The following is a 115,343-nucleotide window of genomic DNA, read 5'->3' as shown; positions in this document are numbered from 1 at the left end:
TATGAATAAAAGTACAATTTTTGTAGGAATAGATATCTCTAAAGATGTTTTCGATGTTTATGATTCTGAGAGCGGTCATTTACAATACAGCAATGATGAGAAAGGTTTCAAGTTGTTCCAAAGGAGCATAACTGCCGATCATTGGTGCGTAATGGAAGCTACGGGATGTTATCATCAACAACTTGCCATTTATTTGTTCGATAACGGTTTACGTGTTTCCGTGATAAACCCCTTGATCATCAAGCGTTTTATACAGATGAAACTAAATCAGGTAAAAACGGATAAGAGCGATGCCAAGATGATCTGTCGCTATGGCAAGGAACAAGCTTTAGATCTTTGGTCACCGGAACCTGGTTACATCGTAGAGAGTAAGACCCTTCAAGGAGTTGTCCGCCTTTATTTTAAGCAACGTACGGCCTTAAAGAACACACTTCACGCAATGTCCACAAGTAAACGTGGAAAGGGTATGCTAATGCGTTCCATCGTTCGTCAACTGAAAAGTTTGGATAAGGAAATAAAGTTACTTGAAACGGAGATTGAAAAGTTGATACGTGCGAACGAACAAGAGCTTTATACCAGGCTGAACGCTATACCGGGCGTTGGCAGAAAAACCGCTATGCTTTTAATTGTCTGTACGAACGGTTTTCGGGATTTTGAAAGTTCACGGCAGTTGTCCTCCTATTTCGGTCTGGCACCGAACGAGCGAAGTTCGGGCAGTAGTGTAAGGGGAAAGTCCCGAATAAGTAAAATGGGAGACTCCTTGGTGAGGAACCATCTTTTTCTTTGCAATTTTACAGCTTGTGTCCATAACCCTCAATGTAAGGCGTTATATGACAGGATAGTTTTAAAAGGGAAGAGTAAAAAACTGGCTTTGATAGCAGTCTGTAATAAATTGATTAAACAAGCTTATGGTATAGCCAAATCAGGTTTGGATTATGATAGGAATTATGTGGGAAGATCGAGCTAGATTTTATTTGTTTTTCAGCTCAGTTCTTTGTTGTCAACAGTATTTTTATTTGGAATCAAACCTTTCCTCTATATCATAATACATTTCCTTACCACACTCACATTTCTCAATCAAATCTGGTTCATAAAAGTTTATTAGTTTTTCTACAGAAATTATCGCTTCGCTGTAATTAAAAGACAGTAATTTTCTATAGGTGGATTTGTATTTGGTATTGGTAGTTTCTTCTATAGGTGTTAAGTGAATTATTTCGTTTCGTAATTCGATTACTTTTCTTACTAAAAAATTATATTTTTTGAATTTGCTTTTAAATCTTTTTCCTTTAATTTCTGGTAATGCTTTATCTAATTTATGAAATACAGACGGTTCAAACTCTTTTCCATTAATGTCCATAAATGTATGGTTAACCGGTATTTGTCGATTAGCAAAACTTTCCAATGCGGCTTGTAAATTGATAATGCAATTAGATGCTAATTGGAAAAAATTTCCAAATAGGGTTGGATTAACTCGCTTATTAAGATTTTTTACTGTCGGTGAATTTTCAAATAAATCTTTTTTAAAGGAAACCAATCTTCTATGAGACATAATCGCATTTGAATAGAAAATTGTTGTTGGATTTATCTCGGGAATGAGTATTTTTTCTTTTCCAATAGCATAGTCAAAAACAAAAATTAGTTGTTGATTAGCAACTACCATTAGGTCTTTATTATAAAAATCCGAATGCTTATTTGACTTTAAATATTCTTTGGACTCTTCAATTGCAGCGTTTGGAGATTGTATTCCCTTTCCAATTTCACTTGTATCAAAATTAAGGTCAATTTTGGTCGTTGGTTTAAGTTTGATGTGTATTAAATGCATGCAATAAAGCTATTTTTAATATTGTTGACAACGGTTGGGCTATGCGTAGTGCGGAGGCAAGGAAACTTTTTGTTTCCGTCTACGCCCGAAGCTAAAGCTTATTGTTTAGTTTTATTTTTTTTTGTCCAAAGCTAAATCCATAAGATTTAGCGACATTATAAATATACACAGACCTTTCGATTTAGTCCTAAAGTCCGCATTACGTATAGGCTGTGTTAGGGCACGTTTTTATTTCTGCCCAAAATAGTCATTCGGTAATGTTACGGAGATAAAAAAATCATTCATTAGGCTATTTATGAACGTATCATAGTCGTTAAAAACATTCTTTAATTTTTCAAATTCTGTGATGCTAGCCCCGTGTAAATGTTCTATTTTTTTCGGGTGAATTAATTCATCTCGTTTCTTTTTTAACTCTTAGTCCACCGTATTTCTCATCAAAGTATTTCTTTTGAAGTTCTGTTTTGTTCCAAGTCAGACAAACTTGCTTAAACGTCTTTTTGAACTTAATTTCGAACGAATCTCTGTCAGAATAGTTTTCATATTCATCCAGATTATTAAGTCCATATATATCCGCTTCTATTATTGAAAACAAACTTTTAAGACAGGCGCGATATAAAGAATCAAACTCTGTTGGTTCGGATTTATGTCCTTCCGTTACTTTCAGTAATTCCATATAATCCTTGCGAATGATATTATGAATTTCCTGATATTTCTGCATCGCAACACCAGCCTTCAGAAAATCGTTCTTGTCTTCGTAGTTTTTTTCGTGATTCCCCATTTTTCTTAAATGTGCCCTAACAATTGTATATGTACACAATTGCACATATATCTTTTATATCACAACTAATATAAAACAAAAAAACCATCACTTTTCAGTGATGGTTTTTAATATCAATTAGATAACATCTTACAACTTAGTTACCTTTTTTGTAATCTGCCAAGAACTTCTCTAGACCACTATCTGTTAAAGGGTGTTTTAAAAGTCCTGTAATAGCACCTAAGCCACCGGTCATAACATCTGCACCGATTTTGGCACAGTCAATAATATGCATTACGTGACGTACAGATGCCGCTAAAATTTCAGTTTCAAATCCGTAGTTATCATAGATCAAACGAATATCCGCTATTAAACCTAAACCATCTGTTGAGATGTCATCTAAACGACCAATGAAGGGAGATACATAAGTTGCACCTGCTTTTGCAGCCAATAAAGCTTGACCTGAAGAGAATACCAAGGTACAGTTAGTTCTGTATCCTTTATCAGAGAAATACTTGATCGCTTTTACACCTTCTTTGATCATAGGCACCTTAATTACGATCTGTGGGCTAATTTTAACCAACTTCTCCCCTTCCTCGACCATACCGTCAAAATCGGTAGAGATAACCTCAGCACTAACGTCGCCGTCAACCAAGTCACATATTTTCTTGTAATGTGCCAAAATATTATCGGCACCTGTAATGCCTTCTTTAGCCATTAAAGATGGGTTTGTGGTTACACCATCTAAAATACCCATATCCTGGGCTTCTTTGATCTCGTCTAAATTTGCTGTATCTATAAAAAATTTCATCTGTTACTAATTTTAAATTTATAATCAATGTCCCTAAAGCAATGCTTTAAAGATTATCTATTTTAAAAAATCTACTACTTGTTGGTATACTTGATCTCCGGTAAATCCAAATTTCTCATCAAGTACGGTTGCCGGTGCAGAGTACCCAAAGTGCTCTAAACCGAATACTTTGCCATTTGGCCCTGCCAAACCTTCCAAGTTTACAGGTAAACCTGCCGTAAGACCGAATACCGGTTTGTTCGGTGGAATTACCTTTTCTTGATAAGCCTCTGACTGTTGCCTAAATATACCTTCTGATGGTATTGAAGCGATATTTACTTTCAACCCTTCTTTTTCTTCCAATAATTTTGTTGCAGCTACTAATGTTGCCACTTCAGAACCGTTTGCTATCAAAATTACATCTGGATCAGCTACTTCTTGTACCAAGTACCCTCCTTTTTCAGCTCCTAACGCTTCCTCATAGCGGTTACCGCTTTTCGCAGGAATATCTTTTATGCCTTGACGGGATAAAATAAGTCCGGTAGGTGTTTTTTGGTTTTCCATGGCCATTTTCCAAGCTACGTTCGTTTCTTGAGAATCTGCAGGACGTAATGCTACGAAACTTTGCTCGTGGCTATGGTTCTTTAATTTCTCCAACAAACGTATTTGAGCTTCTTGCTCAATTGGTTGGTGCGTTGGGCCATCTTCTCCTACCCTAAAAGCATCATGTGTCCAAACAAACTTTACCGGTAGCTCTTGAATACAGCTTAAACGAATTGCCGGTTTCATATAATCGGAAAACACAAAGAATGTGGCCACTACTGCCATTACCCCACCGTGTAGCGCTATACCGTTTGCCATAGTGGCCATGGTCAGTTCCGCTACACCTGCCTGCAAGAAAGCACCTGAGAAATCGCCTTTTTGTAAAACACTGGTTTTCTTTAAGAACCCATCAGTTTTATCACTATTGGATAAATCTGCAGAAGACACGATCATGTTCTCTACGTTCTGTGCCAAGTAAGCCAACACATTGGAAGATGCCGCTCTTGTTGCCTGACCTTCTTTTTGCGCTACAGAACCAAAATCTAGGTCTGGCAACTTGCCTTCCAAGAAACCGTCTAATTTGGCAGATAGCTCCGGGTTCTCTGAACGCCAAGCATCTATTTCCCTTTTCTTTGCTTGAGCTTCATCTTTCTTTTTATTGATGATGCCTTCGTAGTACTCTTCTACTTTTGAATAGATGTCAAATGGATTGTCTACATCTGCGCCTAAATTTGCCAAAGTCTTTTCATAATCCGCACCTGTATCGCCAATTGGCTTACCATGTAACTCGGTGTACCCTTCGTACGGAGTTCCATCTGCAGTTACACAGCCTTTACCCATTATGGTCTGACCAATAATCAAAGTTGGCTTTTCGGTTTCTGCATTGGCATCACTCAACGCCTTTCTGATCTGATCATGATCGTGGCCGTCTATAGTAACTACCTTCCATCCCCATGCTTCATATTTCTTTGCCGTATCCTCAGAAGTTACCTCATCTGTTTTAGAGGATAATTGAACATCGTTAGAATCATAGAACATGATAAAGTTGCTTAAGCCTAAATGACCTGCAATTCTACCTGCACCTTGAGAAATTTCTTCTTGTACACCACCATCTGAAATAAAGCCATAGATCTTATGGTTCATCCAATCTCCAAAACGAGCTTTTAAGAAATTGGCCGCTACCGCTGCACCAACACCCATAGTATGCCCTTGGCCTAATGGACCAGAAGTATTTTCAATACCTCTTGCCACATCTACCTCTGGGTGACCCGGTGTTACCGATCCCCATTGTCTAAAATTAGAAACATCATCTTTTGAATAGTTACCCAACAAATAATACTGAGCATACATTAAAGTAGATAAATGACCTGCATCCATAAAGAAACGGTCACGAAACGGCCATTTCATATCAGAAGGATCGTAATTGAAAAATTCAGAATATAAAATGTGCATGTAGTCTGCTCCTCCCATCGGGCCACCTGGGTGTCCAGAATTTGCCTTTTCTACCATCGCTACAGCTAATGCCCTTATATTGTCGGCTGCTAATTGATCTAGTTCCTTGTTCATTATATTATTAGATTATTTTTCAGGTTCGTGTTTATTTTACTATCTACTAAAAATCTCCTTCAAAGATACTTTATAATGGGCGCTAATTAAAATATTTCCCCTAACATAATTCTATAGTATTCAAGTATTAAAGCCCTGATTACTTCTTAAATAACACAATAGCGTTCTCGAAAGGGTTTTCGGAAAATGCAATATCTTCCTAATTTTGGGTGCATATTAGTTTAGCCCCTACAAATTAAGGAGTTACTGTTGTTTGTACGATGTATTTATTATTTGTAAAATGTAAGCCAAAATATCAAGGCATTCCAAACATCCCAAGCATTCTTAATTACGTAAAAAATATCACATTAAATTAGCTTTATGTATACCACCTCACAGTCCTTGAGCTGTATGTTCTTAACAACCATAAAGCCAGTTTTAATTCATTGACCAAGGACAAAGGAATACTATCACCGACGTATTTTTTTACTTCAGAATTGTACAAAAGAATAGAAGTTGCTTAATAGCTATCTATTTTTTACGATAGCTTCATCGCCTTTGCCTATAATAACCAAATTGGTCGTCGTCAAGAACAAGCCGGTTTCTACAATGCCCGGAATGGTTTTTAAATGCCGCTCTAATTCGGTCAATTTCATATCGCAATCCCAAATATCAATATCAACAATGTCGTTGTTTTCATCGGTCTTATAGTGATCATTTCCGTTCATTCGTTGCACCGGACTAAGCCCCATGTCGTTCAATTCGTTAATAATCAACTGTGTAGCAAACGGTATGGTCTCAATGGGCAATTTAAATTTTCCCAATTTGGAAACACTTTTAGATGCATCTGCTATAATAATATTCAAATCAGAATTATGTGCAACGATTTTTTCTCTTAGTAGCGCTCCACCACCGCCTTTGATCAATTGAAAGTTTTCATCTACCTCATCGGCCCCATCAATAGTAACATCCAACCTTTTTGCTTCTGCAAGGGTTATTACGTTAATACCTAAACGGGTTGCTAATTTCTCTGTTTCGTTAGAGGTTGCAACAGCTTTGATTTCCATGCCGTTTTGTACCATTTCACCAATGGCCTCTATCATATAAAATGCCGTGGATCCTGTTCCTAGCCCAACCGTCATTCCAGACTTTACATATTTTACCGCTGCCAATGCCGCTACTTTTTTCTCGTTTACCGCGCTCACTTTTTGTTCAATTAAAGTTTATCCGGCCATAAAGATATTTAGAATTAATAGATAGCATTACCTAAAGGGTAAAGTAATATCTAAAATTTTGCGATTTATGCTTATGCAACCTTACCTCAGATAATGTTTTAGTGGTCAATGCTTATACCATGTTCTATAAACTGTAGTGATAACAACGGTACATGACAACAGAAAATAGACCTGTTTACTATGTAGTTATGACATAAACTTCTTAGGTAACTGTTTATAGAATTGGACATAACAAGTAATTGGCAATTAGTCTGATTAACGTAGTTTTTTAAAGTTGTTGTTAAAGAACCTTCAGTATCTAATTTATAAAAGTTATGAGAGATCCTAACTAGACTATCGTTTAAAATTTTGTGATTTAATTTTTGTAATTCATTTGATGAAGCCGATGTTTTCCGCATACTTGCAATTTGAACCGTACTATTAAAATAACGTGCCAATTCTACTACCGGTTGTAATTCTTCTAGCTTAAATAAATGATTGATTTCCGATAGTACCGAAATGGATGCTAGATCTTCAAAACGTGCCCTTGGCGGAATTACCATTACAGGACAATGATATCCTTGGTTCAAAATTTTTACTGTATTCCTGCCTAAAAATATAGATTCATCATCGGCACCACCGTTAGTGCCTAAAATTATAAAATCTATGTTACGCGCTTTTACCGTTTCTTTCACCTCATCTACCAACATGGAAAAAGTAGAAATTGAGGTATACCTATGTAACGGATTTCTGTATTCCTTTTTAATGCGATATATGGTTTTTTGTAATCCTCGTTTTGAAGTGGCTTGTGCGGTACAGCCTTTTGCCGTATCTAAAACCTTCCCCGCCATTAAGCGATTGCTGTGCATTTCTGGTGTGTAAGCATTTACAAAATGAAATACACATTCAAATTCTGCAAATAAATGGACAGCATATGTAATGGCATTCCAGGCCGATGGTGAAAAATCTGTAGGTATTAAAATGTTTTTCATAAACGAAGCTCATCATTTGATGATAAAAATACTTCTGCCTATGAGTTGAAACTATGACATTCGTCAACTTAGAAAATTACTTAGAAACCATCCACAAGTTCCTGCAACCTATCTATTTCTACCACCCCGATCTTTTTACCTTCGGTCTTTATAAGTCCTTTTTTCTTAAAATCAGAAATCATACGTATTAAGGATTCTGTTGCAGCACCAATGATATTTGCATAATCGTCCCTGCTAAGGGTCAGTGTCAGAAATCCGTTTTCATCTTCCCCGTAATTTTTCTTAAGATAGATAAAGGCTTCCGCCAACCGCTGTTTTACCGTTTTTTGAGACATGTTTACGATCACGTCATCGGCCTCTTTTAAATCATGGGCCAAATGCCGTAATACTTCCAAAGAAAAATTAGGATTGGTGTTCAGCGTATTAGATATAATTTCTTTGGGTATAAAACATACTTCCATGTCATTTATGGCCGTGGCGCTTAAATTGGTAAAATCTTCCGCTATGACGGATCGTTGCCCCATTATCTCGCCAATATTGGTCAGTTTTACAATTTGTTCTTTACCATTAGCGCTTAATTTAGATAATTTGGATACACCGTTTCTTACACAAAAGACGCCATCTAACTTTTGCCCTTCAACAAACAGGGCTTCTCCCTTTTTTATCTTCCTGGATATTTTAGAGTCCGAAACCTTTTTTAAATCGTCTTTATTTAACGCACGGAGAGAATTAAACTGCCTTATTATACAATTTTCGCATCTATTTTCCATGGCATTATCTTTAAGTATAGGGCAAAATTACACAAGCCCATACTTGTAAAAAGTGACAATTATCATGTTTTAGAAAGTGTTTCATTTTCACCTTTGTAAAATATTAGTTTATAATTATGCAGGCAGATACATGTTTTCATTGCGGAGATCCTTGTGACAAACAACTGATAACATTTGACCAAAAATCATTTTGTTGTAGCGGTTGTAAAACTGTTTATGAAATATTTTCTACCAACGACCTTGATCATTATTATGAGTTGCAAGAAGCCGCAGGTTCTACACCAAAGGCCATAGAAGGAAAATATGATTTTCTAGATAATGAAGAGATCGTATCTAAACTGACGGAATTTAATGATGATAATATTGAAATCATAAACCTATATATACCCACTATCCACTGTAGTTCATGTATTTGGATTTTAGAGAATTTGAACAAACTAAATAGGCACGTAACAAACTCACAGGTAGATTTTCCAAAAAAAACTATAAGGGTTACCTATAAAAACCAAAGTTTTAGCCTAAAGGACTTAGTTTTACTTTTGGCAAAAATTGGCTATGAGCCATATATATCGCTAGAGGATTTTGAGGGTAAAAAGAAAACAGCTGACAGAAGTTTAATATACAAACTTGGCGTTGCAGGTTTTGCCTTTGGCAATGTCATGTTTCTTTCCTTTCCAGATTATTTTGACCTTGGCTCTAGTGCTGCCTCTGGTGGTGAGTATTGGCTGAACGAATATCAAGATTTATTTAGATGGATGATGTTCATCTTTTCCTTACCCGTAGTTTTCTATGCCGGTTGGGATTATTTTGTGTCCGCATACAAAGGTTTACGTGCCAAACTCTTAAATATTGATGTGCCCATTGCCCTAGGTATTCTAATACTGTTCATAAGAAGTACCTATGATATCACTTTCAACCTGGGCAGCGGTTTTTTTGACTCCCTAACCGGTCTGGTATTTTTTCTTCTATTGGGCAAGTTCTTTCAACAAAGAACCTATAGCTTTTTGTCTTTTGAACGCGATTATAAATCATACTTCCCCATTGCTATTACCAGACTAAACCAAAACGGCAAGGAAGAAACCGTACCTGTTCAGGAAATTATAAAAGGTGATAGAATATTGATCAGAAACGAAGAGATGATTCCCGTTGACGGTACCTTGGTGTACGGTAATGCACAAATAGACTACAGTTTTGTTTCTGGAGAATCTGAACCTGTGGCCAAAGAAATTGGGGAACAAGTTTTTGCCGGCGGAAAGCAATTGAACGGTGTTATAGAAATGATCGCCCTAAAATCAGTTTCTCAAAGTTACCTGACCCAGTTATGGGGCAATGCGGTTTTTAAAACGGACAAAATAACCGCCTTCCAAAACCTTACGGATAGTATTGGCAAACGTTTTACCATTGCAGTACTTACCATTGCATTTACGGCTACAGCCTTTTGGTTATACCACGATCCTTCCAAAGCTATGAACGTTTTTACTGCGGTACTGATCATTGCTTGCCCGTGCGCCATAGCATTGGCCTCTCCATTTACCTTGGGGAATATGCTGCGTATTTTTGGGAAAAAGAAATTCTATATCAAGGACACCCAAACCATTGAACGGTTGGCAAAGATAGATACCGCCATTTTCGATAAAACGGGTACGATCACCACATCCCAAAAAAGTACGGCACACTATGAAGGTATGCCATTGACCCCAGAAGAAGAATCCTTATTGAAGAATACCATTAGGGCCTCTAACCACCCTTTAAGCAGATCTTTATATGATCTACTCAAAGAACAGAATATCATTACTTTAGATGAATATGAAGAGCATGTTGGCAAAGGTCTTGAAAGCTCAAAAGATCAAATAAATATGAAAATAGGATCGGCAAATTTTGTTGGTAAGGGTAGCTCAGAAAGCCTCTTGGACACCTCTATTTATATTAGCGCCAACAATACTTATAAAGGCAGGTATGTTTTTCATAATCAATATCGCGAGGGAATTTCATCTGTCTTCAAAAACATGTCAGAATCAATGAATTTAGCCATACTTTCAGGTGATAACGAAGGAGAAAAAGAACGGCTAGAGGCACTGCTGCCAAAACTGACGCCTTTATACTTCAACCAAAAACCGGAAACTAAACTAGAGTTCATAAAATCATTACAGGATCAAGGCAAAAAAGTATTAATGGTGGGCGATGGATTAAATGATGCCGGTGCACTTGCACAAAGTAATGTTGGTATTGCCATATCAGAAAACATCAATGTCTTCTCCCCCGCCTGCGATGCTATTTTAGATGCCTCTAAGTTTCAACAGCTTTACAATTATATACTTGCATCCAAAAAAGCAATGCGCGTTATAAAAATGAGTTTTATAGTATCACTACTCTACAATTGTGTAGGTCTATATTTTGCAATTACCGGACAATTAGAGCCCGTGATTGCCGCAATCCTTATGCCTTTAAGTTCCATCAGTATTGTTGTTTTCACCACCGTAATGACCAACCTTATTGGCAGAAAGCTTACATAATGAACATATAATCCACTAATTTTTTAAATGGCATCGTTCTTCAAATAATAAGACCGATGCCTTTTTAATTTACGCTTTTTTTCCTGCATAATCATACAACTAGGAACAAAAGTACAGGTACTCACAAAATGGATTTTACTTATTGATTTTCAACTACTTAAAACTCAAAATACATAACTTCAATTATCCGGAATTTTAAATAGTCCAAGAAAAGTTCTAAAGTATGACAATTGTCATTTTCTAAGGTTTGCTTCACTCTTACTTTTACCGAATAAATCAGTTAGGTATGAGTGTAATCTATGTTTTGCTAGCTATAAGTCTAGTAGTGGCAATTATCTTTTTTGTCGCTTTCATCGTATCGGTCAGGCAAGGACAATATGATGATGCTTACACCCCTTCTGTACGTATGCTTTTTGAAGATGAACTGGTGAAAACAGGTAATGAAGTAAAGAGTAAAGTAAAAAATTGAAAGTAAAGGACATTTGCAAATTAATAGGAGTCTCTTCTCTATTTTCTTTTCTCTCTGTTCTTCATTTTAGAAAAATAAAATCCAACTAAATAAACAAGTATAATTATGGAAGTACAGCAGTTTTATTACGATAACAAAATCGTGAAAAATTTCCTATATGCAACCATGTTCTGGGGTATAGTGGGTATGTCAGTGGGCTTATTGTTAGCCTTTATGTTCATGTTCCCCAACCTAACCGATGGTATCTCATGGTTAAGTTTTGGTCGCTTGCGCCCGTTGCACACCAACGCGGTAATTTTTGCATTTGTAGGTAATGCTATTTATGCCGGAGTATATTACTCTACACAACGGCTTTTAAAGACACGTATGTATAGTGATTTCCTAAGCAAATTCAACTTTTGGGGCTGGCAATTAATCATTGTAGCAGCTGCAATAACGCTACCATTAGGTTACACCAGTTCTAAAGAATATGCTGAGCTTGAGTGGCCTATAGATTTAGCCATTGCAGTGGTATGGGTGGCATTTGGTATAAACCTTATTGGTACCATGATCAAAAGAAGACAGCGTCATCTTTATGTGGCTATCTGGTTTTACCTGGCTACTTTCGTTACCGTAGCCGTACTTCATATTTTTAATAGTTTAGAATTACCTGTTACAGCATTTAAAAGTTATTCCGTTTATGCAGGGGTACAAGATGCATTGGTACAATGGTGGTATGGGCACAACGCGGTTGCTTTCTTTTTGACTACACCATTTTTGGGCCTTATGTACTATTTTGTACCTAAGGCGGCAAACAGACCTGTATATTCTTACAGATTATCTATAGTGCATTTTTGGTCCTTGATTTTTATCTATATATGGGCAGGTCCACACCACTTACTTTATTCTGCACTACCCGATTGGGCCCAGAATTTAGGGGTAGCGTTCTCTATCATGTTATTGGCACCGTCTTGGGGCGGTATGATCAACGGACTGCTAACACTTCGTGGTGCGTGGGACAAAGTGCGTACCGATCCTGTTCTAAAATTCATGGTAGTCGCTATAACCGGTTATGGTATGGCAACTTTTGAAGGCCCTATGCTTTCACTTAAAAACGTAAACGCCATTGCCCATTTCAGTGATTGGATCATTGCTCACGTACATGTTGGTGCATTAGCTTGGAACGGATTCTTGACCTTTGGTATGATCTATTATTTGGTGCCAAAAATGACCAAGAACAAATTATTCTCCGTTGGGTTGGCAAACTTCCATTTCTGGATAGGCACCTTAGGTATTATTCTCTATGCCCTACCAATGTATGTTGCAGGTTTTACCCAAGCTTTAATGTGGAAAGACTTTAACCCAGATGGTACTTTGGTATATGGTAACTTCTTAGAAACCGTAAACGAGATCATGCCTATGTATTGGATGCGCGCCATTGGCGGCAGCCTTTATATTGTAGGTGCATGTGTTATGATCTACAATGTTGTTCGCACCATTAAAGCGGGTAGCGTTATAGAAGATGAATTGGCAGAAGCTGCTGCACTTACCACCGTATCTAAACGTAGAACTGCTGGTGAAACTTTTCATACTTGGTTAGAGCGTAAACCTATTCAGTTGACCATTTTGGCTACAATTGCCATATTAATTGGTGGTATTATCCAAATTGTACCTACCATTTTGGTAAAATCCAACATACCTACAATTACAAGTGTAAAACCATATACACCTTTAGAATTAGAGGGTCGTGACCTATACATTCGTGAAGGTTGTGTTAGCTGCCATTCACAAATGGTACGCCCGTTTAGAAGTGAAGTAGAGCGTTATGGTGAGTATGCCAAAGCTGGGGAGTTTGTTTATGATCACCCGTTCCTTTGGGGTAGTAAGCGTACAGGTCCAGATTTACTTCGAGTTGGGGGAAAATACTCTGACAACTGGCATTTGAACCATATGTATGATCCGCAAAGTACCTCATCTGGTTCTATAATGCCCGCTTATGCATGGCTGGTTAGGAATGAGCATGACAGAAGCGACATACAAGCTAAAATGGAAGCTATGGTCACCTTAGGCGTTCCTTATACAGAAGAGGATATTGCCAATGCACATGCTTCAATGGATGCTCAGGCAGAAAAAATAGAAAAGAATTTATATACTGATCCAGATTTTGCAAAATCTTATGAGGCGGACAAAAAGTATGCAGTAGAAAATGGAGAAGATTTCATAGAAATGAGAGACCGTGAAATTGTATCCTTAATAGCCTACCTACAACGCTTAGGTACCGATATTAAGATTAAGGAAACCGGTGAATTATTATCTGATAACTAAAACAAAAAATCATGTTCAAATTTGTAAAAGGTTACATGGAAACTATTGATGGCGTAGCAACCTACCCTATGATATCGTTACTGATCTTCTTTGTGTTCTTCACATTGTTATTTTGGTGGGTCATCACAGCCTCAAAATCATATATAAAAGAAGTTAGCGAATTGCCTTTAGAAGAAGATAACCAACAAAACAACCCATTATGAAAAACAATACAGCCTGGTGGTTAAGAATAACCGTGGCCTTTTTTCTGGTCATAGTACTTATGGAAATTTATATTGATAGCGGTGACAAGCCTGCTTTTATAGCTTACCCAACAATGATGTTCGGTTTTATGGCCCTTATCTTATTGCTATTAATTGCAATTGCCTTTATAATTCAAGCTATTGAGAATGTTTTGTTCAACACGCTTGATGAAGAAGCAAAACTTCGTTATTTAGAGGCAAAAGAAGAAAAATGGGAATGGACCTGGGGTAAAAAAATCTATGCCAAAATGTTGGGTAGCAAACCAATTGAGTCTGAAGAAGAAATTATTCTTGACCATAATTATGATGGTATACGTGAACTGGATAATAATCTACCTCCTTGGTGGGTATACCTTTTCTACGCCTCTATCGTTTTTGGGGTGGTTTATTTGGCCCGCTTTCATGTTTTTAACGATTATGATCAAGACTTGGAATATGAGCAAGAAGTTGCTGCCGCCCAATTAGAAATAGAAGCATACAAAAAAACCGCGAAAGGCCTTGTTGATGCCAATACTGTTGAATTGTTGACAGACGCATCTGATATTAGTGCCGGCAAAGGCATTTTTGAAAGTAACTGTGTTGCGTGCCATATGGCTGATGGTGGCGGTGGTATTGGACCAAATTTAACCGACAATCATTGGATCCTTGGTGGAGGAATTAAAAATGTTTTTAATACCATATCTGAAGGTGGCCGTGACGGTAAGGGTATGATTGCATGGAAACAGAACTTAAAGCCTGCCGAAATTGCCCAGGTAGCTAGTTATGTTCTAAGTTTTGAAGGTACGACCCCTGCCAATCCTAAAGCTCCCGAAGGTGATGTTTGGGTAGACCCTAACGCTCCTGTAAAAGAAACTCCTGCTGAGGCAGAAGCTACAGAGGTAGTTATTGATTCTGCAGAGGTTACCATGAACTGATTACCTTAAGAGGATAAAACCTCTTAAAGCTTATAAAGAGAGAAAGAATGTCACAAGATCAAGATAATTTTAGAGATTCCATAGGTACCATTAAAGAAGATGGTAAACGGGCTTGGGTATTTCCTAAAAAGCCAAGTGGTAAACTTTATGAGTACCGAAAGTATGTAAGCTATGTGCTACTCATTTTCTTGATCGCATCTCCTTTTGTAAAAATAAACGGCAACCAGTTTTTAATGTTCAATGTGCTGGAAAGACGCTTTAATATCTTTGGGTTTCCGTTTTATCCCCAAGATTTTCATCTCTTTGTAATCTCAATGATTATAGGGGTGGTATTTATAGCACTATTTACCGTTGCTTTTGGACGCATATTCTGCGGATGGATGTGTCCACAGACCATATTCATGGAAATGGTTTTCCGTAGAATAGAATATTGGATAGATGGTGATCGTGGTGCCCAAATAAAATTGGACAGACAAGAATGGAATGCCGAGAAGATTCGTAAACGCGTTTTAAAATGGTTTATCTTTTTCATTATTTCATTCATTATAGCCAATGTATTCCTTGCTTATTTAATAGGTAGTGACCGATTGATACAATACATTACCGACGGACCCGCACAACATGTAAGCACCATGGTGTCATTATTGATTTTTACGGGTGTATTCTATTTTGTCTTTGCCTGGTTTAGAGAACAGGTATGTATCATTGCTTGCCCTTACGGACGTATGCAAGGAGTTTTATTAGATAATAAATCTATAGTAGTTGCATATGACCATAAGCGTGGGGAAGCTGAAAACGGGAGAAAAAAGTGGCGTAAAAATGAGGACCGTGAAGCAATGGGTCATGGAGACTGTATCGATTGTTTTCAATGTGTAAACGTTTGCCCTACGGGTATTGATATTAGAAACGGAACGCAACTAGAGTGTGTTAACTGTACTGCTTGTATAGATGAGTGCGATACCATCATGGAAAAAGTGAATCTGCCAAAAGGCTTGATCCGCTACGCTAGTGAAGATGAAATTACCAAGAAAGAGAAGTTCAAATTTACACCTCGTTTAAAAGGGTATACTGCTGTTCTAGTTATTTTAACTGGAGTGCTTGTTGGCATGATGTTCTTAAGAAATGACCTTGAAGCCAACATTTTAAGATTACCCGGTCAACTTTACGAACACAAAGAAGGTAATATCATTAGTAATGTATACACCTATAAACTATTGAACAAGACTACTGAAACAGTAGAAGACGTTCATTTTGAACTGATATCGCCCAAGGGAGAAATTAAACTGGTACGCAACGAAAATTTTGATGTTGACCCAGAAGCATTGGCAGAGGGCACCTTGTTCATTGAAATTAACCAGTCTGCATTAAGTGGAGATAAGAACAACCTTAAAATTGGAGTATATAGTAACGATGAGTTAATTGAGACCACTACGGCTCGCTTTTTAGCACCACGTAGTTATAAGTAAAACACCTCAGGGCAAGCCCATGAGGCATTCAAAGGATACAAACTTTTAAATTTAAGGCAAGCTTCAGGGTATTATGCCCTTTGGCGGTGCCAATAAAAACATAGCATCATGAAAATTAATTGGGGTACCGGTATTGTAATAGCTATTATAGCTTTCATTAGTTTTATTATGTTCTTTGTGGTTAAAATGACCACAAGTCATGACGCCAACCATGATTTGGTAACAGAAGAATATTATAAAGCGGAACTGGGCTACCAGAAAGAAATTGATGCCGAAAGAAATGCCATTAACGCTTCTTCACAAATAGAAATTAAAAAATCTCCAGAGGGTTTACTCGTAATTTTTCCTGATGGTTATGATGATACCAATGTTAAAGGTATCGTATCCCTATATAGACCTTCCAACAAGAATTTGGATTTTAATTTGCCCATTAGTTTATCCAATTCACATTTGCTAATACCTGACAATCAATTGCTGGAAGGTCGTTGGGATATTAAAGTTTCATGGCAACATGAAGAAAAAGAGTTTCTTCACAAAGAAAGTATTACATTTTAATCTATGTTATTATCTGCCCTCATACTAGGTCTTATGGGTAGTTTGCACTGCGTAGGTATGTGCGGACCCATTGCCTTTATGCTTCCGGTAGATAGAACGAACAATTATAAAAAATTTGGGCAAATATTTATCTATCACTTTGGGCGTTTACTTGCCTATGGTATTATAGGCCTGGTGTTTGGCCTGTTAGGGAAAGGACTTTCCATCTTCGGAATACAACAGAAACTTTCTATTGCTATTGGTGTTATAATGATTCTGATTGTTTTGATTCCCTATCAAACCTTCAATAAATACAACTTGTCCAAACCTGTTTACAAAATCATATCAAAAGTTAAAAATCAACTGGGCAAAGAGCTTAAAAAGAAATCGCCGGATACTTTTTTGACCATTGGTTTTTTAAACGGATTTTTACCCTGCGGACTCGTATATATGGCGCTCTTTGGTTCTATTGCCATGGGCGATGCCCTACAAGGTAGCTTGTATATGATACTTTTTGGCGTTGGTACCCTACCACTAATGACAGCTGCCATATATTTTAGTAATTTATTAAAAGGCGGTATATGCCAAAAAGTACAAAAAGCAATTCCTGTATTTGTCATTATCATTGGTGCGCTTTTTATTCTAAGAGGTCTTGGTCTGGGTATTCCTTATGTATCCCCTGCCCCGGTTACCCAATTAGTATCCAGTGCTATAGAATGCCATAATTAATGACAATTTTCAAATAATTCTATTCATATGAAACCGTTACCGAACGAGATTGTACTTCGCCCCAGGTTTCAATTGCACATACCAAAAAATAAAGAAACTGTACTTAGCAAGTTTGAACGGTCAAAGGAGAATCCGTTTGTAACGAAACGATTGGATGAGCATGTATTTATAAAGTTTAATAAAAAAGAGAACCATTTTTGGTCTCCGCAACTTCACATAGAAATTGATGAGATAGATGAAATTAGCTGCAAGCTACATGGTGTTTTTGGTCCAAACCCTACCCTATGGACATTTTTTATGTTCGTACATTTCATTGTCGCCACATTATTTATAATTATAGGTATTTGGGCATATTCAAGTGCATCATTAGGCAAAACATATCATATACAAGTAGGTCTTATGGTGCTGTTGGTCCTCATATGGTTTGTGCTATATTTTGCCGGTAGAAGCGGTAAGAAAAAGGGACAACCTCAAATGCAGCAATTACTTGATTTTATGAGGGATGTTATTGATACTTAGTACTCCTTATATTTACCGAACAAATAAACCCAAAGCTTTCGCTTTGGGTTTATTGTTATTTAAAATATGGTTAGCTTCTATATTTTAAAAGTAATTACAGGAATACGGGAATGGTTTACAACATCTTCTCCTATACTTCCATTAAACAGATGTGAGATTCCTTTTCTACCATGGGTAGGCATTGCTATGGCATCTGCTAAAATGGTTTTACCGTAGTTTAGTATGCCTTGCTCTACACTGTAATCATTATAAATTTCTACTTGTTGCGCCGAATTGGCTTTCGTTAAAAACTTATTTATTTTTTGATATGCATCTCTATTGCTTAAGAATTCGTCGTTGGGTGTATTGATGAAAACAACCTCCATACTGGCATCTAACATTTCCGCAAATTCTTTTGCTTTTTGAAAAGCAGGTAAGTTATCATCGTTAAAATCACATGCAAATACAAAACGATCTAAACTTAAATTGGTTATCTCGCCTTTAATGACCAAAACCGGTACGGTAGCATTACGAACCACTTTTTCCGCATTAGAACCAATAAACATTTCTTCCAGTCCGCTTGCTCCGTTAGAGCCCATTACTATTAGGTCTGCATCATGCTCTTTTGCAATGGCATCTAACTCACTGAATACTTTATAATGTTTAATGACAGGTGTTACGGAAAGTCCTTCTAAATATGGCTTTTCCAGAAATTCCTTTAAATTCTTTTCGGCAAGTTTTACCAGAAATACGGTCTGCTCAATATACATACCGTCAGGAGATGTCAGAATTGCCTGGTTTAGTTCTAGCATGTGAACTACCAATAATTCCACATCGTGTTTTTTTGCCAAATCTGCAGCTGCTTTTAACGCTTGTTCTGACTGTTTTGAAAAATCTGTAAGTACGATTATTTTTTTCATAATAATTTTATTTAGCGATTATTAAGATTAGGAACTTTTAATTCTTTTATTACTTAAACTGTCATTGAGAATAGTTTGGTCTCAGGATTTTTCCTTTGTAGTGGCAGATCGAATGCCATACATACATTTCTAACAAAAGGCCTACCTTTCTCCGTTATTTGAAGATTACCTTCCGTAATATGCACCAAACCATCTTCTTGCATTTCTTTTAACCTATCTAAAATACTGTCCATATGTGGAAGATGTAGTTTAAATTTGCTCCAGGAAGTACTAAACTGACACATTAAATTTAAGATATGCCTTCTTATAATCTGATCTTGTTCAGATAAAATATGACCTCTATACAATGGTATAATGTCATTTTCTACCAAATTTTGATACTCCTCTACATTCTTTACATTTTGTGCAAAACCATACCAGCTATCGCTTATACTAGATGCCCCTAGCCCAATCATTAAATGCGTGTTAGAGCTAGTATAGCCCATAAAATTCCTATGTAGATCACCGTTTTCCATGGCCTTGTAAAGTCCATCGGTCGGCAAAGCAAAATGATCCATACCTATTTCATGGTAACCATAGTTCAACAATAATTCCTTACCTGTCTCATATTGCATTCTCTTTTCGTCCCCAACAGGTAAATCTGCATCATTATAACCACGTTGACCATTACCCGCCAACCATGGCACATGTGCATAACTATAAAAAGCAATACGATCTGGTTTAAGCTCTTTGGTTTTTTCAATGGTATAAATTACATGTTCAAGTTTTTGGTGGGGTAACCCAAAAATGATATCATGGCCAATTGATGTATATCCTATTTCCCTGGCCCATTCCGTAACATTTTTCACATTAACAAAAGGTTGAATTCTATGTATAGCCTTCTGTACGGTTTCATTATAATCTTGAACACCAAAACTTACTCTTCTAAAGCCAACATTGTACAAGCCCTGTAGGTGTTCTTTGGTGGTGTTATTTGGATGCCCTTCAAAACTAAATTCTGCATCGGGGGCTTTATCCGCCAGTCTTAAAATTCCATCGATCAAATATTTTAAATTCTCCGGATTAAAGAAAGTTGGTGTACCGCCACCTAGGTGCAACTCTTTAATAATTGGTTTTTCATCAAACATTGCGCTATATAGTTTCCATTCTTTTAAAACAGATTTTATATAGGGCATTTCAACATCATGTCTTTTTGTTATGCGTTTATGACATCCGCAGAACGTACACATACTCTCGCAAAAAGGTAGGTGTATATAAAGGCTTATTCCGGACACGGTATTACTTACATGAAAACTTCTTTTTACCGTCTTTTCCCATTTTTTTCCCGAAAAAGTATTTACATCCCAAAAAGGAACTGTAGGATAGCTGGTGTAACGAGGACCGGGTACATTGTACTTTTGAACAAGCGAACACATATGAATTTGTTTTTTGACAAACATACACGTCATTACCAGTATAAAATATGATTAATATCAGTTCATGCATCAATGAAAAAAGATAACTTTTTAAAAAACAGGTAATGTATTAATATGCTTATGTAACCTATGTTACCTAAGCAAATATTAAAAACTTATAATTTTGTTTTTAAATTTCTAGGCATGTTATTAAAAGGTTCAAAATTATACAGCATTATTTTTTTAAAATGTCCACGTTGCCATAAAGGTGAATTCTTTGAGGCCAATCCTTATAAGTTAAGTAACTTCAACAAGGTTAAGGATCATTGTCCAAAATGTAATTTAAAATATAGCATAGAGCCCAGTTTCTACACGGGCTCCATGTATGTTTCTTATGCCGTAGGTATTGCCGTTGCGGTTGCAACATACGTTTTGTCCTTGATTTTTAACCTTCAACTTTCCTTAGTAAATCTGTTCATAGCCATTGTGGTTGTATTGATACTGACCATGCCTTGGATTGCGGCAGTTTCAAAATCTATTTGGGCAAACATATTTTTTAACTTTGATAAAAAAATAGCACAGAAAATTAATTCTAACTAATATGATTCAAGACCTAACGACAGAATACGGAAAAATCTTTGAAGAGGAACTTATTAATGAAATAGTCCAAGTAGGTACGTTCAAAGAAATTCCCGAAGGATATAAACTTATGGACATTGGCGATTTTGTTAGAGGTATGCCCTTATTGATTTCCGGTGCTATAAAAATTTTAAGAGAAGATGAAGATGGGGATGAACTTCTGCTATACTATCTTGAAAAAGGCGATACATGTTCAATGACCATGGCCTGTTGTATGGGCGATAACAAAAGTGAAATTAGGGCCATTGCCGAAATGGATACCAAACTGATTATAGTTCCCATTCAAAAAATGGAAGAATGGACTACCAAGTATAAGTCTTGGCGTAATTTTGTATTCAATAGTTACCATGAGAGATTAAATGAACTTTTGAGCACCCTAGATAATATTGCTTTCCAAAAAATGGATGAACGCCTAATTGGCTACCTAAAAGAAAAGGCAAGGGTTACAAAAGACAATATTATTCACAATACCCATCAAGAAATTGCATATGATCTGCATAGCTCAAGGGTCGTAATTTCCAGACTTTTAAAGAAATTGGAAGAAATGGGAAAAATAAAACTTCACCGAAATTATTTAGAAATATTAGATTTATAAAGCCTCTGTAACCTTTGTTACTGCACAGGTTTCTATACCGCTCTACTTTTGTGTTACTAAATTAAATACATGGAAGTATTGCATATTTTAGGGTATATCAGCGCCCTAATTATTGGTATATCTTTAGGTCTTATTGGCGGCGGTGGTTCTATTCTTGCCGTACCTGTTTTAGCATATCTTTTTTCCATTAACGAAAAAGCCGCTACTGCTTATTCCCTTTTTATTGTTGGTGCAAGCGCACTTATAGGTGGTTACAAACAACATTTAAAAGGTTACGTAGATTGGCGTACCGCTATCGTTTTTGGTATTCCGGCCATTATAGGTGTAACCTTGGTAAGACATTATGTTGTACCGGCAATGCCAGATGTTTTATTCGAAATAGACAATTTTCAATTTACACGTAGAATGGCTATGTTCGGGCTGTTTGCCATTTTAATGATCCCAGCAGCATATTCCATGCTTAAAAGAGAAAAGTGTATGGAGAATACCGGAAAGGTGGCATACAACTACCCACTGATCTTGGTAGAAGGTCTATTAGTGGGCAGTATTACGGGATTAATTGGTGCAGGAGGCGGATTCTTAATTATTCCTGCACTTGTCATTTTGGCAAACGTAAAAATGAAGGTAGCCGTAGGCACTTCTTTGATCATTATCGCCATTAAATCTTTAATGGGTTTCTTCTTGGGCGATGCCATGACCATGGATATTGATTGGCAATTCCTAGCCATTTTCACAAGTATTTCTTTCGTAGGCATTTTTATTGGGAGCTACCTCAGCAACTTTATTGATGGTTCAAAACTGAAGAAAGGTTTTGGCTATTTCATTCTTATAATGGCCGTCTTTATATTTTACATGGAATTCTTTAAATAAAATTACGCTTATGTGACAAAAGTCACTGTACACCTCTTATACAAAAGGTAATTTTAAAGTATTAATCGTAAAAAACAACAATATGAAAGTAGAACAAATTTATACGGGATGTTTGGCACATGCTGCCTATTATATAGAGAATAACGGTGAAGCAGCAGTTTTTGATCCTTTACGTGAGATTCAACCTTATATAGAACGCGCCAAAAAAGACAATGCCAAAATAAAATATGTTTTTGAAACACATTTTCATGCCGATTTTGTGAGCGGACATTTAGACTTGCAAAAAAAGGCGGGTTCAGAAATTGTATTTGGACCTGGGGCAAAACCTGCTTATGAAGCTACGACAGCTAAAGACAATCAAGTATTTGAAATAGGCGATTATAAGGTAAAAGTAATTCATACTCCGGGACACACAATGGAGAGTACTACGTATCTGTTAATTGATGAAAATGGAAAAGAACATGGTATTATCACTGGCGATACTTTATTCATTGGTGATGTTGGCAGACCTGATCTTGCACAACATGTAGTAGCTGATCTTACAGAAGAAAAACTAGCTGGTTATTTATTCGATTCGCTTCGTAATAGAATTATGCCCTTAAGCGATGATTTGATTGTTTATCCTAATCACGGTGCGGGCTCCGCGTGTGGTAAAATGATGAGTAAAGAAACTACGGACACTTTAGGACATCAAAAGAAAGTAAATTATGCTTTACGGGCAGATATGACCAAAGAAGAATTCATTAAAGAACTATTGACCGGATTGACCACTCCTCCAGGTTATTTCCCTAAAAATGTTCTAATGAACATTAAAGGTTATGAACCTCTAGATAAAATTATAGATAGGGCCACTACCCCATTTTCACCAGAAGCTTTTGAAGCTGTTGCCAATGAAACAGGTGCCTTGGTCTTAGATACAAGAAATGCGGAAGACTTTGCCAAAGGTTTTATTCCTAATAGCATCAATATAGGGCTAGAAGGTAATTTTGCGCAATGGGTAGGTGAAATGATTCCAGATATTCAACAAGAAATTTTGTTGGTTACTTACAAGGATAAACAAGAAGAAGCTATTACCCGTTTGGCAAGAGTTGGCTATGACAATACTGTAGGTTTCTTGGATGGCGGATTTGATTCTTGGAAAAATTCCGGAAAAGAGTTCGAAGTATCCCAAAGAATTAATGCTACCCAATTAGAGGATGAATATAAAGCGGACAAACCATTGATTATTGATGTAAGAAAGAAGAGCGAGTTCGATTCTGAACATGTTATTGATGCCATCAATGTTCCTTTAAATGAAATTAATGAGCATTTGGCACAATTTCCAAAAGACAAACCTTTTGTTTTACATTGTGCGGGCGGTTATAGAAGTATGATAGCCGCATCTATCTTAAAACAAAGAGGTTGGAAAGATTTTACCGATGTTATAGGAGGTTTTGAAGCTATTTCTAAAACAACGGTTCCTAAAACAGCGTACGTTTGCCCATCTACACTTTTGTAATAATGAAATATAAATTTACAGCTCTGATTCTTTCAGGGCTGTTTTACATTTAACCACCTATGTAACATTGGTTACTGTATAATTATACATCTCAATGTAGTTTTGTGTCATCATTAATATTGAAATTATGAAAGTAGAACAAATATATACCGGTTGTCTTGCACAAGGTGCTTATTACATTGAGAGTAATGGAGAAGTTGCCATAATCGATCCCCTACGTGAAGTACAGCCTTATATTAAGAAGGCTGCTGCAGACAATGCGAAGATCAAGTATATTTTTGAGACGCATTTTCATGCCGATTTTGTAAGTGGCCATGTAACCTTAGCAAAGGAAACTGGTGCAGATATTATATATGGACCCAAAGCAAACCCATCTTTTGATGCCATTATTGCTACTGATAATCAAGAGTTTAAAATTGGCAATGTTACTATTACGGCCCTGCACACTCCTGGTCATACTATGGAAAGTACCACCTATTTATTACGTAATGAAACAGGAAAAGACTATGCTATTTTTAGTGGAGATACTTTATTCCTAGGTGATGTTGGTAGACCTGATCTTGCCCAAAAAATGGGAGAACTTACAGAACGTGATTTGGCAGGATTTTTATTTGATAGTCTTCGTGAAAAAATTATGCCTCTGGCAGATGACGTTATCGTTTATCCCGCGCATGGTGCCGGTTCTGCTTGTGGAAAGAATATGATGAAAGAAACGGTAGATACTTTGGGCAACCAAAAGAAAATGAATTATGCCTTACGTGCAGATATGACGAAAGACGAATTTATTGACGAAGTCATTGACGGATTGCTACCGCCACCACAATATTTTCCATTGAACGTTAAAATGAACAAAGAAGGCTATGAGGACGTTAAAAAAGTTTTGGAACGTGGCACAAGAGCTTTATCACCAGCTGCTTTTGAAGCGGCAGCCAATGAAACCGGTGCCATTGTCTTAGATGTTCGTCATCAAGATGATTTTGCAAAAGGTCATATTCCACGTTCCATTTTTATTGGATTGGATGGTAGTTTTGCTCCATGGGTAGGTGCTTTAATTGCAGATGTACAACAACCTTTATTGTTGGTAACTCCTGTTGGTATGGAAGAAGAAACCGTAACTAGACTTTCTAGAGTAGGTTTTGATGGTACTTTAGGTTACCTAGAAGGCGGATTCGATGCTTGGAAAAAAGCGGCAATGGAGTATGATACCGTAAACCAGATTGATGCAGACGGACTTAAAAAAGCAATTGAGACTGAAAACGTTCCTGTTTTTGATGTAAGAAAAGAATCCGAATTTTTATCCGAACATATTATAGATGCCGTGAATACCCCACTAGACTTTTTAAACGATTATTTAGCTGAATTCCCTAACAATAAACCTTTCTATGTGCATTGCGCGGGCGGATATAGAAGCATGATCGCTTCTTCAATTTTAAAAAGTAGAGGAATACATAATCTAATAGATGTTAAAGGCGGATTTAAAGCAATAAAAGAAGCTGGAATTTCCGTTTCTGAATTTGTTTGCCCTACAATATTATAATATTTTTATTGGTCGATTTTTGAAAGAAACGGTCATATATAAAGACCATTTCTTTCTATTGTTGAATATTAATTTTAAATAAAATACCATGTCATTTTTAAGCACACTCTTTGGTAAAAAAGATCAAGAAGCTACAGGTACTATTACCGTATTGAACAAGAACGAATATGCAACGCAAATTGTAACTAACAACATTAAACCTTTTGATGTTAGAACACCATCTGAATATAATAGTGGTCACATTAAAAAAGCAATAAACGTTGATATTTTCAAAGCCGGCAATTTCAATAGTTACTTTGAAAAATTAGATAAAGAGAAACCGGTATATGTCTATTGTAGATCTGGTGCAAGAAGCCAAAAGGCTGCTCGCAAATTATTAAAAATGGGCTTTGTACAAGTATATGACCTAAAAGGGGGATATAATTCTTGGAATTAAACCAAGTATATACTTTAAACTATTAATTATTTAAATATCAAACACTTATACTTAAACAATAAGCGCCTTGTAAATCATATAATTAATTATTAATCTTATACTCATTAAAAAGATATTTTTATTACTAGTGGCTGTTTTAGTGTTAAGCTGTAAAGATTCGTCAAAAGTAAAAGATGATAATAATGTAGAGAGCTCAAATGCTATTGAAACTAGCAAAAACGCTACTATTAATGACAGTATTCTTCTAGAAAAAGGAAAAACGTATGCCCAGAGTACCCAAAAAGTCTTAGGCAAAAACCTAATTGTAAGCTTACAAAAAAGCGGTGCTGTAGGTGCTGTAGAATTTTGTAATGAAAAGGCCTACCCTCTAACAGATAGTATGGCTATTGTGCACAATGCAAAAATTAGAAGGGTCAGTGACAAACCAAGAAATACCAACAACCAGGCAAACAAAGAAGAACTTGAGTATATTGAATTTTTTAAATCAAAAATTAATAACAACGAGTCTTACCAACCTATAGTAACTAATGAAAATGGAAAAACTAAATTCTATTCCCCTATTGTTACCAATACCATGTGCTTAAATTGTCATGGGGTTCCAGAGACGAATATAGATTCAAAAGTTACCCTTCTATTAAACGACAAATATCCGTATGATCAGGCTATTGGTTATAAAGAGAATGAAGTAAGAGGTATATGGAGTATAACTTTTAACGATGAAGAATATAAATAAGATATGACATCAATAATTCCTATTCAAAATTTAAAATGCGGTGGCTGTGCCAAAACAATTGTATCTAAACTAGAAGAAATTTCTACCGTTACCAATGTATCGGTAAATGTTGAAACATCATCGGTTTCTTTTGATGCAGTAAATCAAGAAGATATTAATATCGTAAAAACTAAATTAAAAGCAATTGGCTACCCCAGTATTGACGAAGAGAATTCAGTACTGTCAAAAGCAAAATCCTTTGTGAGCTGTGCCACGGGAAAATTATCTAATTAAAGTATAGGAATATTTGAAGAAGAAGTAATTAATGCTTACTTCTTCTTTGATTTAAAACCATGCGTTAACTGCCTTAAAAAACCTTCTGGCAATTCCTCATCTCCTGGGTACCCCAATCTTACATCACCACTATCTTCTGGTATGTAGTTGGTTTTAAATATATAATCCCACAAGCTCAAGCTAATTCCGAAATTTACACCGTATGTTCCCTCTGGTAAATCATAGGCATGATGGTATAAATGCATTACAGGGTTATTTAAAATATATTTTAATGGTCCCCATGTAATCTTTATGTTAGAATGGTTAAAATGCCCAATGGCAATTGCAGCAAAATGTACAACGTAAGCTTGTTCCGGTTCAAAGCCGCCAAGTAGCATTACACCAAAAGTTTTTAAAGGTTTATAAAGAATATTCTCCATCCAGTGGTAGCGTAAATGCGCGGCAAAGCCCATTTCTTTTACACTATGGTGTACTTGATGAAACTTCCATAAAAAAGCATATTTATGCAGTAATGTATGGGTAAACCATTGTACAAGATCCAACACCACAAAAAATAACAATAACTGACCCCACATAGGCCAACTAGATGTATCTATAACGGCTAAGCTATTGGCTTTAATACCAATATCTTCAAAGAAAACCCCTAGTATCTTGTATATTCCACTTATGGCAATGGCAAACAAAAAGAAGTTGAAAAACATATAGAAGCCATCTAACCAAAAATCCTTTCTAAAAACACCTTGATTTTTTCTCCATGGAAAAACAATTTCCAATATCCAGACGATAAGGGAAATTAAAATGAGTCCCCAGAAATAATTAAGATACCAAGGCACATCGAAAATGATAGATTTCCATGTCCAACTTAATGTTCCGGTAATCGCATTTAAAAACGCCTCTACATATGCTTCCATTGCACGCGAACTTTTTACAAAAATACTGTAATTATTTTGCTCCTTATGTAACCAAAGTTACTTTAGAAATCTTGCGTAACCATTAATTTTGACCTGACCAATGTCATATGCCACGTACTTAGAATACAGTACTTTGGCAAGGGCAAAGATGTATCAACTAAAAAATATGTTGTATTAGTCAATACTATACTGCCAACATTACAATTAACATTTAAAACTAGCGTCATGAAAAAAAATATGGGAACCACAGACAAATACATAAGATTTATTATTGCAGCTATTCTTCTAATTGCATTTTTTACAAATGCGGTAACCGGTGTTTTAGGTTATATTGCGTTAGCCGTTGCAGCTATTTTCATATTGACATCTTTCATAAATTTTTGCCCGTTGTACACTTTATTCGGTGCTAATACCTGTAAGGTTAAAAAGTGATTAATTTAAAAATTGTAATTGAAAATTATATCCAAATGAAACATATCAACCTTATTGAAATATAAGTTTGGGTTGTTCGGAATATTTCCATTTGCAATTTTAGAAGTGATCAATAGTTCTGGTCGTAAATGTTTTAACTTTTTAATCGTAAAGAAAACATCTAAATTAATATGGGTGTAATCTGGTAATGCATATTTGTTCAAAGTAGCATCGGTTACGCTGCCCTTCCAATGTTTTCCTACGCTTAAAATAGTTTTTAGATTTAATTCTTCATCAATTATATTAGAGGAATTGATGTAATTGAACACTAACGCATGATTATCTGCAGAGCCTTCACTACGTTCTCTTTTCTGAAAACTGAACAAGTCTTCCCTACCCCACTCTCTAGGTGATAAAAATTGACCGTTCGGCAATATTCTATCATATCCTAATGATAGTAAGCCTACTTTACTTTTATACCCAATTTTTAACCCTAATATGTCCGATGAATTTTGATTGAAATATCTGAGAGAATCTATACTATTACCACCATCACCAACCTTATTTTGATGCAACCACTCCCCTTCTAAAATAATAGCCTTAGATACTTTTAATTTAGGTTTGATGTAGACGGAATTAAAAACATTATCCACATACTGGTTCCAGACTTTTACACTTAAATCCTTTGACAGCTTAAAGTCCGCATTTGCAACTATCACATAGTCAGATTCAGTATTACCACCATACCCCGATGCATTCCCATAAATATTTCTACCTACGGGATAGGTACCAATACTTTCCCCAATATCAAAAAACTCTCCGGTTGACCGCGGTGCTATTTCATTTAAAACGCCCAATTGAAACTTTGCCTTTTCCGCATTAAACCGATACCAAAAACCTTGTACCAAAGTAGGTATCATTCTACCATCTTCGGGGTTGATCAAGGGTGTATTGATCTTCATTCTACCTAAGGTAAAGGTGTGCTTATTTAATTTATATTTCGCATACAGTTCTCCCAATAAAAAAACTGCATCGTTTTCTAAATCCAACCTATCAAACAATCCTTCTTCGTATCTACTAATTCTTCCGGTTGTTACATCTGGTATGGTTAAATCTTGTAACCCTAAATTCGTAGAATTATACAATGCCCCACCTATTTCTAAATTTTCCAATAAATTATACTGATACTTTAGTTTACCTCCGGTTGCCAAAGCATTAAAGTCTTTTAACTCCCCCTTATTTGATGTCATCATATAATACGTACGCCATTGCCCTGAAAGGGTTCCTTTTTTCTTTACCGATACAGAATCCTGTGCAATAGAAAATATAGGCAAACAAATAATGAACAGATATACTAATCGCATGGGGTTACTTTGTTTTAGTGATACCGTATTTCTCCTTGTAGAAGTCCATTATAGGAGGAAACGGACCATATTTGTGCTGCTCGGGCGTAAAATCATCTACCCAAGGACCGTAGGGTGTAGATACCGGTTTTAGCTTTTTATCGGGATAATCGTTTTCGGTATTTAGTTTATGTGGTCTGCTAAAGCTATTAATATAACCCGCTACATGGTATGCTTCTTCATCGGTAAGTTTAGGGTTATCCCAAGTGGCTTGCAAATAGGGCATGTTACTCTTTATAAATTCCGCCGACGTAATTACCCTGTGCATTCCTGCGCCATCGTTAAAACTATCTTCTCCCCACAATGGTGGATATGTATAACTGTTGTTATCCTCTAGACTTAAAACCCCAGTTCCATTTTCACCATGGCAAATAACACACTCTTTAGTATATACTTGCTTACCTTTTACTAAATCTACCTTTTCATTAGGAATCTTAATTTTTGGATATCCTTTAAACTCGGACTTTCTATCTTCAGGCAAACCTTCACTCAACCAATCCATATAGGCAACAATGGCCACAAGTTTATCTGAATCCGGCGGAAGCATTCTACCGTTCATACTTCGTTCCATACAACCGTTAATTCGGTCTTCAATAGTACCCACTTTATTTCCCCTTCCACCAAACTGTGGAAAACGTTCTAAAATACCTACCCAAGAACCTGAACCTGCCTGTGCCCCTTTTTGTAAATGACAATTGGCACAAGCCAAGTTATTACCACTATATCTATCTGCATTATTTTTGGCACCCGGACCCATATACTTTGAAGTCTCAGCAATTAAGTAATATCCTTTTTTGACCTCTAAGGGCATGTTTTCAATTTCGGCAATAGCATCTTTAGGTTGCCAAATGCTATCCACAGCTACTTCTTCTGTTTCAATTAAAATGTCTTGACTTTTACTGGGCTCATAATTTAAAAGCCATAAAAATACCAAGCCCACCAAAAGGAATACTATAGTAAATAGTTTAAAAAGTTGCTTGGCCAAAATTCGTAAATCACCCATATAAATGTAATCTAACGCTAATTTAAATAACGAATCTATAATTATTACACCATAATGACAGTAACCCAAGTTACACTTGCGTTAAATACATTAACTTACTTTCATTACTATTCAAAAATGTAGAAATTAGTACTTCTAGATTCAAACCTGTTTTACAATCATTATAAATACCGAAACACATGAAAAAAGCGCTTCTTTTATTAATAACAATTATGGCCATACAACTTACTACCGCTCAGGAATGGACGACCCCGATCATAAACGGTTACGGAAAAATTAAAGAATTCAAGGACGTAGCAGTTCAACCCGATGCTTCTAAAAAATATAATATCGTTTTTGACCTTAAGGATGACCGTGAAATGCATGGTACCAATATTGGTTATTTTAAAATTGCCCGTTTAATAAACATGTTAGGCTCGGGCGGTGTTTCCGCTGACAATATAAATATTGTTGCTGCCATACATGGTGGTGCAACATTCACGGCTTTGAACGACGAAAAATATAAAGCTAAATATGAGAAAGAAAACCCTAATGCAGAGGTTATACAGCTTTTAAAGGACTACGGAGTACAATTCTATGTTTGCGCTCAAGCAACAGCTTCTAGAGGTATTGGAGCCGAAGATCTTAACCCAAACACACAACTTGGTCTTTCTGCAATGATGGTGCTGGCCAATTATCAATTAGATGGTTATATCTTAATGCCATAACCAGCGAATCATATGGATTTTTAACACTTATTTTTTGATTTAGGTAACCTTTGTAACGTAAGAAAAACACACCGTTTCGTATCTTTATATCCATATTTAAAACAGGTGGATTATGGAAAATATAGATGCTGCAAGACTACAAATGGCGTTTACCCTTATCTTCCATATTGTGTTCGCCTGTATTGGTATGGTTATGCCTTTTTTTATGGTGGTATCCCACAAAAAATGGTTGAATACACGCAATCCCATTTACCTTACGCTCACAAAATCCTGGCAAAAAGGTGTTGCCATTTTCTTTGTTACAGGTGCCGTATCCGGTACTGCACTTTCCTTTGAACTAGGTCTCTTGTGGCCTGAATTCATGAAACATTCAGGCCCTATTATTGGCATGCCATTTTCATTAGAGGGTGCAGCATTTTTTGTGGAGGCCGTTGCTTTAGGATTTTACCTTTACGGATGGAAAAAAATTCCCGAAACCTTTCACTGGTTCACCGGTATCATCGTAGGTATATCTGGAGTAATGTCCGGTATTTTAGTAGTTTCCGCTAATGGTTGGATGAATGCACCTTCGGGTTTTGATTACATTAATGGCGAATTCTTAAATATAGATCCGGTAAAAGCACTATTTAATCCTGCATGGTTTACCCAAGCTTTGCATATGACCTTAGCCGCTTTTACGGCTACAGGATTTGCCGTAGCAGGTATTCATGCTTACCAAGTTTATAAAAAACGTAATGTTGAGCTTCATAAGAAAGCATTTAAAATAGCCATAACATTTGCCACCATAGCTGCTATTCTACAGCCCTTAAGCGGAGATCTTTCTGCCAAGGATATTGCAGAAAGGCAACCCGTTAAGTTGGCTGCCATGGAAGCGCATTACGAAACCAAAAAAGGAGCTCCGCTCTATATTGGCGGAATTGTGGATAATGAAACTCAAGAGGTCAAGTACAAGCTGGAAATCCCCAATGCCTTATCCTTTCTTGCTTTTGGAGATTTTAATGCCGAAGTAAAAGGATTAAATGATTTTCCTAAAGATGAACAACCTAATGTTGCCATGGTCCATTACGCTTTTCAGACCATGGTTGGACTAGGCTCTCTTTTAATGATAGCGGGAATGCTATTTTTTGTAGCCAAGTACAAAAAGAAATCTTGGTTCAATATGCCAAAATTCTGGTTGTTATTTGCGCTTTTAGCTCCATTGGGCTTTGTTGCCCTTGAAGCTGGTTGGATCGTTACCGAAGTTGGTAGGCAACCTTGGATCATACACAACATTATGAAAACCAAAGATGCCGTTACCCCAATGCCAGGTATTGTATTTAGTTTGTACACTTATATAGCTGTATATACCATATTGACCATTGCGGTAACATGGTTAATGGCAAGGCAAATTAAATTCTTGAACAGTGTTAAAACCAATGAAGCATGATCTACGTTGTACTAGCCTTTCTTGCCATTTCTTTATTGCTCTACGTTTTACTGGCAGGAGCAGATTTTGGCGCGGGAATCATTGAGTTGTTCTCCTCTAAAGAAAACCAAGCTATCAATAAGAAGACCGTCTACCAAGTAATGGGTCCAGTTTGGGAGGCCAACCATATTTGGATCATTATTTTAATCGTTATTCTATGGATCGCCTTCCCCCATTACTACAACATTTTAGTGCTCGCACTACATATTCCATTGACCTTGGTGTTACTGGGCATAACCCTTAGAGGTGTGGCCTTTGTATTTCGATATTATGATGCCTACAAAGACAGTTCTCAAATTTTATATGATTGGATGTTTAAAACCTCTAGTCTAGTTACCCCAATATTCTTAGGCCTTACCATGGGCGGCGTGGTCAGTGGAGACATTATTAATCCATCACAGATGGAAAACCATAGTTTTTTGGAAGTTTATGTACACTCTTGGTTCAATGTTTTTTCCATTTTAACGGGATTCTTTTATGCAGCCCTTTGTGCTTTCTTGGCATCGGTATTTCTAATTGGTGAGGTAGATGACACCAGTAAATCCATGTACATGAGAAAAGCCTCTATAGCAACTATAGTAGTAGTTTCTTTGGGTTTTATAACATTGGCATATGGGTATTTGTCAGGTATCGCTTTTGTTGTAGATTTCATTAGTAACATCTGGTCTATCTCTGCCATTGTAGTTTCCGGCATTTTATTGTTTCCGCTATGGAAAAGTATTAAATCCGGTAGAAGAATCATCTCTAGGGCATTGGCAGGCATTCAAATATTCTTTATTCTATTTGCGGCTACCATTACGCATTTTCCAAACATACTTTTCACCACCACAGGTAGCATTAGCATTTATGAACAACCTGTTCCTGATAGTGTTATGAACGTTTTGGGCATTTCTTTGCTTGTAGGCGGTGTCTTAATTATTCCGGGGCTTTTCCATTTACTCAAATCTTTTAAATTGATCAAACTCCTAGAGCGCTAACTTGTGTAACATTGGTTACCAAGCAAGTGTTTTAAATTCCATTTCTTTGCGTTTCAAAATATGACTATGAATTTGATTTACGATCCCTGGCCATGGTATGTGGCCGGACCTTTAATTGCCTTAACCATGTTTGTACTACTGTACATAGGCAAACAATTTGGCATGTCATCTAACCTTAGAACCATGTGTTCTATTGGTGGTGCCGCAAAATATTCCGATTTCTTTAAGTTCGATTGGAAAGCGCAACGATGGAATATAATTGTTGTTCTTGGTGCTGTTATTGGCGGATTTATCGCTTCTCAATTTATGTCCAACAATACGGTAAAAATAAATCCTGAAGTTGCACAACAACTTTCAACGGATTACGGAATTGAAAGCGCGGGTGAAGCTTATTTACCTACGGAGCTTTTTGCCTCTGAAAACTTAACTGATCCATTTGTACTTGCCGTGCTAATTTTAGGCGGATTCATGGTTGGTTTCGGTGCTCGTTATGCGGGTGGTTGTACCAGTGGTCATGCTATATCCGGACTAAGTAATTTACAGTTGCCTTCTTTAATTGCCGTGATTGGTTTCTTTATTGGCGGCTTGGTTATGATTCACCTTTTATTCCCACTAATTTTTAGCTAACATGAAGTATTTAAGTTATTTGACCATAGGTATATTTTTCGGCATCATCATGTATAAATCTGAAGCTGCTTCGTGGTTTCGTATTTATGAAATGTTCCAATTTGGCTCTTTCCATATGTATGGCATTATTGGTTCTGCCCTTGTTTTAGGGGTAATAGGCGTTCAGATTATTAAAAGAAATAACATCAAAGCCATTGGAGGAAAAGAAATGAACTTGCACCCCAAAAGAAAAGGTGTGACCAATTATTTAATCGGTGGAATCATTTTTGGATTAGGATGGGCGTTGGCAGGTGCTTGCCCAGGTCCTATGTACGTGCTTGCAGGCGCTGGTTACTTTTCTATCTTAATCGTAATTGCAAGTGCTATTCTAGGCACATTCGTTTACGGTTTGCTAAAGGACAAACTACCACATTAAAACTGATTTAACTTTGGGATGATAATTTTGGAGACAACCATAACCATCCAATTCCCAATAGAAACAATATATAAAGCAATAGTAGCGATATAGGACGGTTCACCATAACTGTCCTATTTTCTTTTATTCCTTTACCAAACTTTTTAGTATTAGCAGCTCTTGTATTCGAGGCACTTAAAGATTTCCAATCATCGGCATCGTAAACGTAATAGGAAAATTGAGTTGTACTGTCACCCTCTACTTCCAAAGTATTCCACCCTGCTTTCTTCGGATATGTAGTACCTGAATATTTAAAAGACACGTTTGCGTCTTGTAGCAATGGAATACGTTTTTCTTCAGTATTTATTATCTGAAAATCTTCCAAACCGGTACGTAATACAAAAGAATATGGCTCGCCCACTTTTGGCAATTCCGTCTGCGATTGCCATGCTACCACTTGTTCTTTTCGTTGTACGATTTTATCTAAAATTTGAGTCCAAATGATTTTATAGGCTTGATCCTTTCCCTGCAACAATAATTGATAACTATTTAACAATGTTGTGGTTGCAACTCTACCCAAGCCCAATTGCTTGTAATACGATAATTTTCCAAGTTCATTTGAATCTATTGCATTCACAGCGAATGTTTCATTAAATGTAAATGGATATTTTTCTATGTTGACGGTACTATTGGGCAATTGCACCTCATTTACGCCATCGCTTTTAAAACTAAAATATGGCATTGCTTTACCAAGTTTAAACAGCAATTCAGTTGGTTGAATAAACAAGCCTAATCCATTTTCACGTATGCTATGTTCAAAGCGATTTTTTACCGTTTTTCCGAAATTGAAATAGGTTTCGGTATCTGTAATAACCACATTGAACTTACTTAAGCTCTCCTCGGTAAATTGATAAATTGGCGATGCTTTGGTATTAAAATACTCGAACTTAAATTTTCCTTTTGTCAACTGACTACGAACCGTAACTTCATACCCCTGATCCGCTAAAAAATTCTTGAGGTATTTTGTTTCAAATGTTGGAAAGGTGTTTACTATCAATACGCGAATAGGTTCTTTTTTACGAATTGTAATTGGTAGCGGATTCGATGCTAACACCTTACCCACATTATCTTTCTGGGATAATTTAAAAATAAAATCACCACTAACTTTTGGGACTGCTTTTAAGGAAAAATTTTGCGAACTCTTGTCTTTTAAAAGTATAGAATCCAAACCATTACCTCGCGAATCTTGCAATACTAAAATGGAACCTGGCTTCGGTTTAGCATAAGTTCCGTTTAGCTTTAAATCATCCCCTAAAACAAGATGGTCATTAAACTTTACCTTGGTAATTCCTGATGTAATTTCGTTAGCTAAATAACTTGTTGGAATACTATCGAACTTATAAAAATCATAGGGTGCTACTCCATCGCCAATAACAAGCAGACTTGTGAGCGAATCTAAAGCCCAACGAACCGATTGCTTGTGGTTATATTCCAATACCTGAATTCCCTCATAAATAGATTCTAAACTATCTTGTTGTGCCGTTCGGTAGCCTTCGGTTAAAAGTAGTCCTTGCTTGTGCTGTATTTCTACTTCTTTGCTAGGTTCTAAAATAATTAAAATTAAGGCGAACAGCGTTATAAATGCAACTATAGCATTTAAAGTAAACTTGCCCTTATTTCGTGTTTGCCATTCCTTAAAAATAAATGCAGCAAATAACAATACACCACCTGAAATAATAGGTAGTAGCAATTCTTTCTGTACAAACGAAATTCCATCAATCATACACTTCCAATTGTTTTAGAAATAGTGAATTGATTTCGTCTGTGTACACTTTTTCAGATCCGGGCACCTGCGGTGTACTTGGCAAAGCCAATAACAATCCTTTTTGAACAAATTGGTAATTTTCAAGGGTTCTTCCCGAGTTATTCTCTATACTTTTTAACCCTTGCAAGACCTGTAAATATTTACCCGGGTTTTCTATTGCCAATTGTGCCAGCTCATTGCCTGCAGCAGTAAAAAGTATAGTATCATCCTCTTTAAACTTCTGTTCGCCTTGTACCAACTGTTCTATACGGCTAACTGCATTTTCAATGGCTTCAAAAGGTAAATCTGCACTAGTTGTTTCGTTTTTACTATAATTTTTAATGTCCTTTATATTTCCAGTAAGTCGGTTTTCCTCCTTAATCGGTGGTGGGTCAAATCCTATGCGATGCACATAAATACGAGCACTATTTTTAATTTCTTGAATATATTTTAAAGCCTCATATTGAAATGGCAACGACTTTTCTGGCTCATACAATCGCAAATGTAATTCGGCATCCCACATGATACTTAATGCCTTTCTTAATTTGGTTTTTAAGGATTCTTCGAACAAGGTAGATTCTTCTGGATCATCATGATTATGCAGGTAATCATGTAAAGGGTCTTCTGGTTCTTCGCTTGTTTCTTCATGTTCGTGCTCATGCTGTTCTACCAAGTTATGCTCGTTATCACCATCATGGTCATGCATAAATTCTTTTAGTATATTTTCTTGATCTTCAGCATGATCATGGTCTTCACCTTCTTCATGACTTTCGATCACGGCAGGTGCTTCTTCCATCTCAGATTCATCGCCCATAAACTGTCCGTATTTTAAACGCAGCGCTTTTTGATCAAACCCCAATTCATTACTTCTCGATTTAAATTCTTGAATTGAAATGCTGGGTTTATCCTTTATTAATTTCTCGGTGTCCATAATCAATTGTCGCTGACTTCTAAAATAATCGGGCATTTGGTCTACGCCTAAAGTTCCCTCTACACCAAATTGCTCTCCCACGGTATCTTTGATTACTGCAAAATACGTTTCGCTACGTGCCACATTACGCTTCGGCTGTTTTTCATCAAAGGCTTCTATATAAAAATAAAGCTCATCGCCTACTTCCATTTTCAAGGCATTTAGATCTAGTGTTTTGGTGGCTCGTGTAGATTTGGTTCCTTTTGAAATGGCTTCCTTAAAATTCAATTTTTCTTCCCTAAACTTTACAGACTCTCCCGTGCCTTTACTTACCGTTGCAATTATATAGCTTTCATCAATTCCAAAATCATCTGTAATGGCACTTTGCAGTTCTACCAATTTTTTATCGGAAAAATCAAAATAGGTGTATTGCTCCAATCCTAAAATCTCTATTTCGGGCGGATTATCCGCTACTGCCTCCAATGAAAACAAATCGGATGTATACTCTGTTCCTTCTTCATTTTGAAATTTGAAACTATAAAAACCTGATGCTGTTAGAGGTAATTGCACTTGATAACCTGTTTCTGATTTTTGCATAGGCTTTAACTCGCCCATCACATCTAATACCGGTGCTACAACTGCAGCATCAAATTGTAACTTCCATTGAATTTTAGCTCCGGTAACAGCCTTTATATTTGGGTCTGCTGTAGACTTACTCCCCAATCTTGTGTACGATGGATAAATAACCCGTATTTCCTGCTTCTCAATTGCCGGAATACTGCTTTTAACTTGTACACTATCCGTTGCCACGAACTGAATTTGCTCGGTATTTTTAGGATTGTTTAGCTCGTTAGCAACCCCGGGAAATATAGCCAACTTGTGAAATATAAAGCCGAGTAATATACAACCTAGCATGACTAAAAATGCTTGTTTCAGGGCGTTTGGCGGACTTATATCTCCCAATCTTTTGGTGAGTTCTTCCGAAACCTTATAGCGTTGTAATCTGGCTAAATTGGATAAGCTGTCTTCTGGTTGTAACAGCAGCCCCGTGCTGAATGATGCTTCTGAGACGTGGGCATCTATATAGGAACTTGTTGCGTTCAAATTATGCTTCCAAGGCTTTTTCCTGAAGACAAAAAGTAAAACACTCATAATGAATGTTACCAAGCCAAACCAAACAGTTTCAGTAATAAAATAGCATAGTACGGCAATTCCCAAAGCATACAGAACAGCCTCGGCGTATGACAACAACTGCCATCGCTTTTGAAATTTTACCAAGTGTAGTTTGCCCTGCTCCATCACTGTTTGCGTTTATATGCTACAAAGCGTTCTACTAATAACAATACTAAAAGGATTAACCATAAATACGGATTCACATGCTGACTTGCCAATTGTTTTTGCTTCTTTTTACTAGGTGTATAAGTGGTTTCCAATTCAGCCGCAGTTACCGAACGATGATCTACCTCAGCTACTAATTTTTCAACTTCACCATTGATTTCCAGCATTTGCAACAATTGCTCTGTTAATCGCTCCGTAACCGCGTTCTCTGAGTTTATGCGTTTGGTCAAATAGAATGTATGCTCGGCTACGCCGGCAATTATCATTGATACCGATAGCGCATCCTCTTTAAAGACTAGTAACTTTTTAGCCGTTTTAGGGGCAGGTTTTGTACTCAGCCAGATGATGGCATCTGCTTCTTTGTTCGATTCTACTTCCGTATCTAAGCTAGATTCTACCTGAATCTCCCTATCCAAATAAATGGAAAGCGCCTTTAACGCTGCCTCTATATACAATTTGTCCTTCTGTAAACTATCGGAATAATAAAGAGCTATTTTAATGGGGTTCTGAACATACACAGGAACTTTCTCTACCGGGTTCGTTCCTGAAATTACTAAGCTATCGCCATTAGTGCTAAGTGTAAATTCATCGCCTAACTTGATATTTTTTTTGCTGACTTTGGTGTCAAACGGACTACTCTTTCCGGAAAATAATTGTAAACCGTTCTTCTTTTTATAGGCTAAGAAAGGTGTCTCTTTCGCTAATGCGGAATCAATGACTACCCAATGCATTTTATGCTTGGTTTCTGGTCTTGCTCCTTTTAACCCTTTGGCAAAACCCTTGGTAAAGACAACAATACTATCGGTCTGCAGCACATCCATTTCAGATGCCAAAGCCCAATAATCAGGTATGGAATTTATAGTAACTATTGCCTGTTTATTTTCCTTTAACGGTAAGTCTTTGCGCAACAGTCTAATTTCTTGATCATCGCTTATTTCATTGAAGCGAGACATAAAATCAGTATACTGTACCAGCTCTGGCTCAATAATATAGGTCAGGGATGTAGTACTCACTTTTGAATGCCATTGTGGTTTTGCCATCAACAATACCAATAGGGAAATGATGCCCATGCGTAATACCAACAACCACCATTCATTCAATTGAATACTGCTAGATTGTTTTGATTTCGATTCTGATAACCATTGTACACTACCAATTTTAATGGTCTTTGCTTCCTTTTTACTCCATAAATGGATGGCTATGGGAACCAGAAGTCCCAATAAAGCCCATAGATATGAAGGATGTGCAAATGACATACTAACCGATTCTTTTTCGTTGTTTCAAAAATAACTGAAGTGCTTCACCCAAAGGTGCATCCATTCTAAATACATGATGATCTATTCCGTTAGACAGCAATTCTTCTTTTATACTTTTCAATCTGTTTTCAAGAGCATTTAAATATTCGGTTTTTGCCTGCTGCGTATCTACTTTTATTCTTGCCCCTGTTTCCCAATCCTCAAAAGTGATGTTAGCACCGTAATTGAAATCAATTTCGGCAGCACCCATAATTTGCAATACCACCACCTCGTTCTTAACGGATTTTAATCCCTTTATAAATTTTGAAATCTCGTCACCGGTTTCATACATATCCGTCAAGAAGAAAATCAGCTCCTTCCCTCCTCTGTTCGGTATGCGTTTGTTTGAAATATGGGCTGCTGGCCACTTTCCAGTGTTTGAAAGTTTAATCAACTCTAACAGCAACCTGTTGTAATGCTTTTTATCTGCTTTAGGATATATGCTAATTGCATCTTTTTCATTTAAAGCGAATAAGCCCACGGCATCACCTTGCCTATGCGCCAAATACGCTAAGGTAGCTACCAATACGCGAACAAAATCCACCTTTGATAATTCGGTTTCTTTGTGCAACATAGATGCACTGGTATCTACAATAAACTTAATGGTTACCTGACTCTCAATTTCCGACTGTTTTATGTAATACCTGCCCGATCGTGCCAACATTTTCCAATCCAACAGCCGTAAATCATCACCGGGTTCGTAACCTCTGTACTGACTAAATTCCATTCCAGGACCCACACTGGCACTTCTATTTAAACCCGCCGTAAAACCTTCTACCACAATGCGCGATATTAAGGAAAGACCCTCAACCGTATTGATGACCTCTGGTTTTAATAAATCTTGATAGTCCTGTTTTGCCATAAACTCGATAATCCAGAGTTATTATTTACCTTTTAGTTGAATGGCACTCAGTAAATGGGTTGCCACTTTATCAGACGTAATACCTTCCGCTTCTGCCCTGAAATTCACTAAAACCCTATGTCGAAGTACGGGCAATGCCACTGCTTTTATATCATCTAATGTTACCGATAATCTACCCTCTAACAAGGCATTAGCCTTTGCCGTTAAAATCATAGCTTGACCTGCACGCGGACCTGCACCCCAATCTACCCAGTCTTTTACATACGCATCGGTCGTAGTTTCTGGGCGGGTTGCCCTGATGATATCACTCACAAAACTGATGAGCGCATCACTGATGGATACCTCTCTTACCAACTGTTGCAAACGCACAATATCATCGCCCGAAATAACTCGATTCAATTTCTTTTTAAAGGTACCCGTTGTCGCTTTTAAAATGGCTTCTTCATCTTGCTGTGTTGGATATCCTATTTTGATGTACAACAAGAATCTGTCTTGCTGTGCTTCGGGTAAAACAAATGTTCCTGATTGTTCAATGGGGTTTTGTGTAGCCAGTATAAAAAATGGCTTATCTAACGGATAGGTTTTGTCTCCGTAAGTTACCTCAAACTCCTGCATAGCTTCCAACAATGCAGCTTGTGTTTTTGGTGGTGTACGGTTAATTTCATCCGCTAGGATAATATTAGAGAAAATAGGACCCTTATTGAACTTAAAGAACTTTTTACCCGTAGTATGGTCTTCTTCTAAAATCTCTGTCCCAATAATATCCGAAGGCATTAGATCCGGCGTAAACTGTATTCTTTTAAACTTTAAATCGATGGCATTTGCCAAAGTCCTGATCATTAGTGTTTTTGCCAAACCGGGAACCCCTTCTAACAATGCATGACCACCGGCTAAAAACGTAATCAGTAATTGCGATACGGTATCTTCTTGCCCAATAATCACTTTCCCGATTTCTTGCTTTAAAGCACTTAATTTACCGGAAAGCATTTCTACCTCATCTGCAATGCGTTGTAATTCTTTATCCATTCAAAAATATGTTTATGAGGTTAGGGCATACATGACAATGTTGACCCCAAACCGTGTATTGTCTATTTTGTACCAACGTTTGTTTCTAAAATCATAATCCCACTCGCAACCGTAATCCTTATTACTGTATAGCACTCCTATTCTTCCATTGATGACTATTGCCTTTAAATAATCGTGCACCAGATCATCGCCCCAGCCGTTCAGCTCTTGTGATGTGGTGGGCGGACCATTTTCAAAATCAAAGAATATGGTATAGATTTCATGGTCGTTGGGTATTTTTTTTAATTCGGACGGACCAAATATTTCTTCCATTTGCCGCTCAAAGGATTTTGCGAACAAGCCGTCTATATCGTGATTGCAGTCATCGGCAAAAACAAAGCCTCCGTTGCGCACATACTTCTCAAAATTCTCTTTTTCCTTCTTGGTAAACTCTACCAACTTATGACCTGAGATATAACAAAACGGACTCTTAAAAATATCATCGCTTGCCAAAGTGATTATCTTCTCTTGCGTATCTACTTTCAAAGTGGTGTACTCCACCAATGAGTTCAACAGATTGGATGGCATGCGCTGATCCACATCCCAATCGCCGGATTCATACTGTAATCTCGTAAAGAAAAATTCGTTGCTCAAGGGCAAGTAATTAGTGTTTTTATTCCGCTTGAAAAAAGAAAACTGGCTGATGTAAATGTCACAATCAACCAGTTTATAGTGCTTTATGATGCCTTACACCGCATCTGAAAGACTGGTAAACGTAAAGTCGCGCACCTTCATATACGGTATTAAATTACCGTTGATACGTACTTGCTTTCCAAGAGTTTCTAGATTGTTCAGCATGATGATCGGACTCTCATTAAACCTGAAGTTTTTTACAGGATATTTAATTTCACCGTTTTCGATATAGAACGTTCCGTCTCTAGTTAGTCCCGTATATAACAAGGTCTGTGGATCTACGCTACGTATATACCATAAACGTGTTACCAATATTCCTTTTTTAGTACTCTTGATCAAATCCTCTAAACTGGCATCGCCACCAGCCATAATTGCGTTTGACGGAAAAGGAACTGGCTCCACGCCTTTTTCCTTTGCCCAAAAACGGTCATACGCTAAGTTCTTCACCACTCCGTTTTCAATCCAACTTGTCTTTTTTATAGGTTGCCCCTCTCCGTTCCAAGTAGCTGTAGGTACTTCTGGATGCAATGGGTCTGAATAAATATTAACGCGCTCATCCACTATTTTCTCCCCAATCTTATTTTTACCTTCAGGAGCGGACATAAAGCTTCTTCCTTCATCTGCAGAACGCGCGTTTAAAGAACGGAACATGTTACGTAACAAATCTGCCGAGGCAGCTGGCTCTAATATTACCGTGTATTTACCTGGCTCTATTGCTTTCGCCTCTCTTGAAAGTACTGCTTTATCGATTGCTGTCTTTGCTGCTTCTTCTGCATCAAACTTATTTACATCGTTAAAATCTCTTGATACCCAACCAGAACCGGTACCGTCATTGGTACGCATAGTTACCGTAAACTCTAAATCTGTAGATTGATTGTAAGCGAATAATCCTTTAGAATTAATCATAGCACTAAAACCTGCCGAATCATTTAAAAATCCTGCTGCGGTAACATCTTTTGCTGCCGCAGGTACAATACTGCTGCTGGCTACTTCTGCTCTATACTCCGGCGTTATGTTTGCTGTTGACTCGCTATATGTTATCGATTCATCATAAATCTGTGGACCTAAAGGTTCCATAAACTCCGGATTCTCAGGAGAAAGTTGTGCCAACTCCTCAGCCCTTCTCACTACTTTTTCCAATGATGCATCATCGAACTCATCAATAGTTGCCGTACCTGATTTTTTACCGAAGCTAGACTGTACCGCCAGGCTTTGGTTAGAACTGTATCCCGATGTAGATACTGTATTTCTTGCATATCTTATATTACCACTATTATACCCGCTTAAATTAATCTCGCAGGTATCGGCTTTGGAAAAGCTCAATGCCTTCTCCAATATTTTTCTTGCTTCTTCTTTTGTATAAATTGCCATTGTTGTTCTTTTTAGAGTGAAACAATTAAATGTTTCTACCTGTGTTAATTACGTTTACATCATTGAACCTGGCAGTAGAACTACCATGAGATACAGCGCTCACCTGAGAAGGCTGCCCTTTACCATCGAAGAACGTACCGAACAAACGGTAATCATCCTTATCGCAAATCTTAACACATGAATTCCAAAATTCTTGGGTGTTACTTTGGTAGGCTACATCTTCTAACATACCTACAATTTCACCATTTTTAATCTCGTAAAAAACAGTACCACCAAACTGGAAATTATAACGTTGCTGATCAATAGAGTAAGAACCTCTACCAGCAATATAAATACCTTTTTCAACGTCCTTTATCATTTCGGCAATAGAGTACTTTTCTTTACCTGGTTCTAATGATACGTTTGGCATACGCTGAAACTGAACATCGTCCCAACTTTGTGCATAGCAACAACCGTGAGATTCCTCTTCACCGATCATATGTGCTTGGTCACGTATGGCTTGGAAATTTGTCAATACGCCGTTTCGTACCAAATCCCACTTTTTAGCTTTCACACCTTCATCATCATAACCCACAGCGCCTAAAGAACCCACTTGGGTCTTGTCCGCAACAAGATTTACAATGTCGCTACCATATTTAAAGTTGCCTGATTTTAATTTATCCAATGAGGCAAAACTTGTACCTGCGTAGTTGGCTTCGTAACCTAATACACGATCCAATTCCAATGGGTGACCCACAGACTCATGAATAGTTAAACCTAGGTGATTAGGCTCTAAGACCAAATCGTACTTACCGGCATCAACAGATTTTGCCGTAAGTTTTTCTCTTGCCTGTTTTGCTGCGATAGTGGCATCTTCTACCATGTCATAGCTGTTCCTATATAAACGCAATCCAGCAGGACCATCAATTTTCTCAGATTCCAATCCGTCTAAATACTCATAGCCCATACCTACGGGAGCACTCATATTCTCCCTAGTCTTAAAAGTACCGGCAGCCTTGTCTACAGCAGTTACTCGTAGTGTTGGCCACAAGCGGTGAATATCCTGATCAATATAAGAGCCGTCCGTTGAAGCAAAGTACTTTTGTTCGTTGACCATAAATAAGGCAGAGTTCACAAAGTTTGCTCCGTTATCCAAAGCAGCGGCATTTGCACTTAGCAAAAGATCTACCTTATCCGAAACCGGAACTTCCTTAAAATCCTTTTTGATCGGTGTCTTCCAAGACACCTCTCCGTATGCGTTTACGGGAGCCAACTTCACCGGTTCTTTTTGAATTTTAGAGTTAGCTTTTGCTATGGCAACTGCCTGCTCCGTCGCTTTTTTAATACCATCTTCGGTAACACTATTGGTAGAGGCAAAACCCCATGTACCGTTAGCGATTACACGTATACCTATACCGAAAGATTCTGTGTTGACCACGTTTTGAACTTTGTCTTCCCTAGTGAATACATACTGATTTAAATACCTGCCAATACGGGCATCTGCATAGGTAGCACCCAATGATTTGGCTGTATTTAAGGCAACATCTGCCATTCGTTTTTTCACCAAGGCATCCATACCTGGTTCCAGTAAAGCCTCTGTAGGGATGTCGTTACCTAGCAATAATGATGGCATCATCAATGCTCCGGCACCCAACCCGGCGTACTGTACAAAATCTCTTCTTTTCATGTGTTAGTTTTATAGTGTTTCAATGTTGTTAGTGTTGTTCTTTGAGAAAACAACTATTTCTAATTTAATCATATGAAAATTGAACTACCTTATTGAGTTCTTCTTGCGATTGAGCTAGAAATATCTTTAACTGAATTATTCGTGCTCCCTAAAAATAGTTAGGCTTTAGATACAATTATGTTAACCTTAACATAAAATATAACTTTTAATGCCGCTTTTGAGAATTATATAAAAATGGGGTGATGATTTTTTGTACTTCGGAAGGATGAATTGAAAAATCAAGGAAGGGTAGTCCCGATTAAATTTTTAAAATGATTAATATAAATTTAATAAGCAATGGTTCTAGCCGATATAACTAAAATGAGAAGCTATTTATTGATAAGGTAAAATTAGTTTTACTTTTAAAATATCTTCTGATCATATTCGTAATTCTTTTCATTTGGAAAATTACCTTTTAAATCAGGAAAGATTAATTGTAAATATTTATAGTCTCTTTTATCATAATGTTTAATTGAACTTAAAACATATTCAGTCAAAACCTCATTTGAAACTTCAACAAAATAAACTGGAAAGTTATCAATTAACCCAACTATTTTCCTATTTAATGGTACGGTTCCGTCTTTATATTTATTTGCGTAATTACGAACCAAAGTTGTTGTTAAACCATTAGGTAGTCCTGATATAATCAGTTCTGGTATATTAAAATTCTCGTAAATCCCAGTTGAATAACCAAAAGGAGTAAATCCAATTTCCTCCATAACATATGTTGTGTGATATCCATATTTAGAAATATTGGTGTTAACCATTTTAAAATACACTTCCCTTTGATTTTTTTCCATATTAGTTTTTAACAGTTCAAAATTTCAGCTACCTATGCATCTTATCTAAAATCTCAATAATCTCGGTTTTTTTGCGGACAGATACAGGTACGTTTTCTCCATTCTTCAACATTAAATAACCGCCATCTGTTTTGATATAGGCGCTGATGCATTGCAGATTGACCAAGTGACTTTGGTGTACACGAACAAAATCGTGACTACTTAATAAATCGGCAAAGTATTTTAGGGTCTTTGTTACAAATATCTTGCGTTTATCTTGAAGGTAAAAAATGGTGTTATTACTATCGGATTCACACCGAATGATATCGTCTAGACTGACAATGATAATTTGGTCTAGTGTATGTAACGATATCTTATTAGGTTTTTTCTCTGGCGCAGAAATGGTCTCCTTTAAAATCTGTAAACGCTCTTTGTTAGGCTGTAACTGCTCTTTTGCCCTTGCAATTGCCAAACTTAAATCTTCGTTAGAATAGGGTTTTAACACATAGTCGATTGCAGCAAATTTAAAGGCACGTATAGCAAACTCATCACTCGCGGTTACAAATATGATCTTCGATTTTAAGTCGGGGAAAATTTCTAGAATATCAAAGCCTGTACCGTCACCTAACATAATATCTAAAAACAGAATATCGGGCTGATTTTTACGCAGTACTTTGGCAGCTACCACTACACTCTGCGCCGTGGCGATAATTTCAATTTCTGGGTGCTGCGTCTCAATATCCCTTTTTAAAAGGGTTAAGGCGTCAATCATATCTTCTACTATTATCGCTGTATGCATAGGTGTTTAATAATCTGTTAGTAATGGTATTTTAAAGGCAATCTTGGTACCTTCAATGCTACCATCTACATTTTTTATTTCACTGATATGCAAGGTGTTTTTACCTGCAATGGATTCCAATCTTTCTTTGGTAACGGTCAATGCCATTGATTGATGGTCCGTTTTTGGCTTTTCGTTCTGCGATTTAAAAATACCCAATCCGTTATCAATAATACTACAATGCAAATGGGTTTTTGAAGTCGTGAAACCTATTTCCAATTTCCCTTCCTTTTCGCCTTTTAATATTCCGTGTCGTATGGCATTCTCCACAAACGGCTGAATAAGCATGGGCGGTATCAATATCTCTTCGGCATCGGGAGTGGTTTTAACTTTCATCGCGTATTCAAAAGGCTTTTGCGCCATTAACTGCTCTACATGTATGTAATGTTTTAACGCTTTTATTTCTTGGTCTAGACCGATATGCTCTTTTCTTGAATTTTGTAGTGTTTCCCGTAACAGTATGGCAAAACTATTAATGGTAGCATCCATCTTCTCTGGTTTGGTGCCTGCCATTGCCTTTACACCATTTAAAACATTAAAAATGAAATGCGGATTCATTTGTAACTGTAGCGCTTTTTGCTCTAGGGTCAACAAATAGTTTTGTGTTTTCAAGCGTTCCTGTTCCGCCCTATTTTTTGATTTTATCTTACGTATATACCACCAACCAAAACCTAATAACAGTACCACCGCCAATGCCAAAACCGACCATTGAAACCAGTCTTTTTGGTATAGCGGACTATCAATGAAAAAACGGAATGCTATAGGTTCACTTTCTTGCCATCTGTAATTTCTGGATTGTACCGAAAAAGTATGTGCGCCATACGCCAAACCTGCAAAATTCTGCTTGTTCTCCTTTACCCAAGGGCTCCATTCATTATCATCTAACCGAGTTCTATACGCTACTTCGTTTGGGTGGTCAACATCTACCGTTCTAAAGGAAAAACCTAACTGTGTTTGATCGGGAGTTAACTGTAATACCTTGGTCGTATTCGTCCAATCTTTTAAAATCAAGGAATCAATGCTTTTATACCGCTCTTCTACTCCCGTAAAATATACTTTTGGTGCAGCCGCTGTTTTCTTACTTTCGCTAGGGATATGCTTGGTCAACCCATAAATAGCACCAAACCACAAATTGCCTTCCTCATCTTTATCGACCGCATTTAAGCAGGTTTCTATACCTAAGAATCCGTCGTTTCTACCAAAATGATAGATATCTACAATTTCGTTCGTTGCACTAAGTTCAATTTTATCTACACCGCGTTCAGAACCTACCCACAGGTTGCCTTGGTCATCAAAAATAAGCTGATATATGTTATTGGACGATAAGCGTTTACTACCCTTTAGCTGCTGAAAATTTACCGGATTCGAACTGTTGGCATACCAAATTCCCTTACCTGAAGTTCCCAAGAATATAGTATCATCACGAAACAAAATGGAACCGATTGCAGTTTGTTCTTCCAAGCCTGTTTCTACAGTTGTCACCTTATTATTTTCTATATACCCCAAATACCCCTTTTGGGTTGCATAATATAGTTTACCATCGGCAGCTTTTACCATGCTTTTAATGAGCATATCTGTAATACCATCTCTACTAGAAAAGGTTTTGCCAATGACCAGACTGTCTTTATCGGAATAATAGTTGAATTTCACTATACCATGGGCATAGGTTGCCGCCCATATGTAATCATCGTCTGCAATTACGGTTCTAATCCAGTCGGAAGGAAATCCTTTGCTTTCATCAATGATATGATTTGCCGTGCGCTCTACCGAAACGGTATCCATTTGTATGAGGTAATTTTCGCTCGATGAAAACACCAAACTGTCAACCATCTTGGTCTCTCTTAAAAGCAAACCTCTATTATCTGACCCTGCCCAAATATTGCCTTTGGCATCACTAGTAATGGTCTTGATTTTTACATCAAAAAAAGTACTCTCGTTTGGTAATGGGTGAATGCCTTCGGAATAAATTTTTGCCAAGCCTTTTTCCGAAGTGGAAAACCATAATCCGTCCGGAGCGTTATGTACCGCATAAATGCGATTGCCCTTTAAGCCTGTTCCTTGATTATAATGTTTAAAATTGTTCTGAAAATACTTGTAGAATCCGCCACCCGATGTTGCAATCCAAATATTGCCATTTTCATCATTTATGACCTTTCTTATGTGCGGTGTTGCCAAACCACTGGCAGTATTCAATCTTTTTATTTCTGAAAATGTTGTGGTTTCCACAATGGTAACTCCCTCATTATCTGTAGTTATCCATAACTCATCTTCATTTTGAATTGACATGGAATTTATACGTGAGGGCTCTGGCATTAAAAAACGATTATCGGTTGTAGCCTTATCGATTATAAAGACACCGTCATCAAAAGTTGCTGCAATAATATGATTGTTATGTGCTATGACCGACTTAAAATTATTCTTCTCAACTTTTATAATTTCGGTAGCATTGTTACCCAATTCTTTTAACTTCCACAAAGCTTTGTTGGTCGCAAGCCAGTAATAATTTCCATCAAAAAAAACCGAATTGATTTCACTATTGTCAATTTCTGAATTGAAATTAACCTTGCTTACCAGCTTATTTTTGCTGTAGGTATAGAGTCCATTTTTAGTCGCTAAAAATAACTGACCATCAACTGGAAACAATTGAAGTATTTGCGGAGCTTCTAGATTAACAAAGTTGTTTTTTACCTTTATGGAAAGTCCCTTTTTTGTTCCAATAAACAAGGAGTCGTTAACGGTGTAAAGTGCATCAATATAATTGGAAAGCAAGCCATCACTTTCATTCCATACTTCAAAAATTTCTCCATCAAAATTTGCCAGTCCGCCACCTTGAGTCCCTAGCCACAAGTAGCCCATATCATCTTGTATAATATCATATACCTGTGATTGCGGTAAACCATCTGCAATGGTATATGACCGTAGCTGACTGTTTTGCGCAAATAATTGTATTGTACCAAAACAACAGCAAACAATCAAGAAGTATTTAATAATCAGATTCAAAAAACGGATTTCTTTTACGTATTAAACTAACGCCAATGCTACTATAATATTTGATAAAGCGAACGGTCTTCTACCGACACATTTTTGTACTCATTAGCACCATTAGACTGCAAAATAGGTGCCAATACGCACAGTACCGTAGTTTTTCCTTTTATAACTAGCGTATTGCCATTTACCGTACTTCTCCAACGAAATTTTTCTATCGGAATTTGCAAGGCAAACAATACCTCCGCCATTTCTGGGGATTCTGAAACCCAATCCATGATAGCTTCCTTATCTGCCAATTTAGGCATATCGTTGCTGTTGTCAAAAGTAAATTCCCATTCAACCGGAATATTAAATTTAAAACTATAAGCCTCACCAAATGAAGACTCCTGTCTAGTGGTAAAAGCAGTTAACCAATCTATATGTACATCTGGGTAGTTTTCTCTAAATTCTTGGGATAGAAATGCTGGTCCTTTAGACTCTGCCGTTGGGTAATACCCATAGTAAGGTTTTGCCAGGTAATGTTCTGCATATTTACCGCCAAATACATTAAAATAGGGCGATGCAATTACTTGGTCTGCCTTAAAAATATGCTTCAATTCTGTTAATAATGCTTTGTTTTCTCCCAATCCACATGAATGAAAAATAATCTTGGTATTGCCCGTATATTCTTTGCAAATGCTTTCTATGTTATACTCCTTAACTGCATGTTCTAAACTCTTTACGGTAATGCGTTCGCCATTTTCCTTAATTCTCATGGACATTCCTAACCAGGCATTGCTATGGCTTACTATGTGAATTTCTTTAAACCGAACTTGGTTTTCCCCTGCATTGTTGATGTAGGCGATTATCTCACTAATGGTATGCAAACCCTCTACAATAGGCATTCCCTGTTTTTGAAAATACTGTTTTGCATTGCTATAATAGGTATTGTCACTCTCATCAAAACCAGCGATAAATACGATAGATTCTTGAATGCTCGTATTTGGCAAAGCAAGTGCCGTTTCCGACTGCTGCGAAAACGGCTTCTTGCCACCAAGCATTAGCACACTCACCAATACGATAATAAAACACTTGTTCATTATTGCTTTATTTTAAAAGTCTATACTTACTACGGCATTGTCTTCTATTTCACGGTTTTCTTGCTTTTTTATCAGCTTAGATCCGTTCCATATATACGGCGTGGTAATAAATTCTACATTATTTTGAGCCAAAGCATCATCCAAGGATTTTATGTTCTTTGTAATCGTTGTTTTCAACAAAATGGTACTCTTAACTCCTTGCATATCCGAAGGAAAAACAAAATGTTCCGTTTTTAAATAATTGCTATCTGCATAGTCAATTAAACTCGCTACTTTCTTAAATCTGCCATTGTTCCAAAATACATAGCTTTTACCTACTTGGTAACCGGTATCCGCATCGGCTAAATCTACTGTAATCACATCTTCTACATTGAACAAACCAAGACTACCATGGTTTTCAATATGAGCCGGTATAGCAGACAAACTATCTAACACTATTTTATCTAATTGTTGACCGTATTTAAAGGCACGTAATTGGTACTTTACCTCCGTAATACCTGCTTCGTTCGTTGTACTGCTTTCATAACCGTACACAAACTTCACCTGGTTGTCCGCAATACTACCAAAGGATTTCTGCGCTATCATTCCGCCCCACACCCATCCGGTCTGGTCTCCTGTGGTTACTCTATACCAATGGCTTTTGATACCGTCTATTTCCTTGGCATACAGACTCTTTTCCCACAACACCATTTTAGTACCAATATTTAACAAGGTTACTTTTTTACTACGTACAGATGGCTTTTCTCGTAAAAATACCTTGTGTGCCAATAAATACTCATAGGTTAATTCTTCGGCAGGAATTTCTTTATCCATAACTTCAAACTCTACTTGTTCTACACTTTGCGCAAATAAATTTGCAACTACAAATAAGCAAATGAACAGGACACTTTTCTTTACATTTTTCATGATTTTAAATTTTAAGGGTTATTACTAATTAATTGCTGTTATAGCATCTTCTGTATCAAAGTCATCATCGTTCCAAGCAATGCTTCTTAGCACTTTTATGTCTTTGATCGTATATGTTTCCGTGTATTGTAATGCGGCTCTTAGAATAGTTCCTTCCTTGCCAAATGACTGGTTAGGAAATATGTAATGTATGTCTGAAATAGGTTCGTAAGCATACTCATTTTTTATACTTGGCAGGGCAATGACCCCATCTTCACCAAGCAAATAATAGAACTCTTTTGTACTGGAACAACATGCATTATACTCAAGGGTGATTTTCAAAATTTCTGTGATTCCTTCTAATGCCGGTTCTTCCAAAACCGAGATTCTCATTTCATCTAAAAAACCAAAATCTGCAATATTCAAGGTGGCAATAGTCTTCTCTGGATTTTTGGTTTCAATGACATCTACCGCCCAGGTGTCTTCTTCCTCTTGCCCAACGGTTCTTTGGTTAGTGACATCATAGGTATCGGTTAGTTTAAACTCTTGTGCATTAGCGGTAAAAACACATAATATGATTGTTAAAAAAATGAATTTTCTCATGATAATTATTTTAGTTGTTTTCTTTCTACACTACTAAATTACTACGGAGACAAGGCTTTTATAAGGGTGTTCTAGTATTCGTAGCTGTTCATCTAGAATTCGTTGAACAGCCCGTATTTATTCAAGTTTCAACATGTTTATTCTTCAATGTATCGCAGAAGAAAAACCTGCAAAATGACAGACATCTTACAGGTTTTCTTCTCCTTTCGGAGAACCAACTAACCAAAACTAACTACCTATTTTTTCAATGTTAATGTGATTTCTTTTTTAACGGATTTTAAACTTATTTTTTCAAAATCCAACAGCATACTTTCATCAACTGTCCAGCTGCCATTCTCAAATTTTTCTACACGTATAACCTTGCCTTCAGCATTGAATTTTATACGCAGACTTTCATACTTTTTCAAGTATTCCGAAACTAATTTGGCATACATCACTTTAAATTCCATCGTTAACTGTCTTTTTACATTCTTTGCTATCTCGTCTTCAAAAATGATGTTGAACGTGCGTTTGAATTTGCTAGTTTCTTTGACTTCAGCTTCTGCTCCTACGGCGGAATTGTTTACGTTATCTGGCATTGGCAAGCGCTGTTTTACTTTCGTCAGCGTACCATCTTTATTGACTATGGCTTCATCAACCGCTACAAAAGAGGTGTAATTCGTCAACAAGTTATATTTGAGTCCTAGTGCCACCACTTCAGCTTTCACATCTTCATTAAATAGCTTCTTGTAATCATCCAATTCCCCTATCCGCTTTCTAGCCCACAAATAACCCAAGGCTTTGTTCTGCTTGCTTAATTGTCCGTCAGTTACGTTAAACACTTGTCTAAAACGTTTTTTACCTTGATATCCGGTGACGATAATTTTCCCATCTGCCTTACCCTTATATTTACCGTGAACCACAACCGGTCTTGCTGCAAATACATCTGGTATGCTCTTTTGGGCAAGGTCGTACATATCAAACCCTTTGGATTCAATCTTTACTCGTGTCAATAATGGAGTTGCTATATAATTTGCAAAGTCTTTAGCCACTTCTGCAGCTTCTTCAGACGTTGTGGCAATGAACGATTCGCTGTTAGAAACCTTTGCCATACCTTCAACTAAATACCTATTTACACTAGAACCGATACCGAAAGTGAAGACACTGGCTTGGTCTAGATTGTTACGTATAAGTTCAAAGGCTTCTTTTTCAACGCTAACATAACCATCGGTAATGACCACCATAGACCTTGCTACGCTCATATCTTTTCTAGGCACCTTATATGCTGTTTGCAGCGCACTTAACAATTGTGTGCCACCACCGCCTTGACCTTCTGATAAAAACCGAATTGCCGCCTCTATATTCTGCTCGTTGATTTCTACAGGCACAGCGCTAAACATAGTTGAACTTGATGCAAATAGCTGAACATTGAACGTATCCGTCATTCGTAATCCACATAAAAGATTGCGCATTAAGGTTCGTGATACTTCTAAAGGATACCCGTTCATAGAGCCCGATACATCAACGATAAACAAATATTCACGTGACGGAATATCGTCTAACACCACATTCTTGTTAGGTTCCATTTGAAAAGAAAAGAAGTTTTCTTCTTCGCCTTCGTATAGCAATAATCCGGTTTGTATTTGATTGCCCCTAAAATTGTATTTCAAGATAAAATCTCTGTTCGACGGATTTTTATTTTCTTCGGATAGTACAATCTCAGCTGTTTTCGCATCAGGATAATCCACTGTAATTTCGTGTGATGCACTATTGACATGCTGAATGACCATACCTGCGTTTAGCCTAACCGAAATATCGAAATCAAAACTATCTGCAATACCTTTTGCTGTGTATGGCATTGCAAAACTACCTTCTGCTTCAGTACTTTCCCCAGTAAATCGTGGACCCACTACGGCAGGTGCTACGAACTGATATTCGCCATTTACAGGCACCAACATTTCGGTATAATAAATGTCGATCGTAATTTCATCGCCAGGCATAATATTGCCCACATTCATTTGAAATACATTGGGTCTATGTTGCTCTAACTTTGCAGCACGCTTACCTTCTTCAATGGCGGTATCGTATACTTTTTTAGCTTCTTGCTTTTCAAAAATTTTGGCAACTACAAGTCGGTCATTAACTATCATATGCATTTTATGAACCGCTGCCTGTGTAGATAGCGGAAACACGTACTTGGCTTCTATAGGTTCGGCTCCTTTGTTTTGATATACTTGTGTAACGCGGACATGGGCAATGGTACCCGCTATATTTGCTTCTGTTATGGAAGATTTTAAAGGTATAAAGGCGTTCTTGGTAGAGACCAATAAATACGGACTTTCAGTATCTTGGGAAAAACCTGCAAAGCAGATTGTGCACAGTAAAAAGGTGTAAAGTAGTTTCATGATCGTTGTATTAGATTATTATTTGGTGTCAAATCTAACAGTGAACAATCGCTAAAAAGGGTGGCTTTTAGTATTCGTTGGGTATTATCTAGAATTCGTTGTCAAAGTAATTTTCTAATACTGACCAATATCATGTGCCACTAAATTAATGATATATACTTTTATAGTATCAACAATCAACAATTGGTCATGAGAAGAAATATGAATCTAGAAGAATGTAAGGCGTTATTAGGACAAAACTACATTGGCAGGCTTTCCTACCTTTCAGGAGGATACCCATTCATTGTGCCTACTACATTTTACTACGATTCTGACACGCATTCCATTACCTGCTATTCTAGCGGGGGACACAAAATTCAAGAAATGCGAAAGAATACCAAGGTTTGCTTGGGAGTTGATGAAATAGCTTCCATAGCCAATTGGAAGTCCGTTTTAGTTAAGGGTATCTTTGAGGAGCTCTCTAGAATTGATGCCAAACATATGCTACATGAATTTTCTGATGGCGTTAAAAAATTAATAGCAACCATTTACGGTGAGCACCCAAAATATATAAGTGAGTTTTCTGCAAAAATTGATGCCGAAGAAGCGCCGATCGTATTTCGTATCAATATTAATGAACTGACCGGAAAGTTAAGAAGTAAACGCTAAATTTAACACGAACGCCAATAAAGGTTATACCTCTATTTTAGGTCCGTAAGCCAAATCACCGGCATCTCCTATACCTGGCATTATATAGCCCCGTGCATTCAATTCCGGATCTACTGCCGCAATCCATAAATGCGTCTGTGCCGGGAAAACGCTTTGTACAAACTCAATACCCTGTTGCGAGCCAATAACAGAAACAATATGAATTTGTTTGGGTGTGCCATGGTCCTTTAAACCCTTTAACACATTTTCCAACGTTCTACCGGTAGCTAACATAGGGTCTGTTAACACCAATACCTTACCTTCTAGAGATGGTGCCGCAAAATAGTCGACCACGACTTCAAACTCATCTTCGCCGTTTTCATGTTTACGGTAGGCAGATATAAACGCGTTTTCAGCCGCATCAAAATAATTTAAAAGCCCTTGGTGCAATGGTAAACCTGCTCTTAAAATAGAACATATAACAACTTGATCTTGACTTAAATGCATTGATTTATTACCAAGCGGAGTTTCTATATCTTTAGGGCTGTAAAGCAACTCTTTACTGAACTCATAACCTAGCACCTCTCCTATTCGCTCTATATTTCTACGAAATCGCATGGGATCTTTTTGAATCTGTACATCGCGTATTTCCGAAATAAACTGATTAAGAACTGAATTTTGGTCTCCTAAATTATGAATGGTCATATTTACTGGTTTTACAATCAAAAGTACCCATTTTAATCAAAAATGGCATATCATTATCATTACAAAACATAGTACTACTGATATTTATCATAGGTATTCTTCTTTGTTGATTTTACATTTAAAATATCAATTAGATAAATTATGAAAAATATTCTCATACCCACTGACTTTTCTAACAATGCCGATCACGCCATCTCGTATGCATTGAATGTATTTAAATGCGAACGCGCAAATTTTTACTTTTTACATGCGTATGCCGATGAAGTTTACGGACCTTATCATAAGGTAGATGCAGAAACATTTGAGAAACAGAAGAAGATTATTGCTGATGATTCTGAAAATAAACTGAACAAACTTGTTACCGAAACCCAAACTAAAACGCATAACCCTTTACATAAATATGAAGCAGTACCCGCTTTTGAATCTTTGGTAGATGCCTTGAACAACTTTGCCGATCTAAAAAATATTGATCTTATCATAATGGGTACCAAAGGTAAAACCGCCAACTCTAAAATAACCTTTGGCAGCAATACCGTACAAGTTTTTAAATATGTAAAATGCCCTGTTTTGGCAGTCCCTGACCAATATGACTATACTCAACCTAAAAAAATACTTTTCCCCAGCAATTACATGATACCCTACAAACGAAGAGAATTGAAGCTACTGGATATTTTAGCGGGAGAGTTTAAGGCTGAAGTTCATAGTTTATATATTTCTGATTTTGTTGATTTAAGCCATAGGCAGTTGGACAATAAAAAATTCTTGGAAGAATCTCTACCTCACGCCAGGTTATCATTTGTGACCAAAGGTTTAGAAAATAGAGCCAAAGCCATCTCAACTTATATTACCGATCATAATATGGACCTTTTGGTCATGGTAAATTCAAGACACTCCTTTCTGGAAGATATGCTGTATAAATCTACTATTGATGAAATTGGTCTTTCACCAACCATTCCGTTTTTGGTCATGCAAAATCTACCCCGCTAATTAAAATTATATCGCTATGAAAAATATATTGATTACTACAGATTTCTCTGATAATGCATGGAACGCCATTTTTACCGCATTGAAAATATATGCAGAAGTCGAATGCCACTTCTATTTACTTCATGCTTATGAACCTACCCCTTTAAATCTTATGGGTGCTAAAAGTCAGCAACGACTTGGAGCAATATATGATTCTCTTTCAAAATACTCGGTTCAAGAATTAGAAGAAGTACTATCCTATTTAAAAACAAACCATAAAAACCCAAAGCATCAATTTAGGACGTTGTCAAAACCGGGAAACTTAGAAACCGCAGTAGAGAACGTTATCCATAAAAATGATATAGATTTTTTAATAATGGGTACACAAGGTGCTACTGGTGCCAAAGAGGTTTTCTTGGGAAGCAACACCGTAAAAGTCTTAAAGCATATCAAGAACATTCCTATTCTAACAGTACCTACCGGACATAATTTTCAAAACTTGACCCAAGTAATCTTTGCTACGGATTATAGTTCACCCTATAAGAAAAGTGTATTAGAGCCTATTCTAGAACTTTCTAAAATATGGAAAGCTTCTATTGAAATTGTACATGTTGCTTTGGAGTTTAATTTAAACGACAATCAAGAGTTACATAAAGATGTACTTAGAGAAAGACTCACCGGTCAAAAATATAAATTCAGTAACATACCGTTCGCCATAAACATATCTACAAGTATTGATGAATATGTAGGTAACAATACTGCGGCAATTCTTAGCTTAATTAGACATCAACATACATTTTGGGAGAAAGTTATAGGAGAACCGGTTGTCAACAAAATTGCATTTCATTCTAAAATTCCGGTTTTGTTTTTGCCCCGATACTAATTAGTCAAAATTAAACGGTCACCATGAAAAACATATTAATCCCTACCGATTTCTCCGATAATGCCTGGAACGCTTTATTATACGGAATTACATTCTTCAAAAAAACGCAATGTACCTTTCATATTGTGCACATCAACGCTATAAATACCAATTCTAGTGGAGAAGCCGCATTATATGTTTCACCAGATATTTTAGAAGAAACCATACTTGCGGAGCCTAAAGAAAAGCTACAGCATCTATTAAAGAGAATTGAAAAACTTCCATTAAATGCAAAACATAATTTTAAAGTTCAGGCTATATATGGTTTTCTCATTAATGAACTAAAGACTTTGGTGATCAATAAAAATATCGATTTAATAATTATGGGCACAAAGGGTGCTACGGGACTTAAATCAGTATCCATAGGTAGTAACACCGGTAATGTTATTACCAAAGTTCCCTGCAATGTAATGGCTGTACCTGAAAATGCATGTTATGAAAATATTCAGGAAATTGGTTTTCCCTCAGATTTAAATATCGCATACGATATCAAAGTCTTGGAAACGATAAAAGATATAATTCTTCTAAAAAGATCTGCCTTACGCTTACTTTATATTTCTGGCACAAATGAAGAGTTGAGCCAAAATCAAACTAAGGTCAAAAATTTCATATTAGATTATTTTAAGGATCATGTTTGTACCTATCATAATATCACAGGAAAAAACATAGACGAATCCGTACAATGTTTTACCGAGAGCAGAAATCTTGATATGGTAATCATGGTGGCAAAAAATCTTAATTTTCTAGAACGAATTCTTTTTAGGCCAACAGTTGAAAAAATTAGTTACCATACCAAAGTACCATTTCTGGTTATACATGAATAACAAAGAAGGTTTTATAGCAAAAAAGTACTTTAACGATGTTCATTTATTGCCAATCTAATATCCTCAATGGGCATAACACCTGTATGCCTCCACATGGGTAAACCGTTCTTGAACAATACCAAGGTAGGTACACCCTTAATTTTATATTTTTTTACAATTGCCTTTTCTAGCTCTACGTCTATTTCAAGACTATTGATCGCTGTTGCCCCTTCTTCTACTATTTTCTCCACTGTTGGCCTCATAAGTTTACAGGGCACACACCAAGATGCAAAAAAATACACCAATGTGGGATTTTCCGAGGCTATGGTCTTTTTAAAAAGTTTTCTCATTACACACTACTTTTATACTATATAATAACCAATTAAATACTTTTCAATACTGACGAATATCATACTATAATCTACCTAATGAAGGTAACTTTATTCTATTAAATTATAGTATTATGACACGTATTTTACTACCTACAGATTTTTCTGAAAACGCATTGACCGCTATACGGTATGCCCTAACATTATACAAAGATCTTAAATGCACATTTTTTCTATTGAACAGTTACATGCCACCGGTATATCATACAGAATATTTAATGGGGAGTCCAGCACAAATTGGTCTTGGAGATATTGTGCAACAGAACTCACAGGATAATCTTGAAGCACTAAAAAATACACTAGAAAAAGAATTTAATAATCCCTTGCACACTTTTATCACCCATTCTGCTCTTAATGTACTTTCTAGCGAAATTACTAGAACCGTAGAGGCAGAAAAAATAGATATCATTGTCATGGGTACGCAAGGTGCTTCTGGAGCTAAGGAAATATTATTGGGCACAAATACCGTACATGTCATTAAAAATGCAAAATGCCCAGTTTTGATCATCCCTTCTGGCTTTGAATATGAAGCTCCAGAACAGATACTGTTCCCAAATGATTTTGAGGTATGGCTAGACAAGAACAGTTTGGAACAACTACTAAAAATTACTCATTCTCATATCTCTCAGGTAAATGTTATACATGTTTACACAGGCGATGAATTAAATACGATACAAGAAAAAAATAAAGAACAACTTGCCAAGGTGTTATCCGAAAGTGGCTTTTTTCATGAAGTACCCAGTAATGAAGTTATTGCTGCCATCAATGAATTTCAGATCAAACAAAAAATAAATTTATTGGTAATGATACAGAACAAACACACCTTTTTTGAGCGTTTGTTCATTGAGCCTGTCATTAAGAAAATAGGCTTTCATGTAACCGTTCCATTCTTGGTAATTCCACAATAAAAGCTATGAAAATTAAAAATATACTTGTTGCAACGGATTTCTCCAATGAAGCGTATAATGCCCTTTATTATGCAACACAGATTTTTGCCGAAAACCAATGTACTTTCTACTTGGTCAATGCATATGATGACATTGTGGTCAGTGCCAAAAATGCATTGTTTACAGATCAGAAAGTATTAAAAAAGCTTGAAGCCAACTCAAATGAAAACCTGACCAAAACCGTTCATAAAATTATTTTGGACACAGCTAACGATAAGCATTTATTCAAAACCATTTCAAGCAAAGGAAGTCTGTCTACTTTAATTTCAAAAACATTGGTGGATTACAAAATTGACCTCATTGTTTTAGGCAATAAAGGAAAAACAGGAGCCAAGGAACTGTTTATGGGCAGTAATACCATACAGATCGCGAATACCATTACACAGTGCCCAATCTTGGCAATACCCAAAGAAATTTCATTTAAACCTATAAAAGAAATTGCCTTTGTGACGGATTATAAAAAAGGATGTACCAAAAGCACGCTATCTATGTTATTAAACATTGCAGCCATTACAGACGCCTCGGTAGCGGTTCTTCATATCAATGAAGAAGAAATAATGTCTCCAAAACAAATTTCCAATCAGAAATTACTGGATAAATGTTTGCTCCACATACCACATAGTTATGATGAAATCTGGAACTACGCAGACAAAGCCAATGTTATTCAAGATTTTATAGTTGAAAGAGAAATAAATATGCTGGCAATGTCTTATCACCGTAGAAGGTTTTTTGAACGTTTTTTACATGAACCTGTAATAATGGATTTAAGTATCTATGCTACAGTTCCGTTTTTAATACTACCTGTACAGGACTGATATATATCATAGTAAATCAAATGGTTAGCGCATATATTTATTGAACCATCTAAATCATTCCATAATGAACAAGCGTATTTTAATACCTACGGATTTTTCTAAAAATGCCCTTAATGCCATTAGGTACACCATTGATTTGTATGCAAAACTTAATTGTGACTTTTATTTTCTAAACGTGTTCAGTTTTGAAAAATATACGACCAATAGTCTAAATATACCTGAAGAAGGAAGTGCAGAATACCTATTAGCAAAACAGGAATCAGAAAAGAAACTAGATAAACTGATCAACACCCTTAGCTTACATGAAGAGAACTTTAAACACAATTATTTTACAGAATCTACAGCGAACTTTCTTTCAGAAGCCATTAAGCAAAATATAAAAGAGAAAGATATTGATTTGGTCGCAATGGGGACCAAAGGAGCTACAGGCTCTAAAGGAGTTCTATTTGGCAGTAATACCGTTATGGCCATGGAGAAAATTAGAGAATGCCCTGTACTGGCTATACCTGAGCATGTTTCTTTCATGTCGCCTAAAGAGATTGTTTTTCCAACAGATTTTAAAGATGTCTATAAAAGATCAGAGTTTAAATACCTTATAGAATTGGCTAATATGCACAATGCCGAAATTTCCGTATTGCATTTAGAAAACAATAAAGAACTTACAGAAACCCAATTAAGCAATAAACAATTATTATCATCTATTTTAAGTGAGACTAAACATCAATTTCATACCTTAAAAGAGAAGAATTTGGGCAAGGGTATACAGCTTTTTGTTGAAAGTAGAGAAAGTGATATGGTGTCTTTCATTAACCGAAAACATATCTTTTTTGGTAGTGTCTTTTCTAAACCATTGATCAAAAAAATTGGTTACGATAGTGATGTACCCATTTTAGCATTACACTAATACGTTTCTTTGGTATTGACAATTATCAAGAAATATAATTTATACAAACATTTTAGACATTTCTAGTTGGTTGATGTCTAAGATTAAACCGTCAAAGAATTCTTTTCATTGGCGGTTTTTTATTCAAAAATATTTGTTGTAAGATTTAGAAATGCCAACGATGGAACTGCCATATACCGAAACTAGAAGAAAGTATTGACCTATTTCTATAAAACAGTCTAACAATTTTCTGTACTACAAAAGTGAACTGACAATGGTCATTTTTACAACCTTGGATATAAAGTATCTTCGACAGAAATAAAACATACTGTGTTATGAAAAAGTTTATGGTTTTGTTCTCTTTAATGTTGATGGGCTGCTCATCTATCAGTTTAGTTGAAAATTGGAAAAATCCGGATATTGTACTTTTCAATGCCAACAAGGTTTTGATTGTAGGTATGGCTCAAAATAATGATACTCGAGAAAACTTTGAAAGCAAACTACAGAAAGAATTTGCTGATAGAGATGTTGAAGCATGGCGTAGTGTAGATATATTTGACCTTTCTCTGACAGATTCACGTAAGACGGACAAAGAATTAGATGATGTAGAACAAAGTCTTCTAGACAAAGATTTTGATGCCATTTTACTTACAAAGATTATAGGATCAGAAAATCGTGAAAGTTTTGTAAAATCTATTTCTAGATGGGATGACCACCAATCTAGATTTAATGATGATTACCTAGAACACCAAGGTATATATTACGACGATAACTACTATGAAAAATTTACTGTTTACCATGCAGAGACTACCTTATATTGTATCTGCGAAGGAAAGGAAAGAGCCATGATTTGGAGAGGTATTATTGAAATAATAGAGCCAGACAACATTGACAGAGCCATAAAAGATTACGTGAAAATGATTGTTGTGGCTATGGAAGAACAAGATTTGGTATTTACCTCACAGATAGAGTAAAAAAGCCATTCTAAAATAACGGACTTAATACTCTGCCCACACCTTGTTTCAACTTTTTGCCCCATGATCGTTTTACATATTCATCATAGAATAATTCGTTGCTTACCTTACAATCATTTAAAAAGTCTTCTTTTAAGAGCTTAGCCATCTTACTATGATACATAATAGCATTTACCTCATAGTTCTGTTCAAAACTACGGTCGTCTAAATTTGCCGTACCAATAGATGATACAGCGTCATCACTCACCATTATCTTACTGTGTAAAAATCCATCAGGAAAAAGATATATTTTAATTCCTGCTTTCAAGAACAACTCAAAATAAGATTGAACCGACCAACTTACTACTTGATTATCTATTTTTTCTGATACCAACAACCTTACATCTACACCACTTAAAGCTGCTGTTTGTAACGCTCTTACCATTGCCTGTCCAGGTATAATATATGGGTTGGTTATATAAATATAGTTCTTTGCCATATTTATCATGGAGAAATAAGTTTGTTCCAACACCGGAAAATCATCATCTGGACCACCGGCAACAATTTGTACCAATTCATTAGCTATAGGCTCAATAGAATCGTTCTGCTTTATTGAGATAGGCTCTAGCAATTTTGTGCTGACCAAATACCAATCTGTCATAAATACCTGATCCAATTGTGTCGCTGCAGAACCTTTAAGCCTCAAATGCATATCATGCCATTTACCTAAGCCAACTTGACCTTTTAAATATTTATCAGATACATTAATGCCACCGGTAAAAGCAATTTTACCATCTACCACAATTATTTTACGGTGATTTCTAAAATTCAATGAATAAAAATACCTGCCAAATTTAAAAGGCAAAAAAGAGTATACCTCTACCCCTATCTCTAAAAGTTTTTTCAGGTATTTTTTACTTAATGAAAAACTGCCAATACCATCATATATCATTCTTACGGCTACCCCATGGGCTATTTTTTCTTCAAATAATGTTAGTAATCTATTGGCAAGATCTCCTTCTTCAAATATGTAATACTGTATATGAATTCTTGTAGTAGCGGCTTCTAATGCACTAAATATGGTTTCAAAAGTTGTTCTACCATCTTTTAAAATTTTTAACTCATTACCGGTAGTTGGTGGAAAATGAGAATTCTTATAACTAAGAGTCATTAATTTGCCATACTTGCCGTCAAATTCATTGATCTGCTCGGTACTTGGTTTGGGCATTTTACGAAACAAATCTTTTTGATGTTCAATAAGTTTATACCTCCTTCTATTTCTTCCCAATAACAAATAAAGAAATATACCCCCTACAGGTAGTGCAAAAATAGCTAAAAGCCATGCCAGACTTTTTGTAGGCTTTGCTCCATTTAATAAAATCGACAATACAATTGACAATGCTATTATTACATAAATACCTATAAAAATTGAAGTCCACATCTTTTTTGACATTTTCTCTGTAACCTGCTGTTACCCATATTGCTAGTAAGGTGCAAATTAAGATTCAATTTTCGTTTAAAATATGATAAATAACGGAATAACTTTATCTATAATCACGCATTACCGAACCAATGGAAATACTTGTTGATAAATACTTTGACGTCAATTTTAGTAGCATAAAAAAAACCGAGATTTTCATCTCGGTTTTTTTATATTATTTTAATGCTTTTCTAAGTTTTGCCTTATTACTTTTTAAACGTTTGGCAGAAGTTTTAAGTTTACTTTTAACTTTCTTTATTTCACTTTTCTTAGCGTCATTCTTTTTGGCCTTTTTCAATTTACTTTTTAAATCTTCTACTTTTTTTGCTGATTTAGTAACCTTTTTAATCTCTGCTTTCATGCTTTTAGTTAATTTATATTTATAGTGCTTATTTAAAAATGCTTTTAACAAGTTACAGTCAAAATATTATCATCTACTCCTATCTGTAATCTTCATAAAATTTTTTGCCTCTACAACCTGACCAGTTTGTATTATTTTATTTACACAAAATTAACATTAAATTTACATTGTAGCAAATCCTATTCTTATTAAATTTTCAAATCAGGCATCTTCCAAAATATGGAAAAATAAAATCTGAAGTTCATTTACATGACTTTGGTCATAACTTTTAAATGCTTTGTATTATAAATTTATCCTGTAATTCTAAACCTAAAATAAAGTTGCTACCGGTTAGTCATTTTATGTAAGTACCGTACAATTGCTTTTGACAATTATAAGAGCATGAAACAATTACACAAAATCTTAAATGAGATTACAACGCTAACCACTGATATTGAAACGAATTATCCAGAGCTCTATCGCTCATTGGATGAAAACCCAATGACATTGCCCGTTAGTCAACATCCACATATGGACAAGGAGGTTATGCAAGAATATCTAGAAAGCTTAAAACAAATGCTACATCATTATTTAGATGAGCACAAAACTCAAACTAAATAATTATACCGTATTAGCACACTTTTTCAAATTCTATCTTTTAAAAGACCAATTCTACATGGCCATATTAAGAATTCCCACCCAAAAAGAAATAAAGCGGTACGCCACTTTATTTAATATACTTGTTAAGTATGGCTTTGAAGATGTGTTATCCCATAGTCCTATTTTAAAATTTATTCCCAGCAAGTATCTAGAAAAACATCCAGAGACTAAAATAAACCTCTCATTTACTAAATACGAACGCATAAGAATGGTCTTAGAAGAATTAGGACCTACCTATATAAAATTAGGGCAGATTTTTAGCACTCGTGAAGATCTTCTACCGCTGGAGCTCATAGATGAGCTAGAAAAATTACAAGATCATGTACCCAAACTTAAAGACTTTGATGTTTTAAACACCGTTGAAGAAGAATTAGGAATTGAAAAATTCGGGTATTTTGCTACCATCGAATTAGAGCCGTTAGCTGCCGCATCTTTGGCACAGGTACATAGAGCGCAGCTGATAAATGGCGAAGCGGTAATTTTAAAAATTCAGAGACCACATATCACAGAAGTCATTGAGGCTGATCTAATGGTCATGAAACAGGTAGCCGATAGTCTTGAGAAATATAGTACGCAGGCAAAAGCTTTACAACCTATTCGTATTATAGAGTCTTTTGAGCGAAGTATAAAAGAGGAACTTCAGTTTGCACGAGAAATAGGCAATACCGAACGTTTTGCCAAAAATTTCGTAGGCAATGCGTTTATTCATGTTCCGGATATTTACAAGGAACTTTCTACAGATAAGATTATTTGTATGGAACTTATTGATGGCATTAAAGTTTCTAATATTGAAGCATTGATAGCAGCTAATATAAACCCCAAAGCTGTAGCAAAAATTGGTGTAGATCTTTATATTGAACAGATTTTAAATCATGGATTTTTTCATGCAGACCCTCATCCAGGTAATATATTTATAATTCCGAAAACCGAAAAAATATGTTTCTTAGATTTCGGAATGATGGGTACTGTTCTACCCAATGAAAAAGAATTTATAAACGACTTATTATTATATTTTCTTAGTAAAGACGTTAAAAAAATTATTACGTTACTAGAGAAAATTGCCATAAGAACGAACATACCCGATTATAAAAAACTAGAGCAGGACCTCTATCAATTACTTGAAGGGGTAAGTAATACCGCTATACAAAACATTAAGTTGGGCGATACCTTATCTCAATTTAAAGTTGTCCTATACGAGAATCAAATTATAATACCACATTACCTTTATATGCTTATTAGAGGTATAATTCTTATTGAAGGTGTAGGTCTTAAACTAGATCCTGAATTTAATATCACTGAAAATCTAGAACCGTATACAGCAAAGATTTTACGAAAGAGATTTAGTTTAAAATACCTGTTTAAAAAGAATCTTAATCGTTTAAAAGATATCAATGCCTTAGCAGATACACTACCTGATGATATTAACACCATCGTAAAAAAAATAAAAGATGGTAAGTTAGAAATTGTTCATGAACATAAAGGTCTTAAAGAGTTTCAGACAGCAACAAGTAAGGCTGTAAACCGTTTGGTGTTTGCAGTTATCATCGCAGCACTTTCCATAGGTTCATCATTATTGGTTATGGCAAAAATGCCTCCTTTAATTAACGGAATTCCGGTTTTAGGAGCCATAGGTTTTGTTCTATCTGCCTTGTTGGGGTTCTACATTGTAATCTCAATTTTTAGAAACAATCAGCTATAGAAGAAAAATACATGGGTGAATTTGAAAAAATAATTAATGTCTTAAACCCTTATATTTTAGGCGTACTCATTAGTTTGGGCATTGGTCTAATTTTAGGACTATAACGGGAATATTACAACTTAAAAGAAGATAAAGGGTTTGCCGGTATACGTGCTTTCCCCATTGTAGCCATTTTAGGTTTCACCCTTGGCAGCCTTACCGAAATTTACTCTTCTTGGTTGCCCATTATTGGTTTAGGCGCTTTTATTTTCTTTCTAGGCTTCAATCATTTACACAAAGAAACCGTTGAATACGAGCGTAGCTTTACTACCAACATTGCATTGATTTCAACTGTGCTTTTAGGTTTAATGGTTTCTGCCGAATATTATAGAAATGCAGTTGCTACGGCAGTTATCATTGTAACCTTACTTTCTCTGAAAACCCGTTTTCATACTATTATAAGAAATATTACTTCTGACGAGCTTTTTGCATTGATTAAGTTTTCAATTATAGCGCTATTGATTCTACCCTTTTTGCCCAATAACAATTACGGTCCAAATGAATTGATAAATCCGTTTGAGATTGGTTCTATCATCGTCATTGTATCCTTTACACTCCACTTAAATCACCTCGTAGCATCAACAATAGCATCTGCAATTTCTGGATAAACCCATTCTAATGTATTTCTATTGAAGATACCAAATTCACTGGCATTACCATTATCCCACCAAATGGGACAAATACCACGTTCTGCGCATAGATTTGCATAAAATTCGGCATGAGCCAAACGGTCATTCTCATTATTAGAAAAAGTAGATCCCCATTCACCCATAACTACTGCCCTACCTTCCGTTTCAAACTTAGCTTGAATTACATTAAATTCTTCGGTTAACTGCGCCTTATCTTCATCTGTACCCCATGTTGGATCAGTTCCTGCAAGACTGAATAAATAAGGTGAATAACTATGAATAGATACAATAATATTTTCATCATCATTAGGAACTAGATAATCTTCTAAGACATTTTCACCGGTTCCGGCCGCATAGGTAGAAACCATAATTTTTCGAACAGCATTATTACCTCCAGTTGCTCTAATTGCATCTACACTTACCTGATGATATTGGTTGACAACATCTCGCCCTTCTTCAGTACCACCTTCCCATTCTTCTGGAGATCCTTCATAACGGGGCTCATTCAATGTTTCAAAAATAACATAGTCGCCATAAGGTTTGAATTTATTAGCTATCTGTGTCCATATTTTTATCAACCTATCTTTTACGTAAGGGGCATTCTCATAGGTAGGCACAATCCATTCATCATCATGATGAATATTGATAATCACATACATATTATTGCTTAGAGCATAATTCGCAATGTTTTCTACCGTGTCTAACCAATCAGACTCCAAAATATAATCTGGCGCTGAACCGGTATGATATTGCCAAGTTACCGGCAATCGTAACGTTTTAAATCCTTTTGCAGCAATCGCATCAATCATTGCCTTAGTTGTCAAAGGATTTCCCCATGCCGTCACATCAACATCTTCTGTGTCTAATGTATTGCCCAAATTCCAGCCAGAACCCATGTCAAGTACAAATTCTTTCGGAGAGATTTCTCGCATAGTTCCGTCAATGATTTCATCTGATACGGAATCATCACTTGGTGTTTCAATATTGTCTATTTCTTCCGAAAAAGTATTCACTTGATTTTCTGTACTAGAGCATCCTATTAAAAAAGAGATACTCATAAGAATTATTAACGGGGAAATATTTTTCATTTACGCCTACTTTTCTAAAGAACGAATCTTGTATGATTACAACAACACTTGTTACTTGCTATATATTAATGAAATATAAGCAATTAGAAAATAAAATGCTATTCAAGACAAATACTCTACTTATATAGGCATTATTAATTAAAAGGGAATATAAATAATATACCCACGTTGCAAATAACAAAAGAAAAGCTATCGCTTTTTCATTTTTTGTTCCCAACCGCTTTCATAAGCTTTGCTTATGACGCTTTTGGAAACAAAAAATGAACTGCAAAACAGTTCATTTTCTTATTCAGTCGGGATGACAGGATTTGAACCTGCGACCACTCGACCCCCAGCCGAGTGCGCTACCGGACTGCGCTACATCCCGAAAATTTAAAGGAAGACTACCTTCCTAATTATATATAGTTTTTCAGCTACTTAAGATGAACTCTAGTGCAGTTTATCCTTAGCGTAGTAGAAGGGCTACACCCCGTAACTTCAATGACAATTGCTATCATTGAAAATCAGTTTGCAAAAATATAAAAGTAATTCGGTTTATAAACTATTAATCCAATCTATTAGATCAATTGGCCATTTTCTTAAAATAGGATCATCTTGGGCCAGTCCAAAACCATGTCCGCCTTTTTCAAAAAGATACAACTCACTCTTTGCGGTAGCCTTTATATTAAACATCGCATGAAAATATTCACTATTGGCTACAGGTACCACTTCATCGTCCATTGCATGTACCAAATATGTTGGTGGTGTTTCTGAATTGATATGAAATTGACTGGAATATTCGTGTATCATTTTTTCAGATGGCTCTTTTCCTAACAGATTATTCCTAGATCCTAAATGTGTTTCTTCACCCATAGTTATTACCGGATACATAAGTACCATGAAATCTGGTCTTGCACTTTCTTTATCTATTTCATCTATTGATTCATAAATACGGTTATTATACTTGGTACCTAGAGTTGATGCCAAATGGCCACCTGCCGAAAAACCTATGATGCCTATTTCATTTTTATTTATGCCCCATTCTCCTGCCCTACTTCTGACCATTTTAATAGCTCTTTGGGCATCTATTAACGGCACATTATGTTTATCTGTTTGCGTTTCGTCCGAGGGCAATCTATATTTCACAACAATACCGGCTATTCCTCTATCGGCTAAAAACTGGGCTACATCGGTTCCTTCCCAATCATAGGCTAAAATACCATATCCGCCACCGGGAAAAATCAACATCGCTTTACCATTAGCATTAGCTTTCTCTGGCAAGAATACTTCTAAAGTTGGTTTTTGAACCTTACTTATTCTTAGGATATCACGCTGTTCATGTACTTCTTCTATATTAGTTTCTTTTTGATTTGGAATGTTATCTTTTGGCCAAAGATCAATAGTCCGTTCCATAGTTGTACAACCAACTAAATGCAACGAGATCAGTAGCGAAGCGACTTTAATCGCTATACTATTATATTTCATTACAATCCCATTTAAAATTTGCTATTGGGTCTTTTGAAGCTCCTTGTAAATTATAATGCCACCACTCCGTTCGGGTAGACCAAAAACCATATTTCTCCATGGTTTCCTTTAGCAACTTTCTATTAGTCAAAATCTCTTGGGGCAAGTCAAAATTATCATGGTAGGCGCGTTTTCCAAAAAAATCAAAATCCGTTGGCATTTTAACCTCTGCCCCTTCCAGTGTTACCAATGTTATATCTACGGCCCCACCTTTGTTATGTATAGAACCTTTTACCGGGTTGGCTACATATTGCGGATTAGGGACTATTTTCCACATTTTATACTGCACAGAATTTGGTCTGTAGCAATCGTAGAATTTTATTTTTACACCATGTTTTTTAAACTCCTCATTTGCCTTTAGCAAAGCCTTCACCGTTTTAGCCCTAGTGTAACATTCGCCACAATCATACACCTTTTCTTTTAAAAAATTATTTTTGGTAGCGTAACGTAGGTCATAAGCAAAACCATCGCTATAGTCTGCTAAACGCACAAATGTAGTATCTGCTACACCCTCCAGATTTTTGAATACTGGTTTTTGTATCTTAGGTTCTACGATAGTATCCAATACGATATCATCTATTTCTTCCTTAATGGCAGCTGTATTTTCTTTCTTATTCTCTTCTTTACAACTTACCGTAAACATAAGTACCGCCATTACGGACAGCCCTAATATTCTATTCTTAAACATGGTCAAATTTATTTGTGTTTGAAGATACAGATTTTTGACAAAGGTGCTTTATCTTTAAAATAGTTTCAATGTATAATGACCGACTATCAATTAAAATCAACCCATGGCAAAGAATCTACTTGTAATTTTCATCATTATTTTGAACCTTTCCTGTGGTAAGTCATCACGTAACGAGCCAACGGTTAAAAAACCGAACATTATTCTTTTCTTAGCCGATGATCAAGGTTGGGGAGATTTAAGCAGTAGCGGAAATAACAACCTAAGCACACCAAATATTGATGCTTTAAGGACCAATGGAGCAACATTCAATAACTTTTATGTGCAGCCCGTTTGTTCTCCTACCAGAGCAGAAATATTAACGGGCAGGTATTTTACCCGTACGGGTGTTTACGAAACTTCTTCTGGTGGTGAGCGTATTAATATGAACGAAACTACGATTGCCGAAATACTGAAAAAAGCAGATTACCATACTGCTGCTTTTGGAAAATGGCATAACGGCATGCAACCGCCATACCACCCAAATAGCAAAGGGTTTGATGAATATTACGGTTTTGCATCTGGTCATTGGGGCAATTATTTTAGTCCTATGTTGGAACATAACGGTGCGTTGGTAAAGGGTAACGGTTTTTTGGTGGATGATTTAACCGATAAAGGATTGGAGTTTATTGAAAACAACAAAGCAAAACCCTTTTTTCTGTACCTACCATACAATACACCGCATAGCCCTATGCAAGTGCCCGATGAATTTTGGAACAAAATGAAAAACAAGTCTTTGAATTTCCTATCCGATGCAAATGATGATGAAGATCTGCAGTTTACCAAGGCCGCTTTGGCCATGGTAGAAAATATTGATTATAATGTTGGAAGGATTACCGATAAAATCAAAAAACTGAATCTTGAAGACAACACCATCATTATTTACCTATCGGATAACGGTCCTAACGCCTATCGTTGGAACGGAAACATGAAAGGTAAAAAAGGAAGTGTTGACGAAGGTGGTGTTCGTACACCTTTTTATATTCAATGGACCAAACATATTCCAAAAGGGCTGGAACTTAATGAAATTGCTGGTGGTATTGATATCTTACCTACATTGTGCGGTTTACTTTCTATACCCTATTCAACAGAATTTCCTGTTGATGGTGAAGACTTGAGCGCTTTACTATTGGGAAATAAATTTGAAGCTAAGGAACGATATCTTTTTAACCATTGGAACGGAAAAACAAGTGTTAGAAGTCAAAAATATAGACTAGATGATGAAAATAGACTTTACAATATTACTGTTGACAGAGCGCAAAAGAATGATATATCCAATGAAAACCAAAATCTGGTCAACAAATTTCTTGAAGCCAAACGTAAATGGGAAAACGAAACCATCACTACCACCAAACAGAATGATGATCGCGCTTTTACATTAGGTTATCCAAAAGCAATATATACTCAACTACCTGCTAGAGATGGTGAAGCACATGGTACAATAGAACGCAGCAACCGCTGGCCAAACGATTCTTTTTTCACCAATTGGAATTCTGTAAACGACTCTATTACTTGGAACGTTGATGTATTGGAAGAAGGTAATTTCCAGGTTGAAATGTACTATACATGTCCGCCAAAAGATTTGGGTTCAGTTGTAGAATTAAGTTTTGGCGATAGTAAAATCAAGGCTAAAATAACTGAAGCCTTTGATTCTCCTCTTGTTGGTAAGGAACATGATCGTGTATTAAGAATGGAGTCCTATGTAAAGGAATTTAAACCGTTGAATCTTGGTATAATTACATTACCTAAAGGCAAAGGAACTTTGACTCTTAAAGCTCTGGAAATGCCAAATAAAGCAGTAGCAGATTTCAGGTTATTGCAGTTTAAAAAAGTGGACTAAACTGCAAATATTAGATTTAAATTAAAGCAAATAAAAAAACCTCCTATTTATTAAATAACAGAAGGTTTTGCATTCAAGCTGGTAATTGGTTTATTTTAAAGTTTTTAAATACACCATACTTTTTGGTACCTGAGTTACCACATTCTTAGATTCGTCTTCAATAAACATATATTCAATACCTAATTTTTTAGCTTCTTTAACTATACCTGCAATATCTATTTGACCGGTTCCTAGCACCACATTGGTATCATTATCTTCATGACCGGTGTTATTGCCTTCAATACCTTTCTCCATATCCTTCAAGTGTAAAAGGGTAATTTTCTTTGGATATTTTTTCATTAATGCCAACGGATCGGCACCGCCATGTTGTGCCCAAAATACATCAAGCTCAAAAGTAAAGTCATTGGCATTCTGCGCCATATAGTCAAACAACGTACCACTTTTATAAGGTCTAAATTCATATCCATGTGGGTGATATGCCAAAACAAGACCGTTCTTTTTTAAAATCTTACCGGCCTTATTGAACACATCTGTGGCATGCGTTGTTTCTTCTAAATCCCATTTATTATCATCATGAGGTACCCATGCACACATTACATATGTAGCTCCAAAATCTTTGGCATTCTTGACTACTTTTTCAAGATTGTTTTCTAAATCGTCAAAACTAGCTCCAACACTTACCATTTCAAGGTCATTTTCAGATAGCAAAGCTTTAAAATCCTCTAACGGCATATCATAGGTTTCGCCACCTTCAATTTTGGTTATTCCCCACTCATTTATTAATCCTAAGGTGTTGGCAACATCCATTTTAAATTGATTTCTTAGGCTATACAATTGTAAACCTACCTCTTGGGCCTGAGCAAAAAATACACCACCTAAAAGGGTAGCGGTAATAATTATTTTTTTTATCATTTTAATATTGTTTATGTAAGTAAATTTCCTTCGTCATCCCATTCTGCAATGACGTTTCGTTTACTTTGGTCTACACATTTAGCTATCCATTCCGGATCATACGCAACACCATGTTGGTCAAGTACATCTTGGGGTACACCATCCCAAACATTTGGTGAATTCCCTTTATATCCTAAATCTGCAATACCCACTTTAGAGGTGTAATAACCAGTAACGGTCAACCCACGCATGGTATAGAAAAATTGAATTTCCAATGGCTGCTCGCTTAATGGCCTCTCAGTGTCATGCCAGCAAATTTCATCACATATCTGTTTTTTCTGCTCTAATGTAGCCGATTTGAATTCAGTACCATATTCTGTATTACTTTTATGATCCAACCACATTAAACCACCTAATAATGTAGGTGCCATTTCTGGAATATCTTTACCCATAAATTCTACAAGCTCAGGCACCTCTGCCTCAATGGGACCGCCATGTGGTTCTTTTGGCGGTAAAATTACCACACTTAGTGCCGCTATGGTTTCCATTTCATGTTCATTGAACAATTGCTCGGCATTTAACTTTTCTATGCGTTCTAGTTCTGCAGGTGTTCTACCAAAATATGTTTCACTACTAGCTACAATATCTTGGTCTACAGATTCACCATTTTCAGTCTTACATGAGTTGAAGACTAGCCCAGAGGTTGCCGCAGCACCGCCAAGTATTAAAGTTTGTAAACTCTTTCTTCTATCCATCATTCTAAATATTTTGTGCCTTTAATTGCTCAATGATATAATCAGACGCTCTCCATGAAAGCGCCATAATGGTCCAAGTACAGTTTTTATCCGCTTGGGAAACAAAGACTCCCGCGTCTACGATAAAAACATTATCTGCGTCATGTAACTGCTGAAACTTATTGGTTACAGAGGTTTTAGGGTCATCTCCCATTCTGGTGGTTCCTACTTCGTGAATAATTTCACCAGGTTTGTTTAAGCCGTAGTCTTTATCCTTGCCCGGTTTATCACCTAAGTAATGACCGCCCATGTTATGAATGATCTCTTCAAAGGTATCTTGCATGTGTTTGGCTTGGTTTATCTCGTATTCTGAATGTTTATAGTTAAACTTTAGAACAGGAATACCAAATTGATCTACCGTTGTAGGATCAATTTCACAATAATTGTCCTTATAGGCAATTGCTTCACCACGACCTCCAAAGCCTATTACTGATCCATAATATTTTTTAACATCATCACGTAGGCTATCACCATAACCACCGGATTTTAGGCCAAAATATTTGTTCATAGCATTGGGGTCCCAACCAAAACCGTAATTAGGTTGTCCCATACCTCCCCATACCTCTATATGATATCCTCTTGGAAAATTTAACTTAGAATTATCTCCCCACCAAGGCGAATATACGTGCATACCACCTACACCATCTTCATTGTACGATGTTTTTCTGTTCAATAATCCCGGAATTACTCCTGAGGCACTAGATCCTGTAGAATCGTGTAAATATCTACCAACTAGGTTACTGCTATTCCCCAATCCATTAGGATGCTGCTTACTTTTTGAATTCAACAATATTCGTGCAGAACTACAAGCAGAGGCGGCCAATACCACTACTCTACCTTTTAGCTTATATTCTTTTCGATCTTCTTTGTTGATATATGAGACACCGGTGGCCCTGCCCTCTTCATTAGTGGTAACCTCACGTACCATAGAGTTTACGAACAACTTGACTTGACCACCACTCTTTTGTGCCGGAAAGATCAAACAACTTCCCGCAGAGAAGTCTGCATAAATTTGACATGACCTACTACACTGCCCACAATAGAAACAAACACCACGGTCGTTATTAATTCTTTTTGTCAACATAGAAAGCCTACCAGGTATAACCGGTATGTTAGATTTCTTTGCACCATTAATGTAAAACAGCTCGTGCAATCTTGGTTTCGGGGGAGGAAGAAAAAATCCGTCAGGATCATTTTCTCTACCTTCATTGGTGCCAAAAACACCAATTAACTTGTCTAATTTATCATAATAGGGTTTAATATCTTCATAACCTATTGGCCAGTCATCGCCATGGCCATCACGTGTTTTTCCTTTAAAATCCTTTGGCCCAAAACGTAGCGAAATTCGCCCCCAGTGGTTGGTTCTACCACCAAGCATTCTTGCACGCCACCACTTAAATTCGGTTCCTTCTGCATGAGTATATGGCTCACCTTCAACTTCCCAGTCTCCCCATGACATATCCCATTCACCAAAGGCGCGGGTGGTCCCGGCTCCTCTTCTGGGGGAATCATAGGGTTGTTTTAATTGGGTCATGGTCTTTGGATCTGCCGGGTCAAAAAACGGACCCGCCTCTACAACAGCTACATTTAAACCTGCATCTGCCAATTGCTTGGTAGCCATACCACCACCTGCTCCTGAACCTACGATGATCACATCAAAGATTTCTGAAGATTCTTTTATTTGCATAATTTGAGTTTAGTTGATCATTACAATTTAACCATTAAATAAAATAAGTACCCGTGTTTTTAGCCGAACAACATTCGTTAATGGACAGACGCCAAAATATAAGACAAAGTAGTTTAATTTGTTTGTTCACTTGTAAATGTAGAGGTCGGTAAACCTGCTTTATTGAACAAGGTTGCTATGTCTTTACTTCTATAGGCATAACGTACTCCTTTCGGTTTTTTTACTTTGTTAGAGCTCAATATCACCAACCCATTTTTCAATTTCGCCTTTGCAGGGTGCCATTCCCCCAGTGCATTTGAAACTTCAAACAGTCTTATCTTTTTCTCTTTGCTATATAGTCCTTCCGCGTGATCGAACTTTACTTTTAGTCGTTGTCCATCTACTTCAAAAGAATTGAATAACGGACCGTACACTTCTTGTTGCTGCAAGAGACCGTACTTATTCTTAAGCGCAATATTCGCCAAACGCAAACCTACATCTTGTTTGTTCAAAGGATGTATATCTTCTATGGTACAAATATCGCTCGTCATTGCCATACCTGTATTTTTCAAGGCCAGTGTTCTTCTTTGTTGATCACGTACCACGCCCCCCGCAAATTCATGGTCATATTTAAATGGTGCTATTTGAACATAATAAAAGGGAAAATCATTGTTCCAAGCGTGTCGCCAAGATGCAACCATATTCGAAAAAAGTTCTTGGTAATTTTCTGCATTAGGTGTGTTAGATTCTCCTTGATACCAAATAGTCCCGCCTATTTTAAACTTGGTCAACGGCGCTACCATACCATTGTATAAAGATGACTTTTGTACGGTTACCCATTTATTGGGCTCTATTTTCTTGTGAGCTTCCTCCAATTTTGGGTAGGTCTCAAAAACCGATTGCGGCGTCCACACCTCAGCACTACTTGCACCCCAGGCGTTATCTACCAATCCTATAGGAATGTTCAACTCTTTATGAAGCTTTCTAGCAAAAAAATAGGCAACCGCGCTAAAGTCTTGCATAGTTTCCGGGGAACATGAAACCCATGTTCCAGCTACATCTTCCTGTGGATAATTGGCTGTTCTCTTTGCTACTGTAAACAATCGAATATTAGGATACTCGGCATTTTCAATCTCAAAATCCCTGTTCGCAATTTTACTGTTCGCACTCCACTCCATATTGCTCTGACCAGAACAAAGCCATACCTCACCTATCAATACATTTTTCAAGGTAATTTCGTTTTTACTCCCCTTAAAATGTATTTCATACGGTCCGCCTGCTTGTGGTGTATTTACTTTAAGCTCCCATTTTGCATCATTTCCTGTTTTAATTTCATGGATTTCATCGTTCCAACCCGTATAAATAGTAAATTCTTCGTTTGGATCCGCCCAACCATACAATAGTACATCGCTATTACGCTGTAAGACCATTTCACTAGAAAATATTTTGGGTAACGCAATTTCAGCCTTTGCAAAAGTGAACGCTAAAAGGCACAGCATCATGAGTGTAAACCGTAAATTCATTAGATCTAATAAAATTTTGATTTAAATATACCTAAATAAGCTTAACATTAACAAATTCATAACTGTTCAATATAATTTTTAAAGTATTTATTATCTTAACAATATTCTTTAAGATATCTATAATTCATTAAAACTCAATTTGTCATGCCAAAACAACCTCTACCAATAAAAAGGAGAAATTTTATTAAAGCGGCATCGGCATCACTCCTTTTTACTTCCTTACCCTCGTTCGCTTTTCAATTTTTTGAAAACGAACAACCTAAAAAAGTAGCCCTCATTGGTGCTGGTTGGTACGGCACGGGAGATTTATTAAGGCTCATACAAATTGCAAATGTTGAGGTAGTTTCCATTTGTGATGTAGATAAAAATCAGTTAACAAAGGCTACTGAATTAGTTGCCGAACGCCAAAAAAACGGTAAAAAACCACAGTTGTATGCCGATTATAGAACCATGTTACAAGAAAAAAAATTAGACATTGTCCTTATTGGAACACCCGATCATTGGCATGCCTTAACCTGTATTGAAGCTCTTAAACATGGTGCCCATGTTTATGTTCAAAAACCTATAAGTGTTGATGTAATAGAGGGTGAAGCCATGGTTGCCGCAGCTAGAAAATACAATAAAGTAGTACAAGTGGGCACTCAACGAAAAAGTACACCTCATCTTATAGATGCTAAAAATAAAATTATAAACAACGGACTTTTAGGTACTGTGGGACATGTAGATATGTGTTGTTATTATCATATGCGTGCCAATGGCAATCCTCCAGAACAAAAAGTACCTATATTCTTCGATTATGAAATGTGGACAGGTCCTGCCCCATTACGCCCTTATGATGGCTTACCTCACAAAAGATGGTGGCGTACATTCAGGGAATATGGAAACGGAATTACTGGAGATATGTGTGTTCATATGCTAGATACCGTTCGTTGGATGCTAGACCTAGGATGGCCCAAAAGAATAAGTTCTCACGGAGGCATTTTTGTTGACAAGGACGGAAAATCAAATATATCCGACACCCAATCTGCCGTATTTGAATATGAAGACTTTAACTGTAATTGGCAACATAGAACTTGGGGAAACCCAGATGATGCAGACTACCCTTGGGCATTTAAAATCTACGGAGAAAAAGGCGTTTTAAAAGGAGATGTAATGAAGGCAGAATTTGTACCTGCTGATGGTAGCGAGACCATACGTTTTGATGTTCTTTATGAAAAAGAAGAATATCCTGAAGACCTCACGGAAAAAGATATTGAATTACATGCGGCACCAGCCACTCGTAGACATATGATCAATTTTTTAAATGCCATTCAAAATAACACAAAACCTGTTGCCGATATTGAAAATGGGCATATTTCTACCGCTAGTTGTATTTTGGCAAATTTGTCTATGGATCTAAAAAGACCTTTATCTTATGACCCAATAAGCAGAACGGTTGTAAATGATCCTGAAGCTACTGCACTATTGCAAAGGGCATATCGCGGAGACTGGAAACACCCTCACCCAGATACGGTATAAACTTATTGTAGTTTTTTGGTAGAATCCCTAACCAATAAACTAGTTTTTACTGTCTTGGTCTCATAAGGCAACCCTGGATTCTTGATCCTATTGATCAACAATTTAGCTGTTTGCTCACCAATATATTTGCCATGCTGACTTACCATAGTTAAAGATGGAGTTACGTATTTTGATAACTGCCCGTTGGTAAAACCAATTATTGAAATATCATTGGGCACATTATAACCTCTTGCCTTCACCACTTCCAATACTTGCACGGCAATCAATTCATCTATTCCTATAATACCATCTATTACCTTATAGTTCAACAAGAACGACATTAACAAATCTAAATCATCTTTTATGGTCAAGTTTATGACCAATTTAGAATCGAATGGTATGCCCAATTCTTCTAACGCCTTCTTGTAACCAAGAAGTCTTAATTTACCCACACTTGAGCTAGAAATTGGATTTACTACGGCTATATTTTTACAACCAATATTTATTAAGTATTTGGTAATTTTATAGCCTGCCTCAAAATCATCTACAACCACTTTATCACATTGTACATTATCCGAGACCCTATCAAAAAGTACTACAGGTATGTCATTGTTTATAACATCTATCAATGCATCATGCTTGTCTTCATTCTGACTTTCTTCGGCTAAGGACATAATTACACCATCTACCGTACCGGCATCAAAAAATTCCAAGGTTTTGGTTTCTTTAGCTTTAGACTCGTTACTGATACAACTAATAATATTATAACCACTTTCATTGGCAACCTTTTCTATTCCGTACAGCACCTGAACAAAAAAATAATTCAGAATATTAGGGACTACGACACCAATTGTCTTAGTACTCTTATTTAATAAATTAAGAGCCAACCTATTAGGCTTATAATGTTTTTCTTTGGCGTAAGCCTGTATTTTGACCTTAAGATCATTACTTATCTCATGACTATCGTTTATAGCTTTTGAAACGGTAGAGATAGATACACTAAAATGCCCGGCAATGTCTTTTAAGGTTACTTTTTTCATAATATGTACTGCAAAAGAACAGATTTAATTTGACATTTAAATTACTCATAAAAAGCAAAATGCCCCTAAGGTAAAAACCAAGGAGCATTTTGCTTGCAATTATAAAATGCCTTTTTACTAAAATTGAAATTAATCTATACTAGTTTTGGGCAGTACTATCTATATGTATTGATTGATGATGTTCTCAAACAATTCTTGCTTACCACTCTGTAATTCTAACTCTCCGTTTTCACTGGCAATATTGTAAAGATCCTTCAAATCTAATTTACCGTTCTCAAAATCTTTACCCTTACCAGAGTCAAAAGAGCTATATCTGTTTTCACGCAGTTTGTTATATGAAGAAGAAGAGATAATCTTGTCTGCAGTGATCAATGCTCTGGCAAAAGTATCTGCTCCTCCAATATGTGCATGGAATACATCTTCTAAATCGGTACTGTTTCTTCTAATCTTCGCATCGAAGTTTACTCCTCCACCTTGTAAACCGCCTGCAGCTAAGAATACCAACATAGCTTCTGTAGTTTCCTGAATGTTGTTAGGGAACTGATCGGTATCCCAACCGTTTTGGTAATCTCCACGGTTAGCATCCATACTACCTAACATACCTGCTTTTGCGGCAACCGCAATTTCATGCTGAAAAGTATGCTGTGCCAATGTTGCATGGTTGACCTCAATGTTCATTTTAAAATCTTTCTCCAAACCATATTCCTTTAAGAAACCAATTGCCGTAGCACAATCAAAATCATATTGATGTTTCATTGGTTCCATAGGTTTTGGCTCAATAAAGAAGTTACCCTTAAAGCCTTGACTACGTGCATAATCTCTAGCCATGGTCAAGAATTGTCCCATGTGATCTACCTCACGACCTAAATCTGTGTTCAATAAGGACATATAACCTTCTCTACCACCCCAGAATACATAATTTTCCCCTCCTAAAGCTATGGTAGCATCTAAAGCCAATTTAATTTGACCACCGGCTCTTGCCACGACGTTAAAATCTGGATTGGTAGCTGCACCGTTCATATATCTTGGATTTGAGAAACAGTTGGCCGTACCCCAAAGCAATTTTTTCCCGGATTCCTTCTGTTTTTCTTTCAGGTAATCCGTAATTGTTGCCAATCTTTTTTCAGATTCAGCAAAGGTGGGTGCTTCTTGAATTAAATCGAAATCATGAAAACAGTAGTAATCGAATCCTATTTTATCAAAGAATTCAAATGCAGCATCTGCCTTATCTTTAGCCGCTTGTACAGGATCTGATGATTTATCCCATTCAAAACTCTGCGTACCAGGCCCAAAAGGATCAGAGCCTTGACCACAGAAGGTATGCCAATATGCCGTGGAGAACTTAAAGTGCTCACGCATGGTCTTACCCGCTACAACTTGTTCTGGGTTGTAATATTTAAACGCCAACGGATTATCGGATTCTTTTCCTTCAAACTTAATTTTGTCTATACCTTTAAAGTATTCTTTGTTTGCCATTATGTTGATTTTATAAGTTGTTCAATATTAATTCCAATTCTTTTTTCCAGGTGGCATACGCGTTTTCATATGCCGTTTTATCTTCTTTTGGACTAAAGGTCATTACATAATCATTATCTAAGACAGCTTTACCGTATGCCTCAAAATCACCTTTATGCAGGTTTGCCGCCCTTGCAGCACCTATTGCCCCTGTAGTGTTATAAATCTCTATATCATACCCAATTAAAGTGGCTACCGTAGTTGAAAAGATTTCTGAACGAAATAGGTTATCGTTCCCGGCACGCATTACATTAACTTTTATACCGTCAGACTCCATGATTTCCATACCATAAACAAAAGAAAAGGCAATACCTTCCAATGCTGCACGGCACAAGTGCCCTTTACCGTGATTGTTCAGATTTAAGTTGACAATCCTAGTACCCACTTCGTTACTTTCCAGCATTCTTTCTGCCCCGTTACCAAAGGGAATCATGGATACCCCATCGCACCCGATCGGCACTTCCTTGGCCAGTATATTCATTTCTTCGTAAGAGGAGACATTTAAATTATTAAGTAACCACCGGTACTGTATTCCTGCTCCGTTGATACAAAGTAATTTTCCTATTCTAGCGGGTTTTCCAGGAGAATAGTTTACATGTGCAAAGTTGTTTACCCTTGAGCTTTCTTTTACGGAAAGATTATCCGTAACCGCATAGACCACGCCAGATGTCCCACCCGTTGCAGCTACTTCTCCTGGATTGAACACATTCAATGTCAACGCGTTATTTGGCTGATCTCCAGCCCTGTAAAGTATTGGGGTGTTTTTGGCAAGACCACTTTCGTTAGCTCCTTTTTCGTTTACTTTAGATTGTACCGAAAAGGTATCTACGATATCCGGTATCATTTCTTTTTTTAGCCCATAATAATTCATTACCAAAGAGGCTAAACTGTCTTCTTTAAAATCCCAAAAAATACCTTCCGATAAACCAGAAACAGTGGTGTTCACCACGCCTGATAATTTATAGGCGATATAATCTCCAGGCAGCATTATTTTATAAATCTTGGCATATACCTCTGGTTCATTTTCCTTTACCCATTTTAGTTTTGATGCCGTAAAATTTGAGGGTGAATTCAGTAAATGGGTATCGCAGATTCTTGGACCTATTTCTTCATATGCCGCCTGACCTATACCTACTGCCCTACTGTCACACCAAATAATTGACTTTCTTAATGAATTACCATCTTTATCAATAAGCACTAGACCGTGCATTTGATATGAGATACCTATACCGGAAATATCCGATTTTTTAATATTCTCCTGTACACATAATTTTTCAATGCCACTACAGACATAGCTCCACCAATCTTCCGGACTTTGTTCTGCCCAGCCGTTTTTTACAGCTTCCATAGACATTTCTGTCTCTGGTTCTGTAACTACCCCAACGCTCTTTCCCGTTGATGCATTTACCAAGGCAATTTTAATAGACGAGCTTCCTATATCTAATCCTAAATGGTACATAAACTATATAAATTGGTTTGCTATAATAAGTTAAACCAAAAATAGTTACTTAACGGACCATTCAATATTTACGCAACGAAATATTATCGTAATTACTTTTTTACAAAATCTAAAAATTCAAATTATAATATTTAATATATTGATAATCAATATATTATAATTAAACCTGAAAATAATTTATTTTCGAAAGGGTTTTCGTACTACCCTTAAAATCAACAGATAAGATTTCACAATTTAATACTGTTCTAGCTGATTTTGTAATTGTTCCAACTTAGAAAGTGCTTCTGATTTTGAGTTTACATCTAGCTTCAAATAAATATTCTGAATGTGAAAATTTACTGCGCTAGGGGTCACAAATAGCTTTTTTGCAATCATCTTATAAGTGGCGCCCTGACATAAAAAATCTACGATCTGGTTCTCCCTTTCAGAGAAAAAAGCAAATGTCTTTTTATGAAAATTGCTAATGATTTTCTTGACTATATCATTGCTCATGGCCGCACCTTCATTTTCCATACTACGCAAGGCATGCTCCAACTTATCTAGGGTCAGCGGCTTCGTTAAATAACCGTTTGCTCCTTTCTTGAAGGCATTTTTAATAACATCAAAATCATTTACTTCGCTGAACATTATAATGTTCACTTCCCAGTCTTTCTTTTTAAATAACTTGATGGCGTCAACACCGTTCATATCATCTAGATCAATTTCAGAAAGTACAATTTGAGGCTTGGTGAACCTAAAGTCTTTAATGGCATTTTTGGCAGATGTATAACTACCTACCACTTCATAGCCATTAATATCTTCAAAGTGATTTTTATAAACAGAATGTAATGAACTATCTTTTTCCAATACTATTATTCTAATGTTTGAGTCTTTCATAATCTCCATAGTTTTTGAAGCTATCGTTCTAAAAAAAGAACAATAACTTAAGTTAGTTTTGAGTAATCTCAAGGACTTTGCAAAAGGCTTGAATAACGAAAAAACGGCTATGTTTGTTGAACAAATAGTGCATGCTATCTGTTCATTTTTACATTAAAAATTGACAAATGTAGCCTAGAAGAACCATCTAAATTTAGATAATACTTCGTTGTTGTTCAGTTAAAAATTAATTTAAAAACGGATAACCGTTAGTGAGTTAATTCTAAAAACTGCGGCCTTTGACCAACTTTGAATAAAAGAGATTTTGAAGTTCTAAAAGAGTAGAAATCTTGTCAAGAAAAAAATGAGTTTTAAAACCGGAATTCAGTAGATTAAATTCATTCATGGTTGTGGGGGGATTTGGGGTTATACAATTGGGTTTGAATCTTTTTGGTGATCGAAATATATATATTATTGCAATAAACCCGTTGAAAACATCGGAATTTTCGTTCAAATACCACTTTTTCTTAAAAAATAAGGTAATTCGTCGATAGTTAATATAAAGTTAAAACCAAATACCACCTTCAATCTAAACCAAAAAATAAAGGAGGGGCCCCAGTTATCCCCCCGGACAACACCCCTCCTTTTATTGACAATTCAAATCAACCATATAACCTAAAAAGGTTCATAGATTTTAAAAATTATTATTCAATGCTTATATCATCATCTTCAAAAGTATTGGAAGCGGTAGCTGTTGTTTCGCTAACCTGCATGATCCATTTTTCTTTGCTGTATTTTCCGTTTAAATCTGTGCTTGCCGCAAGTTGGGCATCATTTTTATAATCATAGTCTGCCAAGTACACATAATAAAGACCATTCTCTTTATTATAAAATTGTTTTGGATTCAAACCTTTCTCCCGTAATTCTTTCATAAAAGCGTTCATATACTTTGTTTGGCTATACACATTGGCTATAACATAGTAACCAGAGTTCATATCTATAACATTAGAATCTATCATCATTTTCACCGGTAACGCGGTAAAATTATCTCTCGTAGATGGTAATTCTTTAAAATTTGCCCTTCTTGCAGCCTTCTCTTCCGCAGCATTTGAAGCAGCTGTTGGTACCTTAGCCGTTGCAAAAGCATCTGCAGGTTCCGTCACAAAATCAATTGCATCGTCCTTAAGATCATTAGAAGCGTAAGAAGTTCTTTCTTCTGCGCTAAAATCCTGTAAAGAACTTTTGATCGTTGTATCTATGTCATTTCGCAACATTCTCACAATTAATTCAAATCGTTCTTCAAACGCCGCTATTCTTTCACTTTCAATAGAATCTTGACGAAGAATCAGCTCATCTAAGATCATTTTATTTTCATAAGCCAAACTGTTTTCTGATACCGGTACATTGTTTTGGCTTTCTTGCTTTCTTTTGCCGGCCTTTCTTGCACTATCTCTTTCTTCAATTAGATGTGCTATTTGCTCTTCATAATTACGTACGATATTATCTATTTGATTGTCCGAAGAGTTATCTGCTACCGTGATAGCCAAATCATCATCCTTAAATTTATATGCCAATGTAATCTCATGGTTCCACCCAAGGTTGGCATCTTCGTTAGAGAGATCCTTCTCCATTAAATAACCTAAAGACATTTTCTCACTAAGATTGAAACCCACACCTGCTGCTACACCATATTCCTCATCAACAGTAGTTTGCAACCAACCATATTTAGGCATATCCAATAATAATGAGCCAAAATAATATAAGCTGCCATCATAATTTTGACCTACTTGTGCCATTGGCATTAATCTGGCATTTTCAAAAAGTCCCCTAGTGTGATCAAATGAGTGGGTATATTGCACAGATGCCTTAACGCTCTTGGTAGATAACTCGGTCAAAAATTCGTTCGTTGTTTGGTTGTATTTTAAAAGATCTTCTGCATATAAACCAAAATCGAACTTACCTAAAGATAGGTTGATACCTGGTTGTACGGCAATTTTACTTTCTTTTCGTGCATCTGCTATCTCCGGGTCATCTGTACTTACCACAATTCTGTTTTTATCCAAACCTTGGTTAAAATAGGTGACATTTGTACCAAATGTTAATACAGATTTCTCTCCTAACCGTACTGCGGAGGCATAGTTGGCATTGAATCCAAATTCTTGGACTACGCCAGACCATTGACTGTAAACACCTATACCTACTGCGGTATTTTCGTTTAATTTGTTACTAAAACCTAAGAAGTAGTTTTGACTATTATCATCAAAGGTTGCATATTGATTTCTGTGCAAAATATTTAAATATGACTTATTCTCACGTACCAAGGAGAATGTTGGGTTTATAAAAAACCTATTGAAGAATAATTGGTTGTGGTACGTACTGCTTGATCCTAAATTTGCATTGGTTTCTTGACCTTTTACTGTCTGGACAAGAGCCAATAAAAATAAAGCAATAAGAAAACTATTGATTTTATACGGACTTTCCATAACGATTAAGTTTAATGATTAAAATTGAATTTGTCTATGAATTGGGGGAAATGAACAATGGGTGGTTATTCATCTTCAAATACAGAGCTGGAATACTGCATTTGTTTGCCTGAGTTAAAGGCTTCTAAAAAACGGTCATCCCTATCTTTCTTATTAATGGGTTCGTCACTTAAATTAAAGGCTACATTCTGTGCACTCTTCCCTTGTGCCATTCTATTGCTTACTACATAGCCAGAACCATCGCTCTGTAAAAGATTTACAGAATACTCATCAAATGAACTGTTAATGGTATTGCCCATGTTTACCGCTAACCCAACACTACGCTGCCCTACCTCTACCATATAGACATCTAGCCCACCGTAGCCGTCCCTACCATCAGAAGCGAATACCAAACTACTATTGGATATTGGATTGGGAAGTACATCGTTCTTCTCCGTATTTACTTTTGAACCCAAGTTTTTAGCTTGCCCTAAAGTTCCATTTTTTTGAATTGTTGCTACATAAATATCATATTTCCCAAATGTACCCGGCATATTGGATGCAAAAAATAATCGACTGCCATCTGGCGAAATTGCGGGATGCTTTGCGGAGAAATCACCGGGACAAACTGCTACCTCGGTAATTTTTTTCCATTCACCGTCAACCTTATCGGCTTTGTAGATTTTATGTATTTCTTTCTTTTTGGAAAACATACCGGTTGTAGGCTTACGGTATACTTTTTTACTGTAATATGCAGTGTTGCCACCATTTGTCAATGCTACCGGTGGTGCATATTCACCAGAAGTTTTTACCGGTGCCGCGGTGTTAGAAGCAAATTCCTTTATGGCGCCTTGATCACCCCATGGCAAAAAATTTCTTCTATTATTGGAGGTTAGACGTGATGGCACAATAGTACGTGTCATTTTATAATCGTCTTTGACCAGCTCTGTCCAGTTCTCATCGGCTATTTCGTTTTGGACTTCTTTGCCCAATTGAGAAACCGCATGGTCAAATCTTTTTTGATAGCTCCTTTTTAAAGTACCGTCTTCAGAAATTTCCATGAGCCTACCGTACCAGTATAATGCATTTGCATAATTTTTGGTCAAAAAATTGGCATTACCCAAATCTTCAAATATCTCTGAATCAGAAAAACCTAAACTTTTTAGCTTGTTGTAATTCTCTGTACGGTTGGTTACCTCTTCAACCTTTCTTTGCTTAAAACTTGTGCTGTTGTCATTGTAGGCCAAATCTTGCCCATAACCCATGGTTGCCATACAGGCAAACAATAGGGTGAATTTAATTGAATTGTTCATGTTACTAGATTTTGGGGATTAATACTCCAAAGGTCTTGTAACTTTCTTGATCGCTTATTAATAAAAATTCATAGGTTTTTGAAAATTTAATAAACTATTAAATAGATAATTTCAATTAAAATACTGAAAATCAATTATTTAAATTGTGTTATCAATTATTTTTCAACCTGTTTATTTTTTCTCTTGTCCTTAATGTAGGTGTATCCCAAATATGCAAGCTGTAAACCCACTGCCGCCATTTTCAATTTTCTACTTCTTACCAATAATTTCGCTACTCCAAAAAGTGGTGTTAATCTCATAATTTTATTTTTATAGTTGATCACAAAAGTAATGGAGAGACATATTGAAGCTTTGCTCTATACATAGAAATGATAAACCATAAACCTTAAAAACCTTTATGATTTACAGTATGTCATAGATTATTGAATACAGCAAAACATCTACTTTTTACAACTAAGCTTTACGGTCTAATGGCATTACCTTGTAAGTAGAAAATTTGTTTAATCATAGACCATAGTGTCTAGTAAAATTTAATACATGAATACTGATATAAAGAAAATTGAAGACCATTTAAAAGATTTGATAAGTAAAAACGAAGATGCCATAAAAGGATTTGAGAAAGCCTCTGAAAATTCTAAGGATGTTGGAATTAAAAGTTATTTTGAGAAAAAAATTATTGACCGTATGCAATTCTTAAAGGAACTAAGAGCAGCGGTACCTGAATTGGAATTAGGTAGTGTAGCCATTGAAGGAAGCGCTGCGGGAACATTACACAGAACTTGGATGGATGTAAAAGCATTCTTTGCAGAAGATAATGATGAAGCAATGTTAGAGGAAGCCATAAGAGGTGACAAAGCGGCAATCAATGATTACGATAATGCTCTGGCCGAGGTCATGATGCCACACAGATTAAAGGAAATCATTAGAGTGCAAAAAGAACATTTACAGAATGCACTAGAAACAACTGAGATTTTAGAAGATTATAGATAAATCATCTATAATAAAAAAAGCCCTTGCAAATTGCAAGGGCTTTTTTTTGTGCTCATTAGTAAGTTTTCATTTTGTCTTTACGCTTTTTCAACTGTCGTTCCAATTCACTGACAGATTCATTTACAGATTCTTCAAAATTTTGATTACTTGCCTCTGCAAAAATTCTAGGACCAGGTACGCTTAATCTTATATTGCAAATCATACCTGTTTCATCAGAAGATGTGTTTTCTTGTTTTAAAAAGACATCTGCCCTGATAATATCATCGAATTTGGCATGCAGCTTGTTCAGTTTTTCTTCTGCATATCCTTCTAATCTATTGCTGGCGGTTACACCGTCGTACTCAAATATTATATCCATAGTTTATATTTAAAAATCGAGGTCTAGACCATATGGGCCAACACCTCGATATTATAGTTCATTTTAAAATTTTAGTAATTTTCTATTACACTCTTACTTATCAACATTTACCATCCAGCCAATGCCAAAACGGTCTGTACATCTACCAAAATATCCCCATTCCCGTTCTCTAAACTCGTGGTGAATTTGACCTCCGCTAGACAATTCCTCAAAAATTTGTTTTCCTTCATCCATAGTATCCAAATCAACACTCATATTAATTTGGTTACCATTGTTCAACGGTGTATCGGGTGCGGCATCATATGCCATAAAATGTACTCCCTTTCCCTTTAATTCTGCGTGTTGTAATTTTTGACGAAATGATGATGGCACGTCAATTTTCTTGTCCTCGTATGTTTGTTTGTTCTTTATATCTGCATTGAACAGATTTGCGTAGAAACTTAATGCTTCTTGGCAATTGCCGTTAAAGGCTAAATATGCTTGTATTTTCATGATAATTATTTTTATTCAAGATACCCAACAACGGATAATTACATTGTCTTAAAACACTTTGTTCTTAATGCATTTCATTATGCTTTTCTAACACGATCTTATTGTCATCAATAAATTGAAAAAATGATAATTTTTCATTAGACCCCGTAAATATCAAATTGGTAGAGAGCTCAAAAAGATGTGCTTCTGTTTCAAAAAAATGCATCATGTAACCAGCGGTGTTAACAAAGGCAACGTAATCCCCTATCTCCGGTAATTTTGGTAGGGTAATTTTTCGTTTAAGCAACACATCTCTTTCCAAACAATAAGCTCCGGTAAAAAATACATCTACATCTTTATCATTTTCAACCTCAGAATTATATAGCATATAGGGGTCCAAAAGAAAATCTGCACTTGAGCTCATCATTTGGCTCATATTCATTTCTAGCCCTACCAACCATTGCCCTTTGGCATCTTTTTTTCTGTGGATGACTTTCGCAACCGTTATTCCTACTTGGTCCAATAGCGATCTACCTGGCTCAATGCGTATCTCTATATTATTTTTAAGCAACAAAGATGCTACCGATAACCCTGATGCTTCATCCATAAAATCTAGCACCTCTTTTATAAAAGAACCTTTATTTATCTTATTGAAGTACGGGTAGGTATTCAATTTACCATTCAACTTGCCATCTTCTAGCCTAAAGCCCAATCCATTATCATTGAAAGTGATATCATTGTTCTGGTTTAATACAGCATCTTTTAATTTTTCATTGAAATTCGTCCACTCTTTTTCTTCTTCTAGATAGTTCATTAAAATTCCTCCGCCTATATCTATGAACGAAATAGGGTATCCTTTTTCTTTTAAGGTTGAAACAATTTTTATACTAGCTATTAAACTTACACTTCGTTGGTGAGTAGAATAACTATCCAAATGAAAATGTAGTCCCGTAACTTCCAATAAATCAAAAGTTTTACCTTCGCCAACGTAAGAACCTATAAAATCTTCTACGTCTTCTACATCAAATCCAAAACGACTATACAGTTTCTCACCATCAACCTCAAAACCGCTAATGCGAAAACCTACTTTTGCTTTTTTATTAAGTTTTGTAGCAACAGTCTGGGTCAACCTACATTCATCTTCATTATCCAAAATAATAGGTACACCATGTTCAATTGCCAACTTTATTTGTGCTTCTGTCTTTATTGCTGCGGTCAGCACTAAATTTTCACTATTACCACCTAATACCAATGATTGTTCCAATTCCTTAAAACTCGCGGTATCTACACCTATACCAGAAGCAAATGCCTGTTTTACAAGACCTTTGGATTTGTTTGCCTTTCTTGCATAGAAAACTCTGTATTTTAGACCGTACGAATTAAAGACCTGTTTATAGATTTCACAATTTTGATTAAAAGATGGTAAATGATGAATGTTTATGGGCGAACCATATCTTTCTATTAAACCATTTATAAGCCCATTATCTTCAAAAATCTCATGCATCCAATCAGAAGTTTTTGGTGTAAGTTGATATTTTGGCTTTCCTTTATAGTACATTTTCTTCTTTTTTAGCTTTAGCGATTCTTCCATCTATTCTTAGTATTTCTTTACAAACAGATTTTGCCCAGATTGTTGCAAAATCATTTCTGGTTCTTGATAAGGTATCATTATCGCATGTTATACCTTCCGTTGGTGTTCCGTAAAATGAAATATTTGGATTGGCATGACCATTTTTATCAATTGCGTTTCCCTCTTTATTAATTTCAATGCAACCCGGTATATATTTTGTATTTAACTTGTTTTCAAATTCGCGAATTATTCCATTTTCTAGCAAATTTTGATAAAGTTCATTTCTAAACTTACCTTCCTTAGCTCTTGATATTGTAGCGTTCACCAAATAATCTACTACAGTTTCTTGTTGATTTTTAATTGATAATCTAAAATTGCCATCGTAATTATTGTGTGAAACGTTTGCCGATTTAGCATAAGAAAAATCTAAAATACCTGCCTTAGTTAAAGCCAGCATCTTTTGCATATTTTTAATAGGCGGACCGTAGGAAAGCCTATTGAACAATCCGAAGTAATAGACATCGAATTTTTTATGGGAACCTGCATCCAAACCACCAAAGCTATAAAGTTCATTGAAAATGGGACTTATTTTACGCCAGGTGCCTACTGCTGCCATGAACGGACTTTTATCTTCCCCTAATTTAGCTTCATTTATCAAAAACTCTATATACACCTGCAATAGTACCGATGTTAATTTAGGCTCCTCCTTAAAAGGATCTACTATGGAGTCCCAATTAAAAACGGGACACTCAGGGTAGTCTTCATGAAAATATCGTACTTGGTTCTCTATTACGGTAAAATCTTTATCAAAATATAATTGATGACCATAATTTTTAAACAGTACGCGGTAGTAGGCAAAATAAAATTCTCTTTTAATCAAAGGCAACAACGTACAACTAAAACTAATGGGTTTGTTGCGTTGCAGTTCTGCCACTACTTCTTTGGTAAAAAAATACAAATCGGTTTCAGACGTAGGTAATCCATTTCTCGGTACCATGGGCAAACCTGTTCTTGAAAATGGATAGATTTTTGAAGGCTCATCCCCGGAAGAACTATATTTCAATACACCCTTATCATTCTTCATAAATTTACCATTTCTACCTTCCGTCAAAGCTAAAATGGCATCAATAGCCGTCAGGCCAAAACCCTTTACGGCAACCGCAGATGCCGCTTTTACGGATTCTAATTTTTCATTGGTAGGATAAATAAAATCAACCTTGTTCTTTAATACATCATTATTTGGTTGCTGAGATTTAAAAGAATGGTGACCAGTAGTAAAAAGAACCTTGTTGCATGAAACTACCTGCTTTTCATTACCTGTACCATTTGTATAGAATATTTGATAATTATTGTTCTTAGTTAACATATTGGTAACTGTACCAATGTGTGTTACTACCTTTATATGCTCTGGTAATTGATTTAAAACAGATTGATAACATGCCTCCAAATACTTACCAACTAATGCTCTTGGTGCGTATTTTCCATGTACGGTATCCTTATAACCATTTTGGGTCAGCCAAGTGACAAAATCCGGAGTAGAACCGGCTATTGAAAAAGGTTCTTTTAATAACCAACTGTTGATATGGCGGTTGGCATAGTTCATTATTAAATATTCAGGTTGATCAGTTCTATATACATCTCCCGACGCCAAAAATTTGGTAGTATTGAAAATATGAATTTGTATAGGCTTAGAAATCTGAGCTTCATTTAAAAAAGCCACCAATCTTTCAAAACCATAAAATCCTTTAGGTCCAAAACCAACAATTCCTATGTTATATGCGCTATTGTCCTTCATAAATCAATCTGTCTACCAACCTCCCAAAGGAGTAAATGCGTTTCTACTTTCCGGTAATTCTTTCAATAACCAATCTTTGTTATAAATTGTATCTAAGTAGCGCTCACCGCGATCACATAAAAACAGTGCACAATTACTGCCCGCCTCTATATTTTTTCCATATTTTTTTACCGCACTGATCATACCTCCAGATGAACCACCGCATAAAATAGATTCGTTTTCCAATAACGACCAACAACCTCTGGCACAATCAACATCATCTACGTACACGTAATCATGGATTTTTTTGGTATCTAGAAATTGTGATGGTACGCCTGCCCCATGACCGGGAATCAATCTTTTTAAAGGAGGACCTCCAAATAGCACACTGCCAACTGCATCTACCGCTATAATCTTAACATCAAGATTGTTTTCATAAATATAATCCGCACAACCCATTAAAGTACCGCAGGTACTTGTAGCCACAAATAGGTAGTCTAATTTGCCCTCTAAAGAATCCATAATTTCCGTCATGGTTTTATGATGGGTCAAAGGATTATCTTGATTACCATATTGGTTAGACCAAAAACTGTTTGGAATGCTGATCAACAAATATTGAACGCGCTCTAACCTTGCCGCTAAAAACCCTCCATCTTTTTTTGGTTCTGTAACTTTCTCTATACGGGCACCATACGTTTTTAGGATTTTCTCTGTATGCGGATTTAATTTAGGGTCTACAACCACAATTAAATTAAGGCCATAATACAAACATGCCTGTGCCAAACCCACGGCCATATTACCGGAACTTGACTCTATAACCGTATCTCCCTTTTTTATTCTACCATCGGCAAATGCTTGTTGTAATATAAAAAGAGAGGTTCTGTCTTTTATACTCCCAGCAGGGTTAGCAGCTTCTAGCTTTCCTAAAAGGTTAAACTTATTGTGCCCTAAAATTTTGTTTAATCTTACCATGGGTGTATGACCTATGGTTTCTATAATGGATTCAGAAACAGTATCCGAAATATTTTGTGTTATCATATTCAATAGATTATTATCCAATAGGAAAAATGAGGATTGTTTACTTTGCTAAAAGTACTTGGATGATGACTCTTTATATACCGCTATTCAATAATTAAATAACTCTTTCGGTTTTAAGTCAAAAAAGGAAATAAAAAGCTCCATTTTCATAGACTGATCAAAAAGATAATTCACAACTCTAACAATCAGTACTTTAAATTAAAAAACGTTTTTTACGACTTTTACTTTCAGAAGAAAATTTTAAGATTATTTGTTACCAAATCTCAGTCTTTTTCTAAAAAAATACCTAATTTCAGGGAACTCAAACAAATAGGAAAAACGAATGGCAAATTTCAGTTTAAAAGTTAACGGACAAACGAAAGAAGTAGATGTAGATCCTTCTACACCAATGCTTTGGGTATTGCGAGACCATTTAAAATTAGTAGGCACAAAATTTGGTTGCGGTATTGCACAATGTGGTGCATGTACCGTTCATTTGGGCGATAATGCCGTGAGGTCTTGTCAACTACCCGTATCAGCAGTTGGCGAACAATCAATTACAACTATTGAAGGCCTCTCTGAAAACGGAGATCACCCTGTTCAAAAAGCTTGGTTAGAAGAAGATGTGTACCAATGTGGGTATTGCCAAGCAGGTCAAATTATGAATGCCAGCGCATTTTTAAAGAGAAATCCTAACCCTACCGATACTGAAATTGAAGATGCTATGAACGGTAACATCTGTCGTTGTGGTACTTATACGCGCATTAAGAAAGCTATTAAAAATGCTTCCACTATTTCTAACGCGTAATTTTTGTCCCATAATTAAGGGATTTAACCTTCAAAAAATAAAAAGATGACACTTATTAAAACAACATACAATAGACGTTCCTTCTTAAAAACCGGTTCGCTTGCAGGTGGCGGAATGATCTTAGGCTTTAGTTGGCTAGCATCTTGCAAACCTACCCCTGAGCAAGTCAACAATATACCAAAAGAATGGTTTGATATAAATAGCTTTCTAAAAATTGGCGATAATGGTATGGTAACCATTATGTCCCCAAACCCAGAGATAGGACAGAACGTAAAAACTTCCATGCCCATGATCGTTGCAGATGAACTTGGTGTAGATTGGAAAAATGTTATCGTAGAACAAGCGCCCCTGAACACTGATATTTTTCAACGACAATTGGCAGGTGGAAGCCAGTCTATACGTGTTGGTTGGTCCGGTCTAAGAATGGCAGGTGCTACAGCAAGGCACATGTTAGTCGCTGCGGCTGCCGAAGCTTGGCAGGTAGATGCTTCTGAAATAACGGTAAGTGCCGGTGTTATCAGTCACACCGCATCGAACAATTCAGCAGGTTTTGGCGAAATGGCATCGAAAGCGGCTACGATGCCCGTTCCAGAAGAAGTAAAACTTAAAGAATCTAGCAATTTTGATATTATAGGTACCGACAGACGTAATGTTGACGGACCGAATATTGTCACAGGCAAACCCTTATTCGGTATAGATATTCAAGAAGAAGGTATGTTGATTGCCATGATCGTTCACCCTCCGGCCTTTGGGTTAACCTATAAATCCATGAATGCAAATGACGTAAAATCTATGCCGGGCATTAAAGATGTTTTCCCTATTGACGCCTACAAAGATGATACTGAAAAACAATGGTCAGATGGCGGCGCAATTAACAAACTTGTTGCAATTGTCGGTGAAAGTACCTGGCAGTGTATGCAAGCAAAAAAGGCGTTAAATGTAACTTGGGAAGAAACATCGGCACTAGAAAGTACAAAAGGGCATGATGAAGCTTTGACAAAATTATTGAACACTTCTTCTAAAAAGCCTGCACGTAAAGATGGTGATGTTGCAAGTGCATTTAGAAAAGCCGATAAGGTTATTGAACGTACGTATAGCGCACCATTTTTAGCGCACAATACCATGGAGCCCATGAACTTCTTTGCAGATGTTAATGGAGAAAGGGCGTTATTGAACGGTCCCATACAAACACCTGAGTTTTTAGAAAAAACATTAGCATCTAGATTAGGTTTACCAGTTGAAAAAATTGATATTAAAATGACCCGTATGGGTGGTGGTTTTGGTAGACGCCTCTATGGAACATTTGGAGTAGAAGCTGCGGTGATTTCACAAAAAATGCAAGCTCCCATAAAATTAGTATATACCCGAGAGGATGATATGACGCAAGGTACCTATCGCCCCACCTATAAAGTTAAATATAAAGCAGGCTTGGATAAAGAGGGCAACTTACTTGCATGGCACGTTAAAGGGGCCGGGTCTAATGATGACCTACTTTTTGAAAATAGATTTCCAGCAGGTGCCGTAGATAATTATCTAGCAGAAAAATTTAGTTTGGAAACCAATGTAACTACAGGCGCATGGCGAGCACCACGCTCAAACTTTGTTGCCGGTGCAGAACAAGCCTTTATTGATGAAGTTGCAGAAGCCGCAGGCAAAGACCCTATTGAGTTCAGACTGGAACTTTTTGACAGAGCAATTAAAAATCCTGTTGGTGAACCGGAAAAGAACGATTACGACCCCGAGCGTTATGCCGGTGTTTTAAAATTAGTAAGGGATAAATCGGGTTGGTCTAAAGGGCAAGGTAATGCCAAAAGAGGTGTTTCTGCCTATTACTGCCATAACTCTTATGTTGCACAGGTTTTAGACTTAAATGATGATACGGATGCTCCAAAAGTTGATAAAGTATGGTGTGCGGTAGATTGCGGAATCGTAATTAATCCAATGGCCGCAAAAAACCAAATTGAAGGTGGCATTATAGATGGCATAGGACATGCCACCTATAGTGAAATGACCTTTGAAAACGGGCAACCACAACACAAGAATTTTGACACCTATCGCTTAATAAGACATAAGGAAGCACCTAAAGAAATAGAAACGTTCTTTGTGGATAACGGAATTGACCCAACAGGTTTGGGAGAGCCATCATTACCTCCAATAATTGGCGCATTGGCCAATGCCCTTTATAAAGCTACAGGACAAAGACATTATAATCAACCGTTTATTACGGAGAAATCCGTAATAGGTTAATACCCTTATGCTATTGTAATACTAAAACGCCAGAATAAAAATTCTGGCGTTTTTTTAGTTTATATTTTAAATTTCAATACCGCCCTCAAATAACTTCTAGAATCGTTATCTATTGTAAGTATGGTATTATTGTCTCCATCTTTTAGCTTATTGCCTAAACTAAAGTTATAAGCCGTCCTTAAATCTAGCTGAAAGTGTTCTGTAAAATGATACTCATATTGTAGACCACCATTGATCAATGACATATTTATTAATTCGGCAAACTCGTTTTCGTTCACCAAAGCTCCGTTTTGAATGTTTGAGGTAAAACCATCTAACTGCGCATATAGTTTAATACGATGTTTATCCGATAAATGATATTGAAGATTCGATTTCGGAATCCCTAAATTATAAGACCAATCCGGTCTAAACTTCCTATAATAACTAATAAAAGGTAATGGAAATACATATCCCCTATTTTGTGAATAAGATAGCCCCACTATTAAACGTGAAGGTCTTTCAATATCTTTTTCAAACTTTTTTATAAAAACCAGATCTCCTGAAAACACAGCGTCTTCCGCAGATAAATTTCTTGCAGCATTATTTGTACTTATCCCAGGCTGTATACGCACACCTAAACGCCATCCATTTTTTAAGGGTTTTGTAAAACCAATGGTAAAATCCAATAGCTTAAAATCATTTAACAGCTCCCTATCAAAAGGAAGATTATTATCCTTAAAACGTAAGTGTACATTACTATAATCAACACCTAAAAATAAAAATTGTCCTTCTTTTCTAAGTTTTAAAGGATAATTGACCAAAAATCTAGACCTTGTATATTCTACATCTGATCCTTTGTTGGGTATAAAGGTAAAATCTAATCGAGCTAAATCACTTAATTGTGCCTGTGAAGCCAAGCTGTATATGAATAAAAAAAGTAAAAGAAGTCTAACCCGCATTTTTTGTCAATAGTTTTTATACTACGTAAGCATAATGCAAGTACTATCTTTTTATTGTATTGATTTAGTGATAATAAACTTAAAATTAGCTTAAAACAAAACTAGAGTTATAATTCAAGAATTTTAGCCACTCTTTTAAGTTCTTTATCGAACAAATCTTCAACAACCTCTTTATTATAAAATGGTACCATTCTATCCAGCTTTCTTTTACCCGTCCCAGATTTCATAATCTCCGGAAAAGCCTGTTCCAAAACATCTAACATAATTTTAACCGAGGTAGATGCGCCTGGTGATGCACCCAGCAAACACGTAATTCTACCGTCTTTACTGCTGACCAGTTGTGTACCAAATTCCAACGAACCGCCTTCAAATTCATCTTTTTTTATGGTTTGAACACGTTGTCCTGCAATCATAATTTCCCAATCTTCATTTTTGGCATCCTTAACAAATTGACGCAATGAATCCATACGGTCATCAAAGCTCATAGCTACTTGTTCTACCAAATATTTCGTAAGCGGTAAATTATGCCAAAACACGCCCCACATAGATGGTATGTTGTCAAAATTGATTGATTTTAATAAATCTAGATAAGAACCTTCTTTTAAAAACTTTGGACTAAAACCTGCAAACGGACCAAACAACAATTCTCTCTTTCCATTGATATAACGGGTATCTAAATGCGGCACCGACATTGGCGGGTCACCAATACCTGCTTTGCTATATACCTTGGCGTTATGCTGATTTATGATATCTTGATTTTTACAGACCAACCACTCGCCACTAACAGGAAATCCACCGTAGCCGTCTTTCTCCTCAATTTCAACCTTTTGCAGCAATAAAAGACTACCGCCACCGGCACCGATAAAAACATGTTCGGCATCGATTGTATTTTTCTTACCTGTTTCTAAATTTTTCATCTTCACCAACCATTCTTCATCATGGTCAGGGTCTATGTCTTCAACCTCTGTATGGAACAATACTTCAGTATCATATTCATCTTTAAGTATAGCAAATAATTTTTCCGTTAATGCGCCGTAATTCATCTCGGTTCCCCTATCTATTCGCGATGCTGCCATAACCTCATCTTCAGTACGATTATGCATCATTAAAGGAAACCATTCTTTCATTTTTTCAACTTCTCTAGTAAACTCAATCGAGTTGAACATAAAATGCTCTTTAAAAGCTTTGAAACGATTTTCAAGATAGTTGGCATTCTCTTCTCCCTTTACCCAGCTATGATGTGGTACGGGAGTGATGAATGATTTAGGGTCTTTGATCAAGCCTTCCGCTACCAAATAAGACCAGTATTGCTTAGAAATTTCAAATTGGGTGCAGATGTTAATTGCCTTTCTAATATCTACGGCACCATCTTCGTTTTCTGGAGTATAATTCAACTCACATAAGGCAGAGTGACCAGTACCTGCATTGTTCCAAGCGGCAGAACTTTCTTGCCCCACTTTACCTAATCGTTCAACGATCAGCACGTTAAGATCTGGCTTTAACTGTTTTACTAATAAAGCTAACGTAGCACTCATGATACCTGCACCTACACATATTAGGTCATATTCTTCTCGTAAAACCATTATGAATTTTTAAAATTTAATATAAAATTAATCCATCACAAACTTAAAGCCTGCTGTAACAATGCTGGAACTAAAGGTCGTATTCCTATCATATTTATAGAACTTTACATCTATACTTTTAAGTCCGAGTTTCCAGACATGCATTTTTGTAAAAATATCCGTGTAGGAAACTCCCATTCCAAATTGGTTTGCCGAATATTTTGACAAATCATAATCAGAGGTATAAAACGTATCCGTAGAAAATGCTTCTTCATATCTGTAAAAATAATCTGCGGCTGACTGCTGGTAAAATCTATAGGATGGGTATACCGTAAACTTATCCGTTAGCTTAATAGGCACTTCTACACTTGCCGTGTGCGAGTTAATACCCCAATCATCAAAATAATATCTATAGTAGGATCGTAACACAACACTTTCATTTATATACCAATTCAACCTTCCGCCACCTGCAACTTTAAAGCGGCTATCCGGTAATTGCTCTATAGCATCAGCAAGTTGAAATTCTTGAATAAATGAATCGGCTACATCTGCAAAATATACACGTTGAAAAGGTGTACTCAATAAACCATCTTGCTTTACAAAATCTAAAGCCAATGAACCTTGAAGATTTTTACCTAGAATTTGAGAAAAACCCAAAGCTACCGAATAGGAGTTTCTTGTCTCATCTGTAAACTTCTCAAAAGTAGGACTGTAATCTGTGTTCCCGGTAATTGTTTTGTTTGAAAAGAATCCGTTATCCAACCCATTTGCCCCACTTGCAAAAGGTCTTAGTTCCGTTGGGTAGATAGGAGTCCAAGTATCTAGAAATATATTTGCATTAATACTTACCTCTGTATTTTTTTCATTAAAGAGCTTTGTTAACCCACCACCAAATCCGAATGAAAAATAATCATATTCCGATGACACTGATAGATTTCCGGAGTACATGGTATTTCTATCATCTGAACTATGGGTATATGTGCCGGACAAGTTGGTCCATACATCTGACCTAGAAGCCCCTGTACTTGCAACAAAAGCATCTGCCCTTTCGCTTCCATCAAATGGATCCACATTACTGGAAGATGCAGAGGTGTAGGCAGAAACACCAGCATCAATGGTTAAAATATCATCATCATTCAATGGTACCGATATTATAATAGTTCCCGTAACATCTGTAAGTTCTTCTGTACCAATACCACCGGTAACAGCAGCATTATCACCGTTTTGAGAATAGTAACTGCTCAAGAAATCTACTTCGGCAGTTTCCAACACACGTTTTTTATAAGAGTTGGTTGCACCGGTATTTTGCTGGGCGTAACCAACACCGCATAGCATACATGCAATGAGTAGCACTATAAATTTAAACTTATGTCTTTGTTGTTTCATTACTTACTAATTACAGCCGCAGCCTCCACCTGTTTTACCTCCATTTGCACCTACCGCTGCTTCTCTATACGAATGCATGGTAATCACATTTCTATCGCACTTTTTATCTTGCAAGGTCATATCCGGATCATTGATATTCACTTTATCGTACTCCTTTAATACCGTGCACCTACTAAGACCACCAATAATTACCAACACAATTAAAATCCTATTCATTTTACTTATTTATTTGAATATTCTTAGATGTAATTATTGTACCCAAGTCGTCAATAATGATACACTCTACCTTTGGCAACTGCTCTATTCTATTTAAACCTACTTCTTTACCCATTACAAAAACGGATGTTGCAAGCGCATCTGCAAGTTCTGCCTTTGGGGCAAATACCGTTACACTAACTATACCCGTTGCCGGATAACCGCTACGGGGATCAATGATATGTGTATATCTGGTATTATTAAAAGTTACGTACTTTTCATAATTACCGGAGGTAACCACCGCTCCATTATCCAAGGGTAATAATGCAAACACTTTGTTCTTATCCATAGGGTTGGTAATGGCCACTTGCCAACTATCACCATTAGGCTGGTTTCCCCATGTATTCATATCTCCAGATGCATTTATAATACCTGCTACTACACCTTTAGAAATCAATAATTCTTTTGCCTTATCCGCCGCATAACCTTTTCCTATTGCTCCAAAACCTATTTTCATACCCTTCAATTTTAGGAAAACGGTATGGTCTTCTTTATTCAAGAGGATATTTTGATATCCTACTTTAGAAACGGATGCTTTAATGGTTGCTTCTTCAGGCATTTTAGTCATGCTACCGTCAAACTTCCAGATGTTATCCATTGATGCATAACTGATATCAAAGGCACCATCGGTCAATGTAGAAATTCCTATTCCCCTTTGTATTAATTTGAACAATTCCGCATCAACTTTAACAGGTTTTACGCCTGCATTTTTATTAATTTCCGATGTCTGTGAATTTGGGTCCCAAGAAGAAATCAACTTTTCTATTCTTGTTATTTCACTGACAGCCAAATTAATATACTCTTCACCTTCAATAGGATCTTTAGCCACAACCGTAATATCAAAACGGCTACCCATCAATTTCATAGTACGCTTAAAAGGCTCTTGAGCCAGAAGCTGCCCAACAGAACATATCATTACTATGAGAACTAGTTTTTTCAAGCTATTTTATAAATAGATTTAATTCTGCAATGTATTCTTTTGGTGACAGTTTTTTATAACTAGTTTCTCCATAAACTTTACCATCCGCATTCATTACTACCACGAACGGGAAGATACCTTGCCGGTTGTACTTTTCTGCTAAAACCTTGTTCTTATTTAATTGCACTACTGGCAATGCATTCTTTTTTCTACGTGGAAAATCTGCTTGTAACATAATATAATGGTCCTTGGCATACCTTTTAAATTCATCTGTTGACCACACCGATCTATCTAATTTAATACAAGGTGTACACCAATCTGAACCTTGAAAAACAAGGACAATGGGCAAATTGTGAGTTTTAGCAAGTTCTTTTGCTTCAGTAAAATCCGTTTGCCAATCTTGGGCAATAGCGGTACCTAACCCCGCGACCAACATCAAAATTGTAATTACATATTTTTTCATAAAATTTAATTCTGCTGTATCAGATTAATACAAAGCACTTTGCAGTATCTGCGTTTTTAAAGCTACGGCAATGCAATAGCCTCTAATAGCTTAACGCACCTTTTAGTAAAAATTGTGTACTTGATGATACTGATGTTCACTACTTTAAATTACCAAAGTATTATTATATGTATGGTAGTCAAGATTTGAGATCGTATTCCCTCAAAACTCTTTAAACATCTTTCTCGTTTATATGATTTTCATCATATTTAAAAATACCCTTGATCTATATTTTTGAAACTTGAAAATTTTGAATCAAACACTTAAGTTTATTTTAAAACTGCACATCATAAAAACATAATTTTTCAAACAAAAATGTCAGTTTATAAACCATAAATAGTATTCCCTGACAAAATCCTATAAATTTGATAAACACTAATCCCTTTTATTCGTGAGTAAAGCTATATATATTGTTACTACAGAGCCCAACAGTGGAAAATCAATTGTTTCACTTGGTCTTATGCAGCTTCTTTTAGGTAGAACTGCCAAGGTTGGTTATTTCAGACCTATTATCGATGATGTTCCCAAAGGGAAAACCGACAATCATATTGACACTGTTTTAAGCTACTTTAATGTAGATATGAAGCCAGAAGAAGCTTTTGCATATACACGAAGCCAAGTAGTACAATTAAAAAACCTAGATAAAGACGATGAAATTGTAGGGCATATTATACACAAGTATAAAACTATTGAAAACAAGTTCGATTTCGTTTTAGTGGAAGGAACAGATTTTTCTGGAGAAGGTGCCATAATTGAATGGGATATCAACGTGCTTATTGCAAAAAACCTAGGTATACCTGCAGTTATTCTAGCAAGCGGAAAAAACAAAACTTTAGGTGAACTGGTCGGTAATCTTTACATGGCCTATGACTCTTTTAAAGAAAAAGGTGTAGATGTACTTTTAATCGTAGCCAATAAAGTACAACCAGAAAATGTCTCTATAGTTTCTGAAGGATTAAAAGAGAAACTACCCAATGACGTATTGGTAGGTACCATACCTGTAAACCCAATTTTAGGTAGCCCTACTTTAAAGGAAATTGCCCAAGAACTAGATGCCAAGATTCTTTTTGGTGAAGATTATATCAATAATCAAGTTGGTAGTTTTAGTGTTGGCGCCATGCAATTACGTAACTACATAACGCATTTAAAAGATGATAGCTTGGTAATTACACCTGGTGATCGCGCAGATATTATTTTAGGGGCGATACAAGCCAATATTTCTACGAACTATCCTAGCTTGTCCGGTATTGTTCTAACCGGTGGATTATTACCGGAAGAATCCATTATAAAGTTGATAGAGGGACTTTCAGACATCATTCCCATTCTATCCGTACCAAGAGGTACCTTCTATGTCACCAATAAAATAGGGACTATTAGACCTCGTATTTATGCTGAAAATACCGAAAAAATACAGACCTCAATACAAGAGTTCGAAAAATACGTTCCTACCAAAGAATTGGCTGAACGGTTAATCACCTTTAAAGCTAAGGGCATTACCCCTAGAATGTTTCAATATAACCTTCTGCAAAAAGCCAAATCATCTAAAAAACATATTGTACTGCCCGAAGGTTCAGATGAACGAATTCTGATGGCAACCAAAATGCTGATAGATGCCGAAGCGGTAACAATTACACTTTTAGGCAATAGAGATCAGATTATTTCAAAAATCACTGAACTGGATATTGACATAGACCTTAGCACCATAAACATTATTGATCCTACAACATCTGACAATTTTTTAAATTACGCCACTACCCTGTTTGAATTACGTAAGCATAAAAACGTAAACTTGGCAATGGCCAAAGATTTAATGGAAGACGTATCATATTATGGCACCATGATGGTTTATAAAGGGCATGCTGACGGCATGGTTTCCGGTGCCGTACATACCACCCAACATACCATAAGACCTGCATTACAGTTTATAAAAACAAAGCCTGGTGTTTCTATAGTATCTTCTATATTTTTTATGTGTTTACCCAATAGGGTCACTGTTTTTGGAGATTGTGCCATTAACCCTAATCCTACTTCAGAGCAATTATCTGAAATTGCAATTTCATCTGCGGCAACAAGCGCTGCATTTGGCATAGAACCTAAAGTAGCCATGCTATCGTATTCTTCTGGAGCATCGGGTGTTGGTGAAGATGTTGATAGAGTACGAAAAGCTACTGAAATCATAAAAGATAAAAGACCCGACCTAAAAGTGGAAGGTCCCATTCAATATGATGCAGCAGTTGATGCCAAAGTTGGTTTAAGTAAATTGCCCGAATCTGAAGTTGCAGGACAAGCTAGCGTGTTTATATTCCCTGACTTGAATACAGGAAATAATACTTATAAAGCGGTACAAAGAGAAACTGGTGCCTTGGCGATCGGACCAATGTTACAAGGTCTTAATAAACCGGTTAATGATTTAAGCCGAGGTTGTACCGTAGATGATATTTTTAACACTGTAATAATTACTGCTATTCAAGCAGAAGGATTCTAAACTCATTTTCATGAACATTTTAATTATCAACTCTGGTAGCTCATCTATAAAATATCAACTTTTAGATATGCCTGCGGCAAAGATTATTTGCCAAGGATCTATTGAGCGTATTGGTAGTACCCAAGCTATTTCAACCTATAAAACGGATACACATAAGATTGAAAAAACCTATGAAATTGCAACTCACAAAGCTGGCCTAGAGCGAATTACTTCTCTTTTGCTTGATGCTGATATGGGCGTGATCAATAGTACTGAGGAAATAGATGCCATTGGTCATCGTGTGGTACATGGTGGTAAAGATTATATAGATACTACTTTAATCAATGAAGAAGTTAAACAAAAAATAAAATCACTTTCTCCCCTAGCCCCTTTACACAACCCTGCCAATCTAGAAGGAATACTAATGGCGGAAGAAATTTTTGAATCATCTAAGCAGATCGTCGTTTTCGATACTGCCTTTCATGGTACGTTACCAATAAAAGCTAAGAAATATGCCGTTCCTAACATCCTGTTCGAAGAAAAGAGAATTCAGGCGTATGGCTTTCATGGTACCAGCCACAAATATGTTTCGGAAAAAGCAAATGAATACTTAGGAAAAACAAACACTAAACTTATCTCCATTCACTTAGGTAACGGGTGTAGTATTACAGCTATTGAGAATGGTAAAAGTATTGATCACAGTATGGGATTTGCACCGTCTAACGGATTGGTAATGGGTACACGAAGTGGAGATATTGACCATTCCATTATTTTTTATATGGTGAAAACACTTGGGTATAGTTTAGATGAAGTAAATGAACTTTTGAACAAAAAAAGTGGAATGCTAGGCCTTACGGGTTACAATGATCTACGTGATATTGAAGTAGAGGCGAGTAAAGGTAATACCAATTGCATTCTTGCTTTAGAAATGAACGCCTACCGAATTAAAAAATACATAGGTGCCTATATTGCGGCAATGAACGGTTTAGACGCTATTATTTTCACCGCCGGTATTGGAGAAAACTCCAATTTAATGCGTCAACTTGTATGCAAGGATATGGAGTGTTTTAATCTTCACTTAGACGACTCCAAAAATGATTTAAGGTCTAAAAATGTTAGAGAAATAAACACCACGGATTCTAAGGTAAAAATTTTGGTAATACCTACAAATGAAGAATTAGAAATTGCCAAACAGGTTTACCAGTTATTGGCTTAAACTGTCATACTATAGATTTGCCTCAAATTAATTACGATTATCAACAAAAAAAGGGAAGGAGCCTTGCTCCTTCCCTTTTCAACATGTGTTGATACGTGTTATTTAAGTTGTTATTCCACCACGATAAACTCCGATCGTCTGTTCAGCTGATGCTTTTCCTTGCTACAGGGAACGTTGTTGCTACAATCGTTCGTAAGCTCCGTTTCTCCATAGCCTTCGTACGATATCCTGTCGCTAGGGATGCCCGCAGCGATCAGGTAATCGGCTGTTGCCTTTGCCCTGTTGGCGGATAATTTCATGTTGTACGCATCGTTTGCACGTGAATCGGTATGCGAGCGTACCTGTACGTTCACGCTCGGGTATTCGTTCAAATATGCCAGTACCTTCTCGATACTGATCCTTGCATCTTCCCTGATGAAATACTTGTCGAAATCGAAATAGATCGGTTCTATGTTCAGGTATTTCGCAAGGTCCGTACCTACAGGTGCCGATGGATCCACCTGTGCCAGTACGATCTCTATGCCCATAGCGTCTTCTGCCTTGACCGTCATGAAGGTCTTGTTCCCTTCCTCGTAGTCCGCTTTGGTAGCCACTACTTTATAGCTGCCCTCGGCGCAGTTGCCCTCCATCTCGAAAGCCCCGTTCTCGTCCGTGCTCGAACTAGACACTACTTTGTTGTCCTTGTCGTATACCGTTACCGATGCATCCGTCAAAAGTGCATTGGTCTTCTCGTCCCTTACGGTTCCCGTGATATTGGTATGACAGGTGAAGTCCAGCGGGGTCGTTTCCACAAAGCTGTAGATATCGTCGTTCCCCTGTCCGCCTTTTCGGTTCGATGCGAAAAAGCCTTTCTTCGTCTCTTCGTCTATAATGTACGAGAAGTCGTCCTCCTCCCCGTTCAAAGGACGTCCTACGTTGAACACCTCTCCCCTTTCATTGCTCAGGTCGGTCGCGAAGACATCCAGTCCCCCCAGTCCAGGGTGGCCGTCAGATGAGAAATAGAGTTTATCGGATTCCGTTACGAACGGAAAGGTCTCCCTTGCCTCCGTATTGATGCGCTCCCCAAGGTTCTTCGGCGTACCGAAACTGCCGTCCTTGTTGATGTCCACCACGTAGATGTCCGATTCCCCTTTCGTGCCCGGCATGTCCGAGGCGAAGTACAATTTTGTCTCTTCCTTGTTTAATGTAGGATGTGCCACCGAGTAGCTGTCACCGTTAAAGGGAAGTTCCTCGATATTTTTCCATTCATTGTTTTCTTTGGTCGCCCTGTATATCTTTAACCTGCTCACGCCTTCCTCGTCCCTTTCGAACTTCCCGTCGTCCGAGTTGTTACGGGTAAAGTACATCGTGCTTCCGTCCTTGGTGAATGCCGTTGACGATTCATGGGTCTTCTTGTTCAGTTTCTTGCTCAGCTTGTCCACATCGGTGAAATTACCTTGGCCGTCCTGTGATGCCTTGTAAAGGTTCAGAAAAGAGCCGTCGTTCCATCTATGGATGTTCTTCGTGAGCAGTCCGCTGTCACGTGCCGTGGAGAAGACCAGGTTTTCTTCATAGAAGGATGGCGCAAAGTCCGACACTTTCGAGTTCAGCCCTATGTTCCTCAGTTCGTACCTCCCCGAGCGTTCCTCGATCTGTTCCAGGTAGTCCTGGTTTTCATTGAAGACCAATGCACGTTGATCGTTCGCTTTTGCGTTCTTGAAATTGTTCATCCAAGTGTCGGATTCCGTATAGTTTTCCAATGACTTCAAGGTCTGTGCGTAACGGTACATATACTCCGGATCGATGTCCGCCCCTTCAAGTGCGAACAGCTTGCCGTACCAGCTCGATGCCTCTTCGTAGTTCGCGTTCAGATAGTTCGCGTTGCCCAAATTCTTGTACACCTCTTCTTCCGTATATCCGTCCTTTACCAATTGCTCGTAAGACTGTATCGCCGAGGCATAGGCGTAGTTGGTGAACTTCGTGTCCGCTTTCTTTACTTTCTTGTCCTGCGCGCTTGCCATCATGGCCATCACCGCCAAGCCACAAAAAATATATCCTGTTTTTTTCATGTCGTTTTTTTAAAAGAATCTTGGGGTGATCACCCGTTTGTACTTGTTCAGGAACTCGTACCTCAGCATGATCTCGAAGGATCCGTCGTTGAACCGTGTCGCCCCCAGATCGGTCGTCTCCTTGTCATAGGCAAGCCCCAGCATCAACTGGTCGTTCAGCTGAAAGCCGAACAGCGCGCTCACAGCCGCGTCCCATCTATAGGCAGCACCCAACGAGAACTTGTCGTTGAACAGAAAGTTCGCGCTCAGGTCCACTTGTAACGGTGCCCCCTTTACCGCTTTTATAAGTGCCGCAGGCTTGAACTTTACATCGTTCCTAAGCTCGAACACGTAGCCCGTAATAAGGTAGAGGTTCATGCGCTCCTGCGCGATCAAACTCGAACTGTTCGAATCCGAACTGTCGAAATGCTCGGTCTGCAAGAAGTTCGGTACCGATAGCCCCGTATAGAAACGGTCCGTATGGTAATAGATGCCCGCACCGAAGTTCGGCGAGAACTTGTTGTCGATGTTCGGAAGGTTGCTCTCCGCACCGTAGTTCCTCAGTTTCGTGAAGTCCACGTTGAAAAGGTGACCCCCGGCCTTGAGCCCGAACGAAAGCTTGCCCGTCTCCGAGGTGTTCACCGTATAGCTGAACGCGGCATCGATGTACGTATCCTGGTTGGTGCCGTTACCGATCTCGTCGTTCACCACGGATAGCCCCAATCCTACATGGTCCGATACCGGCGTATGGAAATTGAGCGTCTGCGTAGTGGGTGCACCGTCAAGGCCCACCCACTGCGAACGGTGCAGCGCCGCTATACTGAACACGCCTCTAGATCCTGCGTACGCAGGGTTTACCGAGATCGTGTTGTACATGTACTGCGTGTACTGCGCGTCTTGTTGCGCATGCCCCATAAAGAGACCTGCTACGGTAATTATAATGGTCAGAAAATATTTGTTCATCGTTGTCTTTTTTATAAGGGGATTTTTTTATCTGTTGATGTATAGGTAACCGGCCTTGTCCAAGTTGTCTCCATTGTTGTTGTACTTGATGACGTAGAAATATACACCAGCAGGCAACTCGGACTCTTGGCTTATCGTAGCCCTTCCGTCCGAAGACCCAACGAATACATTGGTGTTGTTATCATAACCCGACATCTCGTACACAATTACTCCCCAACGATTATAAATTTGAACCGTGTTATTTGGGAATGATTCTATATTCTCAATCCTGAAAAAGTCGTTGGTACCATCTCCGTCTGGTGTAATTACCTCATTGGCTACTGCAATACCTGAATCTACTACCTCAGCATTACAACCTGCTTCAAGGGTTGGCACTCCGTTTAAAGAGTCACACGGATTCAATGGATCCGTTCCGTCCAATATCTCCTGCCCATCAGGTATGGTATCTCCATCGGTATCGGCTTCATAAGAATCCGTTCCGATCGCATCTTCCTGGGAAGTGGTCAGTCCGTCACCGTCACAATCGCTATCCGGCAAAGCCGTACCACCGACATGGTCACAATCGTCCAAAGGATTTGTTCCGTCCAATACTTCCTGGCCATCCAGTATACCGTCATCATCGGAATCTGAATCGTTAGGATCGGTACCTAAAGACTCTTCTTCATCCGTTGTCAAACCATCATCATCACAATCCGAAGTTCCTAATGGAGCCCCATCAATTGAATCACAATCGTTTAATGGATCGGTGCCATCAGAAATTTCCTGACTATCCGAAATACCGTCACCATCCGTATCTTCATTATATGGATCCGTGCCATTGGTAACTTCTATACTATTGGCAATGCCGTCCCCATCACAATCTGCAGACGCCCAAATTGTATTACTTAAGAAATACCCGGTATACCCCATTGTTTGTTGTGGATCACATGGATTTAATTCATCTGTACCATTGGCCAATTCTAAATCATCTGAAATTCCATCTCCATCAGTATCATTGTTGTATGGATCCGTACCATTGGAAACTTCCGTACCGTTATCAATACCGTCACCATCACAATCTGCTGCAGCCCAAATAGCATTTAAGTTATCATAACCTTCATAACCGGCTTCTTGAACCGGATCACAAGGATTCAAAGGATCAGTACCATTGGTATCTTCCAATCCATCAGGTATACCATCACCATCCGTATCCGTATTATAGGCATCGGTTCCGTTAGTAAATTCTGTACCATTATCGATTCCATCACCATCACAATCGGCAGCTGCCCAAATAGCATTTCCAGGATCGTAACCTATGTATCCAGCAACTTGAATTGGATCACAAGGATCTAAAGCATCAATATCCATATCATCCGCAACGCCATCGCCATCAGTATCCATATTATAAGGATCTGTACCATTAGTTACTTCCGTACCATTGTTAATTCCATCTCCATCACAATCAGCCGCTGCCCAAATAGCATTGCCGGAATCATAGCCGGTATATCCCGCTAATTGAACTGGATCACATGGATTCAATTGATCTGATGCATTAACCGTTTCTAACGTATCCGAGACACCATCACCATCCGTATCATTATTGTAGGGGTCGGTACCATTGGCATCTTCCACGCCATTAGTTATGCCATCCCCATCACAATCGGCTCCTGCCCAAATAGCATTACTAGCATCATAACCAGTATAACCTGCAATTTGAATAGGATCACACGGATTTAACGCATCATCATCAATATCATCAGAAACTCCATCACCATCGGTATCTGCATTGTATGGGTCTGTTCCATTGGCAACTTCAGTACCATTGGTTATACCATCTCCATCACAATCTGCTGCAGACCAAATCATATTACCAGCATCGTAACCCATATAACCTGCCGCTTGAACCGGATCACAAGGATTAAGAGCATCACTATCTATATCATCAGATATACCATCGCCATCAGAGTCCACATTGTATGGATCTGTACCATTGGTAACTTCCGTAATATTTATTAATCCATCTCCATCACAATCTGCTGCAGCCCAAATAGCATTACCAGCATCATAACCTGTGTAACCTGGCGGTTGAACCGGATTACATGGATCTAAAGCATTGGCATCCATACTATCAGGAACACCGTCACCATCCGTATCGGTATTATAGGGGTCGGTTCCGTCGACAACCTCTGTACCGTTCGTTATACCATCACCGTCACAATCACCTGCTGCCCAAATGGCATTGCTAGCATCATACCCGGTATATCCTGCAGCCTGTGCCGGATCACATGGGTCCAGAGCATCACTGTCAACATTATCCAAAACCCCATCACCATCGGTATCCGTATTATATGGATCTGTACCATTGTTAGCTTCGGTTCCGTTAGGTACGCCATCTCCATCACAATCGGCAGCTGCCCAAATTGTATTGCCAGCATTGTAGCCAGTATAACCGGCAAACTGTACCGGGTCACATGGATTTGTACCATCCGCATCGGCATTGTCAGGAACTCCATCGCCATCTGTGTCCGTATTATAGGGATCCGTTCCATTTGAATCCTCTACCCCATTACTAACACCGTCGCCGTCACAATCAGCAGCTGCCCAAATGGCGTTGCTAGCATCGTAACCTGTATAACCTGCCATTTGAACAGGATTACATGGGTCTAAGGCATTAATATCCGTATTGTCAGGAACCCCATCACCATCTGTATCACTATTATAAGGATCTGTACCATTAACATCTTCCGTACCATTGGTTATCCCATCCGCATCACAATCACCTGCTGCCCAAATCGTATTACTAGCATCGTAACCTGTATAACCTGCCACTTGAACCGGATCACAAGGATCTAAAGCATCACTGTCCGTGTTATCAGGAACACCGTCACCATCAGTATCCTCATTATATGGATCTGTTCCATTAGTTTCCTCCGTTCCATTGGTTACGCCATCCAAATCACAATCAGCTGCCGCCCAAATAGCGTTACTTGCATCATAACCCGTATAACCTGCCATTTGAATAGGATCACAAGGATCTAAAGCATTATTATCCGTATTGTCCGGAATACCGTCACCATCGGTATCATTATTATATGGGTCCGTTCCATTGGCATCTTCTGCACCATTGGTTATGCCATCCCCATCACAATCCGCTGCCGCCCAAATAGCATTGCTAGCATCATAACCGGTGTAACCTGGCGCCTGTACCGGATTACATGGATCAAGTGCATCTGCATCTATATTATCAGGTATTCCATCCCCATCAGTATCAGTATTGTACGGATCGGTTCCATTCGTGTCTTCCGTACCGTTAGTTACTCCATCAGCATCACAATCGGCCGCCGCCCATATGGCATTACTGGAATCATAACCTGTGTAACCTGCCGCTTGAACAGGAATACATGGATCAAGAGCATCTGTGTCCGTATTATCCGGAAAACCGTCTCCATCGGTATCGGTGTTGTATGGATCAGTGCCATTAGTGTTTTCCGTACCGTTAGTTACTCCATCAGCATCACAATCTGCCGCTGCCCAAATAGCGTTACTTGCGTCGTAACCCGTATAACCTGCCATTTGAACAGGGTTACATGGATTCAGAGCATTACTATCCGTATTATCTGGAACTCCATCACCGTCAGTATCCGTACTATAAGGGTCGGTTCCATTAGTAACTTCAGTACCATTGGCTATTCCATCTCCATCACAATCTGCTGCAGCCCAAATGGCATTGCCAGCATCATAACCTGCATAACCTGCAGCCTGTACCGGATCACATGGATCTAAAGCATCACTGTCCGTGTTATCAGGAACACCGTCACCATCAGTATCCGCATTATATGGATCAGTTCCATTAGTATCTTCCGTTCCATTGGTTACGCCGTCCAAATCACAATCAGCTGCAGCCCAAATGGCATTGGTAGCATCATAACCTGTATAACCAGTGGCCTGTACCGGATCACAAGGATCTAGAGCATTACTATCAGTATTATCGGGAACCCCGTCACCATCGGTATCACTATTATATGGGTCCGTTCCATTGGTATCTTCAATTCCATTGGAAACTCCATCGCCGTCACAATCCGCTGCCGCCCAAATGGCATTGCCGGAATCATAACCGGTATATCCTGCAGCCTGCGCCGGATCACATGGATTTAAGGAATTGGTATTATTGGCGATCTCTGTTTGATTATCTTCCCCATCACCATCGCAATCAGCCGTATTCCATGCTGTTGAAGGAGCTACAGTAGCACTACCGATTACATAGCTACATAAATCTAAAGGATCTGTACCATTACTATTAATTTCAGTTCCATCCAACACTCCATCACCATCGGAATCTGCATTCGTTGGATCTGTTCCTGCTGTAATTTCCTCATTTGTAGTTAAACCATCATTGTCACAATCACTTGTTCCCAATGGACTACCCCCGTTTGAACTACAATCGTTCAACGGATCTGTAAAATCTATTTTAACTTCTGTACCATCCAAAATGCCATCTCCATCAGAATCCGGATTTTCCGGATCCGTTCCTGCCGCTGTTTCCTCGTCATTGGTAAGACCATCACCATCACAATCATTGGTACCCTGTGGGCGCCAATCTGGATGACCATTATCTACACACGGATCAGTATCATCAATATCTGCCAAATCACAAATATTATCATTATCCAGATCTTGGCATTCCGGAGTTTCTATGGATAAAATAGCATCTGCACAGACAGTTCCGTTACAAACCCTATAATCAATAGTTACTATCGTATTGTTTTCCGCATTGGTAGGTGTATAAGATACATCACCAGTAGCTTGATCAATTACAATTGTTCCTGCCGCCGTACCGGTACCTAGGTCCGTAATTGTACTACCTGGCAAAAAGTCATCATTGAACAAAATATTTACCGTTTTCTCTACCAATACAGTTGCCGTGGTATAATCATCAGTTGCCGTTGGAGCAAAAGGATTAGGATCTGTACCATTATTGTTACCATCGGCGTCACAGTCTGCAGCCGCCCATATTGCATTATTGGTATCATAACCTGTATAACCAGAAGCCTGTGCCGGTAAACAAGGGTCAAGTGGCGCAGAATCTGAATTATCAGGAACGCCATCACCATCGGTATCACCACTATATGGGTCGGTACCATTGGTTACTTCAGCTCCGTTGGTTACCCCGTCACCTTCACAATCCGCTGCCGCCCATATGGCATTGCCAGCATCATAACCTGTATATCCTGCAGCTTGAACCGGATCACACGGGTCAAGAGCATCACTATCGGTATTATCGGGAACACCATCACCATCGGTATCCGTATTATACGGATCTGTACCATTAGTAGCTTCAGTTCCGTTCGTTACTCCGTCCCCGTCACAATCCGCTGCCGCCCATATGGCATTGCCAGCATCATAACCTGTATATCCTGCAGCTTGAACCGGATCACA

The 115,343-nt window shown here is 37.1% G+C and carries 100 protein-coding genes, 1 tRNA gene and 1 pseudogene; 42 read left to right on the top strand and 60 right to left on the bottom strand.

Annotated features, from left to right (window positions below; genetic code table 11):
* Position 1 precedes the first annotated feature (1 nt).
* Positions 2–967, top strand: coding sequence for an IS110 family RNA-guided transposase (locus PXC01_RS13990; RefSeq protein WP_276472900.1), 966 nt, complete (start codon positions 2–4; stop codon positions 965–967).
* Between the two features lie 45 nt (positions 968–1,012).
* On the opposite strand, the gene PXC01_RS13985 is transcribed toward PXC01_RS13990, so the two are convergent.
* From PXC01_RS13985 to PXC01_RS13955, 7 genes are all read right to left on the bottom strand, one after another.
* Complete coding sequence (locus PXC01_RS13985; RefSeq protein WP_276472899.1) at positions 1,013–1,822, bottom strand: hypothetical protein; 810 nt, start codon at positions 1,820–1,822, stop codon at positions 1,013–1,015.
* A gap of 391 nt (positions 1,823–2,213) precedes the next feature.
* Positions 2,214–2,600 (bottom strand): hypothetical protein, encoded by a 387-nt coding sequence (locus tag PXC01_RS13980; RefSeq protein ID WP_276472898.1) that lies wholly within the window; start codon positions 2,598–2,600, stop codon positions 2,214–2,216.
* A gap of 136 nt (positions 2,601–2,736) precedes the next feature.
* Positions 2,737–3,390, bottom strand: a complete 654-nt coding sequence (gene fsa, locus PXC01_RS13975; protein WP_058105582.1) for a fructose-6-phosphate aldolase — start codon at positions 3,388–3,390, stop codon at positions 2,737–2,739.
* 57 nt (positions 3,391–3,447) lie between these two features.
* Positions 3,448–5,478 (bottom strand): transketolase family protein, encoded by a 2,031-nt coding sequence (locus PXC01_RS13970; protein WP_276472897.1) that lies wholly within the window; start codon positions 5,476–5,478, stop codon positions 3,448–3,450.
* Positions 5,479–5,984: 506 nt separating this feature from the next.
* A complete protein-coding gene (gene rpiA, locus PXC01_RS13965) occupies positions 5,985–6,662 on the bottom strand; it encodes a ribose-5-phosphate isomerase RpiA (protein WP_276472896.1) in 678 nt (225 codons plus the stop codon).
* A gap of 128 nt (positions 6,663–6,790) precedes the next feature.
* Positions 6,791–7,663: a universal stress protein gene (locus tag PXC01_RS13960; RefSeq protein ID WP_276472895.1), complete on the bottom strand. Its 873-nt coding sequence runs from the start codon at positions 7,661–7,663 to the stop codon at positions 6,791–6,793.
* Between the two features lie 80 nt (positions 7,664–7,743).
* A complete protein-coding gene (locus PXC01_RS13955) occupies positions 7,744–8,433 on the bottom strand; it encodes a Crp/Fnr family transcriptional regulator (RefSeq protein ID WP_276472894.1) in 690 nt (229 codons plus the stop codon).
* A gap of 116 nt (positions 8,434–8,549) precedes the next feature.
* Here PXC01_RS13955 and PXC01_RS13950 point away from each other — a divergent pair, with 116 nt between their 5' ends.
* From PXC01_RS13950 to PXC01_RS13910, 9 genes are all read left to right on the top strand, one after another.
* Positions 8,550–10,946, top strand: coding sequence for a heavy metal translocating P-type ATPase (locus PXC01_RS13950; protein WP_276472893.1), 2,397 nt, complete (start codon positions 8,550–8,552; stop codon positions 10,944–10,946).
* A 286-nt stretch (positions 10,947–11,232) separates the two neighbouring features.
* The gene (gene ccoS / locus PXC01_RS13945) at positions 11,233–11,415 is read left to right on the top strand and encodes a cbb3-type cytochrome oxidase assembly protein CcoS (RefSeq protein ID WP_276472892.1); all 183 of its coding nucleotides are present in this window, start codon (positions 11,233–11,235) and stop codon (positions 11,413–11,415) included.
* Between the two features lie 105 nt (positions 11,416–11,520).
* Entirely contained in the window at positions 11,521–13,719 is a 2,199-nt protein-coding gene (gene ccoN / locus PXC01_RS13940; RefSeq protein ID WP_276472891.1) for a cytochrome-c oxidase, cbb3-type subunit I, read from the top strand.
* 11 nt (positions 13,720–13,730) lie between these two features.
* The gene (locus PXC01_RS13935; RefSeq protein ID WP_276472890.1) at positions 13,731–13,922 is read left to right on the top strand and encodes a CcoQ/FixQ family Cbb3-type cytochrome c oxidase assembly chaperone; all 192 of its coding nucleotides are present in this window, start codon (positions 13,731–13,733) and stop codon (positions 13,920–13,922) included.
* Positions 13,919–14,875, top strand: coding sequence for a cbb3-type cytochrome c oxidase N-terminal domain-containing protein (locus PXC01_RS13930; RefSeq protein WP_276472889.1), 957 nt, complete (start codon positions 13,919–13,921; stop codon positions 14,873–14,875). The genes PXC01_RS13935 and PXC01_RS13930 overlap by 4 nt, the downstream gene beginning before the upstream one ends.
* A 47-nt stretch (positions 14,876–14,922) precedes the next feature.
* Positions 14,923–16,341 (top strand): cytochrome c oxidase accessory protein CcoG, encoded by a 1,419-nt coding sequence (gene ccoG / locus PXC01_RS13925; protein WP_276472888.1) that lies wholly within the window; start codon positions 14,923–14,925, stop codon positions 16,339–16,341.
* Between the two features lie 108 nt (positions 16,342–16,449).
* On the top strand, positions 16,450–16,896 hold the full coding sequence (locus PXC01_RS13920; protein ID WP_276472887.1) for a FixH family protein: 447 nt from the start codon (positions 16,450–16,452) through the stop codon (positions 16,894–16,896).
* 3 nt (positions 16,897–16,899) lie between these two features.
* Positions 16,900–17,604: a sulfite exporter TauE/SafE family protein gene (locus PXC01_RS13915; protein ID WP_276472886.1), complete on the top strand. Its 705-nt coding sequence runs from the start codon at positions 16,900–16,902 to the stop codon at positions 17,602–17,604.
* A 27-nt stretch (positions 17,605–17,631) separates the two neighbouring features.
* Positions 17,632–18,123, top strand: coding sequence for a GTP-binding protein (locus tag PXC01_RS13910; protein ID WP_276472885.1), 492 nt, complete (start codon positions 17,632–17,634; stop codon positions 18,121–18,123).
* Between the two features lie 77 nt (positions 18,124–18,200).
* Here PXC01_RS13910 and PXC01_RS13905 read toward each other — a convergent pair whose 3' ends face one another.
* The gene (locus tag PXC01_RS13905) at positions 18,201–19,022 is read right to left on the bottom strand and encodes a universal stress protein (protein WP_276472884.1); all 822 of its coding nucleotides are present in this window, start codon (positions 19,020–19,022) and stop codon (positions 18,201–18,203) included.
* 53 nt (positions 19,023–19,075) lie between these two features.
* A complete protein-coding gene (gene hemN / locus PXC01_RS13900; protein ID WP_276472883.1) occupies positions 19,076–20,437 on the bottom strand; it encodes an oxygen-independent coproporphyrinogen III oxidase in 1,362 nt (453 codons plus the stop codon).
* Between the two features lie 183 nt (positions 20,438–20,620).
* Between hemN and PXC01_RS13895 the strand changes: the two genes are divergently transcribed.
* From PXC01_RS13895 to PXC01_RS13860, 8 genes are all read left to right on the top strand, one after another.
* Positions 20,621–21,016, top strand: a complete 396-nt coding sequence (locus tag PXC01_RS13895; RefSeq protein WP_276472882.1) for a DUF983 domain-containing protein — start codon at positions 20,621–20,623, stop codon at positions 21,014–21,016.
* A gap of 1 nt (position 21,017) precedes the next feature.
* Positions 21,018–21,650, top strand: coding sequence for a Crp/Fnr family transcriptional regulator (locus PXC01_RS13890; protein WP_276472881.1), 633 nt, complete (start codon positions 21,018–21,020; stop codon positions 21,648–21,650).
* A gap of 69 nt (positions 21,651–21,719) precedes the next feature.
* Positions 21,720–22,520, top strand: coding sequence for a sulfite exporter TauE/SafE family protein (locus PXC01_RS13885; protein ID WP_276472880.1), 801 nt, complete (start codon positions 21,720–21,722; stop codon positions 22,518–22,520).
* A gap of 82 nt (positions 22,521–22,602) precedes the next feature.
* Complete coding sequence (locus PXC01_RS13880; RefSeq protein ID WP_276472879.1) at positions 22,603–24,018, top strand: MBL fold metallo-hydrolase; 1,416 nt, start codon at positions 22,603–22,605, stop codon at positions 24,016–24,018.
* Between the two features lie 127 nt (positions 24,019–24,145).
* Positions 24,146–25,555 carry an MBL fold metallo-hydrolase gene (locus tag PXC01_RS13875; protein WP_276472878.1) on the top strand — a complete coding sequence of 470 codons (1,410 nt, stop codon included), beginning with the start codon at positions 24,146–24,148 and terminating at the stop codon, positions 25,553–25,555.
* A gap of 88 nt (positions 25,556–25,643) precedes the next feature.
* Positions 25,644–25,991, top strand: coding sequence for a rhodanese-like domain-containing protein (locus tag PXC01_RS13870; RefSeq protein WP_276472877.1), 348 nt, complete (start codon positions 25,644–25,646; stop codon positions 25,989–25,991).
* 127 nt (positions 25,992–26,118) lie between these two features.
* On the top strand, positions 26,119–26,724 hold the full coding sequence (locus PXC01_RS13865; protein ID WP_276472876.1) for a Tll0287-like domain-containing protein: 606 nt from the start codon (positions 26,119–26,121) through the stop codon (positions 26,722–26,724).
* Between the two features lie 3 nt (positions 26,725–26,727).
* Positions 26,728–26,997, top strand: a complete 270-nt coding sequence (locus tag PXC01_RS13860) for a heavy-metal-associated domain-containing protein (RefSeq protein WP_276472875.1) — start codon at positions 26,728–26,730, stop codon at positions 26,995–26,997.
* Positions 26,998–27,032: 35 nt separating this feature from the next.
* Here the strand turns inward: PXC01_RS13860 and PXC01_RS13855 are convergent, their stop codons facing one another.
* A complete protein-coding gene (locus PXC01_RS13855) occupies positions 27,033–27,908 on the bottom strand; it encodes a sterol desaturase family protein (protein WP_276472874.1) in 876 nt (291 codons plus the stop codon).
* Between the two features lie 225 nt (positions 27,909–28,133).
* Between PXC01_RS13855 and PXC01_RS13850 the strand changes: the two genes are divergently transcribed.
* On the top strand, positions 28,134–28,340 hold the full coding sequence (locus PXC01_RS13850) for a YgaP family membrane protein (protein ID WP_276472873.1): 207 nt from the start codon (positions 28,134–28,136) through the stop codon (positions 28,338–28,340).
* 5 nt (positions 28,341–28,345) lie between these two features.
* On the opposite strand, the gene PXC01_RS13845 is transcribed toward PXC01_RS13850, so the two are convergent.
* Both PXC01_RS13845 and PXC01_RS13840 read right to left on the bottom strand, forming a co-directional pair.
* Complete coding sequence (locus tag PXC01_RS13845; protein ID WP_276472872.1) at positions 28,346–29,683, bottom strand: OprD family outer membrane porin; 1,338 nt, start codon at positions 29,681–29,683, stop codon at positions 28,346–28,348.
* Between the two features lie 4 nt (positions 29,684–29,687).
* A complete protein-coding gene (locus PXC01_RS13840) occupies positions 29,688–30,725 on the bottom strand; it encodes a c-type cytochrome (protein ID WP_276472871.1) in 1,038 nt (345 codons plus the stop codon).
* Positions 30,726–30,904: 179 nt separating this feature from the next.
* Here PXC01_RS13840 and PXC01_RS13835 point away from each other — a divergent pair, with 179 nt between their 5' ends.
* From PXC01_RS13835 to PXC01_RS13815, 5 genes are all read left to right on the top strand, one after another.
* The gene (locus PXC01_RS13835) at positions 30,905–31,432 is read left to right on the top strand and encodes a DsrE family protein (RefSeq protein WP_058105561.1); all 528 of its coding nucleotides are present in this window, start codon (positions 30,905–30,907) and stop codon (positions 31,430–31,432) included.
* Between the two features lie 112 nt (positions 31,433–31,544).
* Positions 31,545–32,858, top strand: a complete 1,314-nt coding sequence (locus PXC01_RS13830) for a cytochrome ubiquinol oxidase subunit I (RefSeq protein ID WP_276472870.1) — start codon at positions 31,545–31,547, stop codon at positions 32,856–32,858.
* Positions 32,855–33,874: a cytochrome d ubiquinol oxidase subunit II gene (locus PXC01_RS13825; RefSeq protein ID WP_074674354.1), complete on the top strand. Its 1,020-nt coding sequence runs from the start codon at positions 32,855–32,857 to the stop codon at positions 33,872–33,874. Before PXC01_RS13830 ends, PXC01_RS13825 begins: the two co-directional genes overlap by 4 nt.
* A 66-nt stretch (positions 33,875–33,940) precedes the next feature.
* A complete protein-coding gene (locus PXC01_RS13820; RefSeq protein WP_276472869.1) occupies positions 33,941–34,501 on the top strand; it encodes a YeeE/YedE family protein in 561 nt (186 codons plus the stop codon).
* A 1-nt stretch (position 34,502) separates the two neighbouring features.
* Positions 34,503–34,916: a DUF6691 family protein gene (locus tag PXC01_RS13815; protein ID WP_091603114.1), complete on the top strand. Its 414-nt coding sequence runs from the start codon at positions 34,503–34,505 to the stop codon at positions 34,914–34,916.
* Positions 34,917–34,923: 7 nt separating this feature from the next.
* On the opposite strand, the gene PXC01_RS13810 is transcribed toward PXC01_RS13815, so the two are convergent.
* From PXC01_RS13810 to PXC01_RS13740, 15 genes are all read right to left on the bottom strand, one after another.
* Positions 34,924–36,678, bottom strand: coding sequence for a hypothetical protein (locus tag PXC01_RS13810; RefSeq protein WP_276472868.1), 1,755 nt, complete (start codon positions 36,676–36,678; stop codon positions 34,924–34,926).
* Positions 36,671–38,908 (bottom strand): tryptophan-rich sensory protein, encoded by a 2,238-nt coding sequence (locus PXC01_RS13805; protein ID WP_276472867.1) that lies wholly within the window; start codon positions 38,906–38,908, stop codon positions 36,671–36,673. Before PXC01_RS13805 ends, PXC01_RS13810 begins: the two co-directional genes overlap by 8 nt.
* Positions 38,908–40,203, bottom strand: coding sequence for a BatA domain-containing protein (locus PXC01_RS13800; RefSeq protein WP_276472866.1), 1,296 nt, complete (start codon positions 40,201–40,203; stop codon positions 38,908–38,910). The genes PXC01_RS13805 and PXC01_RS13800 overlap by 1 nt, the downstream gene beginning before the upstream one ends.
* Position 40,204: 1 nt before the next feature.
* Positions 40,205–41,104 (bottom strand): DUF58 domain-containing protein, encoded by a 900-nt coding sequence (locus PXC01_RS13795; RefSeq protein WP_276472865.1) that lies wholly within the window; start codon positions 41,102–41,104, stop codon positions 40,205–40,207.
* Between the two features lie 21 nt (positions 41,105–41,125).
* On the bottom strand, positions 41,126–42,130 hold the full coding sequence (locus PXC01_RS13790; RefSeq protein ID WP_276472864.1) for an AAA family ATPase: 1,005 nt from the start codon (positions 42,128–42,130) through the stop codon (positions 41,126–41,128).
* A gap of 12 nt (positions 42,131–42,142) precedes the next feature.
* A complete protein-coding gene (locus PXC01_RS13785; RefSeq protein WP_276472863.1) occupies positions 42,143–42,763 on the bottom strand; it encodes a DUF4159 domain-containing protein in 621 nt (206 codons plus the stop codon).
* A gap of 93 nt (positions 42,764–42,856) precedes the next feature.
* The gene (locus PXC01_RS13780; protein ID WP_276472862.1) at positions 42,857–44,173 is read right to left on the bottom strand and encodes a TldD/PmbA family protein; all 1,317 of its coding nucleotides are present in this window, start codon (positions 44,171–44,173) and stop codon (positions 42,857–42,859) included.
* Positions 44,174–44,198: 25 nt separating this feature from the next.
* Positions 44,199–45,839, bottom strand: a complete 1,641-nt coding sequence (locus PXC01_RS13775) for a TldD/PmbA family protein (RefSeq protein WP_276472861.1) — start codon at positions 45,837–45,839, stop codon at positions 44,199–44,201.
* Between the two features lie 401 nt (positions 45,840–46,240).
* The gene (locus PXC01_RS13770; RefSeq protein WP_276472860.1) at positions 46,241–46,678 is read right to left on the bottom strand and encodes a DUF4262 domain-containing protein; all 438 of its coding nucleotides are present in this window, start codon (positions 46,676–46,678) and stop codon (positions 46,241–46,243) included.
* 28 nt (positions 46,679–46,706) lie between these two features.
* Complete coding sequence (locus tag PXC01_RS13765) at positions 46,707–47,456, bottom strand: LytR/AlgR family response regulator transcription factor (RefSeq protein WP_276472859.1); 750 nt, start codon at positions 47,454–47,456, stop codon at positions 46,707–46,709.
* Between the two features lie 6 nt (positions 47,457–47,462).
* Positions 47,463–50,495: a sensor histidine kinase gene (locus PXC01_RS13760; protein ID WP_276472858.1), complete on the bottom strand. Its 3,033-nt coding sequence runs from the start codon at positions 50,493–50,495 to the stop codon at positions 47,463–47,465.
* Between the two features lie 41 nt (positions 50,496–50,536).
* On the bottom strand, positions 50,537–51,562 hold the full coding sequence (locus tag PXC01_RS13755; protein ID WP_276472857.1) for a hypothetical protein: 1,026 nt from the start codon (positions 51,560–51,562) through the stop codon (positions 50,537–50,539).
* A gap of 12 nt (positions 51,563–51,574) precedes the next feature.
* Entirely contained in the window at positions 51,575–52,468 is an 894-nt protein-coding gene (locus PXC01_RS13750; RefSeq protein ID WP_276472856.1) for an SH3 domain-containing protein, read from the bottom strand.
* 24 nt (positions 52,469–52,492) lie between these two features.
* The gene (locus tag PXC01_RS13745) at positions 52,493–53,050 is read right to left on the bottom strand and encodes a hypothetical protein (RefSeq protein ID WP_276472855.1); all 558 of its coding nucleotides are present in this window, start codon (positions 53,048–53,050) and stop codon (positions 52,493–52,495) included.
* A 236-nt stretch (positions 53,051–53,286) separates the two neighbouring features.
* A complete protein-coding gene (locus tag PXC01_RS13740; RefSeq protein WP_276472854.1) occupies positions 53,287–55,434 on the bottom strand; it encodes a VIT and vWA domain-containing protein in 2,148 nt (715 codons plus the stop codon).
* A 189-nt stretch (positions 55,435–55,623) separates the two neighbouring features.
* On the opposite strand from PXC01_RS13740, the gene PXC01_RS13735 reads away from it, so the two are divergent.
* Positions 55,624–56,082: a pyridoxamine 5'-phosphate oxidase family protein gene (locus tag PXC01_RS13735; protein WP_276472853.1), complete on the top strand. Its 459-nt coding sequence runs from the start codon at positions 55,624–55,626 to the stop codon at positions 56,080–56,082.
* 24 nt (positions 56,083–56,106) lie between these two features.
* Here the strand turns inward: PXC01_RS13735 and upp are convergent, their stop codons facing one another.
* Positions 56,107–56,766 (bottom strand): uracil phosphoribosyltransferase, encoded by a 660-nt coding sequence (upp, locus tag PXC01_RS13730; protein WP_276472852.1) that lies wholly within the window; start codon positions 56,764–56,766, stop codon positions 56,107–56,109.
* Positions 56,767–56,907: 141 nt separating this feature from the next.
* Here upp and PXC01_RS13725 point away from each other — a divergent pair, with 141 nt between their 5' ends.
* Genes PXC01_RS13725 through PXC01_RS13715 form a run of 3 tightly spaced genes read left to right on the top strand, consistent with a single transcriptional unit; the run spans position 56,908 to position 59,478 of the window.
* Positions 56,908–57,753: a universal stress protein gene (locus PXC01_RS13725; RefSeq protein WP_276472851.1), complete on the top strand. Its 846-nt coding sequence runs from the start codon at positions 56,908–56,910 to the stop codon at positions 57,751–57,753.
* A gap of 16 nt (positions 57,754–57,769) precedes the next feature.
* The gene (locus PXC01_RS13720; RefSeq protein WP_276472850.1) at positions 57,770–58,615 is read left to right on the top strand and encodes a universal stress protein; all 846 of its coding nucleotides are present in this window, start codon (positions 57,770–57,772) and stop codon (positions 58,613–58,615) included.
* 23 nt (positions 58,616–58,638) lie between these two features.
* Positions 58,639–59,478 (top strand): universal stress protein, encoded by an 840-nt coding sequence (locus PXC01_RS13715; RefSeq protein ID WP_276472849.1) that lies wholly within the window; start codon positions 58,639–58,641, stop codon positions 59,476–59,478.
* Positions 59,479–59,507: 29 nt separating this feature from the next.
* Here the strand turns inward: PXC01_RS13715 and PXC01_RS13710 are convergent, their stop codons facing one another.
* Positions 59,508–59,807: a thioredoxin family protein gene (locus PXC01_RS13710; RefSeq protein WP_091603035.1), complete on the bottom strand. Its 300-nt coding sequence runs from the start codon at positions 59,805–59,807 to the stop codon at positions 59,508–59,510.
* A 113-nt stretch (positions 59,808–59,920) separates the two neighbouring features.
* Here PXC01_RS13710 and PXC01_RS13705 point away from each other — a divergent pair, with 113 nt between their 5' ends.
* From PXC01_RS13705 to PXC01_RS13690, 4 genes are all read left to right on the top strand, one after another.
* Positions 59,921–60,754: a universal stress protein gene (locus PXC01_RS13705; RefSeq protein WP_276472848.1), complete on the top strand. Its 834-nt coding sequence runs from the start codon at positions 59,921–59,923 to the stop codon at positions 60,752–60,754.
* 5 nt (positions 60,755–60,759) lie between these two features.
* Positions 60,760–61,608 (top strand): universal stress protein, encoded by an 849-nt coding sequence (locus tag PXC01_RS13700; protein WP_276472847.1) that lies wholly within the window; start codon positions 60,760–60,762, stop codon positions 61,606–61,608.
* A gap of 64 nt (positions 61,609–61,672) precedes the next feature.
* Entirely contained in the window at positions 61,673–62,512 is an 840-nt protein-coding gene (locus PXC01_RS13695) for a universal stress protein (protein WP_276472846.1), read from the top strand.
* Positions 62,513–62,826: 314 nt separating this feature from the next.
* Entirely contained in the window at positions 62,827–63,465 is a 639-nt protein-coding gene (locus PXC01_RS13690; RefSeq protein ID WP_276472845.1) for a hypothetical protein, read from the top strand.
* Between the two features lie 10 nt (positions 63,466–63,475).
* Here the strand turns inward: PXC01_RS13690 and cls are convergent, their stop codons facing one another.
* The gene (cls, locus tag PXC01_RS13685; RefSeq protein WP_276472844.1) at positions 63,476–64,885 is read right to left on the bottom strand and encodes a cardiolipin synthase; all 1,410 of its coding nucleotides are present in this window, start codon (positions 64,883–64,885) and stop codon (positions 63,476–63,478) included.
* A 214-nt stretch (positions 64,886–65,099) separates the two neighbouring features.
* Positions 65,100–65,285: a hypothetical protein gene (locus PXC01_RS13680; protein ID WP_276472843.1), complete on the bottom strand. Its 186-nt coding sequence runs from the start codon at positions 65,283–65,285 to the stop codon at positions 65,100–65,102.
* Between the two features lie 381 nt (positions 65,286–65,666).
* Between PXC01_RS13680 and PXC01_RS13675 the strand changes: the two genes are divergently transcribed.
* From PXC01_RS13675 to PXC01_RS13665, 3 genes and pseudogenes are all read left to right on the top strand, one after another.
* The gene (locus tag PXC01_RS13675) at positions 65,667–65,885 is read left to right on the top strand and encodes a hypothetical protein (protein ID WP_276472842.1); all 219 of its coding nucleotides are present in this window, start codon (positions 65,667–65,669) and stop codon (positions 65,883–65,885) included.
* Positions 65,886–65,940: 55 nt separating this feature from the next.
* On the top strand, positions 65,941–67,623 hold the full coding sequence (locus PXC01_RS13670) for an ABC1 kinase family protein (protein ID WP_276472841.1): 1,683 nt from the start codon (positions 65,941–65,943) through the stop codon (positions 67,621–67,623).
* Positions 67,624–67,766: 143 nt separating this feature from the next.
* Positions 67,767–68,270 (top strand): annotated as a pseudogene (locus tag PXC01_RS13665) (MgtC/SapB family protein); the annotation flags it as partial.
* Here PXC01_RS13665 and PXC01_RS13660 read toward each other — a convergent pair.
* The 4 genes from PXC01_RS13660 to PXC01_RS13645 all read right to left on the bottom strand — a co-directional run bounded on the left by PXC01_RS13660 (position 68,228) and on the right by PXC01_RS13645 (position 71,570).
* Positions 68,228–69,379: a glycoside hydrolase family 5 protein gene (locus tag PXC01_RS13660; RefSeq protein WP_276472840.1), complete on the bottom strand. Its 1,152-nt coding sequence runs from the start codon at positions 69,377–69,379 to the stop codon at positions 68,228–68,230. The pseudogene PXC01_RS13665 and the gene PXC01_RS13660 overlap by 43 nt on opposite strands.
* Before the next feature lie 293 nt (positions 69,380–69,672).
* A tRNA-Pro gene (locus PXC01_RS13655) sits at positions 69,673–69,746 on the bottom strand.
* Between the two features lie 167 nt (positions 69,747–69,913).
* Complete coding sequence (locus PXC01_RS13650; protein ID WP_276472839.1) at positions 69,914–70,843, bottom strand: alpha/beta hydrolase; 930 nt, start codon at positions 70,841–70,843, stop codon at positions 69,914–69,916.
* Positions 70,833–71,570 (bottom strand): M15 family metallopeptidase, encoded by a 738-nt coding sequence (locus tag PXC01_RS13645; RefSeq protein ID WP_276472838.1) that lies wholly within the window; start codon positions 71,568–71,570, stop codon positions 70,833–70,835. Before PXC01_RS13645 ends, PXC01_RS13650 begins: the two co-directional genes overlap by 11 nt.
* A gap of 103 nt (positions 71,571–71,673) precedes the next feature.
* On the opposite strand from PXC01_RS13645, the gene PXC01_RS13640 reads away from it, so the two are divergent.
* A complete protein-coding gene (locus PXC01_RS13640) occupies positions 71,674–73,446 on the top strand; it encodes an arylsulfatase (RefSeq protein ID WP_276472837.1) in 1,773 nt (590 codons plus the stop codon).
* Between the two features lie 90 nt (positions 73,447–73,536).
* Here PXC01_RS13640 and PXC01_RS13635 read toward each other — a convergent pair whose 3' ends face one another.
* The 4 genes from PXC01_RS13635 to PXC01_RS13620 form a co-directional block, all read right to left on the bottom strand.
* On the bottom strand, positions 73,537–74,358 hold the full coding sequence (locus PXC01_RS13635) for a sugar phosphate isomerase/epimerase family protein (protein ID WP_276472836.1): 822 nt from the start codon (positions 74,356–74,358) through the stop codon (positions 73,537–73,539).
* An 11-nt stretch (positions 74,359–74,369) separates the two neighbouring features.
* Positions 74,370–75,092, bottom strand: coding sequence for a gluconate 2-dehydrogenase subunit 3 family protein (locus tag PXC01_RS13630; RefSeq protein ID WP_276472964.1), 723 nt, complete (start codon positions 75,090–75,092; stop codon positions 74,370–74,372).
* Between the two features lie 4 nt (positions 75,093–75,096).
* A complete protein-coding gene (locus tag PXC01_RS13625) occupies positions 75,097–76,818 on the bottom strand; it encodes a GMC family oxidoreductase (protein WP_276472835.1) in 1,722 nt (573 codons plus the stop codon).
* A 113-nt stretch (positions 76,819–76,931) separates the two neighbouring features.
* Positions 76,932–78,299 (bottom strand): sialate O-acetylesterase, encoded by a 1,368-nt coding sequence (locus PXC01_RS13620; protein WP_276472834.1) that lies wholly within the window; start codon positions 78,297–78,299, stop codon positions 76,932–76,934.
* A gap of 165 nt (positions 78,300–78,464) precedes the next feature.
* On the opposite strand from PXC01_RS13620, the gene PXC01_RS13615 reads away from it, so the two are divergent.
* Positions 78,465–79,838, top strand: a complete 1,374-nt coding sequence (locus PXC01_RS13615) for a Gfo/Idh/MocA family protein (RefSeq protein ID WP_276472833.1) — start codon at positions 78,465–78,467, stop codon at positions 79,836–79,838.
* A 2-nt stretch (positions 79,839–79,840) separates the two neighbouring features.
* Here PXC01_RS13615 and PXC01_RS13610 read toward each other — a convergent pair whose 3' ends face one another.
* From PXC01_RS13610 to PXC01_RS13580, 7 genes are all read right to left on the bottom strand, one after another.
* A complete protein-coding gene (locus PXC01_RS13610; RefSeq protein ID WP_276472832.1) occupies positions 79,841–80,857 on the bottom strand; it encodes a LacI family DNA-binding transcriptional regulator in 1,017 nt (338 codons plus the stop codon).
* A 159-nt stretch (positions 80,858–81,016) separates the two neighbouring features.
* Positions 81,017–82,333 carry a xylose isomerase gene (gene xylA, locus PXC01_RS13605; RefSeq protein WP_412759655.1) on the bottom strand — a complete coding sequence of 439 codons (1,317 nt, stop codon included), beginning with the start codon at positions 82,331–82,333 and terminating at the stop codon, positions 81,017–81,019.
* Between the two features lie 10 nt (positions 82,334–82,343).
* Complete coding sequence (locus tag PXC01_RS13600) at positions 82,344–83,831, bottom strand: xylulokinase (RefSeq protein ID WP_276472831.1); 1,488 nt, start codon at positions 83,829–83,831, stop codon at positions 82,344–82,346.
* A gap of 234 nt (positions 83,832–84,065) precedes the next feature.
* A complete protein-coding gene (locus PXC01_RS13595) occupies positions 84,066–84,707 on the bottom strand; it encodes a response regulator transcription factor (RefSeq protein WP_276472830.1) in 642 nt (213 codons plus the stop codon).
* A 683-nt stretch (positions 84,708–85,390) separates the two neighbouring features.
* On the bottom strand, positions 85,391–87,169 hold the full coding sequence (locus PXC01_RS13590; RefSeq protein WP_276472829.1) for a PorP/SprF family type IX secretion system membrane protein: 1,779 nt from the start codon (positions 87,167–87,169) through the stop codon (positions 85,391–85,393).
* Positions 87,170–87,234: 65 nt separating this feature from the next.
* A complete protein-coding gene (locus tag PXC01_RS13585) occupies positions 87,235–88,461 on the bottom strand; it encodes a TolB family protein (RefSeq protein ID WP_276472828.1) in 1,227 nt (408 codons plus the stop codon).
* A 155-nt stretch (positions 88,462–88,616) separates the two neighbouring features.
* On the bottom strand, positions 88,617–88,760 hold the full coding sequence (locus tag PXC01_RS13580; RefSeq protein ID WP_276472827.1) for a hypothetical protein: 144 nt from the start codon (positions 88,758–88,760) through the stop codon (positions 88,617–88,619).
* A 238-nt stretch (positions 88,761–88,998) separates the two neighbouring features.
* Between PXC01_RS13580 and PXC01_RS13575 the strand changes: the two genes are divergently transcribed.
* On the top strand, positions 88,999–89,451 hold the full coding sequence (locus PXC01_RS13575) for a ferritin-like domain-containing protein (RefSeq protein ID WP_276472826.1): 453 nt from the start codon (positions 88,999–89,001) through the stop codon (positions 89,449–89,451).
* A gap of 55 nt (positions 89,452–89,506) precedes the next feature.
* Here PXC01_RS13575 and hpf read toward each other — a convergent pair whose 3' ends face one another.
* The 5 genes from hpf to sbnA all read right to left on the bottom strand — a co-directional run bounded on the left by hpf (position 89,507) and on the right by sbnA (position 94,662).
* Complete coding sequence (hpf, locus tag PXC01_RS13570; RefSeq protein ID WP_276472825.1) at positions 89,507–89,809, bottom strand: ribosome hibernation-promoting factor, HPF/YfiA family; 303 nt, start codon at positions 89,807–89,809, stop codon at positions 89,507–89,509.
* A 93-nt stretch (positions 89,810–89,902) separates the two neighbouring features.
* Complete coding sequence (locus tag PXC01_RS13565) at positions 89,903–90,301, bottom strand: VOC family protein (protein ID WP_276472824.1); 399 nt, start codon at positions 90,299–90,301, stop codon at positions 89,903–89,905.
* Positions 90,302–90,365: 64 nt separating this feature from the next.
* Positions 90,366–91,838 carry a type III PLP-dependent enzyme domain-containing protein gene (locus PXC01_RS13560; protein WP_276472823.1) on the bottom strand — a complete coding sequence of 491 codons (1,473 nt, stop codon included), beginning with the start codon at positions 91,836–91,838 and terminating at the stop codon, positions 90,366–90,368.
* Complete coding sequence (locus PXC01_RS13555; protein ID WP_276472822.1) at positions 91,828–93,645, bottom strand: FAD/NAD(P)-binding protein; 1,818 nt, start codon at positions 93,643–93,645, stop codon at positions 91,828–91,830. Before PXC01_RS13555 ends, PXC01_RS13560 begins: the two co-directional genes overlap by 11 nt.
* A gap of 12 nt (positions 93,646–93,657) precedes the next feature.
* Positions 93,658–94,662: a 2,3-diaminopropionate biosynthesis protein SbnA gene (gene sbnA, locus PXC01_RS13550; protein ID WP_276472821.1), complete on the bottom strand. Its 1,005-nt coding sequence runs from the start codon at positions 94,660–94,662 to the stop codon at positions 93,658–93,660.
* A 322-nt stretch (positions 94,663–94,984) separates the two neighbouring features.
* Between sbnA and PXC01_RS13545 the strand changes: the two genes are divergently transcribed.
* Both PXC01_RS13545 and PXC01_RS13540 read left to right on the top strand, forming a co-directional pair.
* Positions 94,985–95,449, top strand: coding sequence for a (2Fe-2S)-binding protein (locus PXC01_RS13545; protein WP_276472820.1), 465 nt, complete (start codon positions 94,985–94,987; stop codon positions 95,447–95,449).
* Positions 95,450–95,494: 45 nt separating this feature from the next.
* Positions 95,495–97,696 carry a xanthine dehydrogenase family protein molybdopterin-binding subunit gene (locus PXC01_RS13540; protein WP_276472819.1) on the top strand — a complete coding sequence of 734 codons (2,202 nt, stop codon included), beginning with the start codon at positions 95,495–95,497 and terminating at the stop codon, positions 97,694–97,696.
* Between the two features lie 59 nt (positions 97,697–97,755).
* Here PXC01_RS13540 and PXC01_RS13535 read toward each other — a convergent pair whose 3' ends face one another.
* The 6 genes from PXC01_RS13535 to PXC01_RS13510 form a co-directional block, all read right to left on the bottom strand.
* Entirely contained in the window at positions 97,756–98,634 is an 879-nt protein-coding gene (locus tag PXC01_RS13535; RefSeq protein ID WP_276472818.1) for a DUF6268 family outer membrane beta-barrel protein, read from the bottom strand.
* Positions 98,635–98,741: 107 nt separating this feature from the next.
* Positions 98,742–100,217 carry a malate dehydrogenase (quinone) gene (gene mqo / locus PXC01_RS13530; RefSeq protein WP_276472817.1) on the bottom strand — a complete coding sequence of 492 codons (1,476 nt, stop codon included), beginning with the start codon at positions 100,215–100,217 and terminating at the stop codon, positions 98,742–98,744.
* A 27-nt stretch (positions 100,218–100,244) separates the two neighbouring features.
* Positions 100,245–101,531, bottom strand: a complete 1,287-nt coding sequence (locus PXC01_RS13525) for a DUF3570 domain-containing protein (protein ID WP_276472962.1) — start codon at positions 101,529–101,531, stop codon at positions 100,245–100,247.
* 57 nt (positions 101,532–101,588) lie between these two features.
* Positions 101,589–101,798, bottom strand: coding sequence for a DUF4266 domain-containing protein (locus PXC01_RS13520; protein ID WP_276472816.1), 210 nt, complete (start codon positions 101,796–101,798; stop codon positions 101,589–101,591).
* A 1-nt stretch (position 101,799) separates the two neighbouring features.
* A complete protein-coding gene (locus PXC01_RS13515; protein WP_276472961.1) occupies positions 101,800–102,753 on the bottom strand; it encodes an FAD:protein FMN transferase in 954 nt (317 codons plus the stop codon).
* A gap of 25 nt (positions 102,754–102,778) precedes the next feature.
* Entirely contained in the window at positions 102,779–103,219 is a 441-nt protein-coding gene (locus PXC01_RS13510; RefSeq protein ID WP_276472815.1) for a thioredoxin family protein, read from the bottom strand.
* Positions 103,220–103,649: 430 nt separating this feature from the next.
* On the opposite strand from PXC01_RS13510, the gene pta reads away from it, so the two are divergent.
* Positions 103,650–105,743, top strand: coding sequence for a phosphate acetyltransferase (gene pta, locus PXC01_RS13505; RefSeq protein WP_276472814.1), 2,094 nt, complete (start codon positions 103,650–103,652; stop codon positions 105,741–105,743).
* Between the two features lie 10 nt (positions 105,744–105,753).
* A complete protein-coding gene (locus PXC01_RS13500; protein ID WP_276472813.1) occupies positions 105,754–106,938 on the top strand; it encodes an acetate/propionate family kinase in 1,185 nt (394 codons plus the stop codon).
* A 110-nt stretch (positions 106,939–107,048) separates the two neighbouring features.
* On the opposite strand, the gene PXC01_RS13495 is transcribed toward PXC01_RS13500, so the two are convergent.
* The 3 genes from PXC01_RS13495 to PXC01_RS13485 form a co-directional block, all read right to left on the bottom strand.
* Entirely contained in the window at positions 107,049–108,986 is a 1,938-nt protein-coding gene (locus PXC01_RS13495; RefSeq protein WP_276472812.1) for an OmpA family protein, read from the bottom strand.
* A gap of 9 nt (positions 108,987–108,995) precedes the next feature.
* Positions 108,996–109,928, bottom strand: coding sequence for a PorP/SprF family type IX secretion system membrane protein (locus tag PXC01_RS13490; protein WP_276472085.1), 933 nt, complete (start codon positions 109,926–109,928; stop codon positions 108,996–108,998).
* Between the two features lie 27 nt (positions 109,929–109,955).
* Positions 109,956–115,343, bottom strand: a 5,388-nt coding sequence (locus tag PXC01_RS13485; protein WP_276472811.1) for a T9SS type B sorting domain-containing protein, incomplete at its 5' end; no start/stop codon positions are given.

It is taken from the genome of Maribacter huludaoensis, assembly GCF_029350945.1.
In the GTDB taxonomy this organism is placed as follows: domain Bacteria; phylum Bacteroidota; class Bacteroidia; order Flavobacteriales; family Flavobacteriaceae; genus Maribacter; species Maribacter huludaoensis.
This window is presented reverse-complemented; position numbering and strand designations above follow the sequence as displayed.

Bases quoted from the DNA above. Each gene is read 5' to 3' on its own strand.
- PXC01_RS13990 (WP_276472900.1), top strand. From the start codon at position 2: ATGAATAAAAGTACAATTTTTGTAGGAATAGATATCTCTAAAGATGTT.
- PXC01_RS13985 (WP_276472899.1), bottom strand. From the start codon at position 1,822: ATGCATTTAATACACATCAAACTTAAACCAACGACCAAAATTGACCTT.
- PXC01_RS13980 (WP_276472898.1), bottom strand. From the start codon at position 2,600: ATGGGGAATCACGAAAAAAACTACGAAGACAAGAACGATTTTCTGAAG.
- fsa (WP_058105582.1), bottom strand. From the start codon at position 3,390: ATGAAATTTTTTATAGATACAGCAAATTTAGACGAGATCAAAGAAGCC.
- PXC01_RS13970 (WP_276472897.1), bottom strand. From the start codon at position 5,478: ATGAACAAGGAACTAGATCAATTAGCAGCCGACAATATAAGGGCATTA.
- PXC01_RS13960 (WP_276472895.1), bottom strand. From the start codon at position 7,663: ATGAAAAACATTTTAATACCTACAGATTTTTCACCATCGGCCTGGAAT.
- PXC01_RS13955 (WP_276472894.1), bottom strand. From the start codon at position 8,433: ATGGAAAATAGATGCGAAAATTGTATAATAAGGCAGTTTAATTCTCTC.
- PXC01_RS13950 (WP_276472893.1), top strand. From the start codon at position 8,550: ATGCAGGCAGATACATGTTTTCATTGCGGAGATCCTTGTGACAAACAA.
- ccoS (WP_276472892.1), top strand. From the start codon at position 11,233: ATGAGTGTAATCTATGTTTTGCTAGCTATAAGTCTAGTAGTGGCAATT.
- ccoN (WP_276472891.1), top strand. From the start codon at position 11,521: ATGGAAGTACAGCAGTTTTATTACGATAACAAAATCGTGAAAAATTTC.
- PXC01_RS13935 (WP_276472890.1), top strand. From the start codon at position 13,731: ATGTTCAAATTTGTAAAAGGTTACATGGAAACTATTGATGGCGTAGCA.
- PXC01_RS13930 (WP_276472889.1), top strand. From the start codon at position 13,919: ATGAAAAACAATACAGCCTGGTGGTTAAGAATAACCGTGGCCTTTTTT.
- ccoG (WP_276472888.1), top strand. From the start codon at position 14,923: ATGTCACAAGATCAAGATAATTTTAGAGATTCCATAGGTACCATTAAA.
- PXC01_RS13920 (WP_276472887.1), top strand. From the start codon at position 16,450: ATGAAAATTAATTGGGGTACCGGTATTGTAATAGCTATTATAGCTTTC.
- PXC01_RS13915 (WP_276472886.1), top strand. From the start codon at position 16,900: ATGTTATTATCTGCCCTCATACTAGGTCTTATGGGTAGTTTGCACTGC.
- PXC01_RS13910 (WP_276472885.1), top strand. From the start codon at position 17,632: ATGAAACCGTTACCGAACGAGATTGTACTTCGCCCCAGGTTTCAATTG.
- PXC01_RS13905 (WP_276472884.1), bottom strand. From the start codon at position 19,022: ATGAAAAAAATAATCGTACTTACAGATTTTTCAAAACAGTCAGAACAA.
- hemN (WP_276472883.1), bottom strand. From the start codon at position 20,437: ATGTGTTCGCTTGTTCAAAAGTACAATGTACCCGGTCCTCGTTACACC.
- PXC01_RS13895 (WP_276472882.1), top strand. From the start codon at position 20,621: ATGTTATTAAAAGGTTCAAAATTATACAGCATTATTTTTTTAAAATGT.
- PXC01_RS13890 (WP_276472881.1), top strand. From the start codon at position 21,018: ATGATTCAAGACCTAACGACAGAATACGGAAAAATCTTTGAAGAGGAA.
- PXC01_RS13885 (WP_276472880.1), top strand. From the start codon at position 21,720: ATGGAAGTATTGCATATTTTAGGGTATATCAGCGCCCTAATTATTGGT.
- PXC01_RS13880 (WP_276472879.1), top strand. From the start codon at position 22,603: ATGAAAGTAGAACAAATTTATACGGGATGTTTGGCACATGCTGCCTAT.
- PXC01_RS13875 (WP_276472878.1), top strand. From the start codon at position 24,146: ATGAAAGTAGAACAAATATATACCGGTTGTCTTGCACAAGGTGCTTAT.
- PXC01_RS13870 (WP_276472877.1), top strand. From the start codon at position 25,644: ATGTCATTTTTAAGCACACTCTTTGGTAAAAAAGATCAAGAAGCTACA.
- PXC01_RS13860 (WP_276472875.1), top strand. From the start codon at position 26,728: ATGACATCAATAATTCCTATTCAAAATTTAAAATGCGGTGGCTGTGCC.
- PXC01_RS13855 (WP_276472874.1), bottom strand. From the start codon at position 27,908: ATGGAAGCATATGTAGAGGCGTTTTTAAATGCGATTACCGGAACATTA.
- PXC01_RS13850 (WP_276472873.1), top strand. From the start codon at position 28,134: ATGAAAAAAAATATGGGAACCACAGACAAATACATAAGATTTATTATT.
- PXC01_RS13845 (WP_276472872.1), bottom strand. From the start codon at position 29,683: ATGCGATTAGTATATCTGTTCATTATTTGTTTGCCTATATTTTCTATT.
- PXC01_RS13840 (WP_276472871.1), bottom strand. From the start codon at position 30,725: ATGGGTGATTTACGAATTTTGGCCAAGCAACTTTTTAAACTATTTACT.
- PXC01_RS13835 (WP_058105561.1), top strand. From the start codon at position 30,905: ATGAAAAAAGCGCTTCTTTTATTAATAACAATTATGGCCATACAACTT.
- PXC01_RS13830 (WP_276472870.1), top strand. From the start codon at position 31,545: ATGGAAAATATAGATGCTGCAAGACTACAAATGGCGTTTACCCTTATC.
- PXC01_RS13825 (WP_074674354.1), top strand. From the start codon at position 32,855: ATGATCTACGTTGTACTAGCCTTTCTTGCCATTTCTTTATTGCTCTAC.
- PXC01_RS13820 (WP_276472869.1), top strand. From the start codon at position 33,941: ATGAATTTGATTTACGATCCCTGGCCATGGTATGTGGCCGGACCTTTA.
- PXC01_RS13815 (WP_091603114.1), top strand. From the start codon at position 34,503: ATGAAGTATTTAAGTTATTTGACCATAGGTATATTTTTCGGCATCATC.
- PXC01_RS13810 (WP_276472868.1), bottom strand. From the start codon at position 36,678: ATGATTGATGGAATTTCGTTTGTACAGAAAGAATTGCTACTACCTATT.
- PXC01_RS13805 (WP_276472867.1), bottom strand. From the start codon at position 38,908: ATGGAGCAGGGCAAACTACACTTGGTAAAATTTCAAAAGCGATGGCAG.
- PXC01_RS13800 (WP_276472866.1), bottom strand. From the start codon at position 40,203: ATGTCATTTGCACATCCTTCATATCTATGGGCTTTATTGGGACTTCTG.
- PXC01_RS13795 (WP_276472865.1), bottom strand. From the start codon at position 41,104: ATGGCAAAACAGGACTATCAAGATTTATTAAAACCAGAGGTCATCAAT.
- PXC01_RS13790 (WP_276472864.1), bottom strand. From the start codon at position 42,130: ATGGATAAAGAATTACAACGCATTGCAGATGAGGTAGAAATGCTTTCC.
- PXC01_RS13780 (WP_276472862.1), bottom strand. From the start codon at position 44,173: ATGGCAATTTATACAAAAGAAGAAGCAAGAAAAATATTGGAGAAGGCA.
- PXC01_RS13775 (WP_276472861.1), bottom strand. From the start codon at position 45,839: ATGAAAAGAAGAGATTTTGTACAGTACGCCGGGTTGGGTGCCGGAGCA.
- PXC01_RS13770 (WP_276472860.1), bottom strand. From the start codon at position 46,678: ATGGAAAAAAATCAAAGGGAAGTGTATTTTAAAATGGTTAACACCAAT.
- PXC01_RS13765 (WP_276472859.1), bottom strand. From the start codon at position 47,456: ATGCATACAGCGATAATAGTAGAAGATATGATTGACGCCTTAACCCTT.
- PXC01_RS13755 (WP_276472857.1), bottom strand. From the start codon at position 51,562: ATGAACAAGTGTTTTATTATCGTATTGGTGAGTGTGCTAATGCTTGGT.
- PXC01_RS13750 (WP_276472856.1), bottom strand. From the start codon at position 52,468: ATGAAAAATGTAAAGAAAAGTGTCCTGTTCATTTGCTTATTTGTAGTT.
- PXC01_RS13745 (WP_276472855.1), bottom strand. From the start codon at position 53,050: ATGAGAAAATTCATTTTTTTAACAATCATATTATGTGTTTTTACCGCT.
- PXC01_RS13740 (WP_276472854.1), bottom strand. From the start codon at position 55,434: ATGAAACTACTTTACACCTTTTTACTGTGCACAATCTGCTTTGCAGGT.
- PXC01_RS13735 (WP_276472853.1), top strand. From the start codon at position 55,624: ATGAGAAGAAATATGAATCTAGAAGAATGTAAGGCGTTATTAGGACAA.
- upp (WP_276472852.1), bottom strand. From the start codon at position 56,766: ATGACCATTCATAATTTAGGAGACCAAAATTCAGTTCTTAATCAGTTT.
- PXC01_RS13725 (WP_276472851.1), top strand. From the start codon at position 56,908: ATGAAAAATATTCTCATACCCACTGACTTTTCTAACAATGCCGATCAC.
- PXC01_RS13720 (WP_276472850.1), top strand. From the start codon at position 57,770: ATGAAAAATATATTGATTACTACAGATTTCTCTGATAATGCATGGAAC.
- PXC01_RS13715 (WP_276472849.1), top strand. From the start codon at position 58,639: ATGAAAAACATATTAATCCCTACCGATTTCTCCGATAATGCCTGGAAC.
- PXC01_RS13710 (WP_091603035.1), bottom strand. From the start codon at position 59,807: ATGAGAAAACTTTTTAAAAAGACCATAGCCTCGGAAAATCCCACATTG.
- PXC01_RS13705 (WP_276472848.1), top strand. From the start codon at position 59,921: ATGACACGTATTTTACTACCTACAGATTTTTCTGAAAACGCATTGACC.
- PXC01_RS13700 (WP_276472847.1), top strand. From the start codon at position 60,760: ATGAAAATTAAAAATATACTTGTTGCAACGGATTTCTCCAATGAAGCG.
- PXC01_RS13695 (WP_276472846.1), top strand. From the start codon at position 61,673: ATGAACAAGCGTATTTTAATACCTACGGATTTTTCTAAAAATGCCCTT.
- PXC01_RS13690 (WP_276472845.1), top strand. From the start codon at position 62,827: ATGAAAAAGTTTATGGTTTTGTTCTCTTTAATGTTGATGGGCTGCTCA.
- cls (WP_276472844.1), bottom strand. From the start codon at position 64,885: ATGTGGACTTCAATTTTTATAGGTATTTATGTAATAATAGCATTGTCA.
- PXC01_RS13680 (WP_276472843.1), bottom strand. From the start codon at position 65,285: ATGAAAGCAGAGATTAAAAAGGTTACTAAATCAGCAAAAAAAGTAGAA.
- PXC01_RS13675 (WP_276472842.1), top strand. From the start codon at position 65,667: ATGAAACAATTACACAAAATCTTAAATGAGATTACAACGCTAACCACT.
- PXC01_RS13670 (WP_276472841.1), top strand. From the start codon at position 65,941: ATGGCCATATTAAGAATTCCCACCCAAAAAGAAATAAAGCGGTACGCC.
- PXC01_RS13660 (WP_276472840.1), bottom strand. From the start codon at position 69,379: ATGAAAAATATTTCCCCGTTAATAATTCTTATGAGTATCTCTTTTTTA.
- PXC01_RS13650 (WP_276472839.1), bottom strand. From the start codon at position 70,843: ATGAAATATAATAGTATAGCGATTAAAGTCGCTTCGCTACTGATCTCG.
- PXC01_RS13645 (WP_276472838.1), bottom strand. From the start codon at position 71,570: ATGTTTAAGAATAGAATATTAGGGCTGTCCGTAATGGCGGTACTTATG.
- PXC01_RS13640 (WP_276472837.1), top strand. From the start codon at position 71,674: ATGGCAAAGAATCTACTTGTAATTTTCATCATTATTTTGAACCTTTCC.
- PXC01_RS13635 (WP_276472836.1), bottom strand. From the start codon at position 74,358: ATGATAAAAAAAATAATTATTACCGCTACCCTTTTAGGTGGTGTATTT.
- PXC01_RS13630 (WP_276472964.1), bottom strand. From the start codon at position 75,092: ATGGATAGAAGAAAGAGTTTACAAACTTTAATACTTGGCGGTGCTGCG.
- PXC01_RS13625 (WP_276472835.1), bottom strand. From the start codon at position 76,818: ATGCAAATAAAAGAATCTTCAGAAATCTTTGATGTGATCATCGTAGGT.
- PXC01_RS13620 (WP_276472834.1), bottom strand. From the start codon at position 78,299: ATGATGCTGTGCCTTTTAGCGTTCACTTTTGCAAAGGCTGAAATTGCG.
- PXC01_RS13615 (WP_276472833.1), top strand. From the start codon at position 78,465: ATGCCAAAACAACCTCTACCAATAAAAAGGAGAAATTTTATTAAAGCG.
- PXC01_RS13610 (WP_276472832.1), bottom strand. From the start codon at position 80,857: ATGAAAAAAGTAACCTTAAAAGACATTGCCGGGCATTTTAGTGTATCT.
- xylA (WP_412759655.1), bottom strand. From the start codon at position 82,333: ATGGCAAACAAAGAATACTTTAAAGGTATAGACAAAATTAAGTTTGAA.
- PXC01_RS13600 (WP_276472831.1), bottom strand. From the start codon at position 83,831: ATGTACCATTTAGGATTAGATATAGGAAGCTCGTCTATTAAAATTGCC.
- PXC01_RS13595 (WP_276472830.1), bottom strand. From the start codon at position 84,707: ATGAAAGACTCAAACATTAGAATAATAGTATTGGAAAAAGATAGTTCA.
- PXC01_RS13590 (WP_276472829.1), bottom strand. From the start codon at position 87,169: ATGGAAAGTCCGTATAAAATCAATAGTTTTCTTATTGCTTTATTTTTA.
- PXC01_RS13585 (WP_276472828.1), bottom strand. From the start codon at position 88,461: ATGAACAATTCAATTAAATTCACCCTATTGTTTGCCTGTATGGCAACC.
- PXC01_RS13580 (WP_276472827.1), bottom strand. From the start codon at position 88,760: ATGAGATTAACACCACTTTTTGGAGTAGCGAAATTATTGGTAAGAAGT.
- PXC01_RS13575 (WP_276472826.1), top strand. From the start codon at position 88,999: ATGAATACTGATATAAAGAAAATTGAAGACCATTTAAAAGATTTGATA.
- hpf (WP_276472825.1), bottom strand. From the start codon at position 89,809: ATGGATATAATATTTGAGTACGACGGTGTAACCGCCAGCAATAGATTA.
- PXC01_RS13565 (WP_276472824.1), bottom strand. From the start codon at position 90,301: ATGAAAATACAAGCATATTTAGCCTTTAACGGCAATTGCCAAGAAGCA.
- PXC01_RS13560 (WP_276472823.1), bottom strand. From the start codon at position 91,838: ATGTACTATAAAGGAAAGCCAAAATATCAACTTACACCAAAAACTTCT.
- PXC01_RS13555 (WP_276472822.1), bottom strand. From the start codon at position 93,645: ATGAAGGACAATAGCGCATATAACATAGGAATTGTTGGTTTTGGACCT.
- sbnA (WP_276472821.1), bottom strand. From the start codon at position 94,662: ATGATAACACAAAATATTTCGGATACTGTTTCTGAATCCATTATAGAA.
- PXC01_RS13545 (WP_276472820.1), top strand. From the start codon at position 94,985: ATGGCAAATTTCAGTTTAAAAGTTAACGGACAAACGAAAGAAGTAGAT.
- PXC01_RS13540 (WP_276472819.1), top strand. From the start codon at position 95,495: ATGACACTTATTAAAACAACATACAATAGACGTTCCTTCTTAAAAACC.
- PXC01_RS13535 (WP_276472818.1), bottom strand. From the start codon at position 98,634: ATGCGGGTTAGACTTCTTTTACTTTTTTTATTCATATACAGCTTGGCT.
- mqo (WP_276472817.1), bottom strand. From the start codon at position 100,217: ATGGTTTTACGAGAAGAATATGACCTAATATGTGTAGGTGCAGGTATC.
- PXC01_RS13525 (WP_276472962.1), bottom strand. From the start codon at position 101,531: ATGCTATGCGGTGTTGGTTACGCCCAGCAAAATACCGGTGCAACCAAC.
- PXC01_RS13520 (WP_276472816.1), bottom strand. From the start codon at position 101,798: ATGAATAGGATTTTAATTGTGTTGGTAATTATTGGTGGTCTTAGTAGG.
- PXC01_RS13515 (WP_276472961.1), bottom strand. From the start codon at position 102,753: ATGATATGTTCTGTTGGGCAGCTTCTGGCTCAAGAGCCTTTTAAGCGT.
- PXC01_RS13510 (WP_276472815.1), bottom strand. From the start codon at position 103,219: ATGAAAAAATATGTAATTACAATTTTGATGTTGGTCGCGGGGTTAGGT.
- PXC01_RS13500 (WP_276472813.1), top strand. From the start codon at position 105,754: ATGAACATTTTAATTATCAACTCTGGTAGCTCATCTATAAAATATCAA.
- PXC01_RS13495 (WP_276472812.1), bottom strand. From the start codon at position 108,986: ATGAAAAAAACAGGATATATTTTTTGTGGCTTGGCGGTGATGGCCATG.
- PXC01_RS13490 (WP_276472085.1), bottom strand. From the start codon at position 109,928: ATGAACAAATATTTTCTGACCATTATAATTACCGTAGCAGGTCTCTTT.